This is a genomic window from Micromonospora sp. NPDC048986 (genome assembly GCF_040649335.1).
GTDB lineage: Bacteria > Actinomycetota > Actinomycetes > Mycobacteriales > Micromonosporaceae > Micromonospora > Micromonospora alfalfae.
The window spans coordinates 170,994-273,493 of record NZ_JBEZFJ010000012.1 but is presented as its reverse complement, the minus strand read 5'-3'; the positions used below and the strand labels follow the sequence as shown (position 1 = coordinate 273,493).

General features: G+C 72.4%; 85 protein-coding genes and 1 riboswitch (1 of these 86 only partly in view). Of the genes, 59 read left to right on the top strand and 26 right to left on the bottom strand.

Going from position 1 to position 102,500, the window contains the following annotated elements; genetic code table 11:
- Positions 1 to 862: 862 nt before the first annotated feature.
- On the top strand, positions 863 to 4,384 hold the full coding sequence (locus AB0B94_RS24400; protein WP_357284484.1) for an ABC transporter ATP-binding protein: 3,522 nt from the start codon (positions 863 to 865) through the stop codon (positions 4,382 to 4,384).
- A gap of 48 nt (positions 4,385 to 4,432) precedes the next feature.
- Here AB0B94_RS24400 and AB0B94_RS24395 read toward each other — a convergent pair whose 3' ends face one another.
- From AB0B94_RS24395 to AB0B94_RS24380, 4 genes are all read right to left on the bottom strand, one after another.
- The gene (locus tag AB0B94_RS24395; RefSeq protein WP_357284480.1) at positions 4,433 to 5,500 is read right to left on the bottom strand and encodes an NADH:flavin oxidoreductase/NADH oxidase; all 1,068 of its coding nucleotides are present in this window, start codon (positions 5,498 to 5,500) and stop codon (positions 4,433 to 4,435) included.
- A gap of 69 nt (positions 5,501 to 5,569) precedes the next feature.
- Positions 5,570 to 6,862: a dicarboxylate/amino acid:cation symporter gene (locus AB0B94_RS24390; RefSeq protein WP_357284535.1), complete on the bottom strand. Its 1,293-nt coding sequence runs from the start codon at positions 6,860 to 6,862 to the stop codon at positions 5,570 to 5,572.
- 168 nt (positions 6,863 to 7,030) lie between these two features.
- Positions 7,031 to 7,714, bottom strand: a complete 684-nt coding sequence (locus tag AB0B94_RS24385; protein ID WP_357284476.1) for a DUF998 domain-containing protein — start codon at positions 7,712 to 7,714, stop codon at positions 7,031 to 7,033.
- Positions 7,707 to 8,672, bottom strand: coding sequence for a glutathione S-transferase C-terminal domain-containing protein (locus AB0B94_RS24380; protein ID WP_357284473.1), 966 nt, complete (start codon positions 8,670 to 8,672; stop codon positions 7,707 to 7,709). The genes AB0B94_RS24385 and AB0B94_RS24380 overlap by 8 nt, the downstream gene beginning before the upstream one ends.
- Positions 8,673 to 8,778: 106 nt before the next feature.
- Here AB0B94_RS24380 and pcaF point away from each other — a divergent pair, with 106 nt between their 5' ends.
- From pcaF to AB0B94_RS24325, 11 genes are all read left to right on the top strand, one after another.
- Positions 8,779 to 9,984: a 3-oxoadipyl-CoA thiolase gene (gene pcaF / locus AB0B94_RS24375; RefSeq protein ID WP_357284469.1), complete on the top strand. Its 1,206-nt coding sequence runs from the start codon at positions 8,779 to 8,781 to the stop codon at positions 9,982 to 9,984.
- 110 nt (positions 9,985 to 10,094) lie between these two features.
- Positions 10,095 to 10,907, top strand: coding sequence for an SAM-dependent methyltransferase (locus tag AB0B94_RS24370; protein WP_357284465.1), 813 nt, complete (start codon positions 10,095 to 10,097; stop codon positions 10,905 to 10,907).
- A 4-nt stretch (positions 10,908 to 10,911) separates the two neighbouring features.
- Positions 10,912 to 13,116, top strand: a complete 2,205-nt coding sequence (locus AB0B94_RS24365; RefSeq protein ID WP_357284461.1) for an EAL domain-containing protein — start codon at positions 10,912 to 10,914, stop codon at positions 13,114 to 13,116.
- Between the two features lie 46 nt (positions 13,117 to 13,162).
- Positions 13,163 to 13,663, top strand: coding sequence for a DUF456 domain-containing protein (locus AB0B94_RS24360; RefSeq protein ID WP_357284458.1), 501 nt, complete (start codon positions 13,163 to 13,165; stop codon positions 13,661 to 13,663).
- A gap of 358 nt (positions 13,664 to 14,021) precedes the next feature.
- Positions 14,022 to 15,608 carry an amino acid permease gene (locus tag AB0B94_RS24355; protein WP_357284455.1) on the top strand — a complete coding sequence of 529 codons (1,587 nt, stop codon included), beginning with the start codon at positions 14,022 to 14,024 and terminating at the stop codon, positions 15,606 to 15,608.
- Between the two features lie 126 nt (positions 15,609 to 15,734).
- Entirely contained in the window at positions 15,735 to 17,099 is a 1,365-nt protein-coding gene (locus tag AB0B94_RS24350; RefSeq protein WP_357284451.1) for a glutamine synthetase family protein, read from the top strand.
- Between the two features lie 123 nt (positions 17,100 to 17,222).
- Positions 17,223 to 18,578, top strand: coding sequence for an aldehyde dehydrogenase family protein (locus tag AB0B94_RS24345; RefSeq protein ID WP_357284448.1), 1,356 nt, complete (start codon positions 17,223 to 17,225; stop codon positions 18,576 to 18,578).
- A gap of 5 nt (positions 18,579 to 18,583) precedes the next feature.
- Positions 18,584 to 19,351, top strand: coding sequence for a 3-oxoacyl-ACP reductase (locus tag AB0B94_RS24340; protein WP_357284445.1), 768 nt, complete (start codon positions 18,584 to 18,586; stop codon positions 19,349 to 19,351).
- Positions 19,348 to 20,043, top strand: a complete 696-nt coding sequence (locus AB0B94_RS24335) for a gamma-glutamyl-gamma-aminobutyrate hydrolase family protein (RefSeq protein WP_357284442.1) — start codon at positions 19,348 to 19,350, stop codon at positions 20,041 to 20,043. Before AB0B94_RS24340 ends, AB0B94_RS24335 begins: the two co-directional genes overlap by 4 nt.
- 47 nt (positions 20,044 to 20,090) lie before the next feature.
- Positions 20,091 to 20,642 carry a pyridoxamine 5'-phosphate oxidase family protein gene (locus AB0B94_RS24330; RefSeq protein ID WP_357284437.1) on the top strand — a complete coding sequence of 184 codons (552 nt, stop codon included), beginning with the start codon at positions 20,091 to 20,093 and terminating at the stop codon, positions 20,640 to 20,642.
- 193 nt (positions 20,643 to 20,835) lie between these two features.
- The gene (locus tag AB0B94_RS24325) at positions 20,836 to 24,495 is read left to right on the top strand and encodes a SpoIIE family protein phosphatase (RefSeq protein ID WP_357284433.1); all 3,660 of its coding nucleotides are present in this window, start codon (positions 20,836 to 20,838) and stop codon (positions 24,493 to 24,495) included.
- A gap of 26 nt (positions 24,496 to 24,521) precedes the next feature.
- On the opposite strand, the gene AB0B94_RS24320 is transcribed toward AB0B94_RS24325, so the two are convergent.
- Complete coding sequence (locus tag AB0B94_RS24320) at positions 24,522 to 24,836, bottom strand: STAS domain-containing protein (protein WP_238686840.1); 315 nt, start codon at positions 24,834 to 24,836, stop codon at positions 24,522 to 24,524.
- A 95-nt stretch (positions 24,837 to 24,931) separates the two neighbouring features.
- On the opposite strand from AB0B94_RS24320, the gene map reads away from it, so the two are divergent.
- On the top strand, positions 24,932 to 25,789 hold the full coding sequence (gene map, locus AB0B94_RS24315; protein ID WP_357183077.1) for a type I methionyl aminopeptidase: 858 nt from the start codon (positions 24,932 to 24,934) through the stop codon (positions 25,787 to 25,789).
- The gene (locus AB0B94_RS24310) at positions 25,786 to 26,499 is read left to right on the top strand and encodes a VIT1/CCC1 transporter family protein (RefSeq protein ID WP_357284426.1); all 714 of its coding nucleotides are present in this window, start codon (positions 25,786 to 25,788) and stop codon (positions 26,497 to 26,499) included. The genes map and AB0B94_RS24310 overlap by 4 nt, the downstream gene beginning before the upstream one ends.
- Positions 26,500 to 26,505: 6 nt before the next feature.
- Here the strand turns inward: AB0B94_RS24310 and AB0B94_RS24305 are convergent, their stop codons facing one another.
- From AB0B94_RS24305 to AB0B94_RS24275, 7 genes are all read right to left on the bottom strand, one after another.
- Positions 26,506 to 27,234: a nucleotidyltransferase domain-containing protein gene (locus AB0B94_RS24305; protein WP_357284423.1), complete on the bottom strand. Its 729-nt coding sequence runs from the start codon at positions 27,232 to 27,234 to the stop codon at positions 26,506 to 26,508.
- Between the two features lie 92 nt (positions 27,235 to 27,326).
- Positions 27,327 to 27,827 carry a nitroreductase/quinone reductase family protein gene (locus AB0B94_RS24300; protein ID WP_357284420.1) on the bottom strand — a complete coding sequence of 167 codons (501 nt, stop codon included), beginning with the start codon at positions 27,825 to 27,827 and terminating at the stop codon, positions 27,327 to 27,329.
- A 74-nt stretch (positions 27,828 to 27,901) separates the two neighbouring features.
- On the bottom strand, positions 27,902 to 30,685 hold the full coding sequence (locus AB0B94_RS24295) for an FtsX-like permease family protein (protein ID WP_357284415.1): 2,784 nt from the start codon (positions 30,683 to 30,685) through the stop codon (positions 27,902 to 27,904).
- Positions 30,682 to 31,440 (bottom strand): ABC transporter ATP-binding protein, encoded by a 759-nt coding sequence (locus tag AB0B94_RS24290; protein ID WP_357284411.1) that lies wholly within the window; start codon positions 31,438 to 31,440, stop codon positions 30,682 to 30,684. The genes AB0B94_RS24295 and AB0B94_RS24290 overlap by 4 nt, the downstream gene beginning before the upstream one ends.
- Positions 31,413 to 32,015 carry a PadR family transcriptional regulator gene (locus AB0B94_RS24285; RefSeq protein ID WP_357284407.1) on the bottom strand — a complete coding sequence of 201 codons (603 nt, stop codon included), beginning with the start codon at positions 32,013 to 32,015 and terminating at the stop codon, positions 31,413 to 31,415. Before AB0B94_RS24285 ends, AB0B94_RS24290 begins: the two co-directional genes overlap by 28 nt.
- A 52-nt stretch (positions 32,016 to 32,067) precedes the next feature.
- The gene (locus AB0B94_RS24280; protein WP_357284403.1) at positions 32,068 to 32,505 is read right to left on the bottom strand and encodes a ferritin-like domain-containing protein; all 438 of its coding nucleotides are present in this window, start codon (positions 32,503 to 32,505) and stop codon (positions 32,068 to 32,070) included.
- Entirely contained in the window at positions 32,502 to 33,029 is a 528-nt protein-coding gene (locus AB0B94_RS24275) for a hypothetical protein (protein ID WP_357284399.1), read from the bottom strand. The genes AB0B94_RS24280 and AB0B94_RS24275 overlap by 4 nt, the downstream gene beginning before the upstream one ends.
- Before the next feature lie 155 nt (positions 33,030 to 33,184).
- Between AB0B94_RS24275 and rimP the strand changes: the two genes are divergently transcribed.
- From rimP to AB0B94_RS24225, 10 genes are all read left to right on the top strand, one after another.
- Positions 33,185 to 33,862: a ribosome maturation factor RimP gene (rimP, locus tag AB0B94_RS24270; RefSeq protein ID WP_357284396.1), complete on the top strand. Its 678-nt coding sequence runs from the start codon at positions 33,185 to 33,187 to the stop codon at positions 33,860 to 33,862.
- Entirely contained in the window at positions 33,859 to 34,902 is a 1,044-nt protein-coding gene (nusA, locus tag AB0B94_RS24265; protein WP_238671748.1) for a transcription termination factor NusA, read from the top strand. The genes rimP and nusA overlap by 4 nt, the downstream gene beginning before the upstream one ends.
- A 16-nt stretch (positions 34,903 to 34,918) precedes the next feature.
- Positions 34,919 to 35,251, top strand: coding sequence for a YlxR family protein (locus AB0B94_RS24260; protein ID WP_112624296.1), 333 nt, complete (start codon positions 34,919 to 34,921; stop codon positions 35,249 to 35,251).
- Positions 35,252 to 35,344: 93 nt separating this feature from the next.
- Positions 35,345 to 38,362, top strand: a complete 3,018-nt coding sequence (infB, locus tag AB0B94_RS24255; protein WP_357284391.1) for a translation initiation factor IF-2 — start codon at positions 35,345 to 35,347, stop codon at positions 38,360 to 38,362.
- A gap of 90 nt (positions 38,363 to 38,452) precedes the next feature.
- Entirely contained in the window at positions 38,453 to 38,749 is a 297-nt protein-coding gene (locus AB0B94_RS24250; RefSeq protein ID WP_091400377.1) for a DUF503 domain-containing protein, read from the top strand.
- A 126-nt stretch (positions 38,750 to 38,875) separates the two neighbouring features.
- A complete protein-coding gene (gene rbfA / locus AB0B94_RS24245; protein ID WP_357284387.1) occupies positions 38,876 to 39,376 on the top strand; it encodes a 30S ribosome-binding factor RbfA in 501 nt (166 codons plus the stop codon).
- Entirely contained in the window at positions 39,373 to 40,431 is a 1,059-nt protein-coding gene (locus tag AB0B94_RS24240; RefSeq protein ID WP_357284384.1) for a bifunctional oligoribonuclease/PAP phosphatase NrnA, read from the top strand. The genes rbfA and AB0B94_RS24240 overlap by 4 nt, the downstream gene beginning before the upstream one ends.
- Positions 40,432 to 40,535: 104 nt before the next feature.
- Positions 40,536 to 40,943: a hypothetical protein gene (locus AB0B94_RS24235; protein ID WP_210784728.1), complete on the top strand. Its 408-nt coding sequence runs from the start codon at positions 40,536 to 40,538 to the stop codon at positions 40,941 to 40,943.
- Positions 40,943 to 41,152, top strand: a complete 210-nt coding sequence (locus AB0B94_RS24230) for a DUF6186 family protein (protein ID WP_357284532.1) — start codon at positions 40,943 to 40,945, stop codon at positions 41,150 to 41,152. The genes AB0B94_RS24235 and AB0B94_RS24230 overlap by 1 nt, the downstream gene beginning before the upstream one ends.
- A 781-nt stretch (positions 41,153 to 41,933) precedes the next feature.
- Complete coding sequence (locus AB0B94_RS24225; protein WP_357284380.1) at positions 41,934 to 43,259, top strand: MATE family efflux transporter; 1,326 nt, start codon at positions 41,934 to 41,936, stop codon at positions 43,257 to 43,259.
- Positions 43,260 to 43,280: 21 nt separating this feature from the next.
- Here the strand turns inward: AB0B94_RS24225 and AB0B94_RS24220 are convergent, their stop codons facing one another.
- The gene (locus AB0B94_RS24220; RefSeq protein WP_357284376.1) at positions 43,281 to 44,360 is read right to left on the bottom strand and encodes a hypothetical protein; all 1,080 of its coding nucleotides are present in this window, start codon (positions 44,358 to 44,360) and stop codon (positions 43,281 to 43,283) included.
- A 54-nt stretch (positions 44,361 to 44,414) separates the two neighbouring features.
- On the opposite strand from AB0B94_RS24220, the gene truB reads away from it, so the two are divergent.
- From truB to AB0B94_RS24185, 7 genes are all read left to right on the top strand, one after another.
- The gene (gene truB / locus AB0B94_RS24215; RefSeq protein ID WP_357284373.1) at positions 44,415 to 45,299 is read left to right on the top strand and encodes a tRNA pseudouridine(55) synthase TruB; all 885 of its coding nucleotides are present in this window, start codon (positions 44,415 to 44,417) and stop codon (positions 45,297 to 45,299) included.
- A gap of 76 nt (positions 45,300 to 45,375) precedes the next feature.
- Entirely contained in the window at positions 45,376 to 46,305 is a 930-nt protein-coding gene (locus AB0B94_RS24210; RefSeq protein ID WP_196921595.1) for a bifunctional riboflavin kinase/FAD synthetase, read from the top strand.
- A 199-nt stretch (positions 46,306 to 46,504) separates the two neighbouring features.
- Positions 46,505 to 46,774, top strand: a complete 270-nt coding sequence (gene rpsO / locus AB0B94_RS24205) for a 30S ribosomal protein S15 (RefSeq protein ID WP_030337594.1) — start codon at positions 46,505 to 46,507, stop codon at positions 46,772 to 46,774.
- 227 nt (positions 46,775 to 47,001) lie between these two features.
- Complete coding sequence (locus tag AB0B94_RS24200) at positions 47,002 to 49,392, top strand: polyribonucleotide nucleotidyltransferase (RefSeq protein ID WP_357284369.1); 2,391 nt, start codon at positions 47,002 to 47,004, stop codon at positions 49,390 to 49,392.
- A gap of 47 nt (positions 49,393 to 49,439) precedes the next feature.
- Positions 49,440 to 50,837: a pitrilysin family protein gene (locus AB0B94_RS24195; protein ID WP_357284366.1), complete on the top strand. Its 1,398-nt coding sequence runs from the start codon at positions 49,440 to 49,442 to the stop codon at positions 50,835 to 50,837.
- A gap of 107 nt (positions 50,838 to 50,944) precedes the next feature.
- Positions 50,945 to 51,712 carry a 4-hydroxy-tetrahydrodipicolinate reductase gene (gene dapB / locus AB0B94_RS24190; protein WP_357284362.1) on the top strand — a complete coding sequence of 256 codons (768 nt, stop codon included), beginning with the start codon at positions 50,945 to 50,947 and terminating at the stop codon, positions 51,710 to 51,712.
- A 113-nt stretch (positions 51,713 to 51,825) separates the two neighbouring features.
- Entirely contained in the window at positions 51,826 to 52,296 is a 471-nt protein-coding gene (locus AB0B94_RS24185) for a GNAT family N-acetyltransferase (RefSeq protein ID WP_357284358.1), read from the top strand.
- A 186-nt stretch (positions 52,297 to 52,482) separates the two neighbouring features.
- On the opposite strand, the gene AB0B94_RS24180 is transcribed toward AB0B94_RS24185, so the two are convergent.
- Complete coding sequence (locus tag AB0B94_RS24180; RefSeq protein ID WP_357284355.1) at positions 52,483 to 54,594, bottom strand: glycogen debranching N-terminal domain-containing protein; 2,112 nt, start codon at positions 54,592 to 54,594, stop codon at positions 52,483 to 52,485.
- 145 nt (positions 54,595 to 54,739) lie between these two features.
- Here AB0B94_RS24180 and AB0B94_RS24175 point away from each other — a divergent pair, with 145 nt between their 5' ends.
- The 4 genes from AB0B94_RS24175 (at position 54,740) to AB0B94_RS24160 (ending at position 59,087) form a co-directional block, all read left to right on the top strand.
- Positions 54,740 to 55,729: a LacI family DNA-binding transcriptional regulator gene (locus AB0B94_RS24175; RefSeq protein ID WP_357284352.1), complete on the top strand. Its 990-nt coding sequence runs from the start codon at positions 54,740 to 54,742 to the stop codon at positions 55,727 to 55,729.
- 24 nt (positions 55,730 to 55,753) lie between these two features.
- A complete protein-coding gene (locus AB0B94_RS24170) occupies positions 55,754 to 57,004 on the top strand; it encodes an extracellular solute-binding protein (RefSeq protein WP_357284349.1) in 1,251 nt (416 codons plus the stop codon).
- A gap of 72 nt (positions 57,005 to 57,076) precedes the next feature.
- Positions 57,077 to 58,198 carry a sugar ABC transporter permease gene (locus AB0B94_RS24165; protein WP_357284345.1) on the top strand — a complete coding sequence of 374 codons (1,122 nt, stop codon included), beginning with the start codon at positions 57,077 to 57,079 and terminating at the stop codon, positions 58,196 to 58,198.
- 1 nt (position 58,199) lies between these two features.
- Positions 58,200 to 59,087 carry a carbohydrate ABC transporter permease gene (locus AB0B94_RS24160; RefSeq protein ID WP_204943843.1) on the top strand — a complete coding sequence of 296 codons (888 nt, stop codon included), beginning with the start codon at positions 58,200 to 58,202 and terminating at the stop codon, positions 59,085 to 59,087.
- A 43-nt stretch (positions 59,088 to 59,130) separates the two neighbouring features.
- On the opposite strand, the gene AB0B94_RS24155 is transcribed toward AB0B94_RS24160, so the two are convergent.
- Entirely contained in the window at positions 59,131 to 59,706 is a 576-nt protein-coding gene (locus tag AB0B94_RS24155) for a GNAT family N-acetyltransferase (RefSeq protein WP_357284339.1), read from the bottom strand.
- Positions 59,707 to 59,741: 35 nt separating this feature from the next.
- On the opposite strand from AB0B94_RS24155, the gene AB0B94_RS24150 reads away from it, so the two are divergent.
- The gene (locus tag AB0B94_RS24150) at positions 59,742 to 61,016 is read left to right on the top strand and encodes a glycosyltransferase 87 family protein (RefSeq protein WP_357284336.1); all 1,275 of its coding nucleotides are present in this window, start codon (positions 59,742 to 59,744) and stop codon (positions 61,014 to 61,016) included.
- On the opposite strand, the gene AB0B94_RS24145 is transcribed toward AB0B94_RS24150, so the two are convergent.
- The gene (locus AB0B94_RS24145; RefSeq protein WP_357284331.1) at positions 60,915 to 61,466 is read right to left on the bottom strand and encodes a GNAT family N-acetyltransferase; all 552 of its coding nucleotides are present in this window, start codon (positions 61,464 to 61,466) and stop codon (positions 60,915 to 60,917) included. The genes AB0B94_RS24150 and AB0B94_RS24145 overlap by 102 nt on opposite strands.
- Positions 61,467 to 61,545: 79 nt before the next feature.
- Between AB0B94_RS24145 and AB0B94_RS24140 the strand changes: the two genes are divergently transcribed.
- From AB0B94_RS24140 to AB0B94_RS24120, 5 genes are all read left to right on the top strand, one after another.
- Positions 61,546 to 62,775: a crosslink repair DNA glycosylase YcaQ family protein gene (locus AB0B94_RS24140; RefSeq protein ID WP_357284325.1), complete on the top strand. Its 1,230-nt coding sequence runs from the start codon at positions 61,546 to 61,548 to the stop codon at positions 62,773 to 62,775.
- A gap of 97 nt (positions 62,776 to 62,872) precedes the next feature.
- Positions 62,873 to 63,463, top strand: a complete 591-nt coding sequence (locus AB0B94_RS24135) for a DUF2752 domain-containing protein (RefSeq protein ID WP_357284528.1) — start codon at positions 62,873 to 62,875, stop codon at positions 63,461 to 63,463.
- Positions 63,464 to 64,694: 1,231 nt separating this feature from the next.
- A complete protein-coding gene (thyX, locus tag AB0B94_RS24130; protein ID WP_357284526.1) occupies positions 64,695 to 65,435 on the top strand; it encodes an FAD-dependent thymidylate synthase in 741 nt (246 codons plus the stop codon).
- A 47-nt stretch (positions 65,436 to 65,482) separates the two neighbouring features.
- The gene (gene dapA, locus AB0B94_RS24125; RefSeq protein ID WP_357284322.1) at positions 65,483 to 66,409 is read left to right on the top strand and encodes a 4-hydroxy-tetrahydrodipicolinate synthase; all 927 of its coding nucleotides are present in this window, start codon (positions 65,483 to 65,485) and stop codon (positions 66,407 to 66,409) included.
- Positions 66,410 to 66,461: 52 nt separating this feature from the next.
- Positions 66,462 to 68,150, top strand: a complete 1,689-nt coding sequence (locus AB0B94_RS24120) for a ribonuclease J (protein WP_112586590.1) — start codon at positions 66,462 to 66,464, stop codon at positions 68,148 to 68,150.
- Positions 68,151 to 68,230: 80 nt separating this feature from the next.
- Here AB0B94_RS24120 and AB0B94_RS24115 read toward each other — a convergent pair whose 3' ends face one another.
- The 3 genes from AB0B94_RS24115 to AB0B94_RS24105 form a co-directional block, all read right to left on the bottom strand.
- A complete protein-coding gene (locus tag AB0B94_RS24115; protein WP_357284317.1) occupies positions 68,231 to 69,283 on the bottom strand; it encodes an LPXTG cell wall anchor domain-containing protein in 1,053 nt (350 codons plus the stop codon).
- A 123-nt stretch (positions 69,284 to 69,406) separates the two neighbouring features.
- Positions 69,407 to 70,984, bottom strand: a complete 1,578-nt coding sequence (locus AB0B94_RS24110; RefSeq protein WP_357284523.1) for a YbjN domain-containing protein — start codon at positions 70,982 to 70,984, stop codon at positions 69,407 to 69,409.
- An 86-nt stretch (positions 70,985 to 71,070) separates the two neighbouring features.
- Complete coding sequence (locus tag AB0B94_RS24105; protein ID WP_357284314.1) at positions 71,071 to 71,550, bottom strand: YbjN domain-containing protein; 480 nt, start codon at positions 71,548 to 71,550, stop codon at positions 71,071 to 71,073.
- Between the two features lie 113 nt (positions 71,551 to 71,663).
- On the opposite strand from AB0B94_RS24105, the gene AB0B94_RS24100 reads away from it, so the two are divergent.
- On the top strand, positions 71,664 to 74,123 hold the full coding sequence (locus tag AB0B94_RS24100) for a DNA translocase FtsK 4TM domain-containing protein (RefSeq protein WP_357284309.1): 2,460 nt from the start codon (positions 71,664 to 71,666) through the stop codon (positions 74,121 to 74,123).
- 66 nt (positions 74,124 to 74,189) lie between these two features.
- Here AB0B94_RS24100 and AB0B94_RS24095 read toward each other — a convergent pair whose 3' ends face one another.
- Together AB0B94_RS24095 and AB0B94_RS24090 are read right to left on the bottom strand one after the other, a co-directional pair.
- Positions 74,190 to 74,435: a hypothetical protein gene (locus AB0B94_RS24095; RefSeq protein WP_357284305.1), complete on the bottom strand. Its 246-nt coding sequence runs from the start codon at positions 74,433 to 74,435 to the stop codon at positions 74,190 to 74,192.
- An 83-nt stretch (positions 74,436 to 74,518) separates the two neighbouring features.
- Entirely contained in the window at positions 74,519 to 74,833 is a 315-nt protein-coding gene (locus tag AB0B94_RS24090; RefSeq protein ID WP_357284301.1) for an SMR family transporter, read from the bottom strand.
- 60 nt (positions 74,834 to 74,893) lie between these two features.
- Positions 74,894 to 74,963, bottom strand: a riboswitch (guanidine-III (ykkC-III) riboswitch).
- A gap of 92 nt (positions 74,964 to 75,055) precedes the next feature.
- Here AB0B94_RS24090 and AB0B94_RS24085 point away from each other — a divergent pair.
- The 7 genes from AB0B94_RS24085 to AB0B94_RS24055 all read left to right on the top strand — a co-directional run bounded on the left by AB0B94_RS24085 (position 75,056) and on the right by AB0B94_RS24055 (position 81,519).
- Positions 75,056 to 75,979, top strand: coding sequence for an ornithine cyclodeaminase family protein (locus tag AB0B94_RS24085; protein ID WP_357284297.1), 924 nt, complete (start codon positions 75,056 to 75,058; stop codon positions 75,977 to 75,979).
- Between the two features lie 83 nt (positions 75,980 to 76,062).
- On the top strand, positions 76,063 to 77,571 hold the full coding sequence (gene rimO, locus AB0B94_RS24080) for a 30S ribosomal protein S12 methylthiotransferase RimO (protein WP_238671777.1): 1,509 nt from the start codon (positions 76,063 to 76,065) through the stop codon (positions 77,569 to 77,571).
- Between the two features lie 77 nt (positions 77,572 to 77,648).
- Positions 77,649 to 78,239, top strand: coding sequence for a CDP-diacylglycerol--glycerol-3-phosphate 3-phosphatidyltransferase (gene pgsA, locus AB0B94_RS24075; RefSeq protein ID WP_357284292.1), 591 nt, complete (start codon positions 77,649 to 77,651; stop codon positions 78,237 to 78,239).
- 156 nt (positions 78,240 to 78,395) lie between these two features.
- Positions 78,396 to 78,953, top strand: a complete 558-nt coding sequence (locus AB0B94_RS24070) for a CinA family protein (protein WP_357284287.1) — start codon at positions 78,396 to 78,398, stop codon at positions 78,951 to 78,953.
- A 250-nt stretch (positions 78,954 to 79,203) separates the two neighbouring features.
- Positions 79,204 to 79,638, top strand: coding sequence for a helix-turn-helix transcriptional regulator (locus AB0B94_RS24065; protein WP_238671779.1), 435 nt, complete (start codon positions 79,204 to 79,206; stop codon positions 79,636 to 79,638).
- Between the two features lie 199 nt (positions 79,639 to 79,837).
- Positions 79,838 to 80,710 carry a PspA/IM30 family protein gene (locus AB0B94_RS24060; protein WP_112586609.1) on the top strand — a complete coding sequence of 291 codons (873 nt, stop codon included), beginning with the start codon at positions 79,838 to 79,840 and terminating at the stop codon, positions 80,708 to 80,710.
- Between the two features lie 23 nt (positions 80,711 to 80,733).
- The gene (locus AB0B94_RS24055; protein ID WP_357284283.1) at positions 80,734 to 81,519 is read left to right on the top strand and encodes a hypothetical protein; all 786 of its coding nucleotides are present in this window, start codon (positions 80,734 to 80,736) and stop codon (positions 81,517 to 81,519) included.
- A 49-nt stretch (positions 81,520 to 81,568) separates the two neighbouring features.
- Here the strand turns inward: AB0B94_RS24055 and AB0B94_RS24050 are convergent, their stop codons facing one another.
- Positions 81,569 to 85,192 (bottom strand): hypothetical protein, encoded by a 3,624-nt coding sequence (locus AB0B94_RS24050; RefSeq protein WP_357284280.1) that lies wholly within the window; start codon positions 85,190 to 85,192, stop codon positions 81,569 to 81,571.
- A gap of 165 nt (positions 85,193 to 85,357) precedes the next feature.
- Entirely contained in the window at positions 85,358 to 86,167 is an 810-nt protein-coding gene (locus AB0B94_RS24045; protein WP_357284276.1) for a DNA-formamidopyrimidine glycosylase family protein, read from the bottom strand.
- Positions 86,168 to 86,276: 109 nt separating this feature from the next.
- Between AB0B94_RS24045 and AB0B94_RS24040 the strand changes: the two genes are divergently transcribed.
- A complete protein-coding gene (locus tag AB0B94_RS24040; protein ID WP_357284272.1) occupies positions 86,277 to 87,539 on the top strand; it encodes a hypothetical protein in 1,263 nt (420 codons plus the stop codon).
- Positions 87,540 to 87,572: 33 nt separating this feature from the next.
- Here the strand turns inward: AB0B94_RS24040 and AB0B94_RS24035 are convergent, their stop codons facing one another.
- Together AB0B94_RS24035 and AB0B94_RS24030 are read right to left on the bottom strand one after the other, a co-directional pair.
- The gene (locus tag AB0B94_RS24035; protein ID WP_091400463.1) at positions 87,573 to 87,794 is read right to left on the bottom strand and encodes a CPCC family cysteine-rich protein; all 222 of its coding nucleotides are present in this window, start codon (positions 87,792 to 87,794) and stop codon (positions 87,573 to 87,575) included.
- Positions 87,795 to 87,840: 46 nt separating this feature from the next.
- Positions 87,841 to 88,641: an SAM-dependent chlorinase/fluorinase gene (locus AB0B94_RS24030; RefSeq protein ID WP_357284269.1), complete on the bottom strand. Its 801-nt coding sequence runs from the start codon at positions 88,639 to 88,641 to the stop codon at positions 87,841 to 87,843.
- A gap of 101 nt (positions 88,642 to 88,742) precedes the next feature.
- Between AB0B94_RS24030 and AB0B94_RS24025 the strand changes: the two genes are divergently transcribed.
- On the top strand, positions 88,743 to 89,300 hold the full coding sequence (locus AB0B94_RS24025; protein ID WP_357284266.1) for a hypothetical protein: 558 nt from the start codon (positions 88,743 to 88,745) through the stop codon (positions 89,298 to 89,300).
- A 223-nt stretch (positions 89,301 to 89,523) separates the two neighbouring features.
- Here AB0B94_RS24025 and AB0B94_RS24020 read toward each other — a convergent pair whose 3' ends face one another.
- The gene (locus AB0B94_RS24020) at positions 89,524 to 94,191 is read right to left on the bottom strand and encodes a DEAD/DEAH box helicase (RefSeq protein ID WP_357284263.1); all 4,668 of its coding nucleotides are present in this window, start codon (positions 94,189 to 94,191) and stop codon (positions 89,524 to 89,526) included.
- A 178-nt stretch (positions 94,192 to 94,369) separates the two neighbouring features.
- Between AB0B94_RS24020 and AB0B94_RS24015 the strand changes: the two genes are divergently transcribed.
- The 8 genes from AB0B94_RS24015 to AB0B94_RS23980 form a co-directional block, all read left to right on the top strand.
- Positions 94,370 to 94,756: a hypothetical protein gene (locus AB0B94_RS24015; protein WP_357284259.1), complete on the top strand. Its 387-nt coding sequence runs from the start codon at positions 94,370 to 94,372 to the stop codon at positions 94,754 to 94,756.
- A 382-nt stretch (positions 94,757 to 95,138) separates the two neighbouring features.
- Complete coding sequence (locus AB0B94_RS24010) at positions 95,139 to 97,973, top strand: Na+/H+ antiporter subunit A (protein WP_357284256.1); 2,835 nt, start codon at positions 95,139 to 95,141, stop codon at positions 97,971 to 97,973.
- A gap of 55 nt (positions 97,974 to 98,028) precedes the next feature.
- The gene (locus AB0B94_RS24005) at positions 98,029 to 98,508 is read left to right on the top strand and encodes a Na(+)/H(+) antiporter subunit C (RefSeq protein ID WP_357284251.1); all 480 of its coding nucleotides are present in this window, start codon (positions 98,029 to 98,031) and stop codon (positions 98,506 to 98,508) included.
- Positions 98,508 to 100,013, top strand: coding sequence for a Na+/H+ antiporter subunit D (locus tag AB0B94_RS24000; protein WP_357284248.1), 1,506 nt, complete (start codon positions 98,508 to 98,510; stop codon positions 100,011 to 100,013). The genes AB0B94_RS24005 and AB0B94_RS24000 overlap by 1 nt, the downstream gene beginning before the upstream one ends.
- Complete coding sequence (locus tag AB0B94_RS23995; RefSeq protein WP_357284244.1) at positions 100,010 to 100,621, top strand: Na+/H+ antiporter subunit E; 612 nt, start codon at positions 100,010 to 100,012, stop codon at positions 100,619 to 100,621. The genes AB0B94_RS24000 and AB0B94_RS23995 overlap by 4 nt, the downstream gene beginning before the upstream one ends.
- Complete coding sequence (locus tag AB0B94_RS23990) at positions 100,618 to 100,881, top strand: monovalent cation/H+ antiporter complex subunit F (RefSeq protein ID WP_112586633.1); 264 nt, start codon at positions 100,618 to 100,620, stop codon at positions 100,879 to 100,881. Before AB0B94_RS23995 ends, AB0B94_RS23990 begins: the two co-directional genes overlap by 4 nt.
- Entirely contained in the window at positions 100,881 to 101,240 is a 360-nt protein-coding gene (mnhG, locus tag AB0B94_RS23985; RefSeq protein WP_357284519.1) for a monovalent cation/H(+) antiporter subunit G, read from the top strand. The genes AB0B94_RS23990 and mnhG overlap by 1 nt, the downstream gene beginning before the upstream one ends.
- A 216-nt stretch (positions 101,241 to 101,456) precedes the next feature.
- A protein-coding gene (locus AB0B94_RS23980; RefSeq protein ID WP_357284236.1) for a hemolysin family protein crosses the window boundary here: on the top strand, positions 101,457 to 102,500 show its 5' portion. 312 nt of this gene lie beyond the right edge of the window; only the first 1,044 of its 1,356 coding nucleotides appear in the window; its start codon is at positions 101,457 to 101,459; its stop codon lies off the right edge, out of view.

The following is a 102,500-nucleotide window of genomic DNA, read 5'->3' as shown; positions in this document are numbered from 1 at the left end:
ATCGTGTTCATGAGGGGTAGCTCCTTCGGGGGTAGAACACCCCAACCACCAAGGGGGGCGGCGGCAGGGTGTGAGCACCTCGTCCGGCGCTGCACGTACGGGGAAAGTCTGGGGGGGTGACGCCCGCTCGGGCGTCGGGGTCGGCGACCTGCGAGCGGGGGCTCGTGGCGCCGGGACCCTGTGTAACGACCCGGGGGCCGGGGTCATTCCGGGATCGGCCCACCCGTCGGCACCCTCATCGTGGCGGTGCCGGTTGGTCGTTCGTGGGGACTGTAACGACCGGGCGCGGTCTGGCATTCCAGTCTGCGCGACCAGCCCTCAGGGGGCGGGCGGCGGGTCGGTGGTGCTGCGATCGTCAGGGTATGTAACGACCCCGACCCGGCCACGATTCCAGCCCACGAGTGCACCCGGCCACAGCTCAGAAACCCCGATTAAGGGACAAATCGCCCAGGCGGCACTGGGCCTGCGGCGTCGATTCGCCGCTTACCCGGGTGATCCACTCGGGATCACGGAAGACGGGGTATCCCGGAGGGGCGGACACCTCGAGTTCATGAGACCCGAGTCGATCACGAATCGGTCGGGCCGCACCGACTGCGCAAACCGGACAAGAAGGTCAGTGTCGGTAGGTTTCGGTGGCAAACCCGCGACGCGGCACGCGCCGGTTCGGGCTAGAGCGCCCCCTGACCCGAGAATCGCGGGCGCGGCGAACCCGGGTTTGGTTGATCAAGTGGGTGGCACGAGGGTGTCCGCCGGGTCCGCTTCAACTGACGGAGCCCCTGCTCACGGCCGGAAAATCGGTTGAGGTGACGGGGTGGTGCCGGCAGGCTGAGGTCTCCGCCACCCACATCCCGGAGGACTTTCCATGCGCCTGCTCCGTGATCTGTGGGGTACTTCGACCCGTCGTGTGACGATCGTGGCCGTCCTCATCGTGCTGGGTGCCGCGGGGCAGGCGGGCGCGTCGGCGCTGGCCGGTGCGGTGCTGGTGCATCGGTCGGCTGGTTTCTTCGCCGTGCTGGCCGCAGCCCTGGTTGCCGTTGTCCTCAGTGACCTCGCGGTGAGTCTGCTGATGGCCGGCCTGACCGCCGACTGGTCAGCGGACGTGCGTCGTCGACTCTGTCGCGTCGCTCTCGGGCAGGACCTGCCCACCCTGGAGACCACTCCGGTGGGCGAGTTGCTGGACCGCATCGACGGCGACGTCTATCAGGTGGCGTCGGCAATTCGTAACCAGGGCACCCGGCTCGCCCAGGGTCTCTGCGTCGGCCTGCTGTCGATGGTCGTGGCGGTGTACGTGTGGTGGCCGGCGGGGATCGCGATGCTGCTGCTCACTGTGGTGCTCGCGGTCGGCCTGCGCCGGCCCACGGCGCGGATCGGCCCGGCCCGGATGGCCGAGGAGGAGGCGTGGTCCGATCTGGCCGCCGTGATGGAGGAGGCGGTGCACGGCCAGGACGACGTACGCACCAGTCTGGCGCGGCCGTACGTGCTGCGGTTGTACGCGCGGCGGGCCTCCGACGTGCTGTCCCGTGGCCTGGTGGTCTGGGTGCTGTCCGCCCGGGTGGCGACGGTGGCCACCGCGACGATCCGGGCGGGCATCGGCGCTGTGGTGCTCGGCGGTGCCTGGGCGTTGGCCACCGGCCGGATCGACGCCGCCCGGCTCACCGCCATCTGGTTGCTCGCCCTGGCCTTCGGGGCGACCGCTGAACACGTCAGCCGGATGGTGCCGGAGATCCAGGAGGCGCTCGGCGCGTGGGCGCGGGTGCAGTTGCTCTACAAGGCCAGACAGGAGCCGGTCGGTGGGGCCAGCCCGAGCCAGGGTGACCTGCGCATTCGGGACCTGACATTCGGGTACGGGGAGAGTGGCCGTGGGGCCGCGCTGCGCGGGCTCAGCCTCACCTTCGCGCGCGGTCGCTCGTACGCGCTGATCGGGCGGACCGGTTCGGGCAAGTCGACGCTGGCGAAGGTGCTCACCCGGGCGGTCGACGTGCCGCCGGGCACCGTCTTTCTCGGCGGAACCGACGTGTGCGACCTCGACGTCGAGCAGTTGCGCCGCTGGGTGGCGTTGGTGCCGCAGCGCACCGAGATCCTGGCCGGCACTCTCGCCGAGAACGTGGCGCTGTTCGACAGGGAGTTGCTCGACGCGGCGGCTCGGGCGCTCGACGAGCTGGGTCTGGCCAGCTGGATCGCCGAGCTGCCGGACGGGTTGACGACCCGGTTGGGGGAGGGCGGGCATGTGCTCTCCGCCGGTCAGGAGCAGTTGGTGGCGTTCGCCCGGATCCTGGTCCGGGAGCCGCACGTGGTGATCCTCGACGAGGCCACCGCGCGGCTGGACCCGGTTACCGAGGCGCGGGTGCAGCGGGCCACCGAACGCCTGCTGCGTGACCGGATCGGCATCGTCATCGCGCACCGACTCTCCTCGGTGCGCCGCTGCGACGAGGTGGTCGTCCTGGCCGACGGCGCGGTGGTCGAGGCCGGTCCGCTGGAGACGTCGACCCGCTTCGCCGAACTCCTGGCGACCAGCCACGCCGCCGCGTACGCCACTGTGGCGCCGGCCGGTCGTACCGGCGTCGGCACCGACCTGCTGGTCGGCCCCGGCCCGGCCGACGCCTGGCCGAGCGAGCCGCCGCCGACCCGGATCGAGCCGGTCGGACCGGCGGAGCGGGCCACAGCGGTCGGGCCGACCCGGGCCGACCCGCCGCCGCTGCCGCCGGTGCCGCCGGCCCGGACGCTGCGGGAGATCTTCCGGCTCTGCACCAACGATCCCCGCTACGGTGCGGCGGCGATCGTGCTGTTCCTCGGTCTCAGCCTGCTCGGGCTGGACGGCCCGGTGCTGCCCTGGCTCTGGGCGGACCTGGTCGACGGGACCGGTAACCCGTACCTGCCGGCGGTGGGGATCGTCGCCGGGCTGCTGGTCACCCTGCCGCTGCCGTTCTACACCCACGTCTGGTTCCCGCAGTGGTGGGTGCGGCAGATGCTGCGGATCGGCCTTCGCCTGGTGCACGGCCAGACCGGGCCGCGCCGGGTCAGCTCGCACACCCCCGCCGAGGTGGTGGCGCAGGGTGGGGACACCGAACGGGTGGTCCAACTCGCCGACAACGTGCTGGACCAGACCGTCGCGCTGGTGCTCGTGGTCGCCATGACGGCGGTCACCGGCAGCGTCGTACCCGGGCTGTTCTTCCTCGGCACGATGGTCGTCTCCGGGCTGGCCGCGACGTTGTTCGGGCCGAAGCTGGAGCGTGCGGCCCGGGCGACGGTGGCGGCGCGGGCCTCCTTCGCCACGGCGCTGGTCTCCGCTCTCTCCGCGGCGCGGACGGTGAAGCTCGCCGGCGCTACCACCGCGGTGCTGCGCCACCTGGCGAGCCTGGACGTGCTGCGCAGCGACAGGCAGCGGCGGGAGATCTCGGTGCAGGTGTGGGCACGATCCACGCCATCGATGGCCAGTGGGCTGTTGCCGATCGGCGCCTGGGCGCTCTACCTGAACGGCTCGCTCTCCGCCGGGGCGGTGCTGGTGGCCGTGTCCACCCTGGGCGCGGCCCGCTGGTTCGCCTGGACGACGGCGTCGTTGATCTCGCAGCTGCCCTCGGCGCGGGTCTGGACCCGACGCACGGTGGCGATGACCGGGGTGAGCGCGTACTCCGCTGGGGTGCCGGAGGTCGACCTGACCGCCGGGACGGCGCCCGCGCCGACCATGCCGCCCCGGCATCCGCTGCGCCGGCTGGAGCTGCGCGGCTTCGGGGTGGTGCACTCCGACGGCACTGTGGCCGTCCGGGACGTGGACCTGACCGTGCAGCGCGGGCAGTTGGTGCTGGTCGTCGGGCCGGTGGGGTCGGGCAAGTCGTCGTTGCTGCGCGGGCTGGCCGGGATCGTGCACCACACCGGCGAGCTGGCCTGGAACGGTGATCTGGTCACCGAGCCGGAGCTGTTCCTGCGTCCCAACCAGGTCGGCTACGTCGGTCAGTTGCCGCGGGTGCTCTCCGGCACGGTGGCCGACAACATCGCCCTCGGGCACCAGGTGGACGCGGCGGGGGCGGTCAGCACCGCCCAGCTCGACCATGACCTGGCCGCCGCCGGTGGTGGGCTGGGCCTGCTCATCGGGCACAAGGGCACCCGGCTCTCCGGCGGGCAGTTGCAGCGGTTGGCGCTGGCCCGTGCGCTGGCCCCGCGTACCGAACTGCTTGTCGCCGACGACGTGTCGTCGGCGCTGGACGTCACCACCGAGCTGGCGCTGTGGCAGGCGTTGCGCGGCCACGGGGTGACGGTTGTCGGCTCGACAGCGAAACGCGCCGCGTTGGTCCGGGCCGACCACGTGGTGGTGCTGCTCGGCGGCACGGTGGCCGCCCAGGGCACCTGGCAGGACCTGGAGGGCGACTGGTCACACCTGGCCGGTTGACCGGCGGTCGGGCGGCCGCCGCGTGAGCGGCCGCCCGACCGGTGGGGATCAGGAGGCGCGGGCGTACTGGGCGGGGCCGGAGTACGCGACGCCGAGCTTCGCGGCGGCCCGGCGCGGCCAGTACGGGTCGCGCAGCAACTCCCGGCCCAGCAGCACCAGGTCGGCCTCGCCGCTGGCGACGATCTGCTCGGCGTGCTCGGGCTCGACGATCAGGCCCACCGCGCCGGTCGGTACGCCGGCCTCCCGGCGGATCTGCGCGGCCAGTGGCACCTGGTAGCCCGGGCCGAGCGGGACGCGCTGGTCAGTGCTCACCCCACCGGAGGACGCGTCGACCAGGTCGACGCCGACGCCGGCCAGCTCACCGGCGAGCACCACGCTGTCCTCGATCGTCCAGCCGCCCTCGACCCAGTCGGTGGCGGAGATCCGGGTCAGCACCGGCACGTCCTCGCCGACCGCGGCGCGCACCGCTCGGGCCACCTCCAGGGTGAGCCGCATCCGGGCGGCCCGGTCGCCGCCGTACGCGTCGGTGCGGTGGTTGGTCAGCGGCGAGAGGAACTCGTTGAGCAGGTAGCCGTGGGCGGCGTGGATCTCCACGGCGGCGAAGCCGGCGTCCAGCGCGCGAACGGCTCCGGCCGCGAACGCCTCGACCACCCCGGCGATGCCGGCCTCGTCGAGGCTGGTCGGCGTCCGGTAGTCGGCGGTGAACGGCTCCGGGCCGGGGGCGACGGGCGTCCAGCCGCCCTCGGCGTCCGGCACGCCACCGCGCTGCGGCGCCCACGGCCGGTACGTGGAGGCCTTGAAGCCGGCGTGCGCGAGCTGCACGGCCGGCACCGCGCCGTGGGCGGCGACGAACGCGGTCACCGGTCGCCAGGCGTCGACGTGCGCACCGGACCAGAGGCCGGTGTCCTGCGGGCTGATCCGGCCCTCGGGGAGTACGGCGGTCGCCTCGGTCAGCACCAGGCCGGCGCCGCCGACCGCGCGGCTGCCGAGGTGGATCAGGTGCCAGTCGGTGGGCAGGCCGTCCGGGCCGGCGGAGTACTGGCACATCGGTGCCATGGCGATCCGGTTGGGCACTGTGACAGCGCGCAGGGCCAGGGGAGTGAACAGGGAACTCATCGCATCATCCTCTCCGACACGGCGACGGGCCCCCGGGGAGAGGGGCCCGTCGCCGTGCTGGTGAATCGGTCAGGCAGGAACGGGGCTGAGCTCGGGCCGGGTGTCGGCGACCGGCTCCGGGTCGGTCAGGTCACGCCGACCGGCGGACTCGTACGCCTCGCGGTCGAGAATGCCCTCGCGGGCGGCGACCACCGTCGGCACCAGCGCCTGACCCGCGACGTTGGTGGCGGTGCGGATCATGTCCAGGATCGGGTCGATGGCCAGCAGCAGGCCGGCGCCGGCCAGCGGCAGGCCCAGCGTGCTGAGGGTCAGGGTGAGCATCACGATCGCGCCGGTCAGGCCGGCGGTGGCAGCCGAGCCGACCACGGAGACGAAGGCGATCAGCAGGTAGTCGCCGATGCCGAGGTGCACGCCGAACACCTGGGCCACGAAGATCGCGGCGAGGGCCGGGTAGATGGCGGCGCAACCGTCCATCTTCGTGGTCGCGCCGAAGGGCACAGCGAACGAGGCGTACTCGCGGGGCACGCCGAGTCGCTCGACGGAGCGTTGGGTCACCGGCATGGTGCCGACCGAGGAGCGGGACACGAAGCCCAGCTGGATCGCCGGCCAGGCGCCGGCGAAGAAGCGCACCGGGTTGAGGCGGCCAGCCAGGATCAGCACCAGCGGGTAGACCACGAACAGCACGATGGCGCAGCCGACGTAGACGGCTGTGGTGAACTTCGCGAGGGGGGCCAGCAGGTCCCAGCCGTACGAGGCGACGGCGTTGCCGATCAGGCCGAGGGTGCCGATCGGGGCGAGTCGGATGACCCACCAGAGCGCCTTCTGGACGATCTCCAGCAGGGAGCGGTTCAGCGCCACGAACGGTTCGGCGGCTTCGCCGACCAGCAGGGCCGCGGCACCGATGACGACGGCGAGGAAGACGATCTGGAGGACGTTGCCCTCGACGAACGCGCCGACCGGGTTGGTGGGCACGATGCCGGTGAGGAAGTCGGTCCACGAGCCGGTGTTCTTCGGCGGTGCCGCGCCACCCAGGTCGAGGGTCACGCCCTTGCCCGGGTTGGTGAGCAGGCCGAGGCCGATGCCGATGCTCACCGCGATCAGCGCGGTGATGCCGAACCACAGCAGGGTCTTGACGGCGAGCCGGGCGGCGTTGGCGACGCCGCGCAGGCTGACCACGCTGACCACGATGGCGGTGAAGACCAGCGGCGGCACGGCCAGCTTGAGGAGTTGGACGAAGAGGCTACCGACTGTGTGCAGGGTGCTGGTCAGCCAGCTCAGGTCGTTGCTGCGGGCAAGGAAGCCCAGCGCGACGCCGAGCACGAGGCCGAGCAGGATCTGCACGGAGAAGGGAATTTTGCGCAGGCTGAAGGGCATGAGGATGTATCCAATTGTCCGGTCCGATCGGGGCAGGCGTAGGAACGCGGCTAGCCCGGACAGATGCCACTGGCCTGCAGTCGGAGATCGACATACAGGCGGACAGTGAGGCCCCAGACATTGGTCATCGCTGGCCGACGATACGCCGATTCCCGCTCATCGGAAGGACCGGGCGGGGTGAGGCTCCTTACAGAGGGCCAGCGCGGTGGCGGTGCCCAGGCCCCACAGCACCGCGAGGGCGAGGATCAGCCGTTCCAGCACCCCCACCACCGGGCCCCGACCGATCACGAGCATCGCCAGCCCCACAGTGGCACAGAGCGGCAGGGCCAGCACGGCGGCCGCCCCGGCCAACCGACGCACCGTCCGGCCGGCCGGCCCGGAGACGGCCAGCGTGATCATGGCAAAGACCACCGCCGCGGTCGCCGCGATGCTCGCGCCGCCGTGCACCAGGTCCGCCGTCGTCGCGCGCTCGAACGGCGGCAACGGGCAGCCGCCGGAACAGGTGACCGCCCCGGACACGGCGGTGAACACGGCCCCGGTGGCGAGCAGCGCCGGTGCAGCCGCCCACACCCCGGGAGGCAGCGCCGCGCCGATCAACAGCAACGCGCCGGCAAGGGCCAGGATCCCGATCCGGTACGTCGCGGCGTGGGCGCTGCCGGCGATGCCCGCCTCGCTGACGTACCCGGCGAGCCCTGGACCGGGGCCGGCGACCACGGCCAGCGTCACCGCCACCGCACCGGCCAGCGTGCAGCCGGCCGCCGCTGACCCGGCGACCCGGCGGGCGACCTCGCCGCGGGCCCTCGGCACTGTCGGGGCGGCCGGCCGACCCGGCTCAACCACGCCCGTGCGGCGTGCTCCAGCCGGACTCGTCCGGCCCGAGTGGCACGATGCCGCTGGGATTGATCTCCCGGTGCGTGCCGTAGTAGTGCCGCTTGATGTGGTCGAAGTCCACCGTCTCGCCGAAACCCGGCGTCTGGAACAGGTCCCGGGCGTACGCCCAGAGCACCGGCATCTCGGTCAGCTTGTTGCGGTTGCACTTGAAGTGCCCGTGGTACGCGGCGTCGAAGCGGACCAGCGTGGTGAACAGCCGCACGTCCGCCTCGGTGATCGTGTCGCCCATCAGGTAGCGCTGCCCGGCCAGCCGCTCGGAGAGCGTGTCCAGCCGGGCGAAAAGCGCCCGGAACGCCTCGTCGTACGCGTCCTGGGAGGTGGCGAACCCGCAGCGGTAGACGCCGTTGTTGACGTCGGTGTGGATCTCGGCCATCAGCGCGTCCATCTCGGGGCGCAGCGCCTCCGGGTAGAGCTCCGGCGACCCCGCCCTGTGCAGCGACCGCCACTGCGTGGAGAAGTCGAGGGTGAGCTGCGGATAGTCGTTGGTGACCACCCGACCGGTCAGTGTGTCCACGAGCGCCGGCACCGTCACCCGGCCGGTGTAGTCCGGGTCGGTGGCCAGGTACGCCTCGGAGAGGAAGCTCACTCCGAGCACCGGGTCGAAGCCGTCCGGGTCGAGGGCGAACGCCCAGCCCCGCTCGTCCCGGATCGGGTCGACGGTGCCCAGTGAGATCGCGTCGTCCAGCCCGAGCAGACCGCGCACGATCCTCGCCCGGTGCGCCCACGGGCAGGCCCGGCACCAGATCAGCCGGTAACGGCCGGCCTCCAGCGGCCAGCGGTCCTGCTCGTCCGGGCCGCCGCCGGGTGGCGAGGTGGAGTCGGCGGTGACCCGACCGGTGAACCGGTTCGGCTGACGGACGAACGCGCCGCCGCCGCTGGTCTCTGCGCTGAACTGGGCCCGGGCCATGCCGTCAACCTATCCGCTGCGGGCGCGGATATCCTGGCGGCCGGCAGCCCTCGTGACCCGGTGGGCCTGCCCCACCCCCGCCGTCTGCACCCCCTAAGGACTCGCGATGACCGTGGCATACCTGGTGGCCGGTGTCCGTACCCCGATCGGCCGGTACGCGGGCGCGCTGGCCGGCGTCCGCCCGGACGACCTGGCCGCGCACGTGATCCGAGAACTGGTCGCCCGCCACCCGTCGGTGGACTGGGCCCGAGTCGACGACGTCGTGCTCGGCTGCGCCAACCAGGCCGGCGAGGACAACCGCAACGTGGCCCGGATGGCGGCGCTGCTGGCCGGGCTGCCCGAGGAGGTGCCGGGCAGCACTGTCAACCGGCTCTGCGGCTCGGGCCTGGACGCGCTCGCCAGCGCCGCCCGGTCCATCGTCGCCGGGGACGCCGAGCTGGTGATCGCCGGCGGGGTGGAGAGCATGAGCCGGGCGCCGTTCGTCATGCCGAAGGCGACGTCGGCGTACTCCCGCTCGGCCGAGGTTTACGACACCACCTTGGGCTGGCGGTTGGTGAACCCGTTGATGCGTGACGGGTGGGGGGTCGACTCAATGCCGGAAACGGCGGAGAACGTGGCAGCCGAGTACGGCGTCAACCGGGCCGAGCAGGACGCCTTCGCGTACCGGTCGCAGCAGCGTGCGGCCAAGGCGCAGGCCGACGGCCGGTTCGCCGAGGAGATCGTGGCGGTGTCGGTGCCGGCCGGTCGTCGCCAGACCCGGCTGGTCGAGGTCGACGAGCACCCCCGGGAGACCTCGCTGGAGAAGCTGGCCGCGCTGCCCACCCCGTTCCGCGACGGCGGGACGGTGACCGCCGGCAACTCCTCGGGCGTCAACGACGGCGCTGTCGCGTTGCTGGTGGCCAGCGAGGCGGCTGTCGCCCGGTACGGCCTGACCCCGCTGGCCCGGATCGTCGGCGCGGCGGCGGCCGGTGTGCCGCCGCGGATCATGGGAATCGGCCCGGTGCCGGCCACCCGCAAGCTGCTCGATCGCGTCGGCGTCGAGTTGGGCGCTGTGGACGTGGTGGAGCTGAACGAGGCGTTCGCCGCGCAGTCCGTGGCGGTGTTGCGTGAGCTGGGGCTGCCAGTGGACGCCGACCACGTCAACCCGAACGGTGGGGCCATCGCGCTGGGGCACCCGCTTGGCGCCAGCGGCGCGCGGCTGGCGCTGACCGCCGCCCTGGAGCTGCGCCGTCGCGGCGGCCGCCGGGCTCTGGCCACCATGTGCATCGGCGTTGGTCAAGGCATCTCGCTGTTGCTGGAGTCAGCCGCCTAGAGTGGTCCACACCACACGACCCGCGGGTCGACCGGTGCCCACGCGTGCCCGCTGCGCGCCCCGACGCCGGTGCCGTCCCGCGCTGCGGCGATGAACTGGGGAGCACGCTGATGCCGGACGGACTGCCGACCGAGATCGATCTGACCAGGCCCAGCGCGGCCCGGGTGTACGACTACTTTCTGGGTGGAGCGCACAACTTCGAGATCGACAGGCAGTTGGCGGAGCAGATCGCCAGCATGACCCCGAATCTCGCCGCCACGATGCGCTCCGGTCGGGAGTTCCTGCGCCGGGCCGTCCGGGTCCTGCTCGACGCCGGCATCGACCAGTTCCTCGACATCGGCTCCGGAATTCCCACCGTGGGCAACGTGCACGAGGTGGCGCAGGGAGTGAACCCCAAGGCCCGCGTGGTGTACGTCGACATCGACCCGGTGGCGGTCGCGCACAGCCGGGAGTTGCTGGCTGGCAACGAGTTGACCGGTGTCATCCACGCCGACCTGCGTGAGCCGGAGCGGATCCTCACCGAGACCCGACAGCTCGGGCTGATCGACTTCAGCCGTCCGATGGGCATCCTGCTGGCCGGGGTGGTGCACTTCATCCCGGACGCCGACCGGCCCGAGGCGATCCTGGCCACCCTGCGGGCCGCTGCCGCGCCGGGCAGCTTCCTTGTCGTCTCCCACTCCACCTTCGAGGACCAGCCGCAGGAGATGCTGGACGCGCAGCGCCTCTCCGCCCGCACCGCCACCGAGATCACTCTGCGCTCCCGCGCTCAGGTCACCGCTCTCTTCGGCGACTGGACCGTTCTGGAACCGGGCGTGGTGCACATGCCGCTCTGGCGCCCGGACTCACCGTCCGACGTGGACGAGCACCCGGAGCGGTTCGGTGCCTTCGGGGGCGTCGCCCGGTACGACCAGCCCGCCGGCTGATCTCGTGGCCGCCGTCCCGGATCCCGCCGGGGTCGATGCTGGCCGGGATCTCGCCGGGGTCGATGCCGGCCGGGATCTCGCCGGTTGGGCGGACGCCCAGGGCTACGCCGCCGACTGGGCCCGCGCGGTGCGTCGACTCGGTTTCGTGCCGCTCAGCGTGGCCGAGACCGAGCGGCTGCTGCTGGCGCACACGATCCGGCTGGCCCAGGCGGTACGGGCGGAGCCGTTCAGCGCCCACCCGGCCGAGGAGGTCGGGCGGGCCCTGGTGGAGGCGCACCTCACCGAACCGCAGGCCCTGGAGTGGACGCTGCACGCGCTCGGCGCGACGTTCGGGCGTCGGGTGCTGGGTGACGGTGACCGACCGGCCGACCTCGCCGACCGGATCGCGGCGGTGCAGGGCGGGCTGGCCGCCGGGTTCGCCCGTGCGCTGCGCGACCGCACCTTCAGCCAGCAGGAGCGGATCGCCCGGTCGGCCTGGCAGGCGCGCGACGAGGTCGAGCAGGCGCTACGCGAGAGCGAGGCACGGTTCCGGGCGGTGTTCACCGGCGCCGCGATCGGGATCGGGATCGCCGGCGTGGACGGTCGGATCATCGACGTCAACCAGGCGTTCGCGGACATGCTCGGCTACTCGATCGAGGAGTTGCGCGAGATCGACGTGGCGGCGCTGTTCCACGCCGACGACGCCGCCGGGATGTGGGAGCTGTACCAGGAGCTGATCGAGGGAAAGCACGACGCCGCCCGGGTGGAGAAGCGCTACTACCGCAAGGACGGCACAGTGGTCTGGACGGATCTCGCCGTCTCGCTGATCCGACACGATGGCCGGCCGCGATTCACCGTCGCGATGATCGAGGACATCACCGAGCGGTACGAACTCCAGCAGCGGCTGCGCTTCCAGGCGCTGCACGACCCGCTGACCGGGCTGCCCAACCGGACGCTGTTCTTCGAAACGTTGGGTCGGGTGCTCGACACCGCGGACGCCGGGCAGCGCGTCGGGGTGTGCTTCCTCGACCTGGACGGCTTCAAGGCGATCAACGACAGTCTCGGCCACGACCTCGGTGACCGGCTGCTGGTGATGATCGGCCGACGGCTGGCCGCGTGCGTGGCCGACCACGGCCACCTGGTCGCCCGGATGGGGGGCGACGAGTTCGTGATCCTCGTCGACGGAGGGGACGACACCGACGACCCGGTCTCCGTCGCGGAGGCCGCGCTGGCCGCGGTCGCGGCCCCGGTCCACGTCGGTGAGCACCAGCTGGCCGTCTCGGCCAGTGTGGGCATCGTGCAGTGCCCGGCCTCGGAGACCAGCGCGTCCGAGCTGATGAAGGCCGCGGACACCACGCTCTACTGGGCCAAGGCGGCGGGCCGGGGCCGGTGGGCGGTCTACGACCCCGAGCGCGGCGCCCGGGACATCGCCCGCGCGGCGCTGGTCGCCGGGCTGCCCGCCGCCCTGGAGCGGGGCGAGTTCGTGCTGCACTACCAGCCGATCGTGTCGCTGCTGGAGGGCACCATGCTCGCGGTGGAGGCGCTGGTCCGTTGGGAGCATCCGGAGTTGGGCCTGATCGGGCCGGACCGGTTCATCGGGCTGGCCGAGGAGACCGGCCTGATCGTCCGGCTCGGCGAGTGGGTGCTGCGGCGGGCCTGCGAGGACGCCGAACGGTGGTGGCGGGAGTTCCCCGACGCCAGGCTGGTGGTCAGCGTCAACCTGGCCGCCCGGCAGGCCGACGAACCGGCCATCGTGGACACTGTCGCCGACGCGTTGCAGACCAGCGGGCTGCCTGCGGAGCTGCTGCAACTGGAGCTGACCGAGAGCGCCGTGATGGGCAGCGCCGGTGAGCCCCTGCGCAGCCTGCACCGGCTCGCCGCGCTCGGCGTACGGCTGGCAGTGGACGACTTCGGCACCGGGTACTCCAACCTGGCGTACCTGCGCCGGTTGCCGATCCACTGCCTGAAGCTCGCCGGCCCGTTCGTGGAGGGCATCCGCGCGGACGGGACGGACGTGGCGGCCGACCACCGCGACGAACGGATCGTGGACGCGTTGGTCCGGTTGGCGCACGCCCTGGAGCTGTGGGTCACTGCCGAGGCGGTGGAGACCGGCGTGCAGGCGGAACGGCTGCGGGCGCTGCGCTGCGACACCGGGCAGGGCCGATACTTCGGTGCGCCCGCCCCGGCCGAGGTGATCACCGCCCGGCTGCGCGGCGGAGCGTTGACGTGAGTGGAGGACCGTTGCGGTCCGAAGGGTGGCGACAGAGGGTGGCGGCGTGGACCTGACGGACTCGCAGACGGCGGTGACGGTGGTGGCCGGGCTGGCCATCCTGGCCGGGTTGGCCGGTGTGGTGGTGCCCGGTCTGCCGGCGCTGCCGCTGTGCTGGGGCGGGGTGCTGCTCTGGGCGGTCTTCGGCGGCGCCGGCCTGGGTGGCTGGGCGGTGTTCGCCGCCGCCACACTGGTCGCCGGGGGCGGCGCCGTGATCAAGTACGCGTGGCCGGGCCGGAATTTGAAGCGCACGGGTGTGCCGACGTCCACGCTGCTCGCCGGTGGGGTGCTCGGCATCATCGGGTTCTTCGTGGTGCCGGTCGTCGGACTGGTGCTCGGCTTCGTCGCCGGGGTGTGGGCGGCCGAACGGCTCCGGCTGGGCAGTAACCAGCTCGCGTGGCCTTCGACAGTGCAGGCCCTGAAGGCCGCCGGCCTGTCGATGCTCGTGGAGTTCCTGGCCGGCCTCCTGATCGCGGCTTTCTGGGTAGCCGGCCTCCTCCTGACCTGACCTGACCCCGGTTCCCGCCGGTGATCAAGAGGTTTGCGTCAAAATTCGGGCCCGGTTTGACGCGAACCTCTTGATCAACACGAGAAGAAGAGGGGCGCGGGGCACTTTTCGGGTACGGCGGAGTGGCCGTACGTGAGAGAGAGGCGTGCCCCGCGCCACCGGGTCGGGCGGTCCGAGCGCCCGGAGTCGGCCCTTGTCGGGCCTGGTCACCGGTCCAGGATGCCGGGCGGGGCGGCCGATCGGCAACGCAATTAGCCCGACGGCGGCGAGATTCCCACCGACTACGTATTGACCGCCTTGATCGGCCGGGTCGACACTTTGCCCACTCGCACGCGGAACCACCTCAGGGAGGTGTGCAGTGGCCACGACGCCCGTGCCGACCGCCGAGCAACCTTTGGACGACGATGCCCGGCGGCTCGCCGAACTCGGCTACAAACAGGAGTTGCGCCGTAAGTGGAGTGGCTTCTCCAACTTCGCCATCTCCTTCTCGATCATCTCGATCCTGGCCGGCTGTTTCACCACCTTCGGTCAGGCGTGGAACAACGGTGGCCCGGTCGCCATCTCCTGGGGCTGGCCGCTGATCTCGCTGTTCATCCTGATCATCGGCTTCTGCATGGCGGAGTTGGTGTCGGCGTATCCGACCGCTGGTGGGATCTACTGGTGGGCGGCCACCATGGGCCGCCCGGTGCACGGCTGGTTCACCGGCTGGCTGAACCTGATCGGTCTGGTCGCCGTCACCGCCTCGGTGGACTACGGCTGCGCGACGTTTCTCAACCTCACCCTGTCGGCGCTCTTCGACGGTTGGGCCGGGACACTGCGTCAGGCGTTCGTCCTCTTCGTGATCATCCTGGTGCTGCACGGGCTGATCAACATCTTCGGGCACCGGATCATCGACGTCCTTCAGAACGTCTCGGTCTGGTGGCACGTTGCCGGCGCGGCCGTGGTGGTCGCCATCCTGGTCTTCGTGCCCGACAACCACCAGAGCTTCCAGTTCGTGTTCACCGAGCGGTTCAACAACTCCGGCTTCGGCGACGGGGACATCGGCGGGCTGACGTTCTGGTTCTACGTGCTGCCGCTGGGCTTCCTGCTGACCCAGTACACGATCACCGGCTTCGACGCCTGCGCGCACGTCTCCGAGGAGACCCGGGGCGCCTCCCAGGCCGCGGCCCGCGGACTCTGGCAGTCGATCTTCTACTCGGCGGTCGGCGGCTGGATCCTGCTGCTGGCGTTCCTCTTCGCGGCCACCGACGTCGAGGCGGTCAACGCCGCGGGCGGCTTCTCCGGCGCCATCTTCGAGTCCGCGCTGACCCCGGTCTTCTTCAAGATCGTCATCATCATCTCGACCATCGGCCAGTTCTTCTGCGGCATGAGCTGCGTGACCTCGATGAGCCGGATGGCGTACGCGTTCAGCCGGGACCGTGCCGTACCCGGATGGCGGCTGTGGTCGACTGTCGACCGCAACGGCACCCCGGTCAACGCGATCATCGGCGCCACGGTGGCCGGCCTGGTGCTGACCCTGCCGGCGCTGTACGAGAGCTCCGCCGGTATCCCGATCGCGTTCTACGCGGTCGTCTCCGTCGCGGTGCTCGGGCTCTACCTGTCGTTCCTCATCCCGATCGCGCTCCGGCTGCGGATGGGCGACCGGTTCGTCCCCGGACCGTGGACGCTGGGCCGCAAGTACAAGCTGCTCGGCTGGATCGCGGTGATCGAGATCGCGATCATCGCCGTCTACTTCGTGCTGCCGATCGTGCCCGCCGGGGTGCCCGGCAACGACCTGTTCACCTGGTCGGCGGTGAACTACGCGCCGCTCGCCGTCGGCGGGGTGCTCCTGGTGGTCGCCGTCTGGTGGTACGCCTCGGCCCACAAGTGGTTCACCGGCCCGGTCCGTACCGTCGAAGAGCCCGCTGTGGCGGACGACCCGGCGCCGGCCGACGGCCCGCTCTGACCGGCACCCGGCGGGACGGGCGGTGCTGCCGTCCCGCCGGCCGGCGGTTGGGTTTGCCGCACGTGCCGCCGCGGGCATTGACGGTGATCCGGTTTGCCAGTAGACCTTGGTGATGGAGGCCCGCGAATGAGGAAAGCTCCGCTCACGCTGGAACAACTGCGGGTCGCCGTCGCCGAGGGCGAGATCGACACCGTGGTGCTGGCCCTCGTCGACATGCAGGGCCGGCTGCAGGGCAAGCGGCTCCACGCCCCCTTCTTCCTCGACCAGGTGGTGGCCAACGGCAGCGAGGGCTGCAACTACCTGCTCGCCGTGGACGTCGACATGAACACCGTCGACGGGTACGCGATGTCGAGCTGGGAACGCGGCTACGGCGACTTCGCGATGGTGCCGGACTTCGCCACCCTGCGCCGGGTGCCCTGGCAGCCCGGCTCCGCCCTGCTGCTGGCCGACCTGACCTGGCTCGACGGCTCAGGTGACGTGGTCGCCTCGCCCCGGCAGATCCTGCGTCGGCAGCTGGACCGGCTGGCCGAACGCGGGCTGACCGCGTACGCCGGCACCGAGTTGGAGTTCGTGCTGTTCCGCGACTCGTACGAGGACGCCTGGCAGCGCGGCTACCGCGACCTCACCCCGGCCAACCAGTACAACGTCGACTACTCGCTGCTCGGCACCGCCCGGGTGGAGCCGCTGCTGCGCCGCATCCGCGTCGAGATGGCCGGCGCCGGGCTCACCCCGGAGAGCGCGAAGGGCGAGTGCAACCTCGGGCAGCACGAGATCGCCTTCCGGTACGACGAGGCGGTGGCCTGCGCTGACCACCACGTGATCTACAAGAACGGCGCGAAGGAGATCGCCGCCCAGGAGGGCATGTCGATCACCTTCATGGCCAAGCCGAACGAGCGGGAGGGCAACTCCTGCCACATCCACTTCTCGCTTCGGGACCAGTCCGGCTCGTCGGCGATGCTCGGCGACGGACCGGCGCACCTGTCGCAGACCGGGCAGCGGGTGCTCGCCGGGCTGCTGGCCACCATGCGGGAGTTCAGCCTGCTCTTCGCTCCGAACATCAACTCCTACAAGCGCTACCAGCCGGGGTCGTTCGCCCCGACCGCGCTGCGTTGGGGTGTCGACAACCGCACCTGCGCGCTGCGCGTGGTCGGGCACGGGCAGGGCATGCGGGTGGAGAACCGGGTGCCCGGCGCCGACGTCAACCCGTACCTGGCGATCGCCGGGCTGGTCGCCGGGGCGCTGCACGGCCTCGACGGCGAGCTGGAGCTGGGTGCGGAGTGCACCGGCAACGCGTACGACGACCCGGAGGCCGAGCGGGTTCCCGGCACCCTGCGCGACGCCCTGGCCCTCTGGGAGGGTTCCACGGCAGCCCGCGAGGCGTTCGGCGACGAGGTGGTGGCCCACTACGCCAACCAGGCGCGAGTCGAGCTGGCCGCCTTCGACGCCGCGGTGACCGACTGGGAGCTGACCCGTGGCTTCGAACGCCTCTGATCCGCGCCCCACCCCCTGCCACCGGGTCGATCATGGACTTGTGCTGGGCGGAGAGTCCCGTGAGGCGGCTTTCGTGGGGCAGCACAACTCCATGATCGACCGGGACGGGGAGGGGTGCGGCGCGTGACGGTTCTGGTGGATCCCGCTCGCGGGGTGGGGTTTCGGGAGGTCGCGGCGGCCTCTGTGGACGAGGTTGACGCGGCCATCTCCGCCGCTGCCGTGGCATTCGAGACCTGGCGTCAGGTGGGGGCGGGGGACCGGGCGCGGTTGCTGCGGCGGTTCGCCGCGGTGGTCGACGCGCATCTGGACGAGTTGGCAGTGCTGGAGGTGCGCAACTCCGGGCACACCATCGGCAACGCCCGGTGGGAGGCGGGCAACGCCCGCGACGTCCTGGACTACTACGCCGGCGCGCCCGAACGGTTGACCGGGCGGCAGATCCCGGTGCCCGGCGGGTTGGACGTCACCTTCCACGAGCCACTCGGTGTGGTTGGCGTGATCGTGCCCTGGAACTTTCCGATGCCCATCGCCGCCTGGGGGTTCGCCCCGGCGCTGGCCGCCGGCAACACAGTGGTGCTCAAGCCCGCCGAACTGACCCCGCTCACCGCGCTGCGCCTGGCCGAGTTGGCCCGCGAGGCCGGCCTGCCCGACGGCGTCTTCACCGTCATCCCGGGCGAGGGCTCGGTGGTGGGGGAGCGGTTCGTCACCCACCCGGCGGTCCGCAAGATCTGCTTCACCGGCTCCACCGAGGTCGGCACCCGGATCATGGCCGGCTGCGCCGCCCAGGTGAAGCGACTCACCCTGGAGTTGGGCGGCAAGAGCGCGAACATCGTGTTCGCCGACGCCGACCTGGAGCGCGCCGCCGCTACCGCGCCGGGCGCGGTCTTCGACAACGCCGGCCAGGACTGCTGCGCACGGTCGCGGATCCTGGTCCAGCGTTCGGTGTACGACCGGTTCCTGGAGCTGCTCGAACCAGCGGTGCGCGCGGTACGGGTCGAGGATCCGTCCCGCGACACCGCGGAGATGGGCCCGTTGATCTCGGCGGTCCAGCGGGACCGGGTCGCCGGTTACGTGACCGGCGCGACCGTCGCCTTCGCCGGCTCCTGCCCCGACGGCCCCGGGTTCTGGCACGCGCCCACCGTGCTGCTGGCAGACTCGCCGGCCGACCGGCACTGGCGGGAGGAGATTTTCGGCCCGGTGGTCTCGGTGCTGCCGTTCGACGACGAGGCGGACGCGGTCCGGCTCGCCAACGACACCGAGTACGGCCTCTCCGGCTCGATCTGGACCCGGGACGTGGGGCGCGCGCTGCGGATGGCGCGCGCCGTCGACTCGGGCAACCTCAGCGTCAACTCGCACTCCTCGGTGCGCTACTGGACCCCGTTCGGAGGGATGAAGCGCTCCGGGCTCGGCCGCGAGCTGGGCCCGGACGCGCTGCACTCCTTCACGGACGTCAAGAACGTGTTCATCGCGACGGAGGAGTGACGCCAGTGCAGGGTCGGTTGCAGGACCGGGTGGCAGTGGTCACCGGAGCAGGCAGTGGCATCGGGTTGGCCACCGTGAGACGGTTCGCCGCCGAGGGGGCCCGGGTGGTCTGCGTGGACATCGACGCGGCGGCCGGTACGAAGGCCGCCGAGGAGTGCGGCGGCGAGTTCGTGGCCACCGACGTGGCCGACGGGTCGGCGGTACGCGACCTGTTCGACGGGGTGGCCGACCGGCACGGCCGGGTGGACATCGCGTTCAACAACGCCGGCATCTCACCGCCCGACGACGACTCGATCCTGGACACCGGCCTGGACGCGTGGGAACGGGTGTTGCGGGTCAACACCACCAGCGTCTACCTGTGCTGCAAGTACGCCATTCCGCACATGCGTCGGCAGGGCAAGGGCTCGATCATCAACACGGCCTCGTTCGTGGCGTTGATGGGTGCGGCCACGTCGCAGATCGCGTACACCGCGAGCAAGGGCGGGGTGCTGGCGATGACCCGGGAGCTGGGTGTGCAGTTCGCCCGTGAGGGCATCCGGGTCAACGCCCTCTGTCCCGGCCCGGTGGCCACCCCGTTGCTGCTGGAACTCTTCGCCGCCGACCCGGAGCGGGCCGCCCGCCGGCTGGTGCACGTGCCGATGGGACGCTTCGGGCAACCGGAGGAGATCGCCGCCGCGGTGGCGTTCCTGGCCAGCGACGACGCCTCGTTCATGACCGCCGCGCAGTTCGTGGTCGACGGCGGCATCACAGGCGCCTACGTCACGCCGCTATGAGAAGGCCGCTGATCGGGATCAGCGCGTACGTCGAACCCGCCGACTGGGCGGTCTGGCGGGGTGTGCGGGCGGTGCTGGTGCCGGAGGCGTACGCGCTGGCGGTGGCGGCCGCGGGTGGCCGGGCGGTGGTGCTGCCACCGGACGACGTGGACGCGGATGTGGTGGCAGTCCTCGACGGGTTGCTGTTGGTCGGTGGCGCGGACGTCGGCCCGGGGCGGTACGGCCAGCCGCCCGACCGCCGTACCGAGGATCGGCCGGACCGGGACGCCGGCGAGTTGACACTGTTGGCCGCCGCGCTCGCCGCCGAGGTGCCGGTGCTGGGCGTGTGCCGGGGAATGCAGTTGCTCGCTGTCGCGTACGGCGGCACGTTGCACCAGCACCTGCCCGACGTGGTGGGCCACGAGGCGCACCGCCCGGCGCCAGGGGTGTACGGCGCGCACGCGGTGCGGTTCGCGCCGGGGAGCCTGGCCGCATCGGTGCTGGCCGGGGTCGACCAGGTCAACTCGTACCACCACCAGGCGGTCGCCGATCCGGGCCGGCTCACGGTGACCGGTTGGGCGGGGGACGGGGTGGTCGAGGCGGTGGAGGACCCGGCCCTGCCGTTCGTGCTCGGAGTGCAGTGGCATCCGGAGAACGAGTCGGACCCCGCCCCGATCACGGCGTTGGTGCGGGCCGCCGGCCGGCGGGTGTGACCGGGATCGCCCCCGCCCGTGGGCGGCACCGGTGGGAGGATCGGCGCATGGGCAAGGTCTATCCGGAGATCGACCGTCGACTGCGTGACTTCATCGCGGCGCAGCCGCTGTTCTTCGTGGCGACCGCCCCGTCCGGGGTCGAGGGGCACGTCAACGTGTCACCGAAGGGCATGCGGGGCACGTTCGTGATCCTCGGCCCGCACCGGGTGGCCTACCTCGACTATCACGGCAGTGGGGCGGAGACCATCGCCCACCTGCGGGACAACGGCCGCATCACGCTGATGTTCTGTGCCTTCGACGGCCCGCCGAAGATCGTCCGGTTGCACGGTCGGGGCAGCAGCGTCGTGGTCACCGAGGACGCCTTCGCCGATCGGCTCGCCGAGTTTCCCGCACCGCCGGACGTGCACGCCGTCCGGGCGGTCATCACTGTCGAGGTGCAGCGGGTCAGTGATTCCTGCGGATACGCGGTGCCACTGATGGACTTCCGCGCCGAACGTGATCTGTTACTCACCTCACACTCGCGCCGCAGCACCGATGATCTGGTCGTCTACCGGGCCACCAAGAACGCGGCGAGCATCGACGGACTGCCGGTCTTCTGACTCGTCAGGGCGTTCCGGCCACCGCCGTTCGACGCCGCCGTCGGCCCGCACTGTCCGGTGCCCGACGGCCCAGGCGTACGTAACCAGCGTCCATCGCTCGTGATGCGTTACGTTGCTGGTCCGCTGGGGTACAAGTCGGAGCACGGCGGGTGAAGATCAACGGTCGAGGGGTACGGCCGGAGCGGGAGGCTGCATGAGCTCGGCCCAGGGGGGCGCGGACATTGGGCATGCCGCCCTGTCCGGTCGTGAGACCCCGCCGATGCTGGCGGCCGCGTTCGCGGCCGGCGGCGAGATGGGCGAGCGGCTGGCCTCCTTCGACTGGTCCTCAGGCCCGCTGGGTGAGCCAGGTCAGTGGCCCCCGGCGCTCTCCAACGCGGTCGGCATGATGCTCGCCTCCAGCGCGCCGATCGTCATGTTCTGGGGCGACGAGCAGTTGGCCTTCTACAACGACGCCTACCGGCCGACCATCGGCGGCAAACACCCGGACGTGATCGGCCAACCGGCCCGCGTCCACTGGGCGGAGACCTGGGCGGTGCTCGGCCCGCTGCTCCACAGCGTCCGGAGCACCGGCCGCTCCTATCGCGGTGAGGACCACCCCTTTCTGCTGGACCGTTACGGTTTCGTCGAGCAGACCTACTTCAACGTCTCGTACGACCCGATCCGGGGGGACGACGGCTCGGTCAGTGGCGTCTACTGCATCGTCAGCGAGACCACCGGGCGGGTGCTCGGCGAGCGTCGACTGCGAGCGTTGGCCGAGCTGGGTGCCGAGCTGAGCGACATCGGCAGCGCCACGGAACTGGGTCGGACGGCGGCCGGGGTGCTCGACCGGCACCGGGCCGACGTGCCGTTCGCCCTGATCTGTCTGGCCGACGACAACGGCCAGCTCACAGTGGCCGGCTGCGCCGGCGCCACCCCGCCCGCCGGCGATGTCGCAGCGCAGCTGTTGCCCCGGCTGACCGCCGATGGCGGGCCCGCCACGATCGAGGTGGCCGCTCTGCTCGACGCGTTGCCTGTCGACGCCGGCGACCAGGCGCTCGTGCTGCCGCTCACCGCGACCAACGAGACCGTCGGCGCGCTGGTCGTCGGCGTGGCCCGTCAGCTGCCGCTCGACGACGACTACCGCGACTTCCTCGGCCTGGTCGCCGCCCAGATCTCCCGGGCGCTCGGCACCCAGCGGGCGTACGAGCAGGAACGGGCCCGCGCCGCCGAGCTGGCCGCGCTGGACCGGGCGAAGACCAACTTCTTCGCCAACGTCAGCCACGAGTTCCGCACCCCGCTGACCCTGGTGCTCGGCCCACTGGAGGACATGCTCGCCGACCCGGAGCTGCCGGCCACCGAAACCGACCGGCTCACCATGATGCACCGCAACGCGCTGCGCCTGCTCAAGCTCGTCAACACAGTGCTGGACTTCTCCCGGTTGGAGTCCGGTCGGCTCGCCGCCCGCTACCAGCCCACCGACCTCGCCGGTTACACCGCCCGGCTGGCCAGCACCTTCCGCTCGGCCACCGAGCGGGCCGGGTTGCGACTGGTGGTGGACTGTCCGCCGCTGCCGACGCCGGTCTTCGTCGACCGGGACATGTGGGAGAAGATCGTCCTCAACCTGGTGTCGAATGCTGTCAAGTTCACCTTCGACGGTGCGATCCGGGTGCGGATCCGGGCCGTCGATGGCGCGGCCCGCCTGGAGGTGACGGACACCGGCATCGGCATCGTGCCGGACGAACTGCCGCACGTCTTCGAAAGGTTCCACCGGGTCCCCGGGGTGCGGGCACGCACCCACGAAGGCACCGGCATCGGCCTCGCGCTGGTCCGGGAACTGGTCGAGATGCACAGTGGTGAGGTCGGTTTGACCAGCCAGGTCGACGTGGGCAGCACCTTCACCGTGACCGTTCCGTTCGGCTCGGCGCACCTGCCGGCGGACCGGGTGGCGGCGTTCGACCCGCTGCCGGTGGGTGAGCCCGAGCAGGCCCGGCTCTTCGTGGCGGAGACCGCGCTCTGGGCAGGTGTCACGTCGGCACCCGAGCTCGACCGGCAGCGGGCGAACGGCACCTCGGCCGGCCGGATCCTGGTCGTCGACGACAACGCCGACCTGCAGGAGCACGTCAGTCGCCTGCTCTCCCCGACCTGGGACGTGGTCACCGCGAACGACGGGCTCGACGCCCTGCCACTGGCCCGCGAGGGTGGGTTCGACCTGGTGCTCACCGACGTGATGATGCCCCGGTTGGACGGGTTCGGGCTGGTGAGCGCGTTGCGCTCGGATCCGCGTACCCGGCACGTGCCGATCGTGTTACTCTCCGCCCGCGCCGGCTCCGCGGAGGCGGTCGCCGGTCTCGCCGTCGGCGCCGACGACTACCTCACCAAGCCGTTCTCCGCGCAGGAGTTGATCGCCCGGGTCCGGGCCAACGTCGAGCTGGGCCAGTTGCGCGGGCAGATCATCCGCCGGCTCCGGGCATTGGCCGACGCGGCGGTGGCGGTGAACACCGCCAGGTCCACCGCCGACGTGCTCCAGGTCGCCGCCCGGCACGCGTTGAGCCTCGCGGAGGCGGCTCGCGTGGTGGTCACCGCGGCCGATGCGCGCTTCGAGGCGGACGGCGGCGGCACCACCGCCGCCGATCCGTCCTTCGTGGCCGAGCTGACCGGCACGACCGGCAAGCAGCTCGGTGAGCTGCAGGTCTGGCGGGCAGCCGGCGACGAGGCGCAGGCCGACGACGCCGCGTTGACCCAACTGGCCCGACTCGTCGGGGTGCGACTGGAGAACGCCCAGCTCTACGAGGCCGAACATCGCATCGCCACCACCCTGCAGCACAGTCTGCTGCCCAGGTCGCTGCCCCAACTGCCCGGCGCGGTGGTGGCCAGCCGTTACCTGCCCGGCAGCGCCGAGGTCGAGGTGGGCGGCGACTGGTACGACGCGATCGCGCTCAACGGCGACGAGCTGGTGCTGGTCATCGGCGACGTGGTCGGTAAGGGCGTCCGGGCCGCCGCGGCGATGGGGCAACTGCGCAACGCGTTGCGGGCGTACGTGCTGGAGGGCTTCGATCCGGGTGAGTCACTGACCCGGCTCAACCGGCTGGTCGGCTCCACCGAGGGCCGCTCCTTCGCGACTGTGGTCTGTCTGCTGTTCAACCCGGGCACCGGTCGACTGCGATACGCGAGCGCCGGTCACCCGTCCCCACTGTTGATCACCGGAGGCGACGTGGCGTTCCTGCATGACCGGGCGCTCGGTCCACCGGTCGGCGCCCTCCCCAACGCGACGTACGAGTCGGTCGAGGGCGAGTTGCCGGCCGGCACTCGACTGCTGCTCTACACCGACGGGCTGGTCGAGGACCGCCAGCTCGGCATCGATGCCGCACTGGCCCAGCTGCGCATCGACGCGGCCACGCCGAGTGAGCACGTGGTGGACCTGATCGACGCGGTGGTCGGGCGGGTCACCGGACGGCCGCGCCGCGACGACGTGGCGGTTCTCGCCCTGGAGGCGGCGGAGCTGAACCGCTTCGCGCTGCGGCTCCCGGCGGACCCGACCCGGCTCAGCGTGCTCCGGAAGCGGCTGGAGGACTTCCTGGTCGCGCACTCCGTCGGCGAGACCGACCTGTTCGACCTGACCGTTGCCGTCTCCGAGGCCGCCGCCAACGCCATCGAGCACCCGGTCCACCCCGCCGAGGCCACGATCAGTGTCGAGGTGGCCATCGAGGATCGGACGGTGACGGCCACTGTGCGCGACAGCGGGCAGTGGCGGGAGTCGACCGGCTCCGGCTTCCGGGGCCGCGGTCTGGCCCTGATCAGAGCGCTGGGCGACCTGTCGGTACGGCGTACCGCCGAAGGCACCGAGGTGACGCTGCGCCGGCAGTTGCAGGACTGACCGCGCGCCCGGCGGCGGCCGGGCGTCTAGGCCGGGTCGAGCCAGCCCTGTTCGCCGAGGCCGGAGATCTCCAGCACCCGACGGACCTGCCGGGACGGGCGAACGGTGAGCCGCCCCGGAAACTCCTGGGCGAGCCGGACCAGGGCGTGGATGGCGGCCGAGTCGAAGAAGGTGACAGCACTCAGGTCGAGAGTGATCTTGCCGGCGGGCTCGCGCAGCGCCGTCTGGAGCATCGTGTCCGCTGTCGCCATGTCGACCTCGCCGGCCACCACGACATGGAGGTGGTCACCGTCGATCTCGGCGCTGGCGGAGAAGACGGGCGGTGCTCCCCCTTGATCCACGCTGACACCATGGCACAGCCACTCTGGCAGGGCAACAACCTCCACCGGGCGGCCGTGGCGCGGGTCACCAGCGGCTCCGGCGATAGGCTTGCGCCATGACCGTCCGCCCGCCGCTGACACCAGGCACGCTCTCCCCGATGCGACCGGTGCCATCCCAGATCGCCCGACCCGAGTACGTGGGCAAGACGCGTCCGCGGGAGTGGCGTGGCTCGCATGTTCAGACGCCGGAAACCATCGAGAAGATGCGGATCGCCAGCCGGCTCGCCGCCCAGGCGACCCAGCTCGCCGGCGAACACTGCAAGCCCGGCGTGACCACCGACGAGATCGACAAGGTGGTGCACGAGTTCCTCTGCGACCATGGCGCGTACCCGTCGACGCTGGGCTACAAGGGTTTCCCGAAGTCCTGCTGCACCAGCCTCAACGAGGTCATCTGCCATGGCATCCCGGACACCACGGTCCTGACCGACGGCGACATCATCAACGTCGACGTGACCGCGTACATCGGTGGGGTGCACGGTGACACCGACGCCACCTTCTGCGTCGGCGAGGTCAGCGAGGAGGCCCGGCTGCTGGTCGAGCGGACCCACGAGGCGATGATGCGCGGCATCCGCGCCGTCGCCCCGGGACGCCAGATCAACGTGGTGGGCCGCGTCATCGAGTCGTACGCCAAGCGGTTCGGCTACGGCGTGGTGCGCGACTTCACCGGCCACGGCATCGGCGAGGCCTTCCACAGCGGCCTCTACGTGCCGCACTACGACAGCCCGCGCCCCACGGACATCATGGAGCCCGGCATGACGTTCACCATCGAGCCGATGATCACCCTCGGCACCTACCAGTACGACATGTGGGACGACGGGTGGACAGTGGTCACCAAGGACCGGAAGTGGACGGCGCAGTTCGAACACACCATCGTGGTGACCGACGACGGCCACGAGATCCTGACCCTGCCGTGACCGACACCCCAGCGGCGCTGCGCGAGGCGCACCACGCGGACGTCTCCGGCGGGTGGCTGCGCCCGGCCGTCTTCGGCGCGATGGACGGCCTGGTCACCAACATCGCCCTGATCGCCGGTGTCGGCGGCGGCGGGGTGTCGCCCCGCAGCATCGTGCTCACCGGCAGCGCCGGCCTCGTCGCCGGTGCGATCTCCATGGGCCTCGGCGAGTACACGAGCGTGCGCTCCGCCAACGAGCAGGTCGCCGCCGAGGTGGCCAAGGAGCGCCGGGAACTGGAACGGCACCCCGAGGCCGAGGCCCGGGAGTTGGCCGACGCGTGGGTGGCCAGGGGCCTGCCCCGGGACCTCGCCACCCAGGTCGCCGAGGCGGTGCGGCGCGACCCGGAGGAGGCGCTGCGGGTGCACGTCCGCGAGGAGTTGGGCGTCGACCCCGACGACCAGCCCAGCCCGTGGGCCGCGGCGATCTCGTCGTTCCTGTTCTTCTCGCTCGGCGCGCTGGTCCCGCTGCTGCCGTACCTGCTCGGCGCCACCGAACTGTGGCTGGCGCTCGCCGTCGGCGGGCTCGGGCTGTTCGTCGCCGGTGCCGTGGTGGCCCGGTTCACCCGCCGTCCCTGGTGGACCAGTGGGCTGCGCCAACTGCTGCTGGGCGCGGCGGCGGCCGGCGCCACCTACCTGATCGGCTCGCTGATCGGCGTACCGGGCGGGCTGTGACGCGCCTCAGGTGCTGAGCAGTTCGTCGATCGTGCCGTCGACGGCGCGACCACGGGCGGCCAACTCCTCGGCCTGCCGGGCCAGCACCATCCCCACCTCGGTCATGTCCGCCCCGGCCAACCCGGTGCGCCGCACCGCGTCCCCCGGGTCCCGGAAGTAGGTGCGACTCAGCAGACCGGTCACCGTGGCCGCCGCCAGCCGGGCCTCACCGAGCATCAGCAGAGCCTGGTCGGTCTCGTACCACTCGGCCAGCCGGGCCGCCCGGGAATGCGCCGCGCTGCCCCGGTACCACGCCTGGCGGGCCGCGGTGCTGAACTCCGCCGGCCGGGCTCGCGCCAGCCGGCCGAGATGCTCGTCGCGCAGCGTCCGCAACCAGCCCGTCGGATCGTGCAACGGCTGCGTGGTGACGTACCGGTCGGCGGTCAGCGGCCAGAGCGGGGAGAGCACCCGGGCCTGGGCCAGGTAGTCCTCGGCGGCGGCCACTGTCAGATCGACGAGCACCCCGTCCACCCGCCGGGTCGCCGGTGACGGGCCGGACCCGGGTCGATAGGTGACCACCAGCATTCCGGCCTCGCGGTCCCCGCCGCCGTCGTCGTCCCCGTGCGCCAGAGGCCCGTGCACCGCGATCGCCAGCGCATCCGCCGGGAACCGCCGTCGGACCGCCTCAGCGACCCGCTCCGCGACCGTCCACCGTCGATCGTCGAGGCCCCTGTCGACGCCGGCCTGCTCACTCATCGGACCAGCTCTGTTCGCGGCTGCGGGGCTCGTAACCCCGGCTCACTCCTCGCGCTCACGGGACCACCTCGCCTTGGCTACCGAGCGTCAGCCTAGCCAGCCGACGGCGGAGCTTCGGGCGCGCCGCGCCCGGTCGGGGCCAGCCGGAAAATGTGGATCTCCCGGCCACCGGCCCGCTGCACGTACGTGTGGTACGCGGGCCACGCGTTGACCAGTAGCTGCCACAACCGGTCCCGTTCGACGCCGGAGGCCCGCTCGGCCCGCACCGCGACCCGCTGACCCTTTACGTCCACCTCGGCGGCCGGATCGGCGAGCAGGTTCATCGCCCAGCCGGGGTGGTGGGTCTGCCCCCAGTTGGAGCCGATCACCACGTACGCGTCGCCGTCGGGCACGTAGAGCAGCGGATTGCTGCGGGGCTTGCCGGAGCGGCGGCCCGTTGTGGTGATCAGCAGGGAGGGGAGCAGGCCGAGCGCGACCACCCGGCCCCGGGTGAGTCGACCAACCATCCGATCGGCCGGAACCAGCAGGCGCGCTGTGGCGCCGAACCAGCGATGATGACCGACTCGACGGACGACATTCCTGAGCACTGACACGCCGGTCAGTCTGCCGGCTGCCCGGCCCCGGCGGCACCCCCGCGCGGTCCAGTTTCGCTCGCCCGGTGGAGCGGTCAGTCCAGCCGCCGTTCGATCGGCAGTCGGGCCCGGGTGAACAGGCCCGCCCCGAGCATCGCCACCACCGGCACCAGCACCAGGACCCCGAGCGCGGGCCAGGGCACCAGAAAGGGGTACGGATCGGATACCGGCCAGTCACTGGCGTACTGCCGGTTCACCGAGACCAGCACTATCGCGGCGGTGCCGAGGCCGGCCACGATGCCGAGCACCGAACCGAGACCGGCGATCACCCCGGCCTGGCAGATCGCCAGCAGCCGGCGTACCGCTGGGGCCGCGCCGACGGCCGCGAGGGTGGTCAGCTCGGCGCGTCCTTCGGCGGCGGCGAGCGCGGTGGCGATCCCGGCCGCCCCCACTGTGATCAGTCCGGCCGCCGCCGCGAGCAGCAGGAGCACCGGTGAGACGTCACGTGGGGCGCCACCGTTCTCCACGCTCAGCGCGAGCGTCCCGAATGGCCGCAGGGCGGCGGTGAACCGTGCCTGTTGCTCCTCGTCGGGCGGGGTCGTGGTGCCGACCACCCAGCCACTCTGAGACCAGCTCAGGCCGAGTTGCTGCGCGGCGGCGGTGGACAGCAGCAGACGGGACTGGCCGGTCGCCCGGGGCAGCGCGTACCCCGGAAGGTCGTGGACGGTGATCGGCCGGTCCGGCCCGGCCTCCACCTCGTCGACCCGGACGGTCACCAGGCCGTCGTGCAGGTAGCGCGGGTCGGTCACCACCACGCCACCGGCGTGCAGCACGGCCGTGGCGGCTGCGACCGTGGCCGGGTCCACACCGGTGAGCAGGGGGAGTGCGGTCCCGTCGTCGACTCCGGGCTCGACGTAGCCGCCGAAGTAGTCCGTCTCGCGGGTCTGGCAGCGGGGATCGGCGCGGGCCTGCTGGCGCTGCGCCGGGGGGAGTTGAACGCCGGGCTGCCAGGGGCAGGCCCGGGCCAGCGGGAGCACTGGCGCGATGTCGCAGTAGCCGGCGCGCCCCGCCCCGCAACTCGGTATCTGCACCGGGGCCACCACGCCGGCGCCGAGCTGATTTCGAGCCGCGGCGGTGATCTGGGCCAGCGTGGGCTGCCCGGCCGATCCGACCGGAAGGACCATCACGTGGCCGGTCGGCAGTGCCGGCCGGTAGGCGCGCGCGTCGCGGGCGCCGTCGCTGGCCAGGTATCCGCCGAGGGCGACGCTGCTGGCGACGGCGGCCATCACGGCGCAGATGGCCGGTGCCGCGGCGGCCCGATTGCGGCTGGCATCGCGCAGCGCGATCCGTGGTGCCAGCGGCAACACCCGGCCGAGGCGGGCGAGCATCCCGAGCAGCGTGGGCGTGCAGCAGACCAGGCCCAACTCGCCGAGGATCAGCCCGGTGAGAACCACGGCGGGGGACGTCCGGGTGGCTCCGAACGCCGCCAGCCCCGCCCCGCCGACCACCAGTGTCAGTCCGAGAGCCAACCACCGGCCCGGGGATTTCGCCGGGGTGCGTCGTCCGGCGAGCCCGGCGCTGACGTCCTGCCGGGCGGCGGTCCACGCCGGTGCCAGCGCCGCGAGCACCCCGGCCAGCACCGCGACGCCACCGAGCAGGACCAGCGCGCTCGGCCAGCAGCGGTAGCCGCCGAAGCGGGCGCTGAAGACGTACTGCTCCATCAGCGGACGACCGGCGAACGCCGCGCCGACGCCGACCAGCAGGCCGGCGGCGGCCCCCAGCACACCCAGCACCACACCGTCGGCCAGTACGACCCGGCGAAGCTGGGCGGCGTCCCCGCCTGCCACCGCTACCAGCGCCAGGTCCCGTCGACGGCGACGGACTCCGACGGCGAAGGCCGGCCCGACCAGCAGGACGACCTCCAGCAGCCCGAGTCCGGCGATCAGGACGCCGGTGCTCAGGTCGTTGGGGTTGTCTCCCATGATCGAACCGAGCCACGTCCGGTCCGCTCCGGGCGCCGCGCCGGTCGGGTGTCGCGCGGTGACCACCACCCCGCTGTCGTTGAGCCGGGACACCAGCGCCTCGTCGACGGTGCCCGGCACGTCCGCCAGCCAGACACCGTCCGGGTCCGGCCCCGGACCGGTCGACGGCACGGCACCCGGATGCAGCGCCACCACCGGTCCGAGGTCGTCGGGAAACTCGACCACCCCCACCACCGTGTACGCCCTGCTGCCGTCGGCGGCGGCCACGGCGTGGCCGAGGCGCAGGTCCAGGCGACGTAGCGCCCTCGGACTGACCGCGACCTCACCGGGTTGCTGCGGCGCCCGGCCGGCCCGGAACCGCACCAGCCCGCGGGCCAACGGATCGGTGAGGTCCAGCACCCGACCGTTCACCACCTCGTCGCGGTGCGGGCCGCGCAGGGTCAGCGGAACGCGCTGACGCACCTCGGTGACCCGGCTGCCCGGCCCGAGCAGTGCGGTCAGCTGGGCCGCGGTGACCTTCGCGGGAAGCTCGCCCTGGCGGGTGGACCAACCCTCGCCCCACTCGTCCTGGTCCACAGGGGTGTTGGCGATCCACTGCAACTGCGCGTCGGCCACGCCGAGCCGGCGGTCGACGCGTTCCTGCGGGGTCAGCTCGGCCATGTCGTAGCTCGCCGCCAGGAAGGCCAGCGCCGCCACCGGCATGGCGATCATCGCGAGCACCAGGGCGGTCCGCCGCCGGGACCGGCGTGATTCCCGCCGGGCGATCCGCAGCGCCGCCCGCCAGGAGCCGGTCAGCTCGGCGAACCGCCGCCGGCCGACCGGGGCGGGCGGCGCGACCGGCCGCGGCGTCGCGGTGTCGGCCCGACCGGGGGCCCGCGTCGGACGGCGAACGGTCACCGGTCGCTGCCGGACAGCAGTTGCTCGACACTGCCCAGCGGTGCCGTCGTGTCGACCAGCACGCCGTCGCGGAGGAACACCACCCGGTCGGCCCAGCCGGCGTGCCGCGCCTCGTGGGTGACCAGCACTCCGGCGGCGCCCGCGTCGATCCGGCGGCGCAGCAGGTGCAGCACCGCCTCACCGGTCTGGGAGTCCAGCGCCCCGGTGGGCTCGTCGGCGAGGACCAGCCGGCGTTCGCCCACCAGCGCGCGGGCGATGGCCACCCGCTGCTGCTGCCCGCCGGAGAGTTGGTCCGGGAAACGGTCGCCCAACGCGGGCAGCCCCACCTCGGTGAGCGCGGCCATGGCCAGTGCGCGGGCCCGACGTCCGCTGGTCCCGTCGAGTTCCAACGGGAGCGCCACGTTCTCCAGTGCGCTCAGACTGCCCAGCAGGTTGAGCTGCTGGAAGATGTAGCCGATCCGACGGCGGCGCAGCTGGGCCAACCCGCGGCGGTCCAGCGCCCCCAGCGGCTGCCCCTCGACCCGGACCTCGCCGCCGGTCGGACGGTCCAACCCACCGGCGAGGGCCAGCAGTGTCGATTTGCCGGAGCCGGACGGCCCCATCACGGCGACCAGTTCGCCGGGTCGGACGACCAGGCTGACGCCGCGCAGCGCGTGCACCGCCGCCGGCCCGACGCCGTGGGTCCGGTGGACGGCGCGTAGGTCCAGCACCGCGTCGTCCGATCCGCTCACCGTCTCGCCTCCTCGCCGGCCCATCGAGCCGCGTCCCGCGCGTCGGGGGCATCGGGTCGGGAAGCGGGAGGCGCCGGGCCGCTGGGTTGATGCCGGACCAGACTGGTCTCGCAGTGGTCCAGCCAGCGCACCTCGGCTTCGGCCTGGAACACCATCGAGTCCAGTACGAGGCGCCAGGGAAGGTCCTCCGGCCGGTTGCTGCCGTACTTCAACCGGGTCAACTCCTGAAGGGCCCGCATCGTCGCGCTGCGTTGGGCCTGCACCACCGACCGGACGTCGACCCCGGGGGTGGTCAGCGCCAGCGCCAGCTTGATCGCCAGCTCGTCGCGGGGGCGGTCGGTACGGCTGATCGGGGTGGCGAACCACAGCGCCAGGTCCGCCCGGCCGGCGTCGGTGATCTCGTACGGGCGCTGCCCGGCCTCGCTCTCCGGCAACGGGCGCACCAGACCGTCCCGTTCCAGCCGGGACAACGTGGTGTAGACCTGCCCGATGTTCAGTGGCCAGGTCGAGCCGGTCGACTCCTCGAACGCGGCGCGCAGCTGGTAGCCGTACATCTGGCCGCGTTCGAGCAGGGCGAGCAACCCGTGACGGATGGACATGGAAACGGAGTATGCATACCTGGTATGCGTACCGCAACCGGAGTGGACCGGCTCAGGTCGGTCGACCGGGAAACGGGACAGTCAGCGGGGTCAGCCCCGCGGTCTTGCGCCACCGGGTGGCCCGCACCGCGTACTCGACCAGGGCGGCAAGCGCCTGGTCCCGTTCGGCGCCGGTGGTGGATGCCAGGGCGGCCCGCCAGTGCGCGGCCGTGCGCTCCTCCACCTCGACGGCGAGCCGCAGGGCGCTGGCCCGGTCGGTGACCGGGAACGGCAGGGCGTACCCGGCACGGTCCGGCGGGACGACGCCGCCGGCCGTGGTGAGCTGTACCACCAGCGCGTCGCGTCGGCGCCGATGCGCGGCCTCCGCCTGGCGTGCCGCGTCCCGTGCCGCTCCGCTGAGCCGGACACCGATCCGTCCGTAGGCGTAGATGGCCGCGTACTCGGCGGACAGGGCGGAGGCGAGTGCCTCCCCGGCGGACGGCTGCCTCACTTCAGTGCCTCCTGATGAGTCGCCCGGGCGGCGACGATCGACCCGAGCAGTGCCGCCCGCTCCGCTGGCGCTGCGGCGCAGGCGGCGGCGGCGGACTGCTGGGCGGTCTTCTCCAGAGCCCGCAGGGCGGCGCGCGCGCCGTCCGGATCGGCGGCCGGCGCGGTGGTCGGGGCGGCGGGGGCCGCCGAGGGCACTGTCACCCCGATCACCCGGGCCAGCTCGGTGGCGTGCGCGGTGTGCGTCTCGGCGATCGGGTTGAGCCGGTCGGCGAGCTCGGGATGGGCGGTCGCGTTCGCCCGGTACGCGGCGGCCAGCGCGAGTGACTCGTCCACCATCGGCCGCAGCGGGTCGGGCGGCGGGGCTGGTTGGTCGTCGCGGTCGAAAAGATCACAGCCGGTCAGCGGCGTCACGGTGCCGCCGAGCACCAGCAGCGCCCCGGCCCTCAGGAGCTTTCGCCGGGAATGTCCGGATGCTTGGTCGCGCTGTGTCGTTCTGCCGATCCCCACCGGCCAAGTCAACACCATCCGTGCCGGTCCGGGGGTCACCGGCGTCGGTGCGCCGCCCGGTCCGCCGCCGGGCAGGCGCGTTACGCTCTGCGCAACCACCGGCGTGTCCACTCCGGTGGCGTGCCGGCATGGCGGGACCACGGGTCCCCGTCGACCAGGGAAAGGGTGCGGAGATGACGCAGCGTGGCCGTGCCACCAGGCCGACGGGTCGACCCCGCGGTGCTGCGGGCCCCCGCGGCGGTGACCTCGCCGCCCGACGGGACCGACTGCGGGCCGTAATCGAGCCGGTGGTCAACGACGCCGGCTACGACCTGGAGGACCTGTCGGTTTCCCGGGCCGGCCGACGGCACGTGGTGCGGGTGATGGTGGACACCGACGGCGGGATCGACCTGGACGCCGTCGCGGACGTCTCCCGCGCGGTCTCGGCGGCGCTGGACGCCGCGGAGGAGACCGGTGGCGACATCGTCGCCGGCGAGTACCAGTTGGAAGTCAGCTCGCCCGGCGTCGACCGACCGCTCACCCTGCCCCGGCACTGGCGGCGCAACGTGGGTCGACTGGTCAAGGTGACCGCCCGGGGGGCGGCCGCGCTGCCCGGTCAGCGGGGCGAGCAGCCCGCCGGTGACCGTCAGCTGACCGGCCGGGTGGTCGCGGCCGACGACGAGGGCGTGCACCTGGAGACCGACGACGGCCGCGCCGCCTGGGCGTACGCCCAGCTGGGCCCGGGCCGCGTGCAGGTCGAGTTCACCCGGCTCGCCGAACTCGGTGAGCCGGACGACGCGGACGATTCCGACGATTCCGACGATTCAGACGACATCGACGACGAAGATGATGTGGAGGACGAGGAGAGGTGAACATCGACCTCGCGGCGCTGCGCGCACTCGAGCGCGAGCGGGAGATCCCGTTCGACACGATTCTCGCGGCGATCGAGACCGCGTTGCTGACCGCCTACCGGCACACCGACGGGGCCGAGCCGCACGCTCGGGTGGAGATCGACCGCAGGTCGGGCGCCGCCCTGGTGTACGCGCAGGAGATGGATGCCGACGGCAGCCTGGTGCGGGAGTGGGACGACACCCCGCACGACTTCGGCCGGATCGCCGCCATGACCGCCAAGCAGGTGATCCTCCAGCGGTTGCGAGAGGCCACCGACGAGGTGCACTTCGGTGAGTACGTGGGCCGCGAGGGTGACCTGGTCACCGGCGTGGTGCAGGCGCACGAGACGCGTACCGAGAAGGGCATCGTCAGCGTCGACCTGGGCAAGCTGGAGGGCGTGCTGCCGCAGTCCGAGCAGGTGCCCGGCGAGCGGTACGCGCACGGCGAGCGGGTCCGCTGCGTCGTGGTGCACGTGGCCAAGGGCATGCGCGGGCCGCAGATCACCCTGTCCCGGTCGCACCCGGCTCTGGTCAAGAAGCTCTTCGCGCTGGAGGTGCCGGAGATCGCCGACGGCACCGTCGAGATCGGAGCGATCGCCCGTGAGGCGGGCCATCGCACGAAGATCGCCGTCCGCTCCACCACCCCCGGCGTGAACGCCAAGGGCGCCTGCATCGGCCCGATGGGTCAGCGGGTGCGAGCCGTGATGAGCGAACTGCACGGTGAGAAGATCGACATCATCGACTGGTCGGACGACCCGGGCACCTTCGTCGGCAACGCGTTGTCGCCGGCCAAGGCGCTGCGGGTCGAGGTGGTCGATCTGGCCAACCGGGCCGCCCGGGTGACGGTTCCCGACTTCCAGCTCTCGCTGGCGATCGGTCGGGAGGGGCAGAATGCCCGACTCGCTGCCCGATTGACCGGTTGGCGGATCGACATTCGTTCCGATGCGGAGCAGACCGCGCCGGCAGCGCGTGGGGTAACTGATCACGTGCGGGAGCCGGGCGGCGCGATCTCGGGGAGCTAGGGGTAGACTTCCTCCAGTGGTACGACGCGCGCAGCCGGAGCGCACCTGTGTGGGTTGCCGGCAACGTGCGCCGGCCAGCGAATTGCTGCGGATCGTCGCGGTCAGGGACGAGGCTGGTCACAGTCTCCGGCCTGATCCACGCCGCAGGCTGCCGGGTCGGGGAGCGAACATGCACCCGGATCCGGCCTGCTTCGCGCTGGCGGTGCGGCGCCGCGCCTTCGGGCGTGCGCTGCGCAGCACCGAGGTCCTCGACCACGGTGCGCTGGCGGAGCACGTCGATGCGCCAACCACTACGTCCGGTCAGCCCGACCGGGCGAGGGTCGCTAGCAGGGTAGGACGACCGACATGAGCACACGATGAAGTCCCTGAAATGACCAGGCTTCAAGTGCACGAGTGAGGTCGCTGCGGGTGCTGCCCGCACGACCTCGGAGTGAGGAGTGCAGTGGCAGGCAAGGCCCGCGTACACGAGCTTGCAAAAGAGCTCGGGGTCGAGAGTAAGACCGTTCTCGCCAAGCTGAAGGAAATGGGCGAGTTCGTGAAGTCCGCGTCCAGCACCGTCGAGGCGCCCGTCGCCCGGCGGCTGCGTAACGCATTCGTCGCGTCCGCCGGCGCCCCGGCTCCGGCCGCCCCGTCGGCGCCCGCGTCGACGCCGGCTTCAACCCCGACCCCGACGCCAACCCCGACCCCGGGCGCGCCCCGGGTCTCGGCGAAGCCGATGCCGCCTCGGCGGCCGGCCGCGCCGGCACCCGGTCCGAAGCCCAAGGGTCCGGTTCCCGGTGCGCCGCAGACGGCGGCCCCGGTCGCCAAGCCGGCGAGTGCCCACGACATCGAGGTGGCGGCCGCGGAGGCGCGTGCCGCCGCGCTGAAGGCTGAGCAGGAGGCCGCGGTCAAGGCCGCGCAGGCCGCCCGCCAGCAGCAGCGGGACAACCCCGTTCGCCGGGAGCCTCCGGCAGAGGGCGGTAACCGCCCCGGCCCTCGGCCGGGTCCCGCGGCGATGCCGCCCCGTCCCGGTTCGCCGGCAGCTCGTCCGAGCACGCCGGCTCCCGGTCCGGGTGCCCGGCCGGGCGGTCGTCCGCCGGCGCGCGGCGCCGGTAACAACCCGTTCGGCATCCAGGGTGGCCAGCAGCAGCGGCCCCCGGCCGCCGGTGCGGGTGGCCCTCGGCCCAACACCCCGGCGGGCATGCCGCCGCGGCCGAGCCCGAACTCCATGCCGCCGCGGCCCAGCCCGGCGTCCATGCCGAGCCAGCGTCCGGCTGCCGGTCGCCCCGGTCCCGGTGGCGCAGGTCGTCCCGGTGGCGGCGCAGGTCGTCCCGGTGGCGGTGGCGGCGGTTTCCGTGGCGGTCCCGGCGGTGGCGCCGGTGGCGGTGGCGGTTACCGCGGCGGCCCCGGTGGCGGCGCGGGTGCCGGCGGTGGCGGTGGCTACCGTGGCGGTCCCGGCGGCGGTGGCGGTGCTCCCGGTGGCGGTTTCCGTCCGGGTGCTCCGTCCGGCGGCGGCGGTCGTCCGGGTGCCGGCGGTCGTGGCCGTGGCGGCGGTGCCGCGGGTGCCTTCGGGCGTCCGGGTGGCCGGCCGACTCGCGGTCGCAAGTCCAAGAAGCAGCGCAGACAGGAGTTCGACAACCTGTCGGCTCCGACCATGAGCTCGGGTGCTCCCCGGGGTCAGGGTCAGGTCGTCCGGCTCTCCCGTGGCGCCTCGCTGTCGGACTTCGCCGACAAGATCAACGCCAACCCGGGTTCGCTGGTCCAGGAGATGTTCAACCTGGGCGAGATGGTCACCGCGACCCAGTCCTGTTCTGACGACACCCTGCAGCTGCTGGGTGAGCACCTGGGCTTCGACATCCAGATCGTCAGCCCGGAGGACGAGGACCGCGAGCTGCTCGCGCAGTTCAACATCGACCTCGACGCGGAGGTGGCCGAGGAGCGTCTGGTCAGCCGCGCGCCGGTGGTGACCGTCATGGGTCACGTCGACCACGGTAAGACCAAGCTGCTCGACGCCATCCGTAAGGCGAACGTCGTGGCCGGTGAGGCGGGTGGCATCACCCAGCACATCGGTGCGTACCAGGTGCACGTTCCGCACGATGGTGTGGACCGCGCGGTGACCTTCATCGACACCCCGGGTCACGAGGCGTTCACCGCCATGCGTGCTCGTGGTGCCCAGGTGACGGACATCGTGATCCTGGTCGTCGCGGCCGACGACGGCGTGATGCCGCAGACCATCGAGGCGTTGAACCACGCCAAGGCGGCCGACGTGCCGATCGTGGTCGCGGTCAACAAGGTCGACAAGCCGGAGGCCAACCCGGACAAGGTCCGCCAGCAGCTGACCGAGTACGGCCTGGTCGCCGAGGAGTACGGCGGCGAGACCATGTTCGTCAACGTGGCAGCCAAGCCCGGCATCGGCATCGAGGAGTTGCTCGAGGCCGTCCTGCTGACCGCCGACGCGTCGCTGGAGCTGACCGCTCCGATCGACGGGCCGGCGCAGGGTGTGGCCATCGAGGCGCACCTGGACAAGGGCCGCGGTGCGGTGGCGACGGTGCTGGTGCAGAAGGGCACCCTGCGGGCGGGCGACTCGATCGTCGCCGGTGGGGCGCACGGCCGGGTCCGGGCCATGCTCGACGAGAACGGCAACCAGCTCTCCGAGGCTGGGCCGGCGCGTCCGGTCATGGTTCTGGGTCTGACCGCGCCGCCCGGTGCGGGTGACACCTTCCTCGCCGCGGCGGACGACCGCACGGTGCGGCAGATCGCCGAGCAGCGACAGGCACGGCGGCGGGCGGCGGCATTCGCCAACTCCCGTGGTCGGGCCACCCTCGAGACGCTCATGGAGCAGCTCAAGGAGGGCGAGAAGACCTCGCTCAACCTCATCCTCAAGGGCGATGTCTCCGGTTCGGTGGAGGCCCTGGAGGACGCGCTGTTCAACCTCGACATCCCCGAGGAGGTCCAGCTCAAGGTCCTCGACCGGGGCGTCGGCGCGATCACCGAGAGCAACGTCATGCTCGCGAGCGCCTCGTCCGAGCCGGTCACGATCATCGGCTTCAACGTGCGGGCCTCGAACAAGGTCCGTGAGATGGCCGACCGCGAGGGCGTGGAGATCCGGTACTACACCGTCATCTACCAGGCCATCGAGGAGATCGAGGCAGCGCTCAAGGGCCTGCTCAAGCCGGAGTACGAGGAGGCCGAGCTGGGCAGCGCGGAGATCCGCGATGTCTTCCGCTCGTCCAAGATCGGCAACATCTCCGGTTGCATCGTCCGGTCGGGCATCATCCGACGCAACGCGAAGGCTCGACTGCTTCGGGACGGGACGGTCGTGGCGGACAACCTCACGATCACCTCGCTCAAGCGGTTCAAGGACGACGCCACCGAGGTCCGCGAGGGCTTCGAGTGCGGTCTGACCCTGGGTGGTTACAACAACGTCCAGGTCGGCGACGTCATCGAGACCTTCGAGATGCGGGAGAAGGTTCGCGCCTGATCCGGCAGTGACACGCTGATCAAGGGGTTTACGCCGCTCGGCGTAAACCCCTTGATCATGCGGGGCGGGTTGGCGGTATCGTCCGGGGCGATGTTCACCGGAACCGCGGTCTTCGACCTGCTGCTGCCGGGCGACTCCAGGTCGCTCAAAGCCAAGAGATCATATGTACGGCCGATCGTGGCGGCGCTGCGCCGCTTCGAGGTGTCGGCCGCCGAGGTGGGTGCGCTCGACCTGCATGGTCGAGCGCAACTGGCGGTGGCCGTGGTGGCCGCCGAGACGGCGCACGTCCGCGAGGTGCTCGACTCCTGTGAGCGCCTGGTGGCCAATCGCCCCGAGGTCGAGTTGCTGTCGGTTCGACGCCGGCTCTACGGCGTGGACGACGACTGACCATGGTGCCGGCTGTGCCGGGCGACCGGAGCGGCCCCGAAGGTAATGTTCGAGATGTTGGCCGGTCGGCCGGCGGCCTCCTGGCCGTCGGGTCGACCGGAAGCAGGACGCCGTGGAGGTGGCGAGATGTCTGATCCGGCCAAGGTACGCCGGCACGCGGAACGGGTGCGTGAGCTGGTCGCGTCGGTGGTGCGGAGCCAGATCAAGGACCCGCGGCTCGGGATGATCACCATCACCGATGCCCGGATCACCGCTGACCTGCGTGACGCGACGGTCTTCTACACAGTGCTCGGTGACTCGGTGGCCCAGGCGGACACCGCGGCGGCGCTGGAGAGCGCCAAGGGGCTGCTGCGCAGCACTGTCGGCAAGGCCCTCGGGCTGCGCCACTCGCCCACCCTCACGTTCGTCCTGGACGACGTGCAGGACCAGGTCAAGCACATCGACGACCTGCTCGCCGCCGCCCGCAACGCCGATGCCGAGGTGCAGCGGCTGGCCGCCCAGGCGAAGTACGCGGGCGAGGCCCAGCCGTACCGGGTGGACGACGAGGCCGATGAGGCGGACGAGACGGACGAGGCCGACGAGGCCACCGACGTCACGCAGACCCCGCGGGGTGGGGAAACGCGGTGACCAGCACCGCCAGCACCGCTAGCGCCCCGTTGGCCGGGGCAGCCGGGGTCGGCCCCATCGAGGCGGACTGGGCTGCGGCCGAGGCGTTGGTGCGGGCTCTCCCGCCGACCGCCCGGGTGCTGCTGATCTGCCACATCAATCCGGACGGCGACGCGTTGGGCAGCATGCTCGGCTTCGGTCTGGGCCTGCGGCAGTTCGGCGTACGCGACGTGCAGGCGACCTTTCCCGGGCCGCCGGAGCTGCCGGAGCCGTTCCGGGGGCTTCCCGGGCTGGACCTGCTGGTCCCGGCGGACGCCGCCGACCCGGCACCCGATCTGGTGATCTGCTTCGACGCGGCGAGCGAGTCGCGTCTCGGCGAGTTGGCTGGGCGGCTGTCGTCGGCGGAAGCGGCGTTGGTGCTCGACCATCACGCCTCCAACCCCGGTTTCGGCACTGTGAACCTGGTCGACCCGGGTGCGGCGGCCACGTCGGTCGTGGCCGAGCAGCTGCTGGCCCGGCTCGGGGTGGTGGTGGATCCGGCCATCGCCGAGTGCCTCTATGTGGCGCTGACCACTGACACCGGCTCGTTCCGGTTCGAGGCGACAACTCCGGCGGTGCACCAGATGGCCGCCCGACTGCTGGCGACCGGCATCTCGCCGGGTGACATCTCCCGGCGGGTCTTCGACACCCGGCCCTTCGGCGCGGTTCGCCTCTTTGGTGAGGTGCTCGGCCGGGCGCGACTGGAGCCGGCCGCCGCCGGTGGTCGGGGCCTGGTCTGGACCTTCGCCACCCTCGATGACCTGGCCCGGCACGACCAGCGGCCGTACGTGCTGGAGGCTCTGATCGACTCCGTGCGTTGCACCGCCGAGGCGGATGTGAGCTGTGTGGTGAAGCAGACCACGCCCGCCGAGTGGGCGGTGTCGATGCGCAGCAAGGGAGCGGTGGACGTCAGTCGGGTCGCTGTGGCACTGGGCGGTGGTGGGCACACGTTCGCGGCCGGGTTCACCGGTCGGGGCACCGTCGAGCAGGTGGTCGAGTCGATTCGCGCTCAGCTGGACGCGGCGCTGATCGGCTGAGCGCCGGCCCGGACCGTCGGCGGTCCGTCGGTCCCGGAAGATCAGGGTCAGCTCCGGGGAGTGTTGGTCTTCCCGCGTTCCGTGATACCGGGAAGAATTGCGGGATGGAGCAGCCGCACGACCTCACCGTGGAGGCCCCCCGCGCCTGGGACCGGCCCGCCGTCTCCGTTCCCGTCCTCGTCTGCCTGTCGCTCGTCGGTGGCCGGTTCGCGTCCTTCTCCACCGAGGCGAATCTGTTCACCCTCGGGACGGGTGGGGTGCTGATCTGGCTCGGTCTGAGCAACCGGGTGCCGCGCCGGCCGGCGCCGCGCCGGTTGGGCGCGGGGGCGGCCTGGTGGGCGGTGCCGGTGGTGGTGTTCGGGGTCTTCGAGGGCGTGACCTTCGTGCTGGCTGCCGGCGATGACTTCCCCACCTTCTCCCGGTTGGCCGATCCTCTCCTGGAGGATCAACTGACTCGCTCGGCAGCCTGGTTCGCCTGGCTGGCCGCCTTCTGGGGGCTGGTGCGGCGATGATGCGCGCGCTTGCGATCGGCGGTTTCCTCACCGCGCTGGTCCTTTTCGGGGTGGTCGAGTGGATGGCCCGCCGGGAGGGGTCGCGGATCCCCACCCTCGGCGAGGTCTGCGCCTATGTGATGCGCTACGAGGTCGGTCCGGTGCCGGTGGGCCGGATCGGTCTGTTCGGGTTCTGGTGGTGGCTGGGCTGGCATTTCCTGGCTCGCTGAACCGGGTTGCCGACCGTCCAAATGGCGGGAACCGTAAGCAGTATGTGGACCTGAACGATAACTTGGGAGAAGGCCGGTGCCGCCTGGCGGTGCAGGTCATGGGCGGTGGTGCCACACCCCGTGCCGCCTCCCTCCAGGGTCGGATCGACCCGGGCTCACGCTGCCCAGTCGGCTGCTCCGGTAACCCCGGACCGCCGTGGGGCGCTCAGCACGACCGCCCGTGAGGGCCGCCGCGTGTCGGCGGCTCACGCCCTGGGAAGGGGAGCGCCACCATGCCGAACAAGCCCAAGCCCGAGACCACCACCGACGACGCCCGCGAGCAGGCCCGCCGCGCGCTGCAGACGTCGATGGACACCCGTCAGTGATCCGACCTCTCCGAGGGTGATCCCTCAGATCCGTCTGGTCGGAAGATCCGGGCACCTCCTGGTTCGCCTTTGGAGCTGAATCGTCTGCGACATCACGACGTGATTCGTCTACGACATCAGCTCCACAGCGTCCGACCGGCGTCCCGACTGGGCAGCGCCCGACCGACGCCACGACCGCGCAGCGTCCGACCGGCGTCCCGACTGGGCAGCGCCCGGCCGACGCCACGACCGCGCAGCGTCCGACCGGCGTCCCGACTGGGCAGCGTCCGACCGGCGTCCCGACTGCGACGCCGGCAGGTGCCGCGCGAAGGGCTGGGACGAGCCGGACGCGCCAAGGGGTCGGCGGGGCGCACCGGCCACGGTAAGCAGCCTGCTGGATTGCGATCCTTACCGCAGCCATGCCAGGATCGGCGGCGATGAACCACGCCGCCACCACCGCTCACCGACCCGCCTCGCCTCGACGGATCGCCGCGCTCGCCCTGCCGGCCCTTGTGGTGCTCGCCGCCGAGCCGCTCTACGTGCTTGTCGACACCGCCGTGGTCGGTCACCTCGGCCGGGTGCCGCTCGCCGCGCTCGCCGTCGGCGGCACTGTCATGACGCTCACCGCCTGGGTGGGCACCGTGGTCGCCTACGGCACCACCGGTCGCGCCGCCCGCCGCTTCGGCGCGGGTGACCGGGCCGCAGCGGTCGCCGAGGGCGTCCAGTCGTCCTGGTTGGCGTTCGGTGTCGGTCTGCTGATCGCGGTCGGCATGCAGGTTGGCGGCGGCGCGCTCGCGCGTACCCTCGCCGGTGGTGGTGGCGAGGTCGCCGACGCCGCCGCCCAGTGGTTGCGGATCGCGGCCCTCGGCGCTCCCGGCCTGCTCCTCGCCGCCGCCGGCAACGGCTGGCTGCGCGGCGTGCAGGACACTCGCCGCCCCCTGTACTTCGTGCTCGGCCCCAACCTGCTCTCCGCGCTGCTCTGCCCGCTGCTGGTCTATCCCGGCGGGCTGGGTCTGGTCGGCTCGGCAGTGGCGAACGTCGTCGCGCAGACGCTCTGCGGGGTGCTCTTCGCCGCCGCCCTGGTCGGTGAGAAGGTGTCGCTGCGCCCCCAACCTCGCGTGATCCGCCAGCAACTGGTGCTCAGCCGGGACCTGCTGATCCGTGGGCTGGCGTTCCAGGCCAGTTTTCTGTCCGCGACAGCCGTCGCCGCCCGCTTCGGCGCCGCCGCCGTCGGTGCCCACCAGATCGCCCTGCAACTCTGGTTCTTCACCGCGCTGGTGCTCGACGCCCTCGCCATCGCCGCGCAGTCCCTGGTCGGTGCCGCGCTCGGCGCCGGCGACGACGCGGGTGCGCGGGCGCTCGCCCGTCGGATCGGGGTCCTCGGCGGCGTCTGCGGCGTGGGCTTCGCGCTGCTCGTCGCCGCCGGCGCGGGCGTGGTGCCGTCGTGGTTCAGCTCCGATGCGGGGGTACGCGAGCAGGCCATGGTGGCCTGGCCGTGGTTCGTCGTCATGCTGCCGCTGGCCGGGGTGGTGTTCGCCCTCGACGGCGTGCTGATCGGCGCCGGCGACGTGCGTTACCTGCGCAACCTCACCATCGTGGCGGCGCTCGGAGGATTCCTGCCGGCCATCTGGCTGGCGTACGCGCTCAACCTCGGGCTGGGCGGCATCTGGGCCGGGCTCACCGTGTTCGTGGTGATCCGGCTGGTCGCCCTGCTGCTGCGGCTGCGCAACGGCAGGTGGGCGGTGACCGGCGCGGTCCGCTGACGGGTCGCCGGGGCCCGCCGGTCAGCAGCGCGTGGTGGTCGGCGCGGGCGCGTCGATGTCGAAGATGGTGCCCGGGTCGCCAGCGGGTATCCGGTCTCCGTGCACATCGGCCACCCAGAACTGCTCCTGCACCCAGCCCTCACGGAGTTGGTCGCAGTCCGCGTTCCAGGTCACGGCCTCCGCCGAGGTGATCCAGAGGCCGCGGGCGGAGGCCGGCACGTCGTCCGGGTGCGGCACCTGCCACACCACCTGGTCGCGTAGCGCCACCACCGTCGCGCCGGCGGGCGCCCGCAGGTCCACGTCGAACGGGTACGCCCAGACGAACTCAGTGGAGACCTCCAGCAGTCGGATGCCGTTCTGCCTGGTGGCCCGGTAACTGACCCGGCCGTCGGCGCGGACGCCGAACTCCCACTCCGACGGCGACGCCATCCTCGTGGCGTACCGCAGGAAGCTGCCGTTGGTGAAGTCGCCCCGGAGCCGTTCGCGAGCATCCGGGGCGAGCAGCGCGAGGAACGGCGCCGGATCCCCGGAGAACATCGAGATGTCGACCCGACTCTCGATCAGTGCCTTGCGCACCGACTCCAGCGCCGCCCGTACCTGGGTCGCGGTGAACGGTCCGGTGCCCTTGGCCGCCGGCATCCGCACGGCCTCCTCGGCTGGTGCGAAGGAGGCCGCGGGCGACCCGGCGAACAGGTCCCGTGGTTCGCCGACCCTGCTCACCGGCGGCGTGCTGCTCGGTGTGGGGCTCGCCGAGGCGGACGTGCGGACACCATCGGCGACCCGACCGACCAACACCACCCCGCCGACGACCATCAGCAGTGCCAGCACCAGCCCGAGGCCGAGCAGCAGGGCCCCGTTGTGCCGGGCCGAGAAGAAACGGACCCGGTCCCATCCGGTGGGCTGGTGCTCGGTCTGCGACGACCGCAGCCACTCCGGTAGCTGCACCGGGTTGACCTGCGCTATCGCGGCGGGCGGCGGTGGCGGGTCGCCGGGGTCCGTCGGTGTGGGCTCGCTCGACGACGTGTTGTCCATGTTTCCCCCGTCAGTTTCGCCGCTGGTGACGCGCGCGAGCAGATAGTAGGTGCCGGAGGCTCGGGTCACGCAGGGCCTGCCCACGCACTGCGGAGCGGGTGTCATCTGGCAGGCTTGGCCGACGTGAGCACCGATGGTCTGATCGTGGTCGACAAGCCCGGCGGCATGACGTCGCACGACGTGGTGGCGCGCATCCGCCGACTGGCGAAGACCCGACGGGTCGGGCACGGCGGCACCCTCGATCCGATGGCGACCGGCGTGCTGGTGATCGGTGTCGGCCGGGCCACCCGGCTGCTGACCTACGTGATCGGCGCCGGCAAGAGCTACGCCGGCACCATCCGGCTCGGCCAGACCACAGTCACCGACGACGCCGAGGGCGACGTGACCGCCACCGTGGCGGCCGGGCAGGTCACCGACGACGCGATCCGGTCCGCGCTGGCCGGGCTGAGCGGCGAGGTCGAGCAGGTGCCGAGCGCGGTCAGCGCCATCAAGATCAACGGGCAGCGGGCGTACAAGCGGGTCCGCGACGGGGAGAGTGTCGAACTACCGGCACGGCGGGTCACCATCTCCCGGTTGGAGGTGCTGGCGATCCGTCGCACCGAGCCGGACGTGGTCGACGTGGACGTGGACGTGACCTGCTCCTCCGGCACGTACATCAGGGCCATCGCCCGGGACGCCGGCCTGGCGCTCGGCGTCGGCGGGCACCTCACGGCGCTGCGGCGTACCGCGGTGGGTGGCTTCACCCTCGCCGAGGCGGCGACCCTCGACGAGCTGGAGCAGCGCGCCCCGGACGTGGTGAACCTGCCGCTGGACGCGGCGGCCGACCGGTTCTTCGCGCGCCGGGAGGCCACGCCGGACGAGGCCCGGGTGCTCGCCCACGGTGGGCCACTGGACCCGGCCGGCCTCACCGGGCCGTACGCCGTCTTCGGGCCGGCCGGCGGCCTGATCGCTATCGTCAGCGAGCGGGACGGACGGGCCCGCGCGGAGATCGTGCTCGCGCCGGCCTGACAGCGCAGCGCAGGTCCGCCGGCCCGCAGCCGGCGGTGTCGACCCGCCGGCCGGCGGGACAGCAGAGAGGAACGGCATGCAGCGGTGGCGGGGCTACGACGCGGCGCCCGGCGGGTGGGGACGCTCGGTGGTCACCATCGGCGTCTTCGACGGCGTGCACAAGGGGCACCAGGCGACGATCGGGCACGCCGTGGCCCGGGCCCGCGAGTTGGGCGTGCAGTCGGTGGTGGTCACCTTCGACCCGCACCCGGCCGAGGTGGTCCGCCCCGGTTCGCACCCGGCGGTGCTCACCGAGCCGGCCCGTAAGGCCGAGCTGATCGAGGCGCTCGGCGTGGACGTGCTCTGCGTGGTGCCGTTCACCCCGGAGTTCTCCCGGGTGCCGGCCGAGCAGTTCGTGCACGACGTCCTGGTCGAGCACCTGCACGCCGCGTTGGTGGTGGTCGGCGGCAACTTCCGCTTCGGGCACCGGGCCGCCGGCGACGTGGCGTTGCTGGAACGGCTGGGTCAGACGTTCGGGTTCGGCGTGGAGGGCGCGCCGCTGGTCGCCGAGGCCGGCACCGTCTTCTCCTCCACGTACATCCGGTCCTGCGTCGACGCGGGCGACGTGGGCGCGGCCGCCGCCGCGCTGGGCCGCCCCCACCGGGTGGAGGGCGTGGTGGTCCGCGGCGACCAGCGGGGCCGGGAGCTGGGCTTCCCCACCGCCAACCTGCTCTGCCACCGGTACGCGGCGGTGCCCGCCGACGGCGTGTACGCGGCCCGGCTGATCCGCCGCGGTCAGCACGAGCCGCTGCTGGCGGCGGTCTCCGTGGGCACCAACCCGACCTTCTCCGGTCGGGAGCGGCGGGTGGAGGCGTACGCGCTGGACTTCTCCGGCGACCTGTACGGCGAGCGGCTGGCCCTGGACTTCGTGGCGCACCTGCGTGGTCAGATCCGGTACGACTCGATCGAGCCGTTGATCGCCCAGATGAACCAGGACGTCGAGCGCACCCGGCGCGTACTGGCCTGATCGTGCCGGGGCGACGGGCCGCCACCGAGGCCCTTCGCCGGGTGTTACCGGCGAGTGCTGGTAGTCTTGCCGGGACGTCGGGTGACCGGCGTGGGGCCTCGCGTGCCTGCTCGACGCCGCGGGTGCGAGGTACCGGTCCGTTCCCGGTCCATCGGGACGACGGACACCCACTTGATCAACCCATCGAAACAGGGAGAACATGGCGCTCGATCAGGAAGCCAAGGCCAGCATCCGCGCGGAGTACGCGACCGCCGAGGGCGACACCGGTTCGCCGGAGGTCCAGGTAGCGGTCCTCACCAAGCGGATCGCCGAGCTGACCGAGCACCTGAAGGTGCACAAGCACGACCACCACAGCCGCCGTGGGCTGCTGCTGCTGGTCGGCCGGCGCCGTCGGTTGCTCAACTACGTCCAGAAGAAGGACATTGCCCGCTACCGGTCGCTCATCGAGCGGCTCGGTCTGCGCCGGTGACGTGACGGGGGAGTGGCCGGACGGCCGCTCCCCCGTACCGCGTCCCACCTGAGGAAACACGGGCCGCGCGACCACCCGAGAGGGAGCCGGTCAGCGTACCGGTCTCCGGTAGTGGCCCCCGGGAACCCCGGCATCATGCCGGCCACCCGGGCGCTTCGATCGAAGACCGGCCGGCTGAGCAGCTCCCCGATGTCGTGGGCCCACGACGCGAAGGAGCACCACAGCACATGACCGAGACCAAACTCGGCACCGAATCCCGCACCGCCGTGATCGACAACGGGTCCTTCGGCACCCGCGAGATCACCTTCTCCACCGGTCGGCTGGCTCGCCAGGCCGCCGGTTCCGTCATCGCCCAGCTGGGCGAGACGGTCGTTCTCTCCGCCACGACCGCCGGTAAGCACCCGAAGGAGCAGTTCGACTTCTTCCCGCTGACCGTCGACGTCGAGGAGCGGATGTACGCCGCGGGCCGCATCCCCGGCTCGTTCTTCCGCCGTGAGGGTCGGCCCAGCGAGGACGCGATCCTCACCTGCCGGCTGATCGACCGGCCGCTGCGCCCGTCCTTCGTCAAGGGCCTGCGCAACGAGGTCCAGGTCGTCGAGACCATCCTCGCGCTCGACCCGCAGCACCCGTACGACGTCGTGGCGATCAACGCCGCCTCGATGTCGACGAAGCTCTCCGGCCTGCCGTTCTCCGGCCCGATCGGGGCGACCCGTGTCGCCCACATCGACGGCCAGTGGGTCGCCTTCCCGACCCTGGAGGAGCTGGCTCGCGCCACCTTCGACATGGTCGTGGCCGGCCGCACGCTCGAGGACGGCGACGTCGCGATCATGATGGTCGAGGCGGAGGCCACCCCGAACGCCGTCGCCCTCATCTCGGCCGGTGCCACCGCCCCGACCGAGGAGATCGTCGCCAGCGGCCTGGAGGCCGCCAAGCCGGCGATCCGTGAGCTGTGCCGCGCGCAGAGCGAGCTGGCCGAGGTCGCCGCCAAGCCGGTCACCGAGTTCCCGGTCTTCCTGGACTACCAGGACGACGTGTACGACGCCGTCTCCGAGCTGGCCCGCGCCGACGTGGCCGAGGCGATCACCATCGCCGGCAAGGCCGACCGCGAGGAGGCCCTGGACCGGGTCAAGGCCCGGGTCGCCGAGGAGTTGGGCGCTCGGTTCGAGGGTCGGGAGAAGGAGCTCAGCGCTGCCTTCCGGTCGCTGACCAAGTCCGAGGTGCGCAACCGCGTGCTGCGCGAGCAGGTCCGCATGGACGGGCGTGGCCCGCGCGACATCCGGGCGCTGACCGCCGAGGTCGGCGTGCTGCCCCGGGTGCACGGTTCGGCGCTGTTCGAGCGGGGCGAGACCCAGATCCTGGGTGTCACCACGCTGAACATGCTCCGCATGGAGCAGATGGTGGACACGCTGTCCCCCGAGAACCGCAAGCGCTACATGCACAACTACAACTTCCCGCCGTACTCGACCGGTGAGACCGGCCGGGTCGGCTCGCCGAAGCGTCGCGAGATCGGTCACGGCGCGCTCGCCGAGCGCGCGCTGATCCCGGTGCTGCCGTCGCGCGAGGAGTTCCCGTACGCCATCCGGCAGGTGTCGGAGGCGCTCGGCTCCAACGGCTCCACCTCGATGGGTTCGGTCTGCGCGTCGACGCTCGGCCTGCTCTCCGCGGGTGTGCCGCTGAAGGCGCCGGTCGCCGGCATCGCGATGGGGCTCATCTCCGACGAGGTGGACGGCAAGACCCAGTACGTGACGCTGACCGACATCCTCGGTGCCGAGGACGCGTTCGGTGACATGGACTTCAAGGTCGCCGGCACGCCGGAGTTCGTCACCGCGCTCCAGCTCGACACCAAGCTCAACGGCATTCCGTCGGACGTGCTGGCCGCCGCGTTGCAGCAGGCGAACGAGGCCCGGCAGGTCATCCTCGGGGTCATGAAGGCGGCGATCGAGGCTCCGGCCGAGATGTCCGACTACGCTCCGCGGGTCACCACCGTCAAGATCCCGGTGGACAAGATCGGCATGGTGATCGGCCCGAAGGGGCAGACCATCAACGCCATCCAGGACGAGACCGGCGCCGAGATCTCCATCGAGGACGACGGCACGATCTACGTCGGCGCCACCAACGGCCCGTCGGCCCAGGCGGCCGTCGACCGGATCAACGGCATCGCCAACCCGACGCTGCCGAAGCAGGGCGAGCGGTTCCTCGGCACCGTGGTCAAGACCGCCGCGTTCGGCGCGTTCATCTCGCTCCTGCCGGGCCGTGACGGCCTGCTGCACATCTCCAAGGTGGGCGACGGCAAGCGGGTCGAGCGCGTTGAGGACTTCCTCAACGTCGGTGACCGGGTCGAGGTCGAGATCGCTGACATCGACGCCCGCGGCAAGATCTACCTCGACAAGGTCCGCCCAGAGGGCACCGAGGCTCCGGCCGCCGGTGAGGCCGCCGCTGGTGACCGGCCGGCTGGCCGGGACCGGGGCGACCGTGCTCCGCGTGACCGCGGCGACCGTGAGCGTGGCGGCGACCGTGGCGGGCGTGGCCCGGAGCGCGGCGGCGAGGGCGGCAACGGCGGCGGCGGCGAGGGTGGCGAGGGCGGCGAGCGTCCGCGCCGTCGGACCCGGCACAGCTGACAGCCGTACAACGCATCACCCACCCCTCGTCGAACCGGGAGCAAGTCGTGAGTCGGGCCATCAGCGCGCCGTTTCCACCGGATCGACGGGGGGTGGCCCCGTCTCGGGACACCGGGGCGGGCCGCTCCGGCGGCACCGCCCGCGCGGTGACCCGGACGCTCAGCGACGACCCGCTGGGCGGCACGGTACGACGTACCGTGCTGCCCAGCGGCCTGCGCGTCCTCACCGAGGCGATTCCGGCGATGCGCAGCGTCTCGTTCGGCATCTGGGTGGCGGTCGGCTCGCGTGACGAGACCGGCCCGCAGGCCGGTGCCGCGCACTTCCTCGAGCACCTGCTCTTCAAGGGCACGCACAAGCGCACCGCCCTGGAGATCTCCTCGCAGATCGAGGCGGTGGGTGGCGAGACCAACGCCTTCACCACCAAGGAATACACCTGCTACTACGCCCGCGTGCTGGACGAGGACCTGCCGCTGGCGATCGACGTGATGTGTGACCTGGTCGCGGACTCGCTGTTGGAGCCGGCAGACGTCGAGACCGAGCGTGGCGTGATCCTTGAGGAGATCGCCATGCACGACGACGAGCCGGGTGACGAGGTGCACGATCTCTTCGTCCAGGCCGTCTACGGCGATCACCCGCTGGGCCGGCTGATCTCCGGCACCGCGGAGACCGTCACCCCGATGACCCGGCGGCAGATCCAGACCTTCTACCGGGGTCGCTACACCGCGCCGCAGATCGTCATCGCCGCCGCCGGCAACCTCGACCACGCCGCGGTGGTCAAGCTGGTCCGTCAGGCAGTGCGCGGCACCCCGCTGGACAGCGACCCGGCCAGTCCGGCGCCGCACCGCTCGGCGACCCCTGCGGTACGCACCAAGCCGGCGACCACGCTGGTGGAGCCGAAGGAGACCGAGCAGGCGCACGTCATCCTCGGTTGCCCCGGCATCGACCGGCTCGACGATCGGCGGTTCGCCCTCGGGGTGCTCAACAACGTGCTCGGCGGCGGCATGTCCAGCCGCCTGTTCCAGGAGATCCGCGAGCAGCGCGGCCTCGCCTACTCGGTCTACTCCTACGCCAGCCAGTACGCCGACACCGGCCTGTTCGCCGTCTACGCTGGCTGCGCGCCGGGCAAGGTGGACGAGGTGCTGGCCCTGACCCGCGCGGAGCTGGCCCGGGTGGCCGCCGACGGGCTGACCGAGGCCGAGGTGGCCCGGGGCAAGGGGATGAGCAAGGGCTCGTTCGTGCTCGGTCTGGAGGACACCGGTTCCCGGATGAGCCGGCTGGCAAAGGGTGAGCTGCTCTACGGCGACCTGATGCCGGTCGACGAGCTGCTCCGCCGGGTCGACGAGGTCACAGTGCAGGACGTGAACGTCCTCGCCGCCGAACTGCTCAGCCGGCCGATGTCGCTGGCCGTCGTGGGCCCGTTCGGCGCTGGCGACTTCGCGGTCTGAGGTCTGCCGCCCGGCCCGGTCGAGGCACCCCGGTCGGGCGTCCCGGCAGGTGGAGCACAGCGGATCCGGCCGGAGGGTCCCGTCCCGATTGGGATAGGTTGTGCCCCGTGACTGACGAGCAGGGAAAGACCCCGGCCCAGCAGCTGCGGGTCGGCGTGTTTGGCGCGCGCGGCCGGATGGGCATCGAGGTCTGCAAGGCGGTCGACGCCGCCGACGATCTCGCCCTGACCGCGGCGGTCGACCAGGGCGACAGTCGCTCCTCCGTCTCCAGCGCCGAGGTGGTCGTCGACTTCACCACGCCGGACGTCGTCATGGACAACCTCCAGTGGTGCATCGAGCAGGGCATCAGCGCGGTGGTCGGCACGACCGGCTTCACCGAGCAGCGGCTGGAGCAGGTGCGCGGCTGGCTGGCCGACAAGCCCGAGGTGGGCGTCGTCATCGCCCCGAACTTCGGAATCGGCGCGGTGCTGATGATGCAGTTCGCCGCGCGCGCCGCCCGACACTTCGAGTCCGTCGAGATCATCGAGCAGCACCACCCGCGCAAGCTTGACGCCCCGAGTGGCACCGCCACCCACACCGCCAGGCAGATCGCCCAGGCCCGCGCCGAGGCCGGCCTCGGTCCGGTCCCGGACGCCACCAAGGACGAGGTGCCGGGTGCGCGCGGCGCCGAGATCGACGGGGTACGTGTGCACGCGGTGCGCGCCACCGGCCTGGTCGCCCATCAGGAGGTGCTGTTCGGCGGCACCGGCGAGACGCTGACCATCCGGCACGACTCGTACGACCGGGTGTCGTTCATGCCGGGTGTGCTGCTGGCCGTCCGCGCGGTGCGCAACCACCCCGGCCTCACCGTCGGCCTGGACGCCCTGCTCGACTGACGGTCGGGGTCCGCTCCTCCACATCGCGGCTCGGTAGATCTTGGACGGTTTCCGTTCCCAGTTGACGGAAAGTGTCCAAGATCTGCGAGCGTGGGCCGGGTAGCATCCGGCGAATGATCAATGGGGGACACCTGGATCGGGCCGGGCGGCGAGTGACGCTGCGGCCGGTCGACGACGACAACTGGCGGGCGGTGGCCGACGTCGCCCCGCGCGACGACCAGCGCCGGTTCGTGGCCGCGCTGGGCGCGCGCTATCTGCTGCTGAGCATGCGCTCCGAGGTGTGGAACTCGCTCGCGGTGTACGCCGACGAGACCGTCGTCGGGCACGTCATGTGGGGCGTGGACGACGACGGTTCGCACTGGATCGGCGGGATGCTGATCGACGCCGCAGAGCAGGGCCAGGGCGTCGGCCGGGCCACTGTGCAGACGCTGGCCCCCTGGCTGGCGGCCCGAGCCGGCAACCCCCCGGTCCGCCTGTCGTACCACCCCGACAACACCCCAGCCGCCGCCCTCTACACCTCCCTGGGCTTCCACCCCACCGGCGCCGTGGACGACGACGAGCTGATCGCCGAACGAACCCCCTGACCTCCGCGATCTTGCACTTCCTGTCCCAACATAAGGGGCATACCGCCCCATACCGACAACCGAAACCGCAAGATCGCGGGGTTCACCGGGCCTGGCCCACGTCGATCATGGAGTTGTGGTGCTGACGCCCACCACAACTCCATGATCGACCGGTGGGGGCGGGGCGGGGCGGGGTTAGGGGAGTGGTTAGGGAAGGTGGGTTGGGGTTTTGGGGCGGCGTTGGGTGGGGAGGGTCGGGGTTGCGGTCAGTGGGGTGGGAAGGCCGGTGACTGTGGCTTCGCCGGTGCGGTCGACAGTGACGTGCACCGGGGCGTTGGCCACGCGGAGGCCGTCGACCGCCACGGCGCCGAGCTCCGCTCCCGCCAGGGGTGCCAGTCGCACCGTGCCGCCCGGTACGTCCGGGTAGAGCCCAATGGCGGCCTGGAGCAGCAGCACCGCGCCCGTCGCGGCCCACGCCTGCGGTCGACACGAGGCCGGGTACGGCACCGGGCGGCTCACCTGCGCCCGGTCATCGCCGCCGTACAGCTCCGGCATCCGGTAGTCGAACGCCTCGGCCGCGCTGAGCAGCCCGTCGGCCAGCCCGAGCGCGGCCTCGCGGTGCCCGGCCCGGGCCAGCCCGCCGAGCACGATGGCGGTGTCGTGGGTCCAGATCGAGCCACAGTGGTACGACAGCGGGCTGAATCCGGCGTCGTCGCTGGACATCGTGCGTAGCCCGAACCCGGCGGACATCGTTTCGGTGGTGAGCAGGCGCGCTACCTGGGCCTCCTCGTCCCGGTCGAGCAGGCCGGTGCCGAGCAGGTGGCCGATGTTGCTGGTCAGCGAGTCGACCGGGCGCTTGTCGCGGTCGAGGGCCAGCGCGGGTTGCGGGCCGTGGCGACCGTCGACCCAGAAGCTCTTGCGGAACCGGCCGACCAGCGCGGCGGCGTGTTCGCGCCAGCGGTCGCCACCCGGTCGGCCGAAGGCGTCCAGCAGGGCGGCGCCGTTCACTGCGGCCTCGTGCGCGTACCCCTGCACCTCGGCCAGCACTATCGGCGCGGTGGCCAGGGACCCGTCGTGGAAGCGGACGGCGTCGCCGGAGTCCTTCCAGCCCTGGTTCGACAGGCCGTGTCCGGTGGTGTCGACGTACTCGACCAGTCCGTCGCCGTCCGGGTCGGCGTGCTCGCCGAGCCAGTGCAGCGCCGCCTCCAGGTGCGGCAGCAGGGGCTCGATCTGCTCGGCGGGCATGCCCCAACGCCACGCGTCGTGCAGGAGGTTCACCCAGAGCATCGTGGCGTCGACGGTGCCGTAGTACGCCGGTGGAAGGCGCAGGCCGTTGTCGGGCAGGGCGAACGCGTGGCGGCGCAGCTCGTGCAGGATCTTGCCGGGGGCCTCGCCGGTCGCCGGGTCGACGCGGGTGCCCTGCCGGCGGGCGAGCACGCGCAGGGTGCCGGCGGCCAGGTCGGTGCCGAGCGGCAGCATCATCCGGGCGGCCCAGAGACTGTCCCGGCCGAACAGGGTGAGGAACCAGGGCACTCCGGCACCGAGGAACACGTCACCTGGTGCGCCGGTCTCGGCCAGTCGGAGGCCGCGCAGGTCGTCCAGGCTGCGGTCGAGCAGCCGGGTCAGCCGTCGGTCGTCGGCGCTCACCTCGGGGCGGGACCACTCGGGCTCGCCGGTCGGGCCGACGACGACGGCGCGCGGGTCGTCGACGCTCAACTGCCAGCGCAGCACGGTCTCGCCGCCGGGCGGCAGGTCGACCGGCCAGACCAGCCGGGGCGTGCTGGCCTTCTCGCCGTCGGCGCGCACGTCGGCGCCCGGCGCGGTGACGGTGACGGTGATCCCGGTGCCTGACCAGGTGAGCGTGCCGGGCTGGGCGGTCGTGGCTGGCAACGCGTCGGTGGCCCCACCGGACTTGACCACCTCGATGGGTGCCAGGTCGCAGCCGAGGTCGACGGTGACGGTGGCCCGTACGCCGACAGAGGCGGTGGAGACGATCCGCAGTTCCTCGGTGAGGCCGTCGCGGGTGGCCCGCCGGAGCCGGTCGACGCGAACGGTGGGATCGGGCGTGGGGTCACCGAGCCAGCGGGCCAGGCTCACGAAGTGTGCGCCGTGCGGGCCGTCGTCGCCGCGGGCCAGCCCTTCGAGCTCCCGCTCGTCGATCCGCAGCTCGGCGCGGGAGAGCACCCGGGCGTCGGCGTGGAAGACGCCCTGGACGCCGGTCGGGCGGATCTGCCCGGTCGCGTCCCCCAGCGCGCTGGTCGGGGCGAGGACCACCCCGACCAGCTCGTGCAGGAGGGGTTGCAGCTGGCGTTCGATCACGGTGTGGCTCCAGATCCTCGGGGTGCGGGGCGGCCATCTTGACAACGCGCCCCTGGCGGTGCAAAGTGCGAAACATTCCAGAAACTTGAACGATCCAATCCTGCCTTATCCAAATTGGATCGTTCAAGATGGCGAGAGGGATTAAGTGGCCGAAAAGGTGACCATCGCGACGGTGGCCCGGCACGCCCGAGTCAGCCGGCAGACGGTGTCCAACGTGCTCAACAGCCCGCACATCGTGCGGCAGGAGACCCGTCAGCGGGTCGAGGACGCGATCAACGCGCTCGGCTACCGGGCCAACCAGGCCGCCCGACAGATGCGCACCGGCCGGTCCCGCCTCATCGCCGCCCGGATCGACCCGACCCGCGACGGCATCAACGGCTCCGTGCTCGACCGCTTCCTGCACGGCCTCACCGAGACCGCCGACGCCGCCGGCTACCGGGTCCTGCTCTACACCGCGACCGACGACGACCGGGAGATCGCCACCTACGGCGACCTGCTCGGCACCTACGAGTTGGACGCGTTCGTGCTGGTGGGCACGAAGTACGGCGACCCGCGCACCGAATGGCTCGCCGACCGGGACGTGCCGTTCGTGACCTTCGGTCGCCCATGGGACGCGCTCGACGCGCACCCCTGGGTGGACGTGGACGGCGCGGCCGGCACCGCCCAGGCCACCCGACGTCTGCTCGACGCCGGCCACCAGCGGATCGCCTTCATCGGCTGGCCGGAAGGCTCCGGCGTCGGCGACGACCGGCGGGCCGGCTGGCGCGACGCCCTGCGTGCCGCCGGCGTCGACCCGACCGGGCTGCACCGGGAGACCGAGGACGGCATCGCCGAGGGCGAACGTCTGATGCGTGACCTGCTCGTCGCGGTGACGCCGAGCGCCGTGGTCTGCGCCAGCGACTCGCTCGCCCTCGGCGCCCTCCAGGCCATCCGCGGCACCGACCCGCCGGTGGCGGTGATCGGCTTCGACGACACACCGGTAGCCGCCGCGGTCGGGCTGACCAGCGTCAGCCAACCGCTCGGCGACGCCGCCGCCCGCTGCGTGGACCTGCTCACCGGGGTCCTCGACGGCGACCACGAGACCCCCACCCCCGTGCTGCTCCAGCCCTCGTTGGCACTGCGGCACACCGCGTAGTCCCACCCCCCACCAGGAGAAACCATGGCACCCCGAACAATCACCCGGGCAGCGGTGGCCGGCCTCGCCGCCGTCGCCCTCCTCGGCTCCGCCGCCTGCGGCAGCGGCTTCGACGACTCCTCCGGCGACACCGCCCAGTCCAGCGGCCCGGCCAGCCTGCAGATCCTGATCGGCTCGTCCGGTGAAGCCGAGACCAAGGCCGTGCAGGACGCCGCCGCGAAGTGGGCCGGCAGCTCCGGCAACACCGCGACGGTCACCCCGGCGCAGGACCTCACCCAGCAACTCGGTCAGGCGCTCGCCGGCGGCACCCCGCCGGACGTCTTCTACGTGGACGCGGCCCAGTTCGCCAACTACGCCAGCGTCGGCGCCCTGGAGCCGTACGGCGACAAGGTCAGCAACCCAAGCGACTTCTACGAGAGCCTGCGCACCGCCTTCACGTACGACGGCAAGCTCTACTGCGCGCCCAAGGACTTCTCGACACTGGCCCTGCAGATCAACACCGACCTGTGGACCAGGGCCGGGCTGACCGACGCCGACGTGCCGACGACCTGGGAGCAGCTCACCGCCGTCGCCCAGAAGATCAAGGCCAAGGGTCAGGTCCCGCTGGCGCTCGGTGACACCCGGGACCGGATCGGTGCCTTCATGGTGCAGAACGGCGGCTGGCTGGTCAGCAAGGACGGCAAGCAGCCCACCGCCGACACCCCGGAGAACCTCGCCGCCCTCCAGTACGTCAAGACCATGCTCAGCACCGGACTGGCCAAGTACCCGAAGCAGCTCGACGCCGGCTGGTCCGGTGAGGCGTTCGGCAAGGGCAAGGCCGTGATGACCATCGAGGGCAACTGGATCAAGGGTGCGCTGCAGAACGACTTCCCGAACGTGAAGTACAAGGTCGTGGCGCTGCCGGCCGGCCCCAAGGGGCAGGGCACCCTCTCCTTCACCCAGTGCTGGGGCATCGCCGCGAAGAGCAGGTACAAGGACCAGGCGATCAAGTTCGTCGAGGCGATGACCGGCGGCGAGCAGCAGATGACCTTCGCGAAGGCGTTCGGTGTGATGCCGTCCCGCCAGTCGGCCCGCGACCAGTACACCGCCGCCTTCCCGGCGGACAAGGTGTTCATCGACGGCGCCGCGTACGCCCAGGGCCCGGTGAACGCCCCGAAGATGGACAGCGTCCTCAAGGACCTCGACACCGGTCTGCAGGGGTTGGCCAACGGCGACCCGAAGACCGTGCTGCAGAGCTTCGACAAGAACGCCAAGGCGGCCCTCGGCGGCAGCTGAGGTGATGGCGGGGGCCCCGGCGAACACCGGGGCCCCCGCCGCACGTCGGCCCGAGAGAGGAAGGGAGGGAAGATGGCAACCGAGACACTGACCGCCGAAGCGACCGCGGGCGGCGGCGGCCCGCGCCGACGCGGGGGCGGCATCCGGAGCAACGAGAACCTCGCCGGCTGGCTCTTCGTCGCGCCGGTGATCGTCATCCTGGGGTTGTTCCTGCTGCTGCCGATCCTGATGGCGCTCTGGGTCAGCCTGACCGACTGGAACGGCCAGGGCAGCCCCTTCACCGGCGACGTCCCGTTCGTCGGCGGGCACAACTACACCCAGTTGTTCACCGAGGACGGGCTGGCCCGCCGCGACTTCATGACCAGCATCCGCAACAACATCTACTACGTGGCGATAGTGGTGCCGGCGCAGACAGTGCTCGCGCTCGGGCTGGCGTTGGTGGTCAACAACCGGATGCTCAAAGGCAAGAGCTTCTTCCGCAGCGCCTTCTACTTCCCCTCGGTGACCAGCTCGGTCGCGATCAGCGTGGTGTTCCTGTTCCTCTTCGCCAACTCCGGCGCGGTGAACGCGCTGCTCGGCTTCGTCGGGATCGACGGCCCGGAGTGGTTCGCCGACTCCCGGGGGGTGCTGCACCTGCTGTTCGGCGCGGTCGGCGTCGACTCGCCACCGGCGGCACTGGCCGACGGCGGCCCGTTCGGACTCACCTGGTGGGACTGGCTGGCCGGCCCGAGCGTGGCGATGATCTCGATCATCACGTTGGTCGTCTGGACCACCTCCGGCACCTTCATGCTGATGTTCCTGGCCGGGTTGCAGAACGTGCCGGTGACCCTGGACGAGGCCAGCACCCTCGACGGCGCGTCCCGGTGGCAACGCTTCCGGTACGTCACAGTGCCGATGATCAGGCCCACCATGTTCCTGGTGCTCACCCTCGGCATGATCGGCTCCTGGCAGGTCTTCGACCAGGTGTACGTGATGAGCCAGGGCGACCCGGCCAAGACCACGCTCACCCCGGCGTACCTGTCGTACCGGACCGCCTTCCGGGACTTCGACTACGGCTCCGGCGCGGCCATCTCGTTCGTGCTGTTCCTGATCATCATCGTGCTCACACTGATCCAGCGCCGGGCGCTGGCCGAGCGGAACACCGACCGGCCGCGCCGCGGCTGGCGGCGTCGGCGCGTACCGGAAAGGTCCTGAGATGGCAGTGCTCACCGACCGCCCGGCGGCGACACCCGCCCGGCGTCACCAGCGCGCGGCCCGCACCCTGGCCACCCGCTTCCTGGGGTACGCCACGCTGGTCTTCTTCGGACTGGTGTTCCTCTACCCGTTCGTCATCCAGATCGGCAACGCGCTCAAGACCGAGCCCGACGCCGCGGCGAACCCGCTGTCACCGTTCCCGGACCCGCTCACGCTGGCCGGCTTCGAACGGATCTTCGCCGGCACCAACTTCCCGCTGTGGCTGGGCAACTCGCTGCTGGTGACGGTGCTGGTCACCATCGGCCGGGTCTTCTTCGACTCGCTCGCCGGGTACGCGCTGGCCCGGCTGCGGTTCCGCGGCCGCGGCGGACTCTTCGCCGCCGTCATCGCGGTGATGGCGGTCCCCGGGGTGGTGCTGCTGATCCCGAAGTTCCTGGTACTCAACCAACTCGGCCTCTACAACAGCTACGCCGGTCTGGTGGTGCCGCTGCTGGCCGACGCGGCGGGCGTGTTCATCATGAAACAGTTCTTCGAATCGATTCCGGTCAGTGTCGAGGAGGCTGCCCGGATCGACGGGGCGAGCATCTTCCGTACCTTCTGGTCGGTGGTGCTGCCGATGGCGAAACCGGCGCTGATCACCCTCACCATCCTGTCGTTCCAAGGCTCCTGGAACGAGTTCCCGCACAGCCTGGTGTCGGTGCAGGACCCAGACCTGTTCACCCTGCCCCGCGGGTTGGCCGACCTGGTCAGTGGCTCGCTCGGCAAGGGCACCCAGTACCCGCTCAAGCTCGGCGCCGCGCTGCTGGCCACCATCCCGGTGGCGATCATCTTCGTGGTGTTCCAGCGGTACTTCGTCCGCGACGCCAACGACGGCTCCGACAAGGGCTGACCCGGTCGGTGCGGCGGCCCCGACCTCGGGACCGCCGCACCTGTCACTCGACCTTCTCGGCCGGAACGGCCACGTGCAGGCGCACCTGAGGCACCAGCATGTCGTCGACGTCCAGCGCCCGGGCCGCCCCGTCGAGCTCCCAACCGGTGCTGGTCAGGAACTTCCGGGTCGCCTCGTCACCATCGAACGCCCAGGCCACCGCCCGACTCATCCCGTCCTCCCGCCACAGGTCGACGGCGGCCGCGAGCAGCCGACTGCCGTGCCCCCGCCGGCCCCACCGCGGCTCCACCAGCAGGTCGGTCACCGCCGCCACGTCCGGGCCGAGCGCCTCGGCCGGCTCACCCGGGGCCAACGCCTCGCCGTCGGCCGGGCCGGAGGCGGCGAACCCCACCAGATACGATTGCTCGGCCTGTTCGACGGCGACCAGCACCCGGTGCGCGCCCGAGGGCGGCTCCAGCACCGCGGCGCTCCACCGCCGGGCGAGGAACGCCTCGTCCAGGTTGTCGAGCACATGCCGAGGCAGGATCCGGCGGTACGCGACCCGCCAGGTCGCGAGCTGGATGCGTGCGATCTCGCCGGCGTCCTCGGGACGCGCCGGGCGGACGTACCCGAGAGCCATGGGACGGAAGCCTACGCAGGGCGAGGGAGACGACGGTGGCGCAGGGTGCCAACAGGACAACCGCGCAGGTCGTCGGGGTGGTGGTGCTCGCCGCGGCGGTCACCGGGTTCCTCGCCGTCGCCGCCGTCCGGCACGGGTTCTTCGACCTGAAGGTCTACTACGGCGCGTTGACCTGGTGGGTGCACGACGGCGGGGAGATCTACGACTACCTCAAACCGGGCACCCAGTACGGCTTCACCTATCCGCCGTTCGCCGCCCTGGTGATGCTGCCGATGGCGTACCTGCCGTGGACGGCCGCGATCGTGGTGAGCGTGCTCGCCAGCGTGGCCACCACAGCGGTGCTGATCTGGTGGCTGGTCGACCCGATCGCCCGCCGCGCCGGCTGGACCCGGTGGTTCGCCCTCGCCGTGGCGCTCTGCCTGGCCGCCGCGTTCGAACCGATGCGGGAGACTGTCAACTTCGGCCAGGTCAACACGCTGCTGCTCTTCCTGGTGGCGGTGGACCTGCTGCGGCTGCTGCCGGCCGGCAACCGGTGGGCCGGTGTGGGCATCGGCCTCGCCACGGCGATCAAACTGACCCCTGGCGTGTTCATCGTCTACCTGCTGGTGACCGGGCGGTGGCGGGCGGCGCTCACCGCCAGCGGCACAGCCGCCGGGGTGTCGCTGCTGGCCGCCGCGCTCTTCCCGGACGCGTCCCGGGAGTTCTGGACCGAGGCGCTGTGGAACACCGGGCGGGTGGGTGAGCTGGCCTTCGTCTCCAACCAGTCGTTGCGCGGGGTGGTCGCCCGGCTCGACCCGGAGCACCCGAGCACAGTGCTGTGGCTGCTGCTCGTGCTCGGCACCCTGGCACTCTGGGCCTGGCGCTCCCGGGCCGCCGTCGCGGCCGGCGACGAGGCCACCGGCCTGGCGCTGACCGGCGCGGTGATGTGCCTGGTCAGCCCGGTCACCTGGGTGCACCACCTGGTCTGGCTGCTGCCCGCCCTGATCCTGCTTGTCGACAATGCGATGGCCGCGCCGGCCGGCCGCCGACGGCAGGTCCTGCTGGCCGCCACGACCATTGGGTACGCGCTGTTGATCAGCCGGACCGTCTGGCTCTGGGAGAAGGACTTCACCGGCGTCGACGGGTTCCTGGGCAGCAACGCCTACGTGTGGATCAGTCTGGCGTTGCTGGCCTTCCTGCCGATCCGCTGGTGGCTGACCCCGAACGGGTCAGCGGTCGAGGCATCCGGCGTACCGCAGCTCGACCAGCCCGACCGGCGGGCCCCCACCGGCCAGCGGCACCTGGTAGGTCGACCGCTCACCGTCCGGTGACAGGCCGACGCGCTCGCAGAACCGCCGGGCCCGCCGGTTGTCCGCCAGCACCCATGCCCGGTAGCCGGCCCAACCCCGCTCGCTGAGCCCGCTCCGGGCGGCGTCCAGCAACGCCGCCGCGGTCCCGTCACCCCAGTGGGCCGGCTCCACGTAGAGCGCCACCACCTCGCCGACCGTCGGGTCCAGGTCATCCCGGTCCTGGTTGCGACGGTACGGCCCGAAGGTGGTGAAGCCCACCACCAACCCGTCCACCTCGCCGAGCACCGTGGTGAACGGATGCTCCGGATCGGCGGTGCCGACATCGCGACGACGCTGCGCCCAGGCCACCACGTTGAGCCGCCCGAGCACCTCGTCCGGCATGAAGCCGGCGTAGCCCGCCTGCCAGCCGTGCACGTGTACCCGGGCGACCGCCTCGGCGTCGTCCGGCTCCTCCCGACGGATGGTCAGCATTGCACCGTTCTATGCCCCGTTGGTCGTCACGTCCAGCTTCCCGCACCGGCGTCGTACCGATGAATTAATGTCGCCGACGATGACCGCACCGGAATCGCTCTCGCTCGCCCAGGCCCGCCGCGTGGCGCTCGCCGCCCAGGGCTTCGCCGACCCGGCGCCGACGGGCGTGCCCACCCGCCGGCACCTGCGTCGCGTGCTGAGCCGGGTCGGGCTGATCCAGATGGACTCGGTCAACGTGCTGCAACGGGCGCACTACCTGCCGCTCTACAGCCGGCTCGGGCCCTACCCGACCACGTTGCTCGACCAGGCCGCCTACCGACGCCCACGGGAGCTGTTCGAATACTGGGGCCATGAGGCGTCGCTGGTCCCGGTGGAGCTGCACCCGATGCTGCGCTGGCGGATGGCCCGCGCGCACAGCGAATCCTGGGGCGGCATGCGGCGGATCGCCCAGGAGCAGCCTGAGCTGGTCGCCTGGGTGCGGGACGAAGTGGCAGCCCGGGGGCCGCTGACCGCCGCCGAGATCGAGCACGACGCTCCCCGCGAGACCGGCAACTGGGGTTGGAACTGGTCGGCGGTCAAGCGGGCGTTGGAGTTCCTGTTCTGGGCCGGGGAGGTGACCGCTGCCGAGCGCAGCACCTCCTTCGCCCGCCGCTACGACCTGCCCGAGCGGGTGCTGCCCGCAGCGGTGCTGGCCGCGCCCACCCCCACCGACGCCGAGGCGTACCGGACGCTGGTTTCCCTCGCCGCCCGGTCCCTCGGGGTCGCCGCCGAGCCAGAGCTGCGCGACTACTTCCGGTTGCCACTGGCCGGCGCCCGGCAGGCCGTCGCGGAGCTGGCCGAGGCCGGTGAGCTGGTGCCGGTCACCGTGTCGGGCTGGCGGCAGCCGGCCTGGCTGCACACGTCCGCCCGGCTGCCCCGCTGGGTACGGGGCAACACGCTGGTCAGCCCCTTCGATCCGCTGATCTGGGAACGTGCCCGCACCGAGCGACTGTTCAACTTCAGCTACCGGATCGAGATTTACGTCCCGGCGCCACAGCGGGTCTACGGCTACTACGTGCTGCCGTTCCTGCAGGGCGACCGCTTCACCGCCCGGGTCGATCTGAAGGCCGACCGCAAGGCCGGGGTGCTGCTGGTGCCGGCCGCCTGGCTCGAACCCGGCGCCGACCCGGGGGAGACCGCCGTCGCGCTCGCCGCCGAGCTGTACCGCCTCGCCGGCTGGCTCGGCCTGGACGCGGTGGCCCCACCAGCGGCCGGCGACCTGGCCGGTCCGCTCACCGCCGCGTTGGCCGGAGTGTCCGGTGTACCGTGAGCGCGTGACGAGCGCTCCCGGACCGGTCGACCAGCCGCACCCCGCCTCCGGCGCGGTCCACACGGCGCCGGCCGACGGTGGAACGGCTCCCGCCGGCCTGGATCCCAGCGGTTTCGGTCCCGGCGGCGCGGGTCCCGGCGGTTTCGGTCCCGGCGGCGCGGGTCCCGGCGGTTTCGGTCCCGGTGGCGCGGGTCCGGAGGGTTGGCCGACCACCGCGCCGGGCGGCTACCCGGCGCCTGAGCCGGACCGGCTCACCCGGTTCGTGTTGCGGCTCTACGAACGTTCCCCGCGCTGGGCAGTGCCGCTGGCCGCAGTCGGCTGCGTCGGCATCGGCATGAGTTACGCGCTGCTCAGCAACCCGACCTACGCCGACCCGGACGCAGCGCCCACCTGCCTGCTCAAGTTGACCACCGGGCTGGACTGCCCGGGCTGTGGCGGCACCCGCGCGCTCTGGTACGTGCTGCACGGCGACCTGCCGGCCGCCGCCCGGCACCACTTCCTGTTCGTCTTCGCCCTGCCGTTCCTCGCATACCTGTTCGTGGCCTGGACGGGGAACCAGGCGTTCGGTTGGCGACTGCCCGAGCTGCGGATCAGCTCGAAGGTCATCGGTGGTTTCCTGGCCGCGTGGCTGGCCTTCTCGGTGCTACGCAACCTGCCCTGGGCGCCGTTCACCTCGCTCTACGTCTGACCGCGCCCCCGTCCGCCGCGCCGCTGCCTGATCGCGCCCCCGTCTGGCCGTGCCGCTGTTTGGCCGCGCCCCCGTCCGCCGCGCCGCTGCCTGATCGCGCCCCCGTCTGGCCGTGCCGCTGTTTGGCCGCGCCCCCGTCCGCCGCGCCGCTGCCTGGGGTTGCGCCGCCGCCCGCCGCCGCCCGCCGTGCCAGTACCCGACCTGCCGCCGCCGGCCGCGCCGCTGCCTGACCTCGCCGCTGTCTGACGCGCCGCTGCCTGGCACCGGACGCGCCGCTGCCCGAATGCGCCGCCGCCCGAATGCGCCGCCGCGCGGATACGGGGCTCGGCCGAATAGCACTGTTCGGGAGTCCTTTGGACCTGACTCGTTTACGACATCAGGGGAACTCCTCCAGCGCGCCCAGCAACCATGATCGACTCGGCATCCAGGAAACCGGCCCGTCCACCCGACCCGGATGCCGCGACTTTCAGGAACCCGTGTTGATCATCAACTGAGCAGCCGCACAGCCGCACAGCCGCCGGCCGCCGGCCGCACAGTCGCGTCTGCGGCGCATGGCGGCCGACGCACCTCGCTCCAAGATCGCGCTCGATCCTGGATGTAGTGGGGTCGGGTGAGACGGATGCCACTACTTCCAGGATGTTGCGCGATCTTGCAAGCGGAAGCGGCTGCCGAGGCCGCTCGGGCCCCGGTCGCTCGGCTCGTTCGCGTCGCTCGGCTCGTTCGGGCCGCGGTCGCTCGGCGCGCTCGGGTCACTGAGGGGCCTGAGCGGCGGTCGGGACTCGGTCGCCGGCTTCGGCGGCCCAACCGCCGGGGCTGATGTCGCCAACGATTCAGCTCCAAAGGACGCCAATGGAACTGTCCACCCCGGCCTCGATGACGATGCCCGGACCTCGGACCCGGATCCGGATCCGGACCTCGGATCGGGCCGGGGCCTCGGATCGGGTCGGGGCCTCGGATCGGGTCGGGGCCTCGGATCGGGTCGGGGCCTCGGATCGGGCCGGGGCCTCGGATCGGGTCGGGACCTCGGATCGGGCCGGAACATCGGACCGGGACCCGAACCCGGACCCGGACCTCGGACCGGACCGGACCCGGGCCCGAACCTGGACCCTGGACCCGGACAACGCCCGGGGCGGCGGCGGGTTCGGTGCTGTCTGAGTGATCGACATTGCACGGGGCGCGCCTGAGTTGGGTTGGGCGGCACCCCACCACTAAAGTCCCAGGAATGCCGGACATGGTGCAGCCCCAGGTCAAGTTGATCGCGTGGACCCAATTCGCGGCCCCGGACGACGTGCCGTGGTCGACCGACGCTGAGGGCGGCCAGGCGCTGGCCGAATTCGCCGGTCGGGCCTGCTACCAGTCGTGGAAGAAGCCGAACCCGGCGACCGCCACCAACGCCGGCTACCTGGCGCACATCCTCGAAGTGGGCCACCTGAGCGTGCTGGAGCACGGGTCGGTCACCTTCTACTTCACCGGGGTGTCCCGCTCGTTCACCCACGAGCTGATCCGGCACCGGCACTTCTCGTACTCCCAGCTGTCGCAGCGCTACGTCCCGGAGCGGGACGCGGCAATGGTCGAGCCGGCCGTCATCGCCGACGACCCCGAGCTGCACAAGAAGTTCGTGGAGGCCGCCGAGGCGAGCGTTCGGGCGTACACCGAGTTGCTGGAGGGCCTCGAGCAGCGCTTCTCTGAAGAGCCGAACCCGACGTTGCGCCGCAAGCAGGCCCGGCAGGCGGCCCGCGCGGTGCTGCCCAACGCCACCGAGACCCGGATCGTGGTCTCCGGCAACTACCGGGCCTGGCGGCACTTCATCGCGATGCGCGCCACCGAGCACGCCGACGTGGAGATCCGCGAGCTGGCCGTGGAGTGCCTGCGTCAGCTCCAGGGGGTCGCCCCGAACGTGTTCGCCGACTTCGTGATCACCACGCTGCCGGACGGCACCGAAGTGGCGGCCAGCCCGCACGAGGCGTCCTGAGCCCTTCCCCGGCGGGCCCCGGCTGGTCGTCCGCTAGGTTGGAGGGTATGACGCACGACCACCTCGACGCCGCGTCCCGCCCGGCGTCCCGCCCCTTCGGCCGGCTTCTCACAGCCATGGTGACCCCGTTCAGCCCGGACGGTTCCCTCGATCTCGACGGCGTCGCCCGGCTGGCCAGCCACCTGGTCGACGAGCAGGGCAACGACGCGCTGGTGGTCAACGGCACCACCGGTGAGTCGCCGACCACCACCGACGCGGAGAAGGAACACCTGATCCGGGCAGTGGTGGAGGCCGTCGGTGACCGTGCCAAGGTGGTCGCGGGCGTTGGCACCAACGACACCCGGCACACCATCGAGCTGGCCGCCGCCGCCGAGAAGGCGGGCGCGCACGGCCTGCTGGTGGTCACCCCGTACTACAACAAGCCGCCGCAGAGCGGGTTGCTGCGCCACTTCACCGCGGTGGCCGACGCCACCGGCCTGCCGGTGATGCTGTACGACATTCCGCACCGCTCCGGCGTGCCGATCGACACCGAGACGTTGGTCCGGCTCGCCGAGCACGGTCGGATCGTCGCGGTCAAGGACGCCAAGGGCGACCTGACCGCCACCAGTTGGGTCACCAGCCGGACCAGCCTCGCCTTCTACAGCGGCGAGGACGCCCTCATCCTGCCGGCGCTGGCCGTCGGAAGCGTGGGCGTGGTCGGCACCTCGACACACTTCACCGGGGCGCTGACCGCACAGATGATCGAGGCGTACGACGCGGGGGACATGCCGGCCGCGCTGGCCCTGCACCGGCGGCTGCTGCCGCTGTTCACCGGCATCTTCCGTACCCAGGGCGCGATCCTGGTGAAGGCGGGCCTGGCGTCGCTGGGCCTGCCGGCCGGCCCGGTGCGACCCCCGCTCGTGGACGCCACCGCCGACGAGATCGCCCAGCTGCGCGCGGACTTCGCGGCAGCGGGCCTGGAGCTGCCCGAATGAACGAACGACACGATGGACGTCGAGTAACGGCGTCGCAGAACGAGGTGGACGCGTGACCGAGGCGCACATCGAGGCGGAACTACCCCCGCCGCTGCCGGAGGGCGGCCTGCGGATCATCCCGCTCGGCGGGCTCGGCGCCATCGGCCGGAACATGACCGTCTTCGAGTACGACGGCAAGTTGCTGATCGTCGACTGCGGGGTGCTCTTCCCCGACGTCGAACAGCCCGGTGTGGACCTGATCCTGCCCGACTTCGGCCCGATCCTGGACCGGCTCGCCGACGTCCAGGCGATCGTGCTGACGCACGGCCACGAGGACCACATCGGCGCGGTGCCGTACCTGCTCGCTCACAAGCCCGACATACCGCTGGTCGGCTCACAGTTCACCCTCGCCCTGGTCGAGGCGAAGTTGGCCGAGCGGCGGATCCAGCCGTACACGCTGACCGTGCGGGAGGGCGGCCGTGAGCGGCTCGGCCCGTTCGAGTGTGAGTTCTTCGCCGTCAACCACTCGATCCCGGACGCCCTCGCGGTGGCTATCCGCACCCCCGCCGGCCTGGTGCTGCACACCGGCGACTTCAAGATGGACCAGCTGCCGCTGGACGGCCGGATCACCGACCTGGCCGGTTTCGCCCGGCTCGGCGCCGAAGGCGTCGACCTGCTGCTGTCCGACTCCACCAACGCGGAGATCCCCGGTTTCGTCACCCCGGAGCGGGAGATCGGCCCGGTGCTCGACTCGATCTTCGCGAAGGCCAAGGGCCGGATCATCGTGGCCTCGTTCGCATCGCACGTACACCGCGTGCAGCAGGTCTTCGACTCCGCCGCCGAGCACGGCCGTAAGGTCGCGCTGATCGGCCGGTCCATGGTCCGCAACATGGGCATCGCCCGGGACCTCGGCCTGCTCAACATCCCGGCCGGCCTGGTCATCGGGATCGAGGAGGCGACCACGCTGCCGCCGGAGCAGATCGTGTTGATGTCCACCGGTTCCCAGGGGGAGCCGATGAGCGCGCTGGGCCGGATGGCCAGCGGCGACCACCGGCACATCACGATCGCCCCCGGTGACACGGTAGTGCTGGCCTCCTCACTGGTGCCCGGCAACGAGACCTCGGTCTACCGGGTGATCAACCGGCTCGCGCGGGCCGGCGCGGTGGTCGTGCACAAGGACGTGGCCAAGGTGCACGTCTCCGGGCACGCCCCCGCCGGGGAACTGCTCTACCTGCTCAACGTGGTCCGGCCCAGCAACCTGATGCCCGTGCACGGCGAGTGGCGTCACCTGCGCGCCCACGCCCGGCTCGGCATCGAATCCGGCGTCGCCGCCGATCGGGTGGTGCTCTGCGAGGACGGCGACGTGGTCGACCTGGTCGAGGGCCGCGCCAGCCTGGTCGGGCACGTGAAGAGCCGGTACGTCTACGTGGACGGCCTCGCCGTCGGTGACGTCAGCGAGTCGCTGCTCACCGAACGGCGGATCCTCGGTGACGGCGGCTTCATCGCCACCACCGTGGTCGTCGACTCGGTCACCGGCAAGGTGGTCGCCGGCCCGACGCTCTCCGCGAAGGGTTTCTCCGAGGACCCGGAGGCGTTCAACCCGGTGGTGCCGCTGGTCACCGAGGCGCTCAACCGGGCTGCGGCGGACGGCATCACCGACCCGCACCAGCTTCAGCAGATCGTCCGGCGGACAGTGGGGCGCTGGGTCAACGACAAGTACCGTCGTCGGCCGATGATCGTGCCCACCGTCGTCGAGGTCTGACCGCACGCGTCACGATGCCCGTCCGCACACGAGGTGCGGGCGGGCATCGCCGGTTTGCCGATCGGGCTCGCCGTTGCGGGTCAGCCGCGCTGGAGCCGGCGTCGCAGGAGCAGCAGTCCGCCGCCGAGGGTCAGCAGCGACACGCCGATCAGGCCGTACACGATGGTGGTCGTGCCGGTGCGCGGCAGTTCCGTTGCCGCCGCGGCGGGCGTGGCCGGTGCCGTGGTCGCCGGCGTGGTCGGGTCGGCCGGTGGTGCGGTGGTGGTCACCCCGCCTCCGGATCCGCCGCCGGTCAGGCGGAGCGTCACCGAGGTGTCCGGGTTGGTGTACCGGTTGGTGGGCGTGAGCCAGAGCCGAACGCTCTTCGTGCCTCCGGTGGCCGCCATCCGCACGTCGAAGCTGTCCGTGGCGCCGTCGGCGAGGCGGCGCTCGCGCAGGATCTCGCAGCCCACACCGTTCATCCGGCCGCTGTCGGAGCACCCCGGTGCGGTGACCCGCACACCGTCCGGGGTGGCGACGTTCAACGAGTACCCGCCGATGTCGAACGTGCCGGTGTTCGTGACCCGGACCCGGATGGTCGCGGCGGAGTCGACGACCGGGCCGGCGGTGGCCCGTAGCCGCAGCGTCGTGCGGTCCGGCCAGTTGATCCGGAAGTCGGTGGGTCGGTCGGCGCGGCCAGTGGCGTCCCGACCGGCGACGGAACCCCACTCGGTCACCCCGAAGACCGGCTGCGCAGCCGATGAGGTCACCGTCATGCGGTACGTCCGATCGCCTCCGGCGGGCAGTTCCGCGCCGCCGCAGACCCAGGTCCTCGGCGCGCCGTCGCCGGCCCGGCAGTCGCCGCCGGCGGTCAGGTCGGCATCCTGTGGCAGGCGGAGCACGAAGAAGCCCTTCGCCGCTGTCCCACCCTCGTTGACGACAGTGACCTCCAGCGGACCCGACGGGTGCCACGGGTCGCCGCCGAGGAAGACGATGTCGGCCCGGGCCAGGATCGTCGGCGCGGCGCTCCCGGCCGTCGTGCTCGGCGAGACGGTCGGCTTCGCAGGGGCGGCACCGGCAACGGTCGGGGTGGCGAGGGCGGACAGGGCGAGCACGGCGGCACCGAGAATGCCGGACCGGAGCGGGCGGTTCATGACGACTCCCGAGGGGTTGCGGTGGGCTGACGGCGATATCACCCCGGTGCCGTTCTCCCGGTTGCGAGCTGTCGGATGTCGTGCAGTCGCGAAGCAACTGCAACCGTTGGCGCCGCTGGCGAATCAGGGCAGCGCGGCGACCGCCTCGGCGTACGCGATGCCGGTGGCGATGGCGGCGTCCATGAGGATCCGCAACTGCGCCGGGGCGACCCCGTGCGCCAGGTCGGTGGCCACATCGCCGGCCAGCACCAACTCGTCACCGAGGTCGTGCGCGTACGCCTTGGGCAGCAGCCGGTCGTGGTTCCAGGCGTTGCAGAAGGCGTACGCCTCGGCGCGGCGGGCCGCCGGCAGCCGGCGGTTGGCCATGGCGCGGGCGTGCAGCACCTCGCCGCGCTCACCGGCCCGCCGGAACTGGATCACCGTTCCCTCCCAGTGGCCGACAACTGTCTCGCCCTCGTCCACCAGGTACCGGTCGCCGCGCCCGTCCAGGATCCCGGTGATCATGCCGAGGGAGAGCGCTGACAACTCGCGTTCGCCCAGCTCGGGCTCGGCGTCGTCGTCGGCCTGGACGTCGGCCCGATCGGCGTCGGGCCCGTCAGGCTCGTCGTCGGTGGGCAGCGGGACCGGCGTCGCGAGCGGGCGTTCGGCCAGCCAGGCGGCCATCCGTCCGGAGTGGTGCCCCGTGCCGTTGCGCGCGTCGAAACTGCCTGCCAACTCGTTGGCCACCCCGAGCAGCAGCACCCCGAGCGTGGCGACGTCCAACTCGGTGGCAGTCCGCTCGCCGTACGCCGGCCGGGGCATCGTCCGCCCGCCCAGCCCCGCGTCGGCTGCCAGCCCGCAGACCAGTGCCCCGGCGGCGGCGAACTCCATGGCGGCGAGGTCGTCGGTCGGCCGGTCCAACCGGGGCAGCTGCTCGGCCAGAATGGCCAGCCCGCGCTCCAGGTGCCCGCCCAGCGCGCAGAATCGCAGGTGCGTGGCGAGGTGCGGGAACGCCGCGCGCTCCCGGCGGTGCCGGCGGTACGCCCGCACGTGCGCCGCCGCCGCCCGCGCCGGCTCGCCGGTGCGCAGTGCCGGCAGCAGACCGGCGACCAGGTCCCGCTCGGGCTGGTCGGTGCAGGATCGTGGGTCGCCGTCAGCTTCCCCGAGCTCGGTGACCGCTGCATGCCACTCGCCCCAGCCGGCCAGCAGTTCGGCACGCCGCGCCGAGGCGCAGCCCGGGCAGCCACCGGCCGGGCCCGGCCGTTTCCCGGACCACCGCTCGTACCAGTGCCGGGCGGTGGGCTCGTCGCCCAGATGATCGGCGATCCGGCAGTGCAGCTCCGCGACGGTCGGGGTGTCCGGGCCGTCCGCGCCGACGCGGTGGGCAAGGTCGTGCAGCAGGGACCGGGTCTGGTCCAGCCCGACCCGGGGGGTGCCGAGCAGCGCCTCGACCGCGTACCGCTGGTAACGCATCAGCAGCCCGGTCTCCGTCTCGCTGAGCAGGTCGGGTCGGTGGTCGGCGGCGGCCCGACAGCGCCGGACCGGCTCGACCAGACGCCACCGCTCCCCGTGCAGCAGGTACGCCTCGATCAGCGCGAACCGCGCGTCCATCCCGGACCGGACGTCGCCGGTGGCGTCGGCGCGCTCGGCGAGCCGCTCCAGGGCCACCTGCCGGGTCGGGCCGTCGGGGAGGTCCCGGGCCTCGGCGAGCGCGGCCTCCAGCGACGGTACGCGGCCCCGCGCGAGGCGGTCACCGGAGCCGGTCGGTGGCGTGCCGGTGCGGCTGCCGGTGACGTCGTCCCGGCCGGTCACGACGGCACCGCGCCGGGCAGTCGACGGACCGCCACGGCCAGTTGGCAGCCGGTGGAGATGCCACAGTCGAGCAGTTGATCGAGCTGGTGTGGGGTCACGCCGCGTTCCAGGTCGGTGATCACCTCTCCGTACACCCGGGCCCGGCCGTCGTCGGCGACGTGGACGAACGCCTTGGGCCAGAGCCGGTCGTGGTTCCAGGAGTTGCAGAACGCGTACAGGTCGGGCACCCGTTCGATGCCGAAGGTCGGATCGACCATCGTGCGGATCTGGAGCAGCTCCCCGTCCCCGCCGACGCGGAGGAACCAGATCAGGTTGTCGTCGAAGGTGCCCACCAGATCGCCGTCCGGGGTCGGGCCGACGGGCCGGCCCCGGGCAGCGAGCACCGCGGCGACCAGTTCGCCGGTCAGCGGACGCAGCGCGCCAGGGTGCCCGGCCAGCGGATCGTCCGGATCGCCTTCGATTTCCGGCGACGCCATGGGGCATCCCTTCTGAGGCGGATATCACGACCGGCGGTGGGGTTCGTGTTACGACGCGCGGACACGACCCGGAAAAGCGGGGATCTGCCCGGCCCCACCGTTACCGTGACTCTATGGCGGGCCGTACCTCTCAGGCGAGCCGGCGGCGCGGCGCGTCGCCGCGCGGTGGCACCAACAGTCGTGCCCGTCAGCCGGCGAAGAAGAACACCCGGGCACCGGTCCGACGTCGCACCACGCCGCCCCGGCCCGGCCCGGCGGTCTACGTCGGCCGTGCGGTCGGTGCACTGTGGATGGGGCTGGCGCACGGGATGGGCTGGGCGGTGCGCGCCGCTGGCCGGCAGGCCGCCTCGGCCCGCGACCTCGACCCGGAGCACCGCCGGGATGGTGCCGGGCTGCTCATGTTCGGGCTCGCCCTGCTCAGCGCGGTTGCGCTCTGGCTGTCCGGGGCGGGGCCGGTGGGCGCGCGACTGGCCGACACGATCCGGCTGTTCCTGGGCGCGATCTCGGTTGTCGTACCGGTGCTGCTGATGATCGGGGCGTGGCGGCTGATGCGTCAGCCGGCCGATCCGGAGCACCGGGGCCGTGGGCTGATCGGTTGGGGTTCGCTGCTGGTGTCGACCGCCGCGCTGCTCCAGATCGGTCAGGACCCGGTCGACCCGCTGGAGCGCGACTTCGCCGGCGGCCTGATCGGCGCGGGCGTCGGTGGGCTGCTGGAGCGGGCGGTCACCGCCTGGGTGGCGGTGCCGTTGCTCGTCCTGCTGCTGCTCTTCGGCCTGCTCGTCGTGACGGCGACGCCGATCAACAAGATCCCGGAGAGGCTGGGCCTGCTCGCCGGTGGGCTGGTGGGCGCACCGGAGGCGGATGAGGAGACGGACGAGGTGGCCGTCAAGCCGGCGCGCAAGCGACCGGCGAAGCGGATGCCCGCACCACTGGACCCGGACGACTTCGAGGACCTGGACGGCGCGGACCTCCAGGAAACCATGGTGCTGCCGCGCAAGTCTGCGGCGAAGGTGCCGGCGAGCCGGAAGCCGTCGGTCGAGCCGCCGGAGCACTCGCCCGCCCCGACCCGTGCCGAGCAGCTCGCGTTGACTGGGCTGTCCGGGGATTACACCCTGCCGCCGGCCAACATGCTCAGCGCCGGGGCCGCCGCGAAGACCCGCAGCAAGGCAAACGACGAGGTGATCGCCGCTCTCACCGGTGTGTTCGACCAGTTCGATGTGGACGCCGCGGTCACCGGCTTCACCCGTGGCCCGACCGTCACCCGCTACGAGGTGGAGCTGGGCCACGGCGTCAAGGTCGAGCGGATCACCCAGCTGTCCCGCAACATCGCGTACGCGGTGAAGTCACCGGACGTGCGGATCCTCAGCCCGATCCCGGGCAAGAGCGCCGTCGGCGTGGAGATCCCGAACACCGACCCGGAGAACGTCGCCCTCGGCGACGTGCTGCGCTCGCGCGCGGCGACAAGCGATCACCACCCGATGGTCGTGGCGCTCGGCAAGGACATCGAGGGCGGCTACGTGGTGGCCAACCTCGCCAAGATGCCGCACATCCTGATCGCCGGCGCCACCGGCGCGGGCAAGTCGAGCTGCCTCAACACTTTGCTGGTGTCCATCCTGACCCGGGCCACCCCGGACGAGGTGCGGCTGCTGCTGATCGACCCGAAGCGGGTCGAGATGACCGGCTACGAGGGCATCCCGCACCTGGTCACCCCGATCGTGACGAACGCCAAGAAGGCGGCCGACTCGCTGGACTGGGTGGTCCGCGAGATGGACATGCGCTACGACGATCTCGCCGCCAACGGGGTCCGGCACATCGACGACTTCAACCGCAAGGTCCGCAACGGCGAGATCACGGCTCCGCCGGGCAGCGAGCGCGAGATGCGTCCGTACCCGTACCTGCTGGTGATCGTGGACGAGCTGGCCGACCTGATGATGGTCGCGCCGCGCGACGTGGAGGACTCCGTCGTCCGGATCACCCAGTTGGCCCGGGCCGCGGGCATTCACCTGGTGTTGGCCACCCAGCGTCCCTCGGTCGACGTGGTGACCGGTCTGATCAAGGCGAACGTGCCGTCCCGGCTGGCCTTCGCCACCTCCTCCCTCGCGGACTCCCGGGTCATCCTCGACCAACCGGGCGCGGAGAAGCTGCTCGGCCGTGGTGACGGGCTCTTCCTGCCGATGGGCGCCTCCAAGCCGGTCCGGATCCAGGGCGCGTGGGTCACCGAGCGCGAGATCGCCGACGTGGTGAAGTTCTGCAAGGACCAGCGTGAGCCGGAGTTCCGCAAGGACGTGCTGGCCCCGGCACAGGAGAACAAGAAGAAGATTGACGAGGACATCGGCGACGACCTGGACCTGTTGGTGCAGGCGGTGGAGCTGGTGGTCACCTCGCAGTTCGGCTCGACCTCGATGCTGCAACGCAAGCTGCGGGTCGGTTTCGCCAAGGCGGGCCGCCTGATGGACCTGATGGAGACCCGGGGGGTGGTCGGGCCGTCCGAGGGGTCGAAGGCGCGCGACGTGCTGGTCAAGCCGGACGAGCTGGACGAGGTCCTCGCCGGCCTGCGCGGCGACGTGGACTGACCGGCGCTCGACCCCTGACGCGCGACGGGCCCGCCGGGATCCGGCGGGCCCGCGACGGGGGAGCGGTCAGTTGCTGATCAGAGCGCCGATGATCACCAGGCTGATGATCGCGGCGACGACGCTGGCCGCGGCGGCGTACCAGCCCAGCGGCTTGTCACCGAGCACCGCGCCGACGACGCCAGCGATGACGCCGAGCACGCCGAAGATGATCGGGTTGAGCAGCAGGGCCAGGACCGCGAAGACGAAGCCCACGATGGTGAGGATGCGGGCGGCGTTGCTGCGGGGACGGGCGGTGCTCGGCATGTCGGCCATGTCTTCCTCCGGGTGAGAGCCTGTCGTGACGAATCGATCACTACCCACTGTGGGCGCTCGTCACGCCTGCCCCGCGGGGCACCTCAGTGGAAGACCTTCAACCCGATCACGCCGGCGACCACCAGCAGGAGACAGAGGATTCGGGGCAGGCTCGCCGACTCGCCGAGCGCCAGCATCCCGATCAGCGCGGTGCCGACGGCGCCGATGCCGACCCAGACCGCGTAGCCGGTGCCGACGGGAATGTCCCGGAGCGCGTACGACAGCCCGGCCATGCTCAGCAGCAGGGTCACCACGAACACCACTGACGGGACCAGCCGGCTGAAACCGGCGCTGCGGTCCAGGGCGATCGCCCAGGCCGTCTCCAACAGTCCCGAGATCACCAGTACGAGCCAGGCCATCGCTTCACCTCACTGGAAGCGCCCGGCTGCCGCGCCGGGACGAGTCGAGTCTGCACGTCACGCGGGGCGTCTTGGCCTGACCGGGTACGCCCACCACTCGTCCGGAGCGGCCACGAGCATCGGCCACCGGTGCCGACGCTAGCACCGACCCCGGTGGCGGGGAGGTGACCATCACCACGGTCCGTTGACCTCCACTTGACTTCAACTTGCAGTATCGCCAGCATGACCATGCTCTACGCCGACCCCGAGGTCGCCGCCGCGCTGGACGCCGCCACTACTGTCGACGCCATGCGCGCCGCCCTCCTGGCCGCGTACGAGGGACGCCTGATCGCGCCGCCGCGGGCCGCCGCACCGCTGAACGGCGGTCGGATGGTGCTCACCGCCGGGCACCTGGTCGGCGAGTGGTACGGCTTCCGCTCGTACGACACCTTCGGTCATCCGCAGGGCGAGCAGTTGGTGGTGCTGCACGACGCCCGGACCGGGGCGATCCGGGCGGTCGCCGTCGGCGAGGAGTTGGGCTCCCGTCGTACCGGAGGGTTGGGGGGCCTCGCGGTCGACGCGCTGGCCCGTCCCGACGCCGCCACCCTCGGGGTGATCGGCTCCGGCCGGCAGGCATGGACCCAGGTCTGGGCCGCCGCCGCGGTCCGCCCGCTGCGTGAGGTGGTGGTGCACAGCCGTTCGGCCGCTCGCCGGGAGGCCTTCGCGGCCCGGGTCCGTGCCGAACTGAGGGTGCCGGCCCGTGCGGTGGCCGACCCGGGCGCTGCCGTCGCCGGGCGGGACCTGGTGGTGCTGGCGACCACCAGCCCGACCCAGGTGCTCTGCGCCGCCGACCTCAGCCCCGGAACGCACGTCAACGCTGTCGGTTTCAAGCAGCGCGACCGCAGCGAGTTCGGCACCGACCTGCTGGACACCGCCGACCTGCTGGTCACCGATTCACCGGCCCAGGCGGCGGACTACCAGCCGCCGATGCTGGCCGCCTCACCCCCGTACGCCGGACGGTTGCGCGACCTGGGCGGCATCCTCGCCGGCGCGGTCCCCGGCCGGACCACCGCGGACCAGATCTCCGTCTTCTGCTGCACCGGCCTGGCCGGCACCGAGGTGTTCCTGCTCGACGCGCTCACCCGGGTCGGCGTCGAGGCGCGCTGACCGGAATGCCGTTCGCCTCCGTGTCGACAGTCTCCGCCGCAGCCCGCGTGCGTGGGCTCACCCGACCGGCCCGGTACCCTCGGATGGTGTCTGCCACCTCTCCTTCTCCCGCTGACCACGCCGAGGGCCGTCGCGTCGCCCTGCTGACCCTGGGCTGCGCCCGCAACGAGGTCGACTCGGAGGAGCTGGCCGCCCGCCTGCACGCCGACGGCTGGCAGGTGACCACCGACGGCGAGGGCGCCGACGTGGTGGTCGTCAACACCTGCGGTTTCGTGGAGAAGGCCAAGCAGGACTCGATCCAGACCCTGCTCGCCGCCGCCGGAACGGGCGCCAAGGTGGTCGCCGCGGGCTGCATGGCCGAGCGGTACGGCCGGGAGTTGGCCGACAGCCTGCCCGAGGCCCAGGCGGTGCTGAGCTTCGACGACTACCCCGACATCGCCGCCCGGTTGAACGCCGTCGTCGCCGGCGAGCAGATCACCGCGCACACCCCACGGGACCGGCGCGAGCTGCTGCCGCTGACCCCTGTGCAACGCCGCGACAGCGGTGTCTCGCTGCCCGGCCACGGCACCGTGACCCGCACCGTCGTCGACACCGACGAGCACACCCCGGCCCACCTCCGTCAGGTGCTGCGCCGACGGCTCGACACCGGTCCGGTGGCCTCGCTGAAGCTGGCCAGCGGCTGCGACCGCCGCTGCGCGTTCTGCGCCATCCCGGCCTTCCGGGGGGCCTTCGTCTCGCGTACCCCGGACGAGCTGCTCGCCGAGGCGGAGTGGCTGGCCAAGACCGGCGTACGGGAGCTGGTGCTGGTCAGCGAGAACTCCACCTCCTACGGCAAGGACCTGGGTGACCCGCGCGCCCTGGAGAAGCTGCTGCCCCAGCTCGCCGCGGTGACCGGCATCGTCCGGGTGCGGGCCAGCTACCTCCAGCCGGCCGAGACCCGGCCCGGGCTGATCGAGGCGATCGCCACCACCCCGGGCGTGGCACCGTACTTCGACCTGTCGTTCCAGCACTCCAGCGAGCCGGTGCTGCGCCGGATGCGGCGTTTCGGCTCCACCGACCGGTTCCTGGAGCTGCTGGCGAGTGCCCGCGCCCTGGCTCCGGACGCGGGCGCCCGGAGCAACTTCATCGTCGGTTTCCCCGGCGAGACCCGCGCCGACGTCGATGAGCTGGTCCGGTTCCTGACCGAGGCCCGGCTCGACGCGATCGGCATGTTCGACTACAGCGACGAGGACGGCACCGAGGCTGCCGGCCTGCCCGGCAAGGTCTCCGCTGCGACGATCAAGCGGCGCTACGACCGGCTCAGCGCCCTCGCCGACGAGCTCTGCTCGCAGCGGGCCGAGGACCGGCTCGGCTCGACGGTCGAGGTGCTTGTCGACACGATCGAGGACGGCGTCGTGGAGGGCCGGGCGGCCCACCAGGCGCCGGAGGTGGACGGTTCCACCACCCTGGTCGCCCCGGCCGAGGGTGGGGTCGACCTGGCCGCGCTGCGCCCTGGCGATCTGGTGCGCGCAACGGTGACCGGCACCGAAGGGGTGGACCTGCTCGCTGTGCCGGATGAGATGATCTCGGCGGCGCCCGGCGCGGCACGGTGACGGCGGGCCCGAGCGGAGCGGGGGACCCAGGTGGTGCGGTGCCGGGAACGCCACGGCGGCCCGAGCGGAGTGCGGCGGTGACCGGGGCGACGGAGTCGACGCCGGGCCGGGTGGTGGCAGTGGTGCCGGTCGTCAACGCGGCCAACGCGTTGACCGCCCTGCGGCTGGTGCTGGTGCCGGTCTTCGCCGCCTCGGTGATCATGTCCGGGATGACCCACGCCGGTTGGCGGATGGCGGCCTGCCTGATCTTCGCTGTGGCCTCGGCGACCGACCTGGTGGACGGCTGGATCGCCCGCCGCTTCGGGCTGGTCACGTCGGTGGGCAAGGTGGCCGACCCGATCGCCGACAAGGCGCTGACCGGCGCGGCGCTGGTGCTGCTCTCCTGGTACGACCAACTGCCCTGGTGGGTGACCGCGCTGATCCTCGTCCGCGAGTTGGGCATCACCGGGCTGCGGTTCTGGGTGATCCGGCACGGCGTCATCGCCGCCAGCCGAGGGGGCAAGGTCAAGACCGCGCTCCAGATCCTCGCCATCGCCTGGTACCTCTGGCCGATGCCGGCCGCGCTCGCCACCGTCGGCCCCTGGATCATGGCCGCCGCCGTGGTGGTCACTGTCGCCACCGGCTTCGACTACATAGCCCAAGCCCTCCGCCTCCGCCGCCCCCGCTAACCCCACCCCACCCCACCCCCACCCCCCACTCCCACCCCCACCCCGCGGTTGATCATGAAGTTATTGCCCTCCGCGGCGGCGTGTCGTGACGCTAACTTCATGATCGACGCGCTTGGGTCGGGGTTGGGGGTTGGTGGGTGGGGAAGGAACTGGTGCATGGGGGCTGGGGTGTCGGCGGACGGTGGCGGCGTGGGTGGTGCTGCGGTGGGTGGTGCTGAGGTGGACGGGGCTGAGGTGGGCAGTGCGGCGGCGGGGGTCGTGCACCGGCTGGCCGAGCGGCACCAGACCCTGGCCACTGTCGAATCGCTCACCGGCGGGTCGCTGGCCGCTTCGATCGTGAACATCGCCGGGGTCAGCGGGATCTACCGGGGTGGCCTCGTGGTGTACGCCACCGAGCTGAAGGCGACTCTGGCCGGCGTACCCGCTGACCTGCTGTCCGAGCGGGGGCCGGTGGACCCGGAGGTGGCGGCGGCGCTCGCCGAGGGCGGCCGGCAGCGGTGCGGCGCGGACTGGGGGCTGGCCACCACCGGAGTCGCCGGCCCGGAGCCGCAGGACGGGAAGCCCGTGGGCCTCGTCTACGTCGCGGTCGCCGGCCCGAACGGCGGGGCGGTCCGCCAGCTCGACCTGGGCGGCGGGCGGGACCACGTCCGCGCGGCGGCCGTGGTCGAGGCGCTCCGGCTGCTCGCCGAGCGACTGGTCGACGCGACCCCGTGAACGCCAGGGCCGGAACCACGCGGGCCGGGACCCGGGCCGGAGCCACGGGCGGGACCATTCGGCGCGCTACGGAAATGGGCGGCGGCGCGCACCGGTGAGCCCGTCCCGACGAACCGACGGGCGGGGCGGGATGTCGCCCGGGCCCGCAACGGGTACGGTTGCGGGAAGGCTCCGACGTTCGGGGTCGGCGCGGTCCGCCGCGACCGGCCGCCCAGCGGCGGGCGCGAGGTATCCCTCAGGGGGAGGTGCGATGATCCTGCTACGCCGGGTGATCGGTGACGCACTGCGAGCGCGTCGGCAGGGCCAGCAGCGCACGCTGCGTGAGGTCTCCACCGCCGCCAACGTCAGCCTCGGCTACCTCTCCGAGATTGAACGCGGGCACAAGGAGCCGTCGAGCGAGCTGCTCGCCGCGATCTGCGACGCCCTCGGTGCCCGCCTCTCCGAGCTGCTGCGTGAGGTGAGCGACACAGTGGCGCTCGCCGAGCAGATGCCCGGGGTGCTCGTCTCGATGCAGGACGAGCCGGCCGACGCCGCAGCCAAGAGCACCAACCGGGGTGTCCGTCAGGTCACCTCCAACGGCACTGTCGCTGTCTCGGTCCGCCAGGACTCGCCGCTCAAGGCCACCCTGCGCAGCACCCGGGTCCGCCCGACCGAGCGCGACCGGGACGTGGTCTGCGCGGCCTGAGCCGCCGATCCCGTTGACCGTGGGCGGGCTGGCCCCGGCCGCGTAGGGTTGCTCGCAGGAGCCGCCGGTGCTGTCGACCGCCCCGGTACGGATGCCTCACTGGCGTTCGGCTGGGACGATGGAGACCTGCCGGTCACGGTCGGCCGGTCCAGCCGGCCCGGCCGTGGTGGAGCGACGCTACTGAGGGGATACCGCGGAGATGGCGAACCCGTTCGTCAAGGGTTGGAACTACCTGATGGCGCTCTTCGGTGCGAAAATCGATGAGCATGCCGATCCCAAGGTGCAGATCCAGCAGGCCATCGAGGATGCCCAGCGGCAGCACCAGGCGCTGGTCCAGCAGGCTGCCGCGGTGATCGGCAACCAGCGTCAGCTGGAGATGAAGCTGTCCCGGCAGATGACCGAGGTCGAGCGGTTGCAGGGCAACGCCCGGCAGGCCCTGGTGCTCTCCGACCAGGCCCGGGCCAAGGGCGACGAGGCTGAGGCGGTGCGGTTCGAGCAGTCCGCGCAGACGTTGGCCAGCCAGCTCGTCTCCGCCGAGCAGGCCACCGAGGACCTGAAGACCCTGCACGACCAGGCGCTGGGCGCCGCCGCCCAGGCCCGCCGAGCGGTCGAGAACAACTCGATGATCCTCCAGCAGAAGCTCGCCGAGCGCACCAAGCTGCTCAGCCAGCTGGAGCAGGCCAAGATGCAGGAGACGGTGGCCCGCTCGCTGGAGTCGATGTCGTCGCTGACCGCGCCCACCAACACCCCGTCGCTGGACGAGGTGCGCGACCGCATCGAGCGGCGGTACGCCAACGCGATGGGTCGCGCCGAACTGGCCGGCAACTCCGTCGAGGGCCGTATGTTGGAGATTCAGAAGGCCACCATCGACTCGGCCGGCTCCGCCCGGCTGGAGCAGATCCGGTCCAGCATGGCGGGGGAGCAGCTCGGCGGCGCGGCCCAGCGACCGGCAGTGCCGCAGGCCGAGAAGACCGGCCCGGCCAACGACCCGACGGCCGCCGCCCGGCTGGACGAACTGCGCGCCAGCATGGCTCGCGAGCGGGGCACCGGCGACCCGACCGCCGCCGGCTGAACGACCGGATCGAGGGGGTCACTGTGGCAGACGAGCGGACCCGGTACTTCCGGAGGCTGGGCCGGCTCCGCCGGTCGGCCCGACGGTGGAGCGTGCTGGCCGGTGGGCTCGGCGGCGCGGCGGTGGTGCTGACTCCGTACGCCGGCCTTGGTCTGCCCGACGCGGCCTGGGCCGGCGCCGCGGGCAGCGCGGTGGCGCTTGCCGCCTGGCGCTGGATCGACGTGCGCGCCCTGGCCGCCCAGCCGGCGCCCCCCGCTCTCGACCCGGCCGAAGCGGCGGCCCGGTCGCGGGCCCGACTGATCGCCGCCGTCGAGCGGCTGCCGGTCGGCCCGGGCGTGCTGGCCGAGGTACGCCGGGTCCGCTCCCGGATCGCGCTGCGCGGCACCAGCGCCGGGGAGCGGTGGGCCCGACTGGACCGGGCGGCGCTCACCCTGGCCGGGATGGCCCCCCGGCTCACCGGGCTGGCCGAGCCGGCCGTGCTGGAGGCCGCCGCCGCCGACCGCTCGCTGCGCGACCTGGCGGCGCGGGTGGCCAGCGTCGAACGCGCGCTGCGGCTGGCCCCGGCCGACGCCCGGCCACCGCTGGCCGAGGCGCACGCCGCGCTGACCGCTCAACTGGAGGGCGGGGTGGCCGCGTACGAACGGCTTGTGGTCGCCGCCGCCGGCTACCTGGCCGAGGATTCCCGACCGGAGACCGCCCACCCGGCCGCTGACCGGCTCACCGAGGCGACCGACCTGCTGCACGGGGTCGCCGGGGCACTTGCCGAGCTGCGGGCCGTCGGCACCCCGCTGCGCGCGCCGACGCGCTGACGGCGCACGCCCCGGGACGCCGCGCCGACGGCGCACCGCCGCGGGCCGGTCACCGCGGCGTCGTCACCAGGACCGGACCGGTGTACGGCGAGGTGCCCACGACGTTGAACGACCGGATCCGGTAGTGGTACGTCACGCCCCGGGCCAACCCGGTGTTGGTGAAGCCGCGCCCGGTCACCGTGAAGGTGGCCGTCGCCTGCTCGAAGGCCGGGTCGAGTGCCCGCTGCACGATGAACCCGGACCCCGGGCCGCCGGGCGTGCTCGCCTCCCAGGCCAGGATCACCGTCGCGGTGTCCGGCCCCGGTGCGCTGGCGGTGGCGCGCACCCCGCTGGGGGTTCCCGGCGCGGGCGGCGAGGTCACAGTGGCGACGGTCGACCACGCCGAGGCGGAGCCCAGGTAGGTGGTCCGCACCCGGTAGTAGTACGTGGTGTCCGGTGCCACCGCCGCGTCCAGGTGATTGTCGCCGACTCCGATCGCCGTGGTGCCCGGGCCGCTGGTGAAGGTCGGGTTGGTGGCCCGCTGCACGTCGATGCCGGTGGCGAACGAGCGGTTCGTCCAGCGCAGCGCCACGCGCAGCGGCGCGGCTGGCGGGAGCGCCGCGACCAGGCCGCTCGGCGCGGCCAGGTGCACCGAGGCGGGTACCCCGTTCGACCAGGACGAGTAGCTGACCGCGTTCTCCGCCCGGATCCGGTAGTGGTAGGTCACCCCGGGGGTCACCGTCGCGTCGGTGTAGCGGGTGGCGGCGGCCGCGACGGTGATCGTGGTGACCTCGCCGCCGAAGGTGGCGTCGGTGGCCCGTTGCAGCACGTGGCTGGTGGCGGGCGGTCGCCCGCCGTTGCTGGTCCAGGCCAGCGCGATCGCCGGTAGCGCGGTGGCCGAGCCGGACACCGGGGTGGCGGTCAGCCCGGTCGGCGCCTTCGGCGTCACCCGCAACACCAGCGGCCTGCTCATCCCGCCGTCGCGGTGGCCGGCGAGCTGACTGTGCCAGCGGTACTCCCAGCCCAGGTTGACCAGTTGGTTGACCACAGTGGCCGGTCGACCGTCGATCGGGCTGACCGGCGTCGACCCGGTCCGTGCTCCGGCCCGGCGGCAGGGGTCGAGCAGCCGGACGCTGTCCCCCAGCTTGAACGGCAGCGTCGGCGCGACCGGGCGCAGCGCCACCACCACGTCCTCCCGCGGGTTGACCCGGACGACTCCCTTCCAGCCCAGCTCCGTGCCGTGCGGGAGTCGCAGCGTGCCGTCCCAGCCAACCCGGTTGATCACCTGCACGTCGCAGCCGGCGATGTGCAACGGCTCGGTCTGCCGGACGTTGCCGCTGATCCGCCAGAGCTGCGTGCCGTCGGTGGGGGAGCCCACCGGCACGGCGGGGTCGGTGGCGAAGAGCACCTCGGTGACCGGGTCGGTCGCACCGAGCGGCAGCGTCGTCGGGTTGAGCGGCCCGGCGTGTGGGTGCCCGACGCCGAGCCGGCCCGCCGACCGGCCGTGCTCCGGCTCGACGATCTGCTGTGCGGTCTTCACTGCGATCGGCACTGTCACCGGGCCGGTGCCGGCCGTCGGCGTGAACGTCACTGTGGTGGCGTGCACCGGCACCGTCGTCTGCGCCGGGGTCCGGGTGCCGAACGCCGGGTCGTACGCCGGCTGCGGGACGATCGGCGGGCGCTGGCTGGCCGCGTACGCCAGGGGTAGCCGTTCGCGCAACCGGCCCAGGTCGTACGGCGGCTCGGGCGTCCCGGTGACCCGGAACTGGAGCAGTGTGCGGGTGTTCGGGCCGTATCCCGGTTCGGTCGGGGGCGGGCCGCCCTCGGCGCTGCGGTCCGGGGCGTCGGTGTGCTGGTCGTAGCGACTGTCGAAGCCGGGCAGCGGGGCCGGAGCGTCGTTGTAGAGGATCAGCGTGCTGCCCGGTGGCACGGCGGAGAAGTCGACGAGCACGTCGGCGCGTTCGCCCGGGGCGAGCAGCACTGTGTGTCCGTCGACGTTCAGCACCGTCGGGTCGAGCCGGTCGTAGCGGTAGCCGATCGGTTGGTTCGGCAGCACCACCGGCGCCGGCAGGAGGCCGGCCTCGTTCCCGATCTGGATGAACTCCGGGCCGGCGGCGCGCGGGTCCGGCACACCGCCGTCGCGTCCGTCGGTCGGCCAGCCCGCCGGACGGTCCGCCGCCCGCGCGGCCGGCACCATCGGCACCTCACCGGCGGCGGGGTCGGCGAGCGCGCCGTCGGCCGTCCACATCGCCGTGTCGGAGCGGGCGCGGTAGAGCTGGAGGTTGAGGCTGCGGTCCAGGCAGGCGTTGAGGATCCGGAACCGGTACGCGCGCGGCCGCACCTCCAGGTACGGGTAGGCGACGCCGTTGACGAGCGGGGTGTCGCCGTACGCCTCGGGAACTGCGGACGGATGCGGCACGCCGGGGCTCAGCGGCGGCTCGTCCGGCGCGCCGACCGGATCGTGGTACGGGTTCGGCACCCAGCCGTCGGCGCGGGCGTCGGCATGGGCGTCGGCCGGGGCGGAGTTGCGGGACCAGGGTCCGTAGTCCCACCGCCCGGTGGGGTTGCGTCCGCCGGAGCGGTACGGGTTCTGCCGGGGTTGGTAGACGTGCGGGTGCCAGAGGCTGCCGAGGGCGCCCCAGCGTTCCCGGTCCCAGGTGGGGTCCTCGGCGGCGAGCTGGGTGTCGTCCGGAACGAATGTCTTGTCCTCGATCACCAATGGCACCTGGTCGGCCGGCAGCACCGCGTCGGCGACGAGTTGGTCCTCGGCCGGGTCGGTGAGCAGATAGAGCGCGAGCTGTCCGCCGTAGACGGTGAGCCGGGCCAGGCCGAGGGTGTTGTCGTGGAACCACAGGAGGCGGCCGCTCTGCTCGTTCGGGAAGTAGAGAGTGGTGGCGCCGGCGCCGGGGGCCGGCATGTCCGGCACGTGGGCCAGGCCGGGCCCGGTCGGGTACGGGGTGATCTCCCCGGCCGGGGTGATCCACTGCCCCGGGTTGCCCGCGCTGGTCCAGCCGGTCTGCGCCCCGGCCAGGTGCAGCACGGCCCGGTTCTGCGGGTACGGCGCCGGTCCGTCCAGTGGGCCCAGACCGGCCCCGTCGATGGTGTCGTCGACGGGCAGGAACAGCTCGCCGGAGCGGCCGGCGGGGAGCTGGTTGATGAACTTCACCCGGACCGGTCGACCGCGACGGGCGTAGATCATCGGCCCGAGGTGCCACTGTCGCTCCGGAGGCGCCACAGTGTTGTGTCCGGCCGGGTCGGTGCCCAGGTTGAGTTGCCGGTAGCCGCGCAGCCGGGTGACCGGCAGGTCCCGGTGCAGCCGCTGGGCGTACTCCTGTAGGCCGATCTCGTAGTAGTCGCAGCCCGGATAGCTGATGGTGTCCGGCACCGCCACCGGCAGTTCGCTGCCGAGGTCGCCGTGGCCTGGCTGGCCCGGCACGGGCAGTGGGTCGACGAACTTGCGCAGCCCGGTCCCGGCCACCACCTGCCCGTCGGGGCCGCGGGTCGGGCGGGGGCTGTACGCGAAGTTCGGCACCGGGCCGAAGTAGCGGGGCACGACGGCCGGGTCCAGGCTCGGCGTGACGACGGCCTCCTCGGCGGTACGCGGGGTCGGCACGGACGCCGCCCGGCCGTCGGCGTCGGTGTCGCGGGTGGTCCGCTCGAAGAAGGTGGAGCGGAGTCTGCGGAACATCGCCATGACTCTCCCCGGTTCGGGGCGCGAGGGCCGCCACCCCGGCGTGGGGGACCTCGGCACTCTGCTGACGGTCGGTGAGCGCTCAACCGCAGCATGCGACTCCGGCGGCCGGTTAGGAATTACCCAATCGTCCGTTTCTGCCATGGGTCCCGTCTGGCGGGAGCCTGGTCAGTCGGAGGACGACGGACCCGGACGCTCGGGCTGGCAGACCGGGCACCAGTAGGTGACCCGTTCGCCCAGCTCCTCCTTGCGGATCGCGGTGCCGCAACGGCGGCAGGGCTGGGCGCGGCGGCCGTACACGTAACTGGTCTGCCCCCGGTGCAGGGAGCCGGTGCTGCTCTGCGTCCACCGGCCCCGGTTGGCGGCGAGCAGCCGCTGTGCGAGGGCCACCAGGCCCGGCAGGTCGGGCACTCCGCCGACCGGGGTCCACGGTGACACGCCCCGCAGGAACAGCACCTCGCACTTGTAGAGGTTGCCCACGCCGGCCAGGTTGCGCTGGTCGAGCAGCGCCTCGCCGATTGTCTGCTCCGGGTGCTCGGCGAGCCGACGGACCGCCTCGGCCGGGTCCCAGTCGGCCCCGAGCAGGTCGGGGCCGAGGTGGCCGACCAGTTGGTCCTCCTCCGAGGTCGGCACCAGGGTCACCTCGTGCAGGTGGTAGCCGACCGCGACGGCGCCGGGGCTGCGCAGCACCACCCGGATCAGGTGCGCGGGCCGGCCGCTCCAGCGTTCCCCCGGGGCGTACGCCCGCCAGGCGCCGTCCATCCGCAGGTGGGAGTGCAGGGTCCAGTGCTCCTGGGTCGGGGCGTCGAGCCGCAGCAGCAGGTGCTTGCCCCGGCTGGCCGACTCGCGGACGGTCCAGTCGGTGAGGTCCGTGGTCGCCAGTTGTGGCACCCGGAAGTCACTGCCGGTGATCCGCGCGCCGGCGAGCGCACGGTGCAGCACGCGCGCGGTGTTCCAGACTGTGTCGCCTTCGGGCACCCTGCCATCCTCCCTCTTTCGAGCAAGATTCGCATGTGTCGCTATTTGTACTCAGGTTCCTCATGATCTCCCGACATGCGAAGGTCAGGGGGTTCTGAGGAGAATGCCCATGACGCGACCCTGTTGTCGTATCCCATCCGTCGCCCTCATCGCCACCCTCGCCCTCCTGCTCACCGCAGCGCTCCTACCCCCGGCCGGCCCTGCGCCGGCCGCACCCGGCGGCGCTCCGATCACCCTCGTCTCCGCCGCACCCGGCGACGAACTGTGGAGCGCCGACCTCACCATCGTCGACGGCGACGATGTCAACGTCCGGCGTACCAGCGCCGGCCTCCGCCTGCGGGAGGCCCGGTCCAACGGGCGCGGCGCCCGCAGCCCGCACAGCGCGGTAGCCGAGGGGATGCTGCTGACCGCTCCCCGCACCCTCGCCCGACCGGCCACCCGGGTCCGTGCCGAGATCAACGCCGCGGTTCCGGCCGGGGCGACAGTGGAGGCGCAGGTCCGCGGCTGGCGGGCCGCCGGCTGGACGGAATGGCGGGCGGCCACCACCGGCGCGGTCTTCGACCGGCCGGTCAGCCGGGTGCAGACCCGGGTGGTGCTCACCGCCCCCGATGGCGGCGCCACGGCGACGGTACGGGGCGTGCAGCTCACCGCCGACGCGAACGCCGCCGTCTCCGCCGCCACGCCCGGCCGCACCTACCGGGTGTACGCCACCCGCATCGGGCTGGTCGGTGAACTGACCGCCAACGGCCGTACCGTGCAACCCCGGGACCACTTCGCGGCGCTGCCGTCGCGGCGCGGCCTTTCCCCGCTCAACACCGGCGACTACACGGTGCGGGTCTGCACCACGAGCGGCTCGCGCTGCGAGTACGCCCCGGTCTGGGACGTCGGGCCGTGGAACACCCGCGACGACTACTGGAACCCCTCATCGGTCCGGGAGAACTGGAAGAACCTGCCGCAGGGCCGGCCCGAGGCGCAGGCCGCGTACCAGTCCGGCTACAACGGTGGACGGGACCAGTTCGGGCGGACCGTGCTCAACCCGGCCGGCATCGACCTGGCCGACGGCACGTTCTGGGACGGGTTGCGGCTGACCACCAACGCCTGGGTGGACGTCGCCTACCTGTGGACCGGAGGCGGGCCGCGCGGCGTGGTCGGCGATGGCCCGCTCAACATCCGCACCGGGGCCGGCACGTCGTACGCGACGCGTGGCCTCGCCGCCCGGCTGGCCCACGTGCCGATCCAGTGCTACGTCACCGGTCAGTCGATCGCCGGCCCCTACCGGACCACCACCCGCTGGAACCGTCTCGCCAGTGGCCAGTACGTCAGCCACGCGTACATCTCCAGCGTGTACGGCGGAAGCGTGCCGGTCTGCTGAGCCGCGCTCACCCCGTCGGGCGCCCCGTCGACGTCAGGGGCGCTCGTCGGGGCGAGCCGTGCGCACCATGTCCTGGTAACGCGGGTGGCTGGCACCGTAGACGGCGTAGTTGAGACGGGCGTGCGTGAGGCTCAGGTCGCCGTTGGGACCGCCCCGGACGGCGTCGGCGTCGGCGTCGGTCTGGCCGTCGTCGGTCCAGAAACAGACGGGGCAGGTCCCCCCGCCGGTTCGGGATGCACAGCAGGGACAGCCCACAGGAACCACATGCTCACCCACCGGAGAAGCATTCCACAGTCGAACATCAGCCCGATACCCGCAGGAGGTCCCCCGGGGAGGTCGCGAGGAGGTCCGCGGCCCGCCCGCCGTTGACAGCGACAGCGACCAGGCCGGCCGAATCGACGTACGCCACCAGGCCACCGGCCGGGGCGTCGCCGAAGGTCCGACCGTGCACCGCCACAAGGGCCGGCACCGGCCCCGGCGGGCCCACCCGGAGCGTGGCCGGCAGCGGATCGAGCAGCTCGGCCGGGGCGGCCAGTTGGACGTTGCCGAAGTGGTCCACGGTCAGCACCTCTGCGGTGAAGCCCTCCGCGTCGCGGGTCACCGTCGGCGTCGGAAGTCGCACCAGCCCGGCCGGGTCGACCGGCGGGCCCGCGTCGGCCAGCGGCGCGCCGAGCGCCAGCCGGGCCGCCACCGGCGCGAAGACGTCGCGGCCGTGGAACGTGTCGGACACCCGGGGCGCAAGCCAGCGCGACCCGGTCAGCTCGACCGCGTCGGTCACCCCACCGAGCGCGGTGGCCGCGTCCAGCAGCAACCCGTTGTCCGGGCCGACCAGCAACCCGCCCGGGGTGGCCAGGGCGACTCCCCGTCGGGCGGTGCCCACGCCCGGATCGACCACCGCCACGTGCACTCCCACCGGCAGGTACGGCACGGTCTGCGCCAGCACGGCGGCACCGCGCCGGACATCCGCCGGCGGCACCAGATGGGTCACGTCGATCACCCGGGCGGCCGGCGCGATCCGGGCGACGACCCCGTGGCAGGCGGCCACGAAGCCGTCGGTGAGGCCGTAGTCGGTGGTCAGCGAGATCCAGGGCACTGCGGACATGCCCGCAGGCTAGTAGAACCGCGGCGTGCTGGCGGATACGGGACAGCGCAGTGGCCGACCGGCCCCTCCCGCCGCCGGAGGACGTTGGGCAGACTGCCCTGGTGACAACTCGGAACCTCCCCGCAGTCGGAATCCTGCTGGTCGCCGTCGCCCTCAGCGCCGGTTGTGGCAGTGACGACGACGGCAGCCCGACCGCGAACCCGTCCGTCTCGTCCGAGGCGGCCCCGACCGGCCTGCCGACGCCCCAGACCGCACCCAGTGCCGACGGCACGACCCCGCCCTCCGCCGCCGCACAGGGCACGACGCAGCGGCGGCCGGCCAGCCCGCCGCCGGTGGTGCTGCCCAAGCGCCCGGCCGCTGCGCCCGGCGCGAAGCAGGTGGTCGACGCTTTCCGGGCCGCCGGCCTGAAGGTGCCGCGCCCGAAGGACCGCTCGGTCGACTGTGGGCCGGACGGCCTCGGCCTGGGTTGTTCCGAGCTGATGGCTACCGACGCCGTCACCGTCTACGTCTTCCCGGACGAAACCAGCGCCAGCGACATCGCGGAGACCTGGGCTGGCCAGTCGTACCGGCGTGGCGCCGTGGTGCTGAACTACCTGGAGGCGAAGACCCCGGCCGCCGACCGCCCGCGCTACGAGAAGGTGCTCAACGACCTGCACTGAGCGCTGACACGTCGGCGTGGCCGAGACGTGCTGTTCTATTGGCTGTGATGTCTGTGAGTCATCGTGATGACTCACAGACATCAGGCTCTGTACGGCTTTGCCCTCGGCGGAGGTTTGGCTGGCCGGTTGGGCATCGGGCGCCGATCGGCGCGTGCGCTCGTTCGCGTTGCTCGACCGGCAGCCGTGCACACCCGGCACACAGTGGTGGGCCGTCACCGAACTGTCAGCCGCGCAGGCGCAGGCCGCGGGGGGTGGCCCGGAAGCCGGCGGCGGTCAACGCGTCCCGCAGCGGCGACGAGTGCACCGCCTCGCCATCGGCCCGCTCCACCGACATCGCGCCCAACGCCCCGGAGTGGACGGCGTCGGCGAGCGCCTTGCCGGCCGCGCCGAGCGTGTCGGTGTCGTCGGTGAAGGAGAGCAGCGTTCGGCCGCCGCGTTCGACGTAGAGGACGAGGTCACCACCGACCTGCACCACCAGGGCACCGGCCTTGCGACCGGCCCGGTGCCCGGTCGCCGGGGTGGCACCGTCGCCGGAGTCGATCACCCGTTCCGGCCAGGGCAGCGCCGCGCCGTACGGGTTGGCCGGGTCGGTCGCCGCGAGCACAGTGGCCACCGTGCCCCGACCCCGGCCGTCGGTCGGCTCGGCCAGCGCGCGCAGCCGGTCCACCGCACCGGGTACGGCGAACTGCGCCGCCCCGAGCCCCTCGACGAAATAACCCCGGCGGGCCGCGCCGCGCTCCTCCAGCGCCGACAGCACCGGGTAGACCGCCGAGAACCCGCCGACCACCTGCTCGGCCATCACCGCCCCCCGGGTGACCACCCCGTGCCGCTCCAGCAACAGGTCGGCGAGCGCGGCGGCGCGCCGGGTCGGGTCGAGGTCCCGATCCGGGAGACGCGACCAGCGGCCGGCGACCGTCGGCGGGCCACCCCGGGTCGGCAGCGCCACCCGACCGGGCCGCCGGTAACGAGTGCGGGGCGCGGACGGCCGGGAGCGGTGCGCGCCGCCGGCACCGAGCACCGCGCGCAGCGGGGCGAGGGTGTCGTTGCTGAGGTGCCCCGCCCAGACCAGATCCCAGATCACAGTTGTCAACGCGGCGTCGTCGGTCGACCCGACCCGGTCGGCCAGCGGGCGGAAGAAGAGCGCCTGCCCGTCGCCGAGCGCGTCGAGCACCGCGTCGTGCAGCGGGGTACGGGTCAACGCCTCGTCGGGCGGCGGGAGCAGCAGCGGCGCGGCGTCCGCGTACGCCAGGGTGACCCAGCCATCGCCCCCGGAGATCGCACCCGAACCCGCCCAGAGCACCTCCCCGCTGGCGCACAGCTCGTCGAGCTGGGCGGGGGAGTAGTCCGCGACCCGGGCGGGCAGCACCAACCGCTCCAGCGCGGACGCCGGCACCGCAGTGCCCTGCAACTGCTCCACGGTGGCGGCGAGCGCCTCCACACCTCGGGCGGACGAGCCGACCTGCTGCCAGCGCGGCAGGAACGTGGCGAGGGCCCGGGGCGGCACCGGCTCGATCTCCCGGCGCAGCGCGGCGAGGGAGCGGCGGCGCAGCATCCGCAGCACCTCGGCGTCGCACCACTGGGCGCCGGCGGAATCCGGAGTGAACTCACCGGACACCACCCGCCCGGTGGCGCCGAGCCGGCGCAGCGCCTGCTCGACCACGAAAACCCCGAGCCCGAACCGGGCCGCGCAGCTGGCCGCGGCGAACGGCCCGTGGGTGCGGGCGTAGCGGGCCACCAGGTCACCGAGCGGGTCGGCCACCGGGGCGAGGTACGCCTCGGCCACCCCCATCGGCAGCGCCACGCCGAGGGCGTCGCGCAGGCGGGCGGCGTCCTCGACGCCCACCCAGCGCTGCTCGCCCGCGATCCGGACCCGCAGCACCCGGCGGGTGGCCTCCAGCTCGCTGAGCCACGTCTGCGGCACACCCCGCTCGGTCAACTCGGCGTCGCTCAGGTCACCGAGCACCCGTAGCAGCTCGACGACGTCCTCGGCGTCGCGGGGGCGGCGCTGATCGGTAAGCCACCGCAGCTGCCGGTCGGTCTCGATGAGTACCGCCGGGTCGAGCAGCTCCCGCAGGTCAACCCGGCCGAGCAGTTCGCCGAGGAGCGTGGAGTCGAGGGCGAGGGCGGCGGCGCGGCGCTCGGCCAGCGGGGCGTCGCCCTCGTAGAGGAACGCGCCGACGTAGCCGAAGAGCAGCGACCGCGCGAACGGCGACGGCGCGCTGGTCTCCACCTCGACCAGCCGAACCTTGCGGGTGGCCAGGTCGCGCATCAACCCGGCCAGCGCGGGTTGGTCGAAGACGTCCTGGAGGCACTCCCGAGCCGCCTCCAGGGTGACCGGGAAGTCCGCGTACTCGCGGGCGACGTCGAGCAGTTGCGCGGCGCGTTGCCGTTGCTGCCAGAGCGGTTGGCGGCGGCGCGGGTCGCGGCGCGGCAGCAGCAGCGACCGGGCGGCGCACTCCCGGAAACGGGCGGCGAAGAGGGCGGAGGTGCCGACCGACTCCTCCACGAGCTGGGTGATCTCGTCGGGCTCGAAGACCACCACGTCGGCGCCGGGCGGCTCGTCGGCGGTGTCCGGCAGACGCACCACGATGCCGTCGTCGGAGGGCATCACCTGCGCGTCGACCCCGTACCGCTCGGCCAGCCGGCGGCCCACCGCGAGGGCCCAGGGTCCGTTGACCCGGGCACCGAGCACGCTGTGCACGGCCAGGCGCCAGTCACCCAGCTCGTCGCGGAACCGTTCGACCACTACCGTGCGGTCGTCGGGCAGCGAGCGGGTCGCCTCCCGCTGCTCGCGCAGGTAGGCCATCAGGTTGCCGGCGGCCCAGTCGTCCAACCCGCCGTCGCGCAGCGCGGCCAGGGCCGCCTCGTCGGTCTGGCGCAGCAGGGCGCGCACCCGGGCGCCGATGGCCCGGCCCAGCTCCACCGGCCGACCCAGCTGGTCGCCCTTCCAGAACGGCATGCGCGCGGCCTGGCCCGGGGCGGGCGACACCAGCACCCGGTCCGGAGTGATCTCCTCGATCCGCCAGGAGGACGAGCCGAGCAGGAAGACGTCGCCGACCCGGGACTCGTAGACCATCTCCTCGTCCAGCTCGCCGACCCGGGCGGCCCGCTCGGCGCCGGCCAGGAACACCCCGAACAGGCCCCGGTCGGGGATCGTTCCGCCGCTGGTCACCGCGAGGCGTTGCGCTCCCTGGCGGCCGGTGAGCAGATCGGTGGCCCGGTCCCAGACCAGCCGGGGACGCAGCTCGGCGAACGCCGTGGACGGGTAGCGGCCGGAGAGCATGTCGAGCACTGCGTGCAGCGCCGAGTCGGGAAGCTCGGCGAAGGGAGCGGCCCGGCGGACCAGCACCGCCAGGTCGCCGAGCGGCCACGGCTCCAGCGCCACCATCGCGACGATCTGCTGGGCCAGCACGTCCAGTGGGTTGCGCGGGTAGTGCAGCTCCTCGATCGCGCCGGCGGTCATCCGCTCGGCGACCACCGCGCAGGAGAGCAGGTCGCCGCGGTGCTTGGGGAAGACCACCCCCCGCGAGACCGCGCCCACCTGGTGCCCGGCCCGGCCGACCCGTTGCAGGCCGGCGGCCACGCTGGGCGGCGCCTCGATCTGCACCACCAGGTCGACCGCGCCCATGTCGATGCCGAGCTCCAGGCTGGAGGTGGCCACCACCGCCGGGAGCTGGCCGGACTTGAGCGCCTCCTCGATGTGCTTGCGTTCCTCCCGGGAGACGCTGCCGTGGTGGGCGCGCGCGATCACGGGCGCCGCGCCGGTGGCCGCGCCGGACTGGGCCATCACCTCGGCCGGCGGCCGGTTGCGCACCGGACCGGCGGGGCCACCCCAGCGCTGCGCGCCGGAGGCCGGGTCGCCGTCGCCCGCCGGGTCGTCGCCGGTCGGCAACCCCTCCGGTACGCCGATCGCGCCCTCGCCCGACGCGGACGCCGCCACCGCCTCGGCGGCGAGCTCGTTGAGCCGGGCGCAGAGTCGCTCGGCGCTGCGCCGGGAGTTGGTGAAGACGATTGTCGAGCGGTGCTGCCCGATGAGCGTGAAGACCCGCTCCTCCACGGCCGGCCAGATCGACGCCCGACGTGGCCCGGGGCCGCCGAGGTCGTCCTCCGGTGGCTGCTCCTGCTCGTCCAGGCGGGTCATGTCCTCCACCGGGACCTGCACGCTGACCTCGATGGTCTTCGGGGTGGCCGGCTGCACCACGTCGACCGGGCGGGCACCGCCGAGGAACTGCGCGCAGGCGTCGATCGGCCGGACGGTGGCCGAGAGGCCGATGCGCTGTGCCGGGGCGGGCAGCAACTCGTCGAGGCGTTCGAGGGAGAGGGCGAGGTGGGCGCCGCGTTTGCTGCCGGCCACCGCGTGCACCTCGTCGACGATCACCGTCTGGACGCCGCGCAGCGAGTCGCGAGCCGCTGACGTGAGTAGCAGGAACAGCGACTCGGGCGTGGTGATGAGGATGTCCGGCGGCGTGCGGGCGAAAGCTCGGCGCTCGTCGGCGGGTGTGTCGCCGGTGCGCATGCCGACGGTGATGTCGGGCGGTGCGACGCCCAACCGGGTGGCCGCCTGCCGGATGCCGGCCAGCGGGGCGCGCAGGTTGCGCTCCACGTCGACGGCGAGAGCCTTGAGCGGGCTGACGTAGAGCACGCGGCACCGTTGGCGGGCCTCGGCCGGTGCTGGCTCGCGGGCGAGTCGGTCCAGCGACCAGAGAAAGGCCGCGAGCGTCTTGCCCGAGCCGGTGGGCGCCACCACCAGCGCGTTGCGGCCGGCGGCGACCGACCGCCAGGCGCCGGTCTGCGCGGCGGTCGGGGCGGCGAAGGCGTTGTCGAACCAGGCGCGGGTGGCCGGGCCGAACCCGGCCAGCACCGCGCCGGCGTCTGCCTCTGCCCCGGTCACCGGTCCATCGTGCCCCGCCGGTCCGACATCCACGAGCGACCTCACGACGGAATGAGCCAGCAAAAGGCAAAAAGCGTGGAACGTGCGCTTAATACGTTAAGTCTCACTTAACTGCTTGCTTCTGAGGAGCAACATAAAGTAACTTCACTCGCAACGCGAACCGGGGTGAGGTGATCTGATGGCCGGCGAGCAGCGCACTGTCGAACCGGGCACCGACGTGCTGATTCGCAAGGTCGACAGCCACCTCGCCGCGCTCCGCGCCGGTCTGCACGGCCCCGAGCTGGCGCTCGCCGAACGCCTCGCCCACTGTCTGCGCGAGATGGTTCTCTGCACCGCCCAGGCCAGCGCCGCCGACCGGGGTCAGGTCCGCGTTGCCGTGCACTACTTCGTGCTGCGTCGCGAGAGCCGTGGCCGCCTGCTGTCGGTGCGGTCGCTGACCGCCGCCGAGCGGGTGGTCGACCGGGTCGCCCGCCAACTCGGCCGCCTCGACCTGCTGGCCGAGCTGGGCCGTGAGCGCCCCACCCCCGACGACGCGCAACCCTTCAACAACGCCCTCCTGCACTGACAGACCCCCCCACCCCACCCCCGACCCACCCCCACCCCCACCCCGCCCCGCCCCGTCGATCATGGAGTTGTGGTGGGGGACAAGGGCCCTGAAGCAGGCCAAACCAGGCACCACAACTCCATGATCCACGGGGGCGGCCTGTTCGTTCCCGCGATCTTGCACGTGCGGTCGCGGCACAGGGGGCGTTCCGTGCGTCTCGACAGCCGGAACTGCACGATCGGCGCGGGCGGGGAGGTTGCGAGTCCGGGGTGCGGTTGAGGCGCGCCATGCGGCTGGCGGGCGAATTCCGGCAAAACCGCCCGGCGGGGGAGGAACTGGCGTCTGATCGCTGCTAGGCGCCACCGCTGCCACGGGCGTCGGCCATGTCGGATCGGGAGCGCAGGTGCTGGTACTGCTCGTCCTCCATCTCGTGGCGGCCCTCGCCGCGCCCGTGCTCGTCCGCTGGTGGGGTCCGCGCGCGTGCTACCCGCTGGCGCTCGCGCCGGCCGCCGCGTTCTGCTGGGCGGCGGCTCGCACCCCGGCCGTCGCCGACGGCGGGGCGGTGGTCGAGACGTACCCGTGGATCCGGCAGTTGGGCCTCGACATCGCGTTCCGGCTCACCACGCTGTCCTGGCTGATGACGCTGCTGATCGGCGGCGTCGGCGCGCTGGTGCTGGTCTACAGCGCCCGCTACTTCGGTGCCGGTTCCATCGGGCTGGCGCAGTTCGCCGCGGTCCTGGTCGCGTTCGCGGGCGCGATGCTCGTCCTGGTCTTCGCTGACGACCTGCTGCTGCTCTACGTCGGCTGGGAGCTGACCACGATCTTCTCGTACCTGCTGATCGGGCACAGCACCGAACGGCGCTCCAGCCGCTGGGCGGCGGCGCAGGCGTTGACAGTCACCACGCTGGGCGGCCTCGCCATGCTGGTCGGCTTCATCATGCTGGGCGAGCACGCCGGCACCTACCGTTGGTCGCAGATCAGCGCACAGCCGCTGCCCGGCGGCGGGTACCTGGTGGGCGCCGTGCTGCTGATCCTGGCCGGTGCGCTGTCCAAGTCGGCGGTGCTGCCGTTCAGCTCGTGGCTCCCGGTGGCGATGGCGGCACCCACGCCGGTCAGCGCCTACCTGCACGCCGCCGCCATGGTCAAGGCCGGCGTCTACCTGGTCGGGCTGCTCGCCCCGGTGCTCGCCACTGTCGGCCCGTGGCGGCCGGTGGTGCAGGTCGCCGGCGTGGCGACCATGCTGCTCGGCGGGTGGGCCGCGCTGCGCCAGACCGACCTCAAGCTGCTGCTGGCGTACGGGACTGTCAGTCAGCTCGGCCTGCTGGTCGCGGTGACCGGCTCGGGAACACCGGACGCCGCACTGGCCGGCACCGCGATGCTGCTGGCACACGCCCTGTTCAAGGCGGCGCTGTTCCTTGTCGTCGGCATCATCGATCACGGTGCCGGCACCCGTGACCTGCGCGAGCTGTCTGGGCTGCGGCACTGGTCCCGGCCGCTGGTCGTGGTCGCCGTGCTGGCCGCGGCGTCGATGGCCGGTGTGCCGCCGCTGGTCGGCTTCGTGGCCAAGGAGGCGGTGTTCGGGGCGTTCACCGACCAGCCACTGCTCCTCACCGGTCTGGTCGCCGGGACGGTGCTCACCGTCGCGTACAGCGCCCGCTTCCTCTGGGGCGCGTTCGCCGACCGGCCCGGTGTGGCGCCGGTCCCGCCGGGGCCGATCGCCGCGTCGCTGCTGGTCCCGCCGGCGGTGCTCGCCGGTGTCGGTCTGCTCGCCGGTCCGGCCGCGAGCGTGCTCGACGACCTGCTGCGCCCGTACGCCGATCTGCTCGGCGGGGTCGACGCGCACCTGGCGCTCTGGGCCGGACCGACCCCGGCGCTCGGCCTGTCGGTGCTGGCGCTCGTCGGCGGCGGCCTGCTCTTCGCAGTGCGCGGGCCGCTCACCCCGGTGCTGGCCCGGCTCCGATCGCCGGTGCGGGGAAACCAGGGGTACGAGTGGGTCATCGGCCGCTTCGACCGGCTGGCCATCGACGTCACCAGCGCCACCCAGCGCGGCTCACTACCGCAGTATCTGGGCATCATCCTGGTCACCCTGGTGCTGGTGCCGGGCGCGGCGATGCTCTCGGCCAGCCCCTGGCGGGCGCGGATTCCGCTCTGGGACAGCGCGCTGCAACCGGTGGTCGTCGTGGTGATCACGGTGGCGGCGGTGCTGGCGGTCGGCGCCCGTCGCCGGCTGACCGCGATGCTGCTGGTGGGCATGACCGGCTACGGCACGGCGATGTTGTTCGTGCTGCACGGAGCGCCCGACCTGGCGCTCACCCAGTTTCTGGTGGAAACGTCGACGATAGCGGTCTTCGTGCTGGTGCTCCGTCGCCTGCCGGAGCGGTTCTCGGCCCGTCCGCTGCGCCGTACCCGCTGGGCCCGTCGGGTGATCGGGGTGGCGGCGGGGGTGGTGGCCGCCGGGTTGGCCCTCACCGCCGTCGGGGCGCGCCGGGCACCGGACATCTCCGCCGCCTTTCCCGACCTGGCGGTGGCGCAGGGGTACGGCCGCAACGTGGTCAACGTGACCCTTGTCGACATCAGGGCCTGGGACACGATGGGCGAGCTGGCGGTGCTGGTGGTGGCCGCGACCGGGGTGGCCAGCCTGATCTTCGAGCGCTCCCGCACCGGGCCGCGGCCGCGCCGGCCCGGTTCCGAGCAGGGGGTGGGTGGACGCGGCCGGCCGGTCTGGCTGCGCGGTGGTCCGACCCTCTACGAGGAGCGCCGCTCGATCGTGTTGGAGGTGGTCACCCGGCTGATCTTCCACACCGTTGTGTTGTTCTCGCTGTTCCTGCTCTTCTCCGGGCACAACGCGCCGGGTGGCGGGTTCGCCGGCGGGCTGGTGGCGGGTCTCGCCCTGGTGGTGCGTTATCTGGCCGGCGGCCGGTACGAGCTGACCGAGGCGGCCCCGATCGGCGCCGGAGCGATTCTCGGGGCCGGGCTGGCCATGGCTGTCGGCAGTGGCGTGGTGGCGCTGCTGGTTGGCGGGTCGGTGCTGGAGAGCGCGAAGGTCGACCGGGTCCTGCCACTGATCGGCGACGCCCATCTGGTCACGTCGCTCTTCTTCGACATCGGCGTCTACCTGGTCGTGATCGGGTTGGTGCTGGACATTCTGCGCAGCCTCGGTGCCGAGGTGGACCGGCACATCGAGGCCACCGGCGCAGCTGCCGGCGGGTTGGCCGTCGACAAGGGGGACCGGGCATGAGCGCGAGGAGCGAGTCGGGTTTGCGAGCCCCGCGGGCGCGAACAGAGGTGGCGCTGTGACGCGGAGCGGTGCGGGGCCGACGTTGGTGCTGGTGCTGGCCGTCGCGGTGCTGGTCGGGTGCGGTGTGATCCTGCTGTTGGAGCGCAGCCTGACCCGGATCCTGCTCGGGGTGGTCATGCTCGGCAACGGGGTGAACCTGTTGATCCTGTTGGGCGGGCGGTCGGGCGGGGCGCCGGTCGTCGGCACCGGTCCGGTGGACCGGATGAGCGACCCGCTGCCGCAGGCGATGGTGTTGACCTCCATTGTGATCACCTTCGGGTTCACCGCGTTCCTGCTCGCTGTGGCGTACCGCAGCTGGTATCTCTCCGGCGATGACGAGGTGCCCGACGACCTGGAGGACCGGCAGATCATCCGGCGGGCCGGCCGCAACGAGGTGGGCGCGGCCGATCGCGGTGGGGAGGGCCCGAACGGCGACCCGGAGCAGGTCGATCCCGAGCCGGCCCGCCGCCGGCTACGCCGCCGGGACGAGTCGTGATGCGCACCCTGGTGCCGCTGCCGGTGGTGGTGCCGCTGCTCGGTGCGGCGCTGACCCTGCTGCTGGCCGGGAAGCCCCGACTCCAGCGTGCGATCAGTGTGCTGTGCCTGAGCGGCACGCTCACGGTGGCGGTGCTGCTGCTGGTGCAGGCGTACCGGCACGGGCCGGTGGTGGTGGCGGTCGGGGGGTGGCCGGCGCCGGTCGGCATCGTCCTGGTGGCCGATCAACTGGCCGCGCTGCTGCTGGTGGTCTCCTCGGCGGTGACCCTCTGCGTGCTGCTCTACTCGATCGGCCAGGGTCGCAGCGATACCAGCGAGAGTTCGCCGGTGTCGATCTTCCACCCGACGTACCTGGTGCTCACCGCCGGCGTCACCAACGCGTTCCTGGCTGGTGACCTGTTCAACCTCTTCGTCGGGTTCGAGATCCTGTTGGCCGCGAGCTTCGTGCTGATCACCCTGGGGGGCACCGAGACCCGGATCCGGACCGGGTCGACGTACGTGGTGGTCAGCATCCTCTCCTCGATGATCTTCCTGACCTCGGTGGGTCTGGTGTACGCGGCCACCGGCACGCTCAATCTCGCCCAGCTCGCCCAGCGTCTCGACGACCTGCCCGACGGTGTCCGACTGGCCCTGGAGTTGATGCTGCTCCTGGCCTTCGCGGTCAAGGCGGCGGTCTTCCCCCTGTCGGCCTGGCTGCCGGACAGCTACCCCACCGCGCCGGCCCCGGTCACCGCCGTCTTCGCGGGTCTGCTCACCAAGGTGGGTGTCTACGCGATCATCCGTACCGAGACGTTGCTGTTTCCCGGTGGGCGTGCCCACATCCTGCTCATGGTCGTCGCCGGACTGACCATGGTGATCGGCATCCTCGGTGCGGTGGCCCAGTCCGACATGAAGCGACTCTTCTCGTTCACACTGGTCAGTCACATCGGCTACATGATCTTCGGGGTGGCGTTGAGCACCGCCGCCGGCCTCTCCGGCGCGATCTTCTACGTGGTGCACCACATCACCATCCAGACCACGCTGTTCCTCGTCGCCGGGCTGGTCGAGGAACGTGCCGGCAGCACCGACCTGCGCCGTGTCGGAGGGCTGGCCCGGGTGGCGCCGCTGCTGGGTGTGCTCTTCTTCATCCCGGCGATGAACCTCGCCGGAGTGCCGCCGTTCTCCGGCTTCCTCGGCAAGCTCGGTCTGCTCCAGGCCGGGGTGGCCGCCGGCGGGCCGCTGCCCGGGGTGCTGGTCGCGGCCGGGACGCTGACCAGCCTGCTCACCCTGTACGTGGCGTCCCGGGTGTGGAACATCGCCTTCTGGCGCGCGCCCCGGCTGGCCACCAGCAAGCCGGTCGTCCAGTTGCCGCGACTGATGGTCGGCGCCACAGTTGCCCTGGTCGCCATCGGGCTGGCGTTGACAGTGCTGGCCGGTCCGCTCTTCGACGTCACCGCCGACGCTGCCGCGGACCTGCGGCTGCGCACTCCGTACGTCCGTGCCGTGCTGCCGGGCGGTGTGCCGTGACCGGCGCCCCGGAGCCGGCTCCCGACGCCCCCGGGCCCGCCGTGGTGGGGCGGGGCCGGCTCGGGCGCTGGCGGGACCAGGCGGTGGCGCTCGGGTGGCTGGTGGTGGTCTGGAGCCTGCTCTGGGGCGACATCAACTGGGCCAACCTGGTCGGTGGCCTGCTGGTGGGCGCGGCCGTGCTGGTGTTCTACCCGCTGCCGGCGGTCAGCTTCGGTGGTCGGTTGCGACCGTGGGCGCTGCTGGTGTTCGCGGGCCGGTTCGCCGTCGAGCTGGTCACCGCGAGCCTGCACATCGCCCGGATCGCCGTGCAGTTCGGCTACCGACCGCGCGGGGCGATCATCGCGGTCCGGTTGCGGGTGGCCACCGACCTGAACCTGGCGCTCACCGCCGAGGTGGTCTCGTTGGTGCCGGGCACGTTGATCCTCGAGGTGGACCGGGACTCCGGAACGCTCTACCTGCACGTCCTGGACACCCACGGCCCCGCCGACCTCGGCGTGGCCCGAGCCCGCGCGCTCGCCGTCGAGCGGCGGATCGTCCGCGCGGTCGGCTCCAGCAGCGAGCTGCGCCGACTTGACGTCACCTCACCCGAGAAGGGAACCCGCCCGTGACCACCTTCCTGGCCGTCGTCCTCACCGCACTGCTGTCGGTCACCGCGCTCCTCGCGCTGACCCGTCTCTACCGTGGCCCGTCGCTGGTGGACCGGGTGATCGCCGCGGACATGCTGCTCGCCACGATGGTCGGCGCGGTGGGCGCCGAGGCGGCGGTCAACCGGCACGCCACCACGCTGCCCGTGCTGGTGGTGCTCTCCCTGCTCGGCTTCGTGGGCTCGGTGTCGCTGGTCCGCTTCGCCGTCCGGGAGCAGCAGTGATCGCGACGATCGCGGACTGGCTCGGCGCCGGTTGTCTGGTGGCCGGCGCGCTGCTCGCCCTGGCTGCCGGGATCGGCGTACTGCGTTTCCCGGACGCGCTGTCCCGGATGCACGCGGCCACCAAGCCGCAGGTGCTGGGGGTGCTCCTGTTGCTGCTGGGCATCGCGTTGCGGCTGCGGTCACTGGCCGACCTGGGCATGATCCTGCTGGTGGCTGTCTTCCAGTTGGCGACCGCGCCGGTGGCCGCGCAGATGATCGGGCGGGCCGCGTACCGGTCGGGGCGGCTCGACCGGAGCCTGCTCGACGCCGATGAGCTGGCCGAACGCGGACCAGGCGGCGGGTCGGCGGGCCCGGCGTGACGACGGCCACGCGCCGGGCCGGCCGACCCGGCGGGACGCTGGAGGCGTCTGCTGAACCGGACGTTGCGCTCCTTCGGCCCACCCCCAGCGGAGTCCCAGCCAGCGCCGATAAAATGACGGCATGATCGACTCTTCTGCCCAGGAGGGCAGCAGTAGCCAGCCGGGTCGTGCCCGGCATATCCCCGTACCGACGACCCCGGGAGCCCTGAGCGACCCGTGTTGATCGTCGTTGGTCTCCTTCTGATCACCATCCTCACTGCCGCCACCGGCTACTTCGTGGCGCAGGAGTTCGGCTACGTGGCAGTGGACCGGGGCAAGCTGCGCCAGCTCGCCGATGACGGCGACCAGGCCGCCGCCCGGGCCCTCACCGTCACCAGCCGGCTCTCCTTCATGCTCTCCGGTGCCCAACTCGGCATCACCGTCACCGCGCTGCTGGTCGGCTACGTCGCCGAGCCGTACCTGGGCGGTGGTCTCGCCGACCTGCTCGGCGTGGCCGGCGTCAGCGAGGCGGTCAGCCTGCCGCTGTCGGTGGCGTTGGCCCTGGTCATCGCCACCGTCGTGCAGATGGTCCTCGGTGAGCTGGCCCCGAAGAACCTGGCCATCGCCCGGGCCGAACAACTGGCCCGGGCGCTGAGCCGCTCCACCCTGATCTACCTGGCCGTCGCCGGGCCGCTGATCCGGCTCTTCGACCGGGCCTCGGTCCGGCTGCTGCGCCGCATCGGCATCGAGCCGATCGAGGAGCTGCCCAGCGGCGCCACCCCGGCGGACCTGGAACAGATCATCGCCGAGTCCCGCGAGGAGGGCAGCCTCGACGCCGAGATGTCCACGCTGCTCGACCGAGGTCTGGACTTCCGCGAACTGACAGCCGGCGAAGCCATGGTGCCGCGCGTCGACGTGCACACCGTCAGGGGGCACGAACCGGTGAGCCGGGTGGTCGAACTGCTGGACACCGGCCACTCCCGCTTCCCGGTACGCGGTGCGGAGGGCGTCGACGACCTGCTCGGCATCGTCGGCATCGCCGACGTGCTCGGCGTACCCCCGGCGGAGCGGGCCACCACCCCGGTGAGCGCGGTGGCCGGGCCGCCGCTGCTCGTGCCGGAGACGTTGCCTCTGCCGACGGTGCTCGACCGCCTGCGGTCCGGGCACCGGCAGATGGCGTGCGTGGTCGACGAGTACGGCGGCTTCGCCGGTGTCATCACGCTGGAGGACATCGCCGAGGAGCTGGTCGGCCCGATCCGCGACGAGGACGACCCACCGGAG

Coding starts and splice junctions, on each gene's coding strand:
- AB0B94_RS24400 (WP_357284484.1), top strand. CDS start 863: ATGCGCCTGCTCCGTGATCTGTGGGGTACTTCGACCCGTCGTGTGACG.
- AB0B94_RS24395 (WP_357284480.1), bottom strand. CDS start 5,500: ATGAGTTCCCTGTTCACTCCCCTGGCCCTGCGCGCTGTCACAGTGCCC.
- AB0B94_RS24380 (WP_357284473.1), bottom strand. CDS start 8,672: ATGGCCCGGGCCCAGTTCAGCGCAGAGACCAGCGGCGGCGGCGCGTTC.
- pcaF (WP_357284469.1), top strand. CDS start 8,779: ATGACCGTGGCATACCTGGTGGCCGGTGTCCGTACCCCGATCGGCCGG.
- AB0B94_RS24370 (WP_357284465.1), top strand. CDS start 10,095: ATGCCGGACGGACTGCCGACCGAGATCGATCTGACCAGGCCCAGCGCG.
- AB0B94_RS24350 (WP_357284451.1), top strand. CDS start 15,735: ATGAGGAAAGCTCCGCTCACGCTGGAACAACTGCGGGTCGCCGTCGCC.
- AB0B94_RS24335 (WP_357284442.1), top strand. CDS start 19,348: ATGAGAAGGCCGCTGATCGGGATCAGCGCGTACGTCGAACCCGCCGAC.
- AB0B94_RS24330 (WP_357284437.1), top strand. CDS start 20,091: ATGGGCAAGGTCTATCCGGAGATCGACCGTCGACTGCGTGACTTCATC.
- AB0B94_RS24325 (WP_357284433.1), top strand. CDS start 20,836: ATGAGCTCGGCCCAGGGGGGCGCGGACATTGGGCATGCCGCCCTGTCC.
- map (WP_357183077.1), top strand. CDS start 24,932: ATGACCGTCCGCCCGCCGCTGACACCAGGCACGCTCTCCCCGATGCGA.
- AB0B94_RS24305 (WP_357284423.1), bottom strand. CDS start 27,234: ATGAGTGAGCAGGCCGGCGTCGACAGGGGCCTCGACGATCGACGGTGG.
- AB0B94_RS24290 (WP_357284411.1), bottom strand. CDS start 31,440: ATGGGCCGGCGAGGAGGCGAGACGGTGAGCGGATCGGACGACGCGGTG.
- AB0B94_RS24285 (WP_357284407.1), bottom strand. CDS start 32,015: ATGTCCATCCGTCACGGGTTGCTCGCCCTGCTCGAACGCGGCCAGATG.
- AB0B94_RS24275 (WP_357284399.1), bottom strand. CDS start 33,029: ATGGTGTTGACTTGGCCGGTGGGGATCGGCAGAACGACACAGCGCGAC.
- rimP (WP_357284396.1), top strand. CDS start 33,185: ATGACGCAGCGTGGCCGTGCCACCAGGCCGACGGGTCGACCCCGCGGT.
- AB0B94_RS24250 (WP_091400377.1), top strand. CDS start 38,453: ATGTTCACCGGAACCGCGGTCTTCGACCTGCTGCTGCCGGGCGACTCC.
- rbfA (WP_357284387.1), top strand. CDS start 38,876: ATGTCTGATCCGGCCAAGGTACGCCGGCACGCGGAACGGGTGCGTGAG.
- AB0B94_RS24235 (WP_210784728.1), top strand. CDS start 40,536: ATGGAGCAGCCGCACGACCTCACCGTGGAGGCCCCCCGCGCCTGGGAC.
- AB0B94_RS24230 (WP_357284532.1), top strand. CDS start 40,943: ATGCGCGCGCTTGCGATCGGCGGTTTCCTCACCGCGCTGGTCCTTTTC.
- AB0B94_RS24225 (WP_357284380.1), top strand. CDS start 41,934: ATGAACCACGCCGCCACCACCGCTCACCGACCCGCCTCGCCTCGACGG.
- AB0B94_RS24210 (WP_196921595.1), top strand. CDS start 45,376: ATGCAGCGGTGGCGGGGCTACGACGCGGCGCCCGGCGGGTGGGGACGC.
- rpsO (WP_030337594.1), top strand. CDS start 46,505: ATGGCGCTCGATCAGGAAGCCAAGGCCAGCATCCGCGCGGAGTACGCG.
- AB0B94_RS24200 (WP_357284369.1), top strand. CDS start 47,002: ATGACCGAGACCAAACTCGGCACCGAATCCCGCACCGCCGTGATCGAC.
- AB0B94_RS24185 (WP_357284358.1), top strand. CDS start 51,826: ATGATCAATGGGGGACACCTGGATCGGGCCGGGCGGCGAGTGACGCTG.
- AB0B94_RS24170 (WP_357284349.1), top strand. CDS start 55,754: ATGGCACCCCGAACAATCACCCGGGCAGCGGTGGCCGGCCTCGCCGCC.
- AB0B94_RS24165 (WP_357284345.1), top strand. CDS start 57,077: ATGGCAACCGAGACACTGACCGCCGAAGCGACCGCGGGCGGCGGCGGC.
- AB0B94_RS24160 (WP_204943843.1), top strand. CDS start 58,200: ATGGCAGTGCTCACCGACCGCCCGGCGGCGACACCCGCCCGGCGTCAC.
- AB0B94_RS24155 (WP_357284339.1), bottom strand. CDS start 59,706: ATGGCTCTCGGGTACGTCCGCCCGGCGCGTCCCGAGGACGCCGGCGAG.
- AB0B94_RS24145 (WP_357284331.1), bottom strand. CDS start 61,466: ATGCTGACCATCCGTCGGGAGGAGCCGGACGACGCCGAGGCGGTCGCC.
- AB0B94_RS24140 (WP_357284325.1), top strand. CDS start 61,546: ATGACCGCACCGGAATCGCTCTCGCTCGCCCAGGCCCGCCGCGTGGCG.
- thyX (WP_357284526.1), top strand. CDS start 64,695: ATGGTGCAGCCCCAGGTCAAGTTGATCGCGTGGACCCAATTCGCGGCC.
- dapA (WP_357284322.1), top strand. CDS start 65,483: ATGACGCACGACCACCTCGACGCCGCGTCCCGCCCGGCGTCCCGCCCC.
- AB0B94_RS24115 (WP_357284317.1), bottom strand. CDS start 69,283: ATGAACCGCCCGCTCCGGTCCGGCATTCTCGGTGCCGCCGTGCTCGCC.
- AB0B94_RS24105 (WP_357284314.1), bottom strand. CDS start 71,550: ATGGCGTCGCCGGAAATCGAAGGCGATCCGGACGATCCGCTGGCCGGG.
- AB0B94_RS24100 (WP_357284309.1), top strand. CDS start 71,664: ATGGCGGGCCGTACCTCTCAGGCGAGCCGGCGGCGCGGCGCGTCGCCG.
- AB0B94_RS24095 (WP_357284305.1), bottom strand. CDS start 74,435: ATGGCCGACATGCCGAGCACCGCCCGTCCCCGCAGCAACGCCGCCCGC.
- AB0B94_RS24090 (WP_357284301.1), bottom strand. CDS start 74,833: ATGGCCTGGCTCGTACTGGTGATCTCGGGACTGTTGGAGACGGCCTGG.
- AB0B94_RS24085 (WP_357284297.1), top strand. CDS start 75,056: ATGACCATGCTCTACGCCGACCCCGAGGTCGCCGCCGCGCTGGACGCC.
- rimO (WP_238671777.1), top strand. CDS start 76,063: ATGGTGTCTGCCACCTCTCCTTCTCCCGCTGACCACGCCGAGGGCCGT.
- AB0B94_RS24070 (WP_357284287.1), top strand. CDS start 78,396: ATGGGGGCTGGGGTGTCGGCGGACGGTGGCGGCGTGGGTGGTGCTGCG.
- AB0B94_RS24065 (WP_238671779.1), top strand. CDS start 79,204: ATGATCCTGCTACGCCGGGTGATCGGTGACGCACTGCGAGCGCGTCGG.
- AB0B94_RS24060 (WP_112586609.1), top strand. CDS start 79,838: ATGGCGAACCCGTTCGTCAAGGGTTGGAACTACCTGATGGCGCTCTTC.
- AB0B94_RS24050 (WP_357284280.1), bottom strand. CDS start 85,192: ATGGCGATGTTCCGCAGACTCCGCTCCACCTTCTTCGAGCGGACCACC.
- AB0B94_RS24040 (WP_357284272.1), top strand. CDS start 86,277: ATGACGCGACCCTGTTGTCGTATCCCATCCGTCGCCCTCATCGCCACC.
- AB0B94_RS24030 (WP_357284269.1), bottom strand. CDS start 88,641: ATGTCCGCAGTGCCCTGGATCTCGCTGACCACCGACTACGGCCTCACC.
- AB0B94_RS24015 (WP_357284259.1), top strand. CDS start 94,370: ATGGCCGGCGAGCAGCGCACTGTCGAACCGGGCACCGACGTGCTGATT.
- AB0B94_RS24000 (WP_357284248.1), top strand. CDS start 98,508: ATGCGCACCCTGGTGCCGCTGCCGGTGGTGGTGCCGCTGCTCGGTGCG.